Origin of the sequence: Kribbella amoyensis (assembly GCF_007828865.1) — a bacterium.
In the GTDB taxonomy this organism is placed as follows: domain Bacteria; phylum Actinomycetota; class Actinomycetes; order Propionibacteriales; family Kribbellaceae; genus Kribbella; species Kribbella amoyensis.
This window is the reverse complement of sequence record NZ_VIVK01000001.1, coordinates 3,562,415-3,677,757: the sequence shown is the minus strand read 5'-3', so window position 1 is coordinate 3,677,757 and position 115,343 is coordinate 3,562,415. Positions and strand designations below refer to the sequence as shown.

General features: G+C 69.8%; 100 protein-coding genes and 1 other RNA gene (1 of these 101 cut by a window edge). 33 read left to right on the top strand and 68 right to left on the bottom strand.

Annotated elements, in window-relative coordinates:
- Nucleotides 1-1,150, top strand: partial view of a nicotinate phosphoribosyltransferase gene (locus tag FB561_RS17395; RefSeq protein WP_238335176.1) — the 3' portion only. It extends 140 nt beyond the left edge of the window; only the last 1,150 of its 1,290 coding nucleotides appear in the window; its start codon lies beyond the left edge, outside the window; its stop codon occupies nucleotides 1,148-1,150.
- Nucleotides 1,151-1,174: 24 nt separating this feature from the next.
- On the opposite strand, the gene FB561_RS17390 is transcribed toward FB561_RS17395, so the two are convergent.
- The 4 genes from FB561_RS17390 to FB561_RS17375 form a co-directional block, all read right to left on the bottom strand.
- Entirely contained in the window at nucleotides 1,175-3,097 is a 1,923-nt protein-coding gene (locus tag FB561_RS17390; protein ID WP_238334877.1) for a beta-galactosidase, read from the bottom strand.
- A complete protein-coding gene (yicI, locus tag FB561_RS17385) occupies nucleotides 3,090-5,315 on the bottom strand; it encodes an alpha-xylosidase (protein ID WP_145807916.1) in 2,226 nt (741 codons plus the stop codon). Before yicI ends, FB561_RS17390 begins: the two co-directional genes overlap by 8 nt.
- A gap of 54 nt (nucleotides 5,316-5,369) precedes the next feature.
- Nucleotides 5,370-6,422, bottom strand: coding sequence for a LacI family DNA-binding transcriptional regulator (locus FB561_RS17380; RefSeq protein WP_238335175.1), 1,053 nt, complete (start codon nucleotides 6,420-6,422; stop codon nucleotides 5,370-5,372).
- A 298-nt stretch (nucleotides 6,423-6,720) separates the two neighbouring features.
- Complete coding sequence (locus FB561_RS17375; protein ID WP_145807912.1) at nucleotides 6,721-7,950, bottom strand: D-arabinono-1,4-lactone oxidase; 1,230 nt, start codon at nucleotides 7,948-7,950, stop codon at nucleotides 6,721-6,723.
- Nucleotides 7,951-8,211: 261 nt separating this feature from the next.
- On the opposite strand from FB561_RS17375, the gene FB561_RS17370 reads away from it, so the two are divergent.
- Genes FB561_RS17370 through FB561_RS17360 form a run of 3 tightly spaced genes read left to right on the top strand, consistent with a single transcriptional unit; the run spans nucleotide 8,212 to nucleotide 10,838 of the window.
- Nucleotides 8,212-8,757 carry a hypothetical protein gene (locus tag FB561_RS17370; protein WP_145807910.1) on the top strand — a complete coding sequence of 182 codons (546 nt, stop codon included), beginning with the start codon at nucleotides 8,212-8,214 and terminating at the stop codon, nucleotides 8,755-8,757.
- Nucleotides 8,754-9,752: a YdcF family protein gene (locus FB561_RS17365; protein WP_145807908.1), complete on the top strand. Its 999-nt coding sequence runs from the start codon at nucleotides 8,754-8,756 to the stop codon at nucleotides 9,750-9,752. The genes FB561_RS17370 and FB561_RS17365 overlap by 4 nt, the downstream gene beginning before the upstream one ends.
- 39 nt (nucleotides 9,753-9,791) lie before the next feature.
- Nucleotides 9,792-10,838, top strand: coding sequence for a hypothetical protein (locus FB561_RS17360; protein WP_145807906.1), 1,047 nt, complete (start codon nucleotides 9,792-9,794; stop codon nucleotides 10,836-10,838).
- 6 nt (nucleotides 10,839-10,844) lie between these two features.
- Here the strand turns inward: FB561_RS17360 and FB561_RS17355 are convergent, their stop codons facing one another.
- Nucleotides 10,845-11,606, bottom strand: a complete 762-nt coding sequence (locus tag FB561_RS17355) for a sulfite exporter TauE/SafE family protein (protein WP_145807904.1) — start codon at nucleotides 11,604-11,606, stop codon at nucleotides 10,845-10,847.
- Nucleotides 11,603-12,307 (bottom strand): FadR/GntR family transcriptional regulator, encoded by a 705-nt coding sequence (locus FB561_RS17350; RefSeq protein ID WP_145807902.1) that lies wholly within the window; start codon nucleotides 12,305-12,307, stop codon nucleotides 11,603-11,605. The genes FB561_RS17355 and FB561_RS17350 overlap by 4 nt, the downstream gene beginning before the upstream one ends.
- 89 nt (nucleotides 12,308-12,396) lie before the next feature.
- Here FB561_RS17350 and FB561_RS17345 point away from each other — a divergent pair, with 89 nt between their 5' ends.
- The 4 genes from FB561_RS17345 (at nucleotide 12,397) to FB561_RS17330 (ending at nucleotide 16,556) form a co-directional block, all read left to right on the top strand.
- Entirely contained in the window at nucleotides 12,397-13,716 is a 1,320-nt protein-coding gene (locus FB561_RS17345; RefSeq protein ID WP_145807900.1) for an SLC13 family permease, read from the top strand.
- 345 nt (nucleotides 13,717-14,061) lie between these two features.
- Nucleotides 14,062-14,631, top strand: coding sequence for a CGNR zinc finger domain-containing protein (locus tag FB561_RS17340; protein ID WP_145807898.1), 570 nt, complete (start codon nucleotides 14,062-14,064; stop codon nucleotides 14,629-14,631).
- Between the two features lie 113 nt (nucleotides 14,632-14,744).
- A complete protein-coding gene (locus FB561_RS17335) occupies nucleotides 14,745-15,722 on the top strand; it encodes a ring-cleaving dioxygenase (RefSeq protein WP_145807896.1) in 978 nt (325 codons plus the stop codon).
- 258 nt (nucleotides 15,723-15,980) lie between these two features.
- Complete coding sequence (locus tag FB561_RS17330; RefSeq protein ID WP_145807894.1) at nucleotides 15,981-16,556, top strand: nicotinamidase; 576 nt, start codon at nucleotides 15,981-15,983, stop codon at nucleotides 16,554-16,556.
- 137 nt (nucleotides 16,557-16,693) lie between these two features.
- Here FB561_RS17330 and FB561_RS17325 read toward each other — a convergent pair whose 3' ends face one another.
- The 5 genes from FB561_RS17325 to FB561_RS17305 all read right to left on the bottom strand — a co-directional run bounded on the left by FB561_RS17325 (nucleotide 16,694) and on the right by FB561_RS17305 (nucleotide 22,916).
- A complete protein-coding gene (locus tag FB561_RS17325; RefSeq protein WP_145807892.1) occupies nucleotides 16,694-18,232 on the bottom strand; it encodes an AbgT family transporter in 1,539 nt (512 codons plus the stop codon).
- 1 nt (nucleotide 18,233) lies between these two features.
- Nucleotides 18,234-19,286, bottom strand: coding sequence for a CE1 family esterase (locus FB561_RS17320; RefSeq protein WP_145807890.1), 1,053 nt, complete (start codon nucleotides 19,284-19,286; stop codon nucleotides 18,234-18,236).
- Nucleotides 19,287-19,414: 128 nt separating this feature from the next.
- Nucleotides 19,415-20,164: a creatininase family protein gene (locus FB561_RS17315; RefSeq protein WP_145807888.1), complete on the bottom strand. Its 750-nt coding sequence runs from the start codon at nucleotides 20,162-20,164 to the stop codon at nucleotides 19,415-19,417.
- Nucleotides 20,161-20,853, bottom strand: a complete 693-nt coding sequence (locus tag FB561_RS17310) for a FadR/GntR family transcriptional regulator (RefSeq protein WP_145807886.1) — start codon at nucleotides 20,851-20,853, stop codon at nucleotides 20,161-20,163. Before FB561_RS17310 ends, FB561_RS17315 begins: the two co-directional genes overlap by 4 nt.
- A gap of 188 nt (nucleotides 20,854-21,041) precedes the next feature.
- Nucleotides 21,042-22,916, bottom strand: a complete 1,875-nt coding sequence (locus tag FB561_RS17305) for a bifunctional metallophosphatase/5'-nucleotidase (protein WP_238334876.1) — start codon at nucleotides 22,914-22,916, stop codon at nucleotides 21,042-21,044.
- A gap of 104 nt (nucleotides 22,917-23,020) precedes the next feature.
- Between FB561_RS17305 and FB561_RS17300 the strand changes: the two genes are divergently transcribed.
- Nucleotides 23,021-23,827, top strand: a complete 807-nt coding sequence (locus FB561_RS17300) for a polysaccharide deacetylase family protein (protein ID WP_145807884.1) — start codon at nucleotides 23,021-23,023, stop codon at nucleotides 23,825-23,827.
- A gap of 92 nt (nucleotides 23,828-23,919) precedes the next feature.
- Here the strand turns inward: FB561_RS17300 and FB561_RS17295 are convergent, their stop codons facing one another.
- From FB561_RS17295 to FB561_RS17285, 3 genes are all read right to left on the bottom strand, one after another.
- Nucleotides 23,920-24,147, bottom strand: a complete 228-nt coding sequence (locus FB561_RS17295; RefSeq protein WP_145807882.1) for a hypothetical protein — start codon at nucleotides 24,145-24,147, stop codon at nucleotides 23,920-23,922.
- Nucleotides 24,144-24,746 carry a hypothetical protein gene (locus FB561_RS17290; protein WP_145807880.1) on the bottom strand — a complete coding sequence of 201 codons (603 nt, stop codon included), beginning with the start codon at nucleotides 24,744-24,746 and terminating at the stop codon, nucleotides 24,144-24,146. The genes FB561_RS17295 and FB561_RS17290 overlap by 4 nt, the downstream gene beginning before the upstream one ends.
- Before the next feature lie 90 nt (nucleotides 24,747-24,836).
- Nucleotides 24,837-25,463: a hypothetical protein gene (locus tag FB561_RS17285; protein ID WP_145807879.1), complete on the bottom strand. Its 627-nt coding sequence runs from the start codon at nucleotides 25,461-25,463 to the stop codon at nucleotides 24,837-24,839.
- Between the two features lie 295 nt (nucleotides 25,464-25,758).
- Between FB561_RS17285 and bla the strand changes: the two genes are divergently transcribed.
- The 3 genes from bla to FB561_RS17270 all read left to right on the top strand — a co-directional run bounded on the left by bla (nucleotide 25,759) and on the right by FB561_RS17270 (nucleotide 38,775).
- Entirely contained in the window at nucleotides 25,759-26,619 is an 861-nt protein-coding gene (bla, locus tag FB561_RS17280; RefSeq protein WP_202880641.1) for a class A beta-lactamase, read from the top strand.
- 533 nt (nucleotides 26,620-27,152) lie between these two features.
- Nucleotides 27,153-28,361 carry an MFS transporter gene (locus FB561_RS17275; protein ID WP_145807875.1) on the top strand — a complete coding sequence of 403 codons (1,209 nt, stop codon included), beginning with the start codon at nucleotides 27,153-27,155 and terminating at the stop codon, nucleotides 28,359-28,361.
- Nucleotides 28,306-38,775, top strand: coding sequence for a non-ribosomal peptide synthetase/type I polyketide synthase (locus FB561_RS17270; protein ID WP_238334875.1), 10,470 nt, complete (start codon nucleotides 28,306-28,308; stop codon nucleotides 38,773-38,775). Before FB561_RS17275 ends, FB561_RS17270 begins: the two co-directional genes overlap by 56 nt.
- A 102-nt stretch (nucleotides 38,776-38,877) precedes the next feature.
- On the opposite strand, the gene FB561_RS17265 is transcribed toward FB561_RS17270, so the two are convergent.
- Together FB561_RS17265 and FB561_RS17260 are read right to left on the bottom strand one after the other, a co-directional pair.
- Entirely contained in the window at nucleotides 38,878-40,113 is a 1,236-nt protein-coding gene (locus FB561_RS17265) for an HNH endonuclease signature motif containing protein (RefSeq protein WP_145807874.1), read from the bottom strand.
- Between the two features lie 70 nt (nucleotides 40,114-40,183).
- Entirely contained in the window at nucleotides 40,184-41,380 is a 1,197-nt protein-coding gene (locus FB561_RS17260) for a homogentisate 1,2-dioxygenase (RefSeq protein WP_145807873.1), read from the bottom strand.
- A gap of 79 nt (nucleotides 41,381-41,459) precedes the next feature.
- Here FB561_RS17260 and FB561_RS17255 point away from each other — a divergent pair, with 79 nt between their 5' ends.
- Together FB561_RS17255 and fahA are read left to right on the top strand one after the other, a co-directional pair.
- Nucleotides 41,460-42,314, top strand: a complete 855-nt coding sequence (locus FB561_RS17255; protein ID WP_145807872.1) for a hypothetical protein — start codon at nucleotides 41,460-41,462, stop codon at nucleotides 42,312-42,314.
- Nucleotides 42,311-43,516, top strand: a complete 1,206-nt coding sequence (fahA, locus tag FB561_RS17250) for a fumarylacetoacetase (protein ID WP_145807871.1) — start codon at nucleotides 42,311-42,313, stop codon at nucleotides 43,514-43,516. The genes FB561_RS17255 and fahA overlap by 4 nt, the downstream gene beginning before the upstream one ends.
- Here fahA and FB561_RS17245 read toward each other — a convergent pair.
- Nucleotides 43,497-44,168, bottom strand: coding sequence for a nucleoside/nucleotide kinase family protein (locus tag FB561_RS17245; RefSeq protein WP_238334874.1), 672 nt, complete (start codon nucleotides 44,166-44,168; stop codon nucleotides 43,497-43,499). The genes fahA and FB561_RS17245 overlap by 20 nt on opposite strands.
- Before the next feature lie 144 nt (nucleotides 44,169-44,312).
- Here FB561_RS17245 and FB561_RS17240 point away from each other — a divergent pair, with 144 nt between their 5' ends.
- Nucleotides 44,313-48,092 (top strand): endo-alpha-N-acetylgalactosaminidase family protein, encoded by a 3,780-nt coding sequence (locus tag FB561_RS17240; RefSeq protein ID WP_238334873.1) that lies wholly within the window; start codon nucleotides 44,313-44,315, stop codon nucleotides 48,090-48,092.
- Between the two features lie 65 nt (nucleotides 48,093-48,157).
- Here the strand turns inward: FB561_RS17240 and FB561_RS17235 are convergent, their stop codons facing one another.
- The 7 genes from FB561_RS17235 to hppD all read right to left on the bottom strand — a co-directional run bounded on the left by FB561_RS17235 (nucleotide 48,158) and on the right by hppD (nucleotide 54,859).
- Nucleotides 48,158-48,586 carry a hypothetical protein gene (locus FB561_RS17235; protein WP_145807869.1) on the bottom strand — a complete coding sequence of 143 codons (429 nt, stop codon included), beginning with the start codon at nucleotides 48,584-48,586 and terminating at the stop codon, nucleotides 48,158-48,160.
- Between the two features lie 76 nt (nucleotides 48,587-48,662).
- Nucleotides 48,663-49,928, bottom strand: coding sequence for a HAMP domain-containing sensor histidine kinase (locus FB561_RS17230; RefSeq protein WP_238334872.1), 1,266 nt, complete (start codon nucleotides 49,926-49,928; stop codon nucleotides 48,663-48,665).
- 4 nt (nucleotides 49,929-49,932) lie between these two features.
- Nucleotides 49,933-50,631 (bottom strand): two-component system response regulator CseB, encoded by a 699-nt coding sequence (cseB, locus tag FB561_RS17225; RefSeq protein ID WP_145807868.1) that lies wholly within the window; start codon nucleotides 50,629-50,631, stop codon nucleotides 49,933-49,935.
- Nucleotides 50,632-50,636: 5 nt separating this feature from the next.
- Nucleotides 50,637-51,242 (bottom strand): hypothetical protein, encoded by a 606-nt coding sequence (locus FB561_RS17220; RefSeq protein ID WP_145807867.1) that lies wholly within the window; start codon nucleotides 51,240-51,242, stop codon nucleotides 50,637-50,639.
- A 150-nt stretch (nucleotides 51,243-51,392) separates the two neighbouring features.
- Nucleotides 51,393-52,766 (bottom strand): FAD-binding oxidoreductase, encoded by a 1,374-nt coding sequence (locus tag FB561_RS17215; RefSeq protein ID WP_145807866.1) that lies wholly within the window; start codon nucleotides 52,764-52,766, stop codon nucleotides 51,393-51,395.
- 172 nt (nucleotides 52,767-52,938) lie between these two features.
- Complete coding sequence (locus tag FB561_RS17210; protein ID WP_145807865.1) at nucleotides 52,939-53,409, bottom strand: DUF2690 domain-containing protein; 471 nt, start codon at nucleotides 53,407-53,409, stop codon at nucleotides 52,939-52,941.
- A gap of 247 nt (nucleotides 53,410-53,656) precedes the next feature.
- On the bottom strand, nucleotides 53,657-54,859 hold the full coding sequence (hppD, locus tag FB561_RS17205; RefSeq protein WP_145807863.1) for a 4-hydroxyphenylpyruvate dioxygenase: 1,203 nt from the start codon (nucleotides 54,857-54,859) through the stop codon (nucleotides 53,657-53,659).
- A gap of 100 nt (nucleotides 54,860-54,959) precedes the next feature.
- Here hppD and FB561_RS17200 point away from each other — a divergent pair, with 100 nt between their 5' ends.
- Nucleotides 54,960-55,481 carry an Lrp/AsnC family transcriptional regulator gene (locus FB561_RS17200; RefSeq protein WP_238334871.1) on the top strand — a complete coding sequence of 174 codons (522 nt, stop codon included), beginning with the start codon at nucleotides 54,960-54,962 and terminating at the stop codon, nucleotides 55,479-55,481.
- A 20-nt stretch (nucleotides 55,482-55,501) separates the two neighbouring features.
- On the opposite strand, the gene FB561_RS17195 is transcribed toward FB561_RS17200, so the two are convergent.
- Nucleotides 55,502-56,146, bottom strand: coding sequence for an IclR family transcriptional regulator (locus tag FB561_RS17195; RefSeq protein ID WP_145807861.1), 645 nt, complete (start codon nucleotides 56,144-56,146; stop codon nucleotides 55,502-55,504).
- Nucleotides 56,147-56,201: 55 nt separating this feature from the next.
- On the opposite strand from FB561_RS17195, the gene FB561_RS17190 reads away from it, so the two are divergent.
- Nucleotides 56,202-56,924 (top strand): hypothetical protein, encoded by a 723-nt coding sequence (locus FB561_RS17190; protein ID WP_238334870.1) that lies wholly within the window; start codon nucleotides 56,202-56,204, stop codon nucleotides 56,922-56,924.
- 59 nt (nucleotides 56,925-56,983) lie between these two features.
- Here FB561_RS17190 and FB561_RS17185 read toward each other — a convergent pair whose 3' ends face one another.
- Nucleotides 56,984-58,219, bottom strand: a complete 1,236-nt coding sequence (locus tag FB561_RS17185; protein ID WP_202880640.1) for an MFS transporter — start codon at nucleotides 58,217-58,219, stop codon at nucleotides 56,984-56,986.
- A 181-nt stretch (nucleotides 58,220-58,400) separates the two neighbouring features.
- Between FB561_RS17185 and FB561_RS17180 the strand changes: the two genes are divergently transcribed.
- Nucleotides 58,401-58,565 (top strand): hypothetical protein, encoded by a 165-nt coding sequence (locus FB561_RS17180; protein WP_238334869.1) that lies wholly within the window; start codon nucleotides 58,401-58,403, stop codon nucleotides 58,563-58,565.
- Nucleotides 58,566-58,577: 12 nt separating this feature from the next.
- On the opposite strand, the gene FB561_RS17175 is transcribed toward FB561_RS17180, so the two are convergent.
- Nucleotides 58,578-59,306, bottom strand: a complete 729-nt coding sequence (locus FB561_RS17175; protein ID WP_145807856.1) for an SDR family NAD(P)-dependent oxidoreductase — start codon at nucleotides 59,304-59,306, stop codon at nucleotides 58,578-58,580.
- A 101-nt stretch (nucleotides 59,307-59,407) separates the two neighbouring features.
- Between FB561_RS17175 and FB561_RS17170 the strand changes: the two genes are divergently transcribed.
- Nucleotides 59,408-60,250, top strand: a complete 843-nt coding sequence (locus tag FB561_RS17170) for a helix-turn-helix transcriptional regulator (RefSeq protein ID WP_145807854.1) — start codon at nucleotides 59,408-59,410, stop codon at nucleotides 60,248-60,250.
- Nucleotides 60,251-60,330: 80 nt separating this feature from the next.
- Nucleotides 60,331-61,125 (top strand): glycoside hydrolase family 16 protein, encoded by a 795-nt coding sequence (locus tag FB561_RS17165; protein ID WP_145807852.1) that lies wholly within the window; start codon nucleotides 60,331-60,333, stop codon nucleotides 61,123-61,125.
- A 15-nt stretch (nucleotides 61,126-61,140) separates the two neighbouring features.
- On the opposite strand, the gene FB561_RS17160 is transcribed toward FB561_RS17165, so the two are convergent.
- The 3 genes from FB561_RS17160 to FB561_RS17150 all read right to left on the bottom strand — a co-directional run bounded on the left by FB561_RS17160 (nucleotide 61,141) and on the right by FB561_RS17150 (nucleotide 63,945).
- Complete coding sequence (locus FB561_RS17160; RefSeq protein WP_145807850.1) at nucleotides 61,141-61,482, bottom strand: hypothetical protein; 342 nt, start codon at nucleotides 61,480-61,482, stop codon at nucleotides 61,141-61,143.
- Nucleotides 61,483-61,518: 36 nt separating this feature from the next.
- Nucleotides 61,519-63,282, bottom strand: a complete 1,764-nt coding sequence (locus FB561_RS17155; RefSeq protein ID WP_202880639.1) for a DEAD/DEAH box helicase — start codon at nucleotides 63,280-63,282, stop codon at nucleotides 61,519-61,521.
- Between the two features lie 90 nt (nucleotides 63,283-63,372).
- On the bottom strand, nucleotides 63,373-63,945 hold the full coding sequence (locus FB561_RS17150; protein WP_145807846.1) for a Uma2 family endonuclease: 573 nt from the start codon (nucleotides 63,943-63,945) through the stop codon (nucleotides 63,373-63,375).
- A gap of 136 nt (nucleotides 63,946-64,081) precedes the next feature.
- Here FB561_RS17150 and FB561_RS17145 point away from each other — a divergent pair, with 136 nt between their 5' ends.
- Nucleotides 64,082-64,351 carry a DUF3039 domain-containing protein gene (locus tag FB561_RS17145; protein WP_145807844.1) on the top strand — a complete coding sequence of 90 codons (270 nt, stop codon included), beginning with the start codon at nucleotides 64,082-64,084 and terminating at the stop codon, nucleotides 64,349-64,351.
- A gap of 66 nt (nucleotides 64,352-64,417) precedes the next feature.
- Here FB561_RS17145 and FB561_RS17140 read toward each other — a convergent pair whose 3' ends face one another.
- From FB561_RS17140 to FB561_RS17130, 3 genes are read right to left on the bottom strand one after another with little or no spacing between them, the layout of a single operon-like run.
- Nucleotides 64,418-64,975: a YqgE/AlgH family protein gene (locus FB561_RS17140; protein ID WP_145807842.1), complete on the bottom strand. Its 558-nt coding sequence runs from the start codon at nucleotides 64,973-64,975 to the stop codon at nucleotides 64,418-64,420.
- Nucleotides 64,976-64,982: 7 nt separating this feature from the next.
- Nucleotides 64,983-65,387 carry a VanZ family protein gene (locus tag FB561_RS17135; RefSeq protein ID WP_238334868.1) on the bottom strand — a complete coding sequence of 135 codons (405 nt, stop codon included), beginning with the start codon at nucleotides 65,385-65,387 and terminating at the stop codon, nucleotides 64,983-64,985.
- Nucleotides 65,388-65,412: 25 nt separating this feature from the next.
- Complete coding sequence (locus FB561_RS17130) at nucleotides 65,413-66,843, bottom strand: NAD-dependent malic enzyme (RefSeq protein WP_145807840.1); 1,431 nt, start codon at nucleotides 66,841-66,843, stop codon at nucleotides 65,413-65,415.
- A 119-nt stretch (nucleotides 66,844-66,962) separates the two neighbouring features.
- Here FB561_RS17130 and FB561_RS17125 point away from each other — a divergent pair, with 119 nt between their 5' ends.
- Nucleotides 66,963-67,955 carry a LacI family DNA-binding transcriptional regulator gene (locus FB561_RS17125; RefSeq protein WP_145807838.1) on the top strand — a complete coding sequence of 331 codons (993 nt, stop codon included), beginning with the start codon at nucleotides 66,963-66,965 and terminating at the stop codon, nucleotides 67,953-67,955.
- A gap of 278 nt (nucleotides 67,956-68,233) precedes the next feature.
- Here FB561_RS17125 and FB561_RS17120 read toward each other — a convergent pair whose 3' ends face one another.
- The 7 genes from FB561_RS17120 to FB561_RS17085 all read right to left on the bottom strand — a co-directional run bounded on the left by FB561_RS17120 (nucleotide 68,234) and on the right by FB561_RS17085 (nucleotide 78,343).
- Nucleotides 68,234-69,241 carry a substrate-binding domain-containing protein gene (locus FB561_RS17120; protein WP_145807836.1) on the bottom strand — a complete coding sequence of 336 codons (1,008 nt, stop codon included), beginning with the start codon at nucleotides 69,239-69,241 and terminating at the stop codon, nucleotides 68,234-68,236.
- A 16-nt stretch (nucleotides 69,242-69,257) separates the two neighbouring features.
- Nucleotides 69,258-70,292 carry an ABC transporter permease gene (locus FB561_RS17115; protein ID WP_145807834.1) on the bottom strand — a complete coding sequence of 345 codons (1,035 nt, stop codon included), beginning with the start codon at nucleotides 70,290-70,292 and terminating at the stop codon, nucleotides 69,258-69,260.
- Nucleotides 70,289-71,845: a sugar ABC transporter ATP-binding protein gene (locus FB561_RS17110; RefSeq protein WP_145807832.1), complete on the bottom strand. Its 1,557-nt coding sequence runs from the start codon at nucleotides 71,843-71,845 to the stop codon at nucleotides 70,289-70,291. The genes FB561_RS17115 and FB561_RS17110 overlap by 4 nt, the downstream gene beginning before the upstream one ends.
- Before the next feature lie 1,586 nt (nucleotides 71,846-73,431).
- Nucleotides 73,432-74,595 carry a CaiB/BaiF CoA transferase family protein gene (locus FB561_RS17100; RefSeq protein WP_145807830.1) on the bottom strand — a complete coding sequence of 388 codons (1,164 nt, stop codon included), beginning with the start codon at nucleotides 74,593-74,595 and terminating at the stop codon, nucleotides 73,432-73,434.
- 129 nt (nucleotides 74,596-74,724) lie between these two features.
- Nucleotides 74,725-75,714: an alpha/beta fold hydrolase gene (locus tag FB561_RS17095; protein ID WP_238334867.1), complete on the bottom strand. Its 990-nt coding sequence runs from the start codon at nucleotides 75,712-75,714 to the stop codon at nucleotides 74,725-74,727.
- Nucleotides 75,711-76,535 carry an SDR family NAD(P)-dependent oxidoreductase gene (locus FB561_RS17090; RefSeq protein ID WP_145807828.1) on the bottom strand — a complete coding sequence of 275 codons (825 nt, stop codon included), beginning with the start codon at nucleotides 76,533-76,535 and terminating at the stop codon, nucleotides 75,711-75,713. The genes FB561_RS17095 and FB561_RS17090 overlap by 4 nt, the downstream gene beginning before the upstream one ends.
- Complete coding sequence (locus FB561_RS17085; protein ID WP_145807825.1) at nucleotides 76,532-78,343, bottom strand: hypothetical protein; 1,812 nt, start codon at nucleotides 78,341-78,343, stop codon at nucleotides 76,532-76,534. The genes FB561_RS17090 and FB561_RS17085 overlap by 4 nt, the downstream gene beginning before the upstream one ends.
- Nucleotides 78,344-78,440: 97 nt before the next feature.
- On the opposite strand from FB561_RS17085, the gene FB561_RS17080 reads away from it, so the two are divergent.
- On the top strand, nucleotides 78,441-79,208 hold the full coding sequence (locus FB561_RS17080) for a MerR family transcriptional regulator (RefSeq protein ID WP_145807824.1): 768 nt from the start codon (nucleotides 78,441-78,443) through the stop codon (nucleotides 79,206-79,208).
- A gap of 23 nt (nucleotides 79,209-79,231) precedes the next feature.
- On the opposite strand, the gene FB561_RS17075 is transcribed toward FB561_RS17080, so the two are convergent.
- Entirely contained in the window at nucleotides 79,232-80,065 is an 834-nt protein-coding gene (locus FB561_RS17075; RefSeq protein WP_145807822.1) for a helix-turn-helix transcriptional regulator, read from the bottom strand.
- Between the two features lie 63 nt (nucleotides 80,066-80,128).
- Entirely contained in the window at nucleotides 80,129-80,878 is a 750-nt protein-coding gene (locus FB561_RS17070) for a siderophore-interacting protein (protein ID WP_145807820.1), read from the bottom strand.
- Between the two features lie 200 nt (nucleotides 80,879-81,078).
- Here FB561_RS17070 and FB561_RS17065 point away from each other — a divergent pair, with 200 nt between their 5' ends.
- On the top strand, nucleotides 81,079-82,152 hold the full coding sequence (locus FB561_RS17065; protein ID WP_238334866.1) for an aldo/keto reductase: 1,074 nt from the start codon (nucleotides 81,079-81,081) through the stop codon (nucleotides 82,150-82,152).
- Here the strand turns inward: FB561_RS17065 and FB561_RS17060 are convergent.
- Nucleotides 82,106-82,351: a hypothetical protein gene (locus tag FB561_RS17060; RefSeq protein ID WP_145807818.1), complete on the bottom strand. Its 246-nt coding sequence runs from the start codon at nucleotides 82,349-82,351 to the stop codon at nucleotides 82,106-82,108. The genes FB561_RS17065 and FB561_RS17060 overlap by 47 nt on opposite strands.
- A complete protein-coding gene (locus tag FB561_RS17055) occupies nucleotides 82,348-83,649 on the bottom strand; it encodes a hypothetical protein (protein ID WP_145807816.1) in 1,302 nt (433 codons plus the stop codon). The genes FB561_RS17060 and FB561_RS17055 overlap by 4 nt, the downstream gene beginning before the upstream one ends.
- A 214-nt stretch (nucleotides 83,650-83,863) precedes the next feature.
- Between FB561_RS17055 and FB561_RS17050 the strand changes: the two genes are divergently transcribed.
- Nucleotides 83,864-84,511 carry a DUF4352 domain-containing protein gene (locus FB561_RS17050; protein WP_145807815.1) on the top strand — a complete coding sequence of 216 codons (648 nt, stop codon included), beginning with the start codon at nucleotides 83,864-83,866 and terminating at the stop codon, nucleotides 84,509-84,511.
- Nucleotides 84,512-84,554: 43 nt separating this feature from the next.
- Here the strand turns inward: FB561_RS17050 and FB561_RS17045 are convergent, their stop codons facing one another.
- Complete coding sequence (locus FB561_RS17045) at nucleotides 84,555-86,012, bottom strand: flavin-containing monooxygenase (protein ID WP_145807813.1); 1,458 nt, start codon at nucleotides 86,010-86,012, stop codon at nucleotides 84,555-84,557.
- A gap of 65 nt (nucleotides 86,013-86,077) precedes the next feature.
- On the opposite strand from FB561_RS17045, the gene FB561_RS17040 reads away from it, so the two are divergent.
- Nucleotides 86,078-86,710 carry a TetR/AcrR family transcriptional regulator gene (locus tag FB561_RS17040; protein ID WP_238334865.1) on the top strand — a complete coding sequence of 211 codons (633 nt, stop codon included), beginning with the start codon at nucleotides 86,078-86,080 and terminating at the stop codon, nucleotides 86,708-86,710.
- A 101-nt stretch (nucleotides 86,711-86,811) separates the two neighbouring features.
- On the opposite strand, the gene FB561_RS17035 is transcribed toward FB561_RS17040, so the two are convergent.
- From FB561_RS17035 to FB561_RS17015, 5 genes are all read right to left on the bottom strand, one after another.
- Entirely contained in the window at nucleotides 86,812-87,420 is a 609-nt protein-coding gene (locus FB561_RS17035) for a response regulator transcription factor (RefSeq protein WP_145807812.1), read from the bottom strand.
- Complete coding sequence (locus tag FB561_RS39000; RefSeq protein ID WP_145807810.1) at nucleotides 87,417-88,550, bottom strand: sensor histidine kinase; 1,134 nt, start codon at nucleotides 88,548-88,550, stop codon at nucleotides 87,417-87,419. Before FB561_RS39000 ends, FB561_RS17035 begins: the two co-directional genes overlap by 4 nt.
- 24 nt (nucleotides 88,551-88,574) lie before the next feature.
- The gene (locus FB561_RS17025; protein WP_145807808.1) at nucleotides 88,575-89,309 is read right to left on the bottom strand and encodes an ABC transporter permease; all 735 of its coding nucleotides are present in this window, start codon (nucleotides 89,307-89,309) and stop codon (nucleotides 88,575-88,577) included.
- Entirely contained in the window at nucleotides 89,306-90,220 is a 915-nt protein-coding gene (locus FB561_RS17020; protein ID WP_202880638.1) for an ABC transporter ATP-binding protein, read from the bottom strand. The genes FB561_RS17025 and FB561_RS17020 overlap by 4 nt, the downstream gene beginning before the upstream one ends.
- A gap of 69 nt (nucleotides 90,221-90,289) precedes the next feature.
- Entirely contained in the window at nucleotides 90,290-91,015 is a 726-nt protein-coding gene (locus FB561_RS17015; protein WP_420371345.1) for an EamA family transporter, read from the bottom strand.
- Nucleotides 91,016-91,332: 317 nt separating this feature from the next.
- On the opposite strand from FB561_RS17015, the gene FB561_RS17010 reads away from it, so the two are divergent.
- A complete protein-coding gene (locus tag FB561_RS17010; protein WP_145807802.1) occupies nucleotides 91,333-92,430 on the top strand; it encodes a sulfite oxidase in 1,098 nt (365 codons plus the stop codon).
- A gap of 88 nt (nucleotides 92,431-92,518) precedes the next feature.
- On the top strand, nucleotides 92,519-92,737 hold the full coding sequence (locus FB561_RS17005) for a hypothetical protein (protein ID WP_145807801.1): 219 nt from the start codon (nucleotides 92,519-92,521) through the stop codon (nucleotides 92,735-92,737).
- A gap of 4 nt (nucleotides 92,738-92,741) precedes the next feature.
- Here FB561_RS17005 and FB561_RS17000 read toward each other — a convergent pair whose 3' ends face one another.
- On the bottom strand, nucleotides 92,742-93,104 hold the full coding sequence (locus FB561_RS17000) for a winged helix-turn-helix transcriptional regulator (protein WP_145807798.1): 363 nt from the start codon (nucleotides 93,102-93,104) through the stop codon (nucleotides 92,742-92,744).
- Nucleotides 93,105-93,183: 79 nt separating this feature from the next.
- Here FB561_RS17000 and FB561_RS16995 point away from each other — a divergent pair, with 79 nt between their 5' ends.
- Entirely contained in the window at nucleotides 93,184-93,888 is a 705-nt protein-coding gene (locus FB561_RS16995) for an SDR family oxidoreductase (RefSeq protein WP_202880637.1), read from the top strand.
- 60 nt (nucleotides 93,889-93,948) lie between these two features.
- On the opposite strand, the gene FB561_RS16990 is transcribed toward FB561_RS16995, so the two are convergent.
- The 8 genes from FB561_RS16990 to FB561_RS16955 all read right to left on the bottom strand — a co-directional run bounded on the left by FB561_RS16990 (nucleotide 93,949) and on the right by FB561_RS16955 (nucleotide 103,028).
- Nucleotides 93,949-95,466 carry a multicopper oxidase family protein gene (locus FB561_RS16990; protein ID WP_145807795.1) on the bottom strand — a complete coding sequence of 506 codons (1,518 nt, stop codon included), beginning with the start codon at nucleotides 95,464-95,466 and terminating at the stop codon, nucleotides 93,949-93,951.
- Nucleotides 95,459-95,890 carry a hypothetical protein gene (locus FB561_RS16985; RefSeq protein ID WP_145807794.1) on the bottom strand — a complete coding sequence of 144 codons (432 nt, stop codon included), beginning with the start codon at nucleotides 95,888-95,890 and terminating at the stop codon, nucleotides 95,459-95,461. Before FB561_RS16985 ends, FB561_RS16990 begins: the two co-directional genes overlap by 8 nt.
- Nucleotides 95,887-96,435 carry a DUF1707 SHOCT-like domain-containing protein gene (locus FB561_RS16980; protein WP_145807792.1) on the bottom strand — a complete coding sequence of 183 codons (549 nt, stop codon included), beginning with the start codon at nucleotides 96,433-96,435 and terminating at the stop codon, nucleotides 95,887-95,889. Before FB561_RS16980 ends, FB561_RS16985 begins: the two co-directional genes overlap by 4 nt.
- Before the next feature lie 184 nt (nucleotides 96,436-96,619).
- Nucleotides 96,620-97,975: an extracellular solute-binding protein gene (locus tag FB561_RS16975; RefSeq protein ID WP_145807790.1), complete on the bottom strand. Its 1,356-nt coding sequence runs from the start codon at nucleotides 97,973-97,975 to the stop codon at nucleotides 96,620-96,622.
- Nucleotides 97,976-97,983: 8 nt separating this feature from the next.
- Nucleotides 97,984-98,865 carry a carbohydrate ABC transporter permease gene (locus FB561_RS16970; RefSeq protein ID WP_145807788.1) on the bottom strand — a complete coding sequence of 294 codons (882 nt, stop codon included), beginning with the start codon at nucleotides 98,863-98,865 and terminating at the stop codon, nucleotides 97,984-97,986.
- The gene (locus FB561_RS16965) at nucleotides 98,862-99,770 is read right to left on the bottom strand and encodes a carbohydrate ABC transporter permease (RefSeq protein ID WP_238334864.1); all 909 of its coding nucleotides are present in this window, start codon (nucleotides 99,768-99,770) and stop codon (nucleotides 98,862-98,864) included. Before FB561_RS16965 ends, FB561_RS16970 begins: the two co-directional genes overlap by 4 nt.
- 14 nt (nucleotides 99,771-99,784) lie before the next feature.
- Nucleotides 99,785-101,908, bottom strand: a complete 2,124-nt coding sequence (locus FB561_RS16960) for an alpha-galactosidase (RefSeq protein WP_145807786.1) — start codon at nucleotides 101,906-101,908, stop codon at nucleotides 99,785-99,787.
- Between the two features lie 169 nt (nucleotides 101,909-102,077).
- Nucleotides 102,078-103,028, bottom strand: coding sequence for a nucleotidyltransferase domain-containing protein (locus tag FB561_RS16955; protein WP_238334863.1), 951 nt, complete (start codon nucleotides 103,026-103,028; stop codon nucleotides 102,078-102,080).
- 132 nt (nucleotides 103,029-103,160) lie between these two features.
- Here FB561_RS16955 and FB561_RS16950 point away from each other — a divergent pair, with 132 nt between their 5' ends.
- From FB561_RS16950 to FB561_RS16940, 3 genes are all read left to right on the top strand, one after another.
- A complete protein-coding gene (locus FB561_RS16950; RefSeq protein WP_145807783.1) occupies nucleotides 103,161-103,757 on the top strand; it encodes a winged helix-turn-helix domain-containing protein in 597 nt (198 codons plus the stop codon).
- A complete protein-coding gene (locus FB561_RS16945) occupies nucleotides 103,754-104,476 on the top strand; it encodes an SRPBCC family protein (protein WP_145807782.1) in 723 nt (240 codons plus the stop codon). Before FB561_RS16950 ends, FB561_RS16945 begins: the two co-directional genes overlap by 4 nt.
- Before the next feature lie 175 nt (nucleotides 104,477-104,651).
- Nucleotides 104,652-105,857 carry an SGNH/GDSL hydrolase family protein gene (locus FB561_RS16940; protein ID WP_170284688.1) on the top strand — a complete coding sequence of 402 codons (1,206 nt, stop codon included), beginning with the start codon at nucleotides 104,652-104,654 and terminating at the stop codon, nucleotides 105,855-105,857.
- 14 nt (nucleotides 105,858-105,871) lie between these two features.
- Here FB561_RS16940 and FB561_RS16935 read toward each other — a convergent pair whose 3' ends face one another.
- On the bottom strand, nucleotides 105,872-106,993 hold the full coding sequence (locus tag FB561_RS16935) for a restriction endonuclease (RefSeq protein WP_145807780.1): 1,122 nt from the start codon (nucleotides 106,991-106,993) through the stop codon (nucleotides 105,872-105,874).
- Nucleotides 106,994-107,073: 80 nt separating this feature from the next.
- Entirely contained in the window at nucleotides 107,074-107,688 is a 615-nt protein-coding gene (locus FB561_RS16930; RefSeq protein WP_145807779.1) for a TetR/AcrR family transcriptional regulator, read from the bottom strand.
- Between the two features lie 121 nt (nucleotides 107,689-107,809).
- Here FB561_RS16930 and FB561_RS16925 point away from each other — a divergent pair, with 121 nt between their 5' ends.
- Complete coding sequence (locus FB561_RS16925) at nucleotides 107,810-109,222, top strand: MFS transporter (protein WP_202880636.1); 1,413 nt, start codon at nucleotides 107,810-107,812, stop codon at nucleotides 109,220-109,222.
- Nucleotides 109,223-109,312: 90 nt separating this feature from the next.
- Here the strand turns inward: FB561_RS16925 and FB561_RS16920 are convergent, their stop codons facing one another.
- The 7 genes from FB561_RS16920 to ftsE form a co-directional block, all read right to left on the bottom strand.
- Nucleotides 109,313-110,107, bottom strand: a complete 795-nt coding sequence (locus tag FB561_RS16920; RefSeq protein ID WP_145807777.1) for an LLM class flavin-dependent oxidoreductase — start codon at nucleotides 110,105-110,107, stop codon at nucleotides 109,313-109,315.
- A gap of 96 nt (nucleotides 110,108-110,203) precedes the next feature.
- Nucleotides 110,204-110,584, bottom strand: a transfer-messenger RNA (tmRNA) gene (gene ssrA, locus FB561_RS16915).
- Between the two features lie 107 nt (nucleotides 110,585-110,691).
- Nucleotides 110,692-111,252: a DUF1707 and DUF4870 domain-containing protein gene (locus FB561_RS16910; protein ID WP_145807775.1), complete on the bottom strand. Its 561-nt coding sequence runs from the start codon at nucleotides 111,250-111,252 to the stop codon at nucleotides 110,692-110,694.
- Nucleotides 111,253-111,536: 284 nt separating this feature from the next.
- Nucleotides 111,537-112,010: an SsrA-binding protein SmpB gene (gene smpB, locus FB561_RS16905; RefSeq protein ID WP_145807774.1), complete on the bottom strand. Its 474-nt coding sequence runs from the start codon at nucleotides 112,008-112,010 to the stop codon at nucleotides 111,537-111,539.
- A gap of 20 nt (nucleotides 112,011-112,030) precedes the next feature.
- The gene (locus FB561_RS16900; RefSeq protein ID WP_238334862.1) at nucleotides 112,031-113,287 is read right to left on the bottom strand and encodes a M23 family metallopeptidase; all 1,257 of its coding nucleotides are present in this window, start codon (nucleotides 113,285-113,287) and stop codon (nucleotides 112,031-112,033) included.
- 234 nt (nucleotides 113,288-113,521) lie between these two features.
- On the bottom strand, nucleotides 113,522-114,433 hold the full coding sequence (gene ftsX / locus FB561_RS16895; protein WP_145807770.1) for a permease-like cell division protein FtsX: 912 nt from the start codon (nucleotides 114,431-114,433) through the stop codon (nucleotides 113,522-113,524).
- Nucleotides 114,434-114,452: 19 nt separating this feature from the next.
- Nucleotides 114,453-115,142 (bottom strand): cell division ATP-binding protein FtsE, encoded by a 690-nt coding sequence (gene ftsE / locus FB561_RS16890; protein WP_145807768.1) that lies wholly within the window; start codon nucleotides 115,140-115,142, stop codon nucleotides 114,453-114,455.
- Nucleotides 115,143-115,343: the final 201 nt, after the last annotated feature.

Sequence of the window (115,343 nt, the reverse complement as noted above, 5' to 3'; positions counted from 1 at the left end):
CTTCGACGAGCCCACCCTGGCCTTCCTGGCCGAGCGCGGCGTGGTCGACGAGCCTACCTGCGAGTGGCTGGCCGGCTACCGGTTCAGCGGCGACATCGCCGGGTACGCGGACGGCGAGATCTTCTTCCCCGGCTCGCCGATCCTGGTGGTCGAGTCCAGTTTCGCCGAGGCGGTGCTGCTGGAGACCGTGTTCCTGTCGATCCTGAACCACGACTCGGCGGTCGCGTCGGCGGCGTCCCGGATGACCTGGTGGGCCGGCGGCCGGCCGTGTATCGAGATGGGTTCGCGCCGGACCCACGAGGAGGCCGCGGTCGCGTCCGCGCTCGCGGCGTACATCGCGGGCTTCGCCACCACGTCGAACCTGGAGGCCGCCCGGCGGTTCGGCATCCCCAGCGCCGGGACGGCGGCGCACTCGTTCACGCTGCTGCACGACACCGAGCGGGACGCGTTCCGGTCCCAGGTGGACGCGCTGGGCAAGGGGACGACGCTGCTGGTGGACACGTACGACCTGAGCGAGGCGGTGCGGACCGCGATCGACGTGACGGGGACCGAGCTCGGTGCGGTCCGGCTGGACTCGGGCGACCTGCCGTCGCTGGCGGGCCAGGTCCGCGAGCAGCTGGACTCGCTGGGGGCGCGGAAGACGCGGATCATCGTGACGAGCGACCTGGACGAGTTCCAGATCGCCGCCCTCGCACCGGCAGCCGTCGACGGGTACGGCGTGGGCACGTCGCTGGTCACCGGCAGCGGGCACCCGACCTGCGGCTTCGTGTACAAGCTGGTCGCGCGCGAGGACGGCGACGGGGTCCTGCAGCCGGTGGCGAAGAAGAGCCCGGACAAGATCTCCATCGGCGGCCGCAAGTACGCCCTGCGCCGGCGCAACCCCGCGGGCGTGGCGGAGGTCGAGCTGATCGGCGTCGGCGAGCCCCCGGTCGACGACGGCGACGACCGCGTCCTCCTGCAGCCCCTGGTCGAGGCAGGCAAGATCGTCGGCCGCACCACCCCCGACGAAGCCCAGGCCCATCACCTGAAGGTCCGCGACGAACTCCCCCGTAGCGCAAGCCAACTGAGCCGCGGCGAGCCCGCCATCCCCACCGAATACATCGGCGACCTGACCGCGCGCAACCCGTACGCGAACCGCAGCACTATCTGAAGGCTTGTTCTGGACAGAGCTGCCTCAGGCTTGTTCGCGGAGGACGGCGAAGCTGCCGGGGGCGAGGACCAAGCTTCCGGCGGTCTCCTCGCCGGTGATGAGGTTTTCGGCGTCGGTGGCGATTTCGGCCGGTTGGCCGGTGTGGTTGAGCAGGTAGCGCCAGCGGGTTCGGCCGGTTCTCCTCGTGATGACTTCTACGCCGCGGGGGTAGTTCGGGGGATCGATGGCCGCGGCTTGGAGGACCTGCCGGACGAGGGCCTCGTACGAGGGGTCGTCGAGCCAGGTGGAGATGTACCAGGCGTTGGCGCGGCGGGTGATGGCCGGGTCGCCGTTCTCGTAGGTCGCGAGCACCTCGGCGTCGGTGACCGTCATCAGCTCGGTCCAGCCATGACCGCGGGCTCCCGTCGACAGTTCCACCTCACCGTCGATCGGGTGGAACTCCTCAACCCGTACGCCCAGCACGTCGCGCAGCGCCCCCGGGTACCCGCCCAGCCGGATACGTGCCGCTTCGTCCGCGATGCCGCTCAACGGGGTGACCAGGAGCTGGCCCTCGTACGCCGAGAGCGCGGCCGCCGCCTCGTCGGTCAGCAGGTACAGGCTCGGCACCACCACGACGCGGTAGCGGGACAGGTCGTCGGTCGGGCGGGCGAAGTCCACGCCGATGCCGAGTGACCAGAACTGCCGATGAGCGGCGCGGACCGACTCCAGGTAGTCGATGGTCGGCGACGGCAGCCCGGGACCCTGCAACGCCCACCACGACTCGGCGTCCCACAGGATCGCGACCTCCGCCTCGACCACACCGGCATCCGCCTCCGCCAGCCGCGGCAGCAACTCGCCGAGCTCGGTGATCTCGCGGAACATCCGGCTGTCCGGCCCCGCGTGCGGCACCATCGCCGTGTGGTACCGCTCCGACCCACCACGCGAGGCCCGCCATTGGAAGAACAGCGCGCCTCGCGATCCTCTGGCGAGGTGGGAGAGGCTGTTCAGCGCCATCCGGCCGGGCTCCTTGGCGTGCATCCGGCCGCGGTCGTTGATCGATCCGGCCGCCTGCTCCATCAACAACCACGATCCGCCACCGGCCCACGCGCGGGCCAGGTCGGCACCGAACGCCGTCTGCTGTTCGGCCTCGATCCCCGGCCCGTCGGGATAGTGGTCGATGGCAACGACATCCACGTCGTCCGCCCAGCGCCAGTGGTCGACCGGTACCCAGGAGCCGAAGACGAAGTTGGTGGTGATCGGCACCCGCGTCCCCAGCACCGCCTTCTGCTCGCGGTACGCGGCCAGCAGCTCGTCGGAGTAGAACCGCCGGAAGTCCAGCACCTGCGTGGGATTCGCCAGGTACTGCGTCCGCCGCGGTGGGAACACCTGCTCCCACGCGGAGTACCCCTGACTCCAGAACGCCGTCGTCCACGCGTCGTTCAACGCAGCGAGGTCCCCGTACCTCCCGCGCAACCACCGCCGGAACGACTCGGCCACGTGATCGCAGTAGCACGTGGTGCCGTACTCGTTGTGCACGTGCCACATCTCCACCGCCGGGTGATCCCCGTACCGCTCCCCCAGCACCCGCGCGATCCGTGCCGCCGCCTCCCGGTACGCCGGGGCGCACACGCAGTACGTGTCCCGGCTCCCGTGCAGCAGTCGTACTCCGTCCGCGGTCACCGGCAACGCGTCGGGATGCGCGAGGCTGAACCAGGGCGGCGGGGACGCGGTCGGCGTGGCCAGGGTGACCCGGATCCCGTTGCTGTGCAAGAGATCCAGCACCTGGTCGAGCCAGCCGAACTCGTACCGGCCGGGCTCGGGTTCGAGGCTGGACCAGGAGAAAACCCCGACGGTCACCAGGTTCACCCCGGCCCGCCGCATCAGCTCCACGTCTTCGGCCCAGACCTGCGGCGGCCACTGCTCGGGGTTGTAGTCGCCGCCGAACCAGAGCGGCTTCGGCTCAACCACGGACCTCGACCTCGTACCGCTCGCAAACGCCTTCCACCACACGCGTCTCGACCCGCCCACCCGAGTACGTCAGCTCGATCCGCGCCGCGACCTCACCACCCGGCTCCGGCAGGCTCACCACGGTCACCTGCTCGTCGGAGGGCGCGAACCAGCGCAATGTGACCCCGTCGGCCCAGTCGTACTCCGGCCGGTCGTCCGCCGCGCCGAACGCGATCACCGCGCCCTCGCGAACGAACAGCGGCAACCGGTCGAACCCGTACGTCCGCGTGATCCACCGGGACCCGTCCACTCGCTCGCCGGTGAACAGGTCCGTCCACGTCCCCGCCGGCAGGTAGAACCGCACTTCGCCGTCCGCGCTCATCACCGGCGCGACCAGCAGGTCCGGCCCGAGCATGTACTGCCGTTCGAGGTACGCGACCGCAGGATCCTCCGGGAACTCCAGCAGCATCGGCCGCATCACCGGCGTCCCGGCAGTGTGTGCCTCGCGGGCCGCGGTCATCAGGTAAGGCATCAGCGACAACTTCAGCTTCGTGAACGACCGCAGGACGTCCACCGCTTCCTCGTCGAACGCCCACGGGACGCGGTACGAGCCGGAGCCGTGCAGTCGCGAGTGGGACGACAGCAGCCCGAACGGCAACCACCGCTTGAACACGGCCGGATCCGGTGTCCCCTCGAAGCCCCCGATGTCGTGGCTCCAGTACCCGAACCCGGACGCGGCCAGCGACAGCCCGCCCCGCAACGACTCCGCCATCGCCTCGAACGTGGACTCGCAGTCGCCAGCCCAGTGCACCGGGAACTGCTGTCCGCCCGCCGTCGCCGACCGCGCGAACAGGACCGCCTCGCCCGGACCGCGGTTCTCCTCCAGCAGACCGAACACGGCCGCGTTGTACAGCTGCGGGTAGTAGTTGTGCATCCGCGCCGGATCCGACCCGTCGAACCAAGCCACGTCGTCGACCGGGATGCGCTCGCCGAAGTCGGTCTTGAAGCAGTCCACCCCGACGTCGATAAGGGCCTGCAGCTTGCTCCGGAACCACCCGGTCGCGTCCGGGTTGGTGAAGTCGACGATCGCCATCCCGGCCTGCCACAGGTCCCACTGCCAGACCGAGCCGTCCGTCCGCTTCAGCAGGTACCCGAGCTCGCGGCCCTCCTCGAACAGCACCGAGCGCTGCGCGATGTACGGGTTGATCCACAGGCTGATCCGCAGTCCGCGGGACTTCAGCCGGGCCAGCATCCCGGCCGGGTCCGGGAACGCCGCCGGGTCCCAGAGGAAGTCGCACCAGTGGAACTGCCGCATCCAGAAGCAGTCGAAGTGGAACACGCTCAACGGCAGGTCCCGCTCGGCCATCCCGTCGACGAAGCTGGTCACCGTCGGCTCGTTGTAGTCCGTGGTGAACGACGTCGACAGCCACAGCCCCATCGACCAGGCCGGGACCCGGGCCGGCCGTCCGGTGAGCCCGGTGTACCGATCGAGCACGTCCTTCGGCGCCGGTCCGTCGATGACGTAGTAGCTCAGCTCCTCGCCCTCGACGCTGAACTGGTTCCGCGAGACCACCTCGGAGCCGACCTCGAACGACACCTGCGCGGGCGTGTCCACGAGCACGCCGTACCCGTTGCTGCTCAGGAAGAACGGCACGTTCTTGTACGCCTGCTCGCTGGACGTGCCGCCGTCGGCGTTCCAGATGTCGACGGTCTGCCCGTTCTTCACCAACGGCCCGAACCGCTCGCCCAGGCCGTACACCGTCTCGCCGACGCCCAACGCGAGCTGCTCGTGCAGGTACGTCCGCCCGTCCGCGGCGGTGATCAGCCCGATGCTGCCCGCGCCCGAACCGGTGATCGCCCGGCCGTCCCGCTCGAACCGCACGTCCCACGGCCCGGTCAGCGCGACGACGGCGGTCAGCTCGCCACTCGTCAGCCGCGCGGTCCCAGCTTCCACCTCGACCTTCACGGGATGCTCGTCGCCACGGTTCAGCGCGTACCGCGGGTGCGGTGGCAGGCCGCCGCGGTGATGGCTGACGTGGACGCCGATGATCCCCGCTGCCGGGGAGTCGAACGTGATCGTGAACAGGGGCTGGTTGAGCGTGTCGCCGCGATGGGCGATCCGCTTCGCCGGGGCGTACACGGTCAGCGAGCGGTCACCTGCCTCGACGCTCTCCACCTCTGCCGGTCGCAGCCGGGTCAGCCCGGTCCGCAACTGCCAGTGCCCGTCGGTGAACTTCATCCGTTGCCTCTCAACCTGAACGCCGGCGGTGATCTCGCGGGAGTGGACGAATGGTCAGCGCCGGCCGCGGGCCGGCTTCCTTGTCCGCGCCGGTCCGCTGGTCCCCCGGACCTCCAGCTCGCACGGCACCAGTTCCTCGTACGTCGCGCCCTGGCCTTCGCCGGCTTCGCCGCTGTCGCCGGCGAGGCGGCGCAGGAGGACGCGGGTCGCGGCGGCGCCGACCGCGGTCCCGGGCGAGGTCATCGCGGTGAGCGGAGGGCTGGCCAGGTCCGCGACCACCGGGGACGTCACCATCGACACCACCGAGACGTCGAACGGCACCTCCAGGCCGGACTCGCGCAGATCCGCGAGGATGCCGAGGGCGGCGTTCTCGTTCATCACCAGCACGCCGGTCAGCTCCGGACACCGCTCGCGCGCCTCCCGGATCGCGGCCCGGCCGCCGCCGGCGGTGTCCTCGGTCGGCACCATCACGCCGGTGATCCCGTGCCGCTCGAGCGCCGCCGTGAACGCCGTCTCGGTGCGCTTGGCCGGCCCGTACCCGCCGGCCAGGCTGTCCCGGGAATGGTTGACGTAGGCAATCGTCCGGTGGCCGAGCCCGGCCAGGTGCGCGACCGCGTCCTCGACGGTGCGCTCGAAGTCGATGTCGACACAGGCCAGGCCCTCGGTGTCGGCGGTCCGCCCGATCAGCACGAACGGCACGTCCAGCTTGCGCAGCAGGTCGACCCGGCCGTCGGTCAGCCCGACTTCCATCACGAGGAAGCCGTCCAGCAATCGCTGGGTGGCCAGCGCGTGCAGCTCGTCGGTGTCGTCGGCGCCGACCGGACACAGCATCAGGTGGTACCCCGCCTCCCGCGCCGCCGCGGTCGCGCCGGTCACGAACGCGGTCTCGGTCGCGCCCAGGCCGCGGCCGGTCAGCGGCAGCAACAGCCCGAGAATGCTGCTCCGCCGGCTCGCCAGCCCACGAGCCAGCGCGTTCGGCTGGTACCCGAGATCGGTCATCGCCTGCAGCACCCGGTCCCGGGTCGCGGCGGAGATCGGCCGGGTCCCGGTGAGTGCGTACGACACCGTGCTGATCGACACCCCGGCCCGCCGCGCCACCTCCGTCATCGTCGCCACGAGCCACCTCCGGCCGGATCATCGAAACGCTTCGACGAAGCGCTTCGACAAACCGTAGAACCGCCCCCCGATCCCGTCAACACCTCGCACTGAACCGGTTAGGCTCCACCCCGACAACGCCGACGGCGCCGACCAGCCGGCGAACCCAGCCGGGGCCCGGACACACACCACTCACCAACCCCTCCTGAACAGCCGCCGTCGGCCATTCACCCGCCTGAGCCGGGCCGGCATCCCGCGGTTGGTGAGTGGTGGACGTCCACCCTCCGACCGCGCGGCGGAGGACACGGGCTCAGGCGGGGAGGTAGGTGTCGAGATAGGGGTTGCGGAACTTGCCGGTCGGGTCGTACTTCGCGGCGAGAGCGACGAAATCCGGCACCAGGGGGTAGCAGTCGCGCAGGGTGGCCGCGTCGGCGGCGAACACCTTGCCCCAGTGCGGCCGTCCACCGAGTGGGAGCAGGGCGCGCTCGATCTTCTCCACGACCGGCCGGACCGCGGCCTCGTCCTGGATCCAGGTGAAGTGGAACGCGACCGTGTCCCGCCCCTGGCTCGGGCTCAGCCAGAGGTCGTCGGCCGCGATCGTGCGGACCTCCGACACCTGCAGGAGCTCCCGCAGATCGTTGCCCAGGGCCCGCATCGCCTCGATCGCGGACCCGGCCTCGGCCCGCGGCACGAAGTACTCGGACTGCAGTTCCTCACCGTTGCTCGGGGTGAACTCGAGCCGGAAGTGCGGCAGCCGCGCGTTCCACGGCCCCGGGACACCGCCCTGCTCGGTGGCGAAGTCGGCCGGCATCGTCTTGATCGGGTGCCGCGGCCCGTCGGCGAGCCGGGCGCCGAGCCACTCGGGATCGACCGAGATCTCCTTCGCCTTGCGCCACACCATCACCTCGGGATCGGCCCAGTCGGTGAACGCGCTGACCGAGTACGCGCTGGCGAACACCGCGTCGAAGTCGGTCGCCAGCCGCTCGACCGGCAGCCCGTCGTACACGACCTGCCGGATCTGGTACGACGGCTCGACCGCGAGGGTCAGGTACGTCGTCACACCCAGCGCGCCGAGCGAGATCACCGAGCCGGGGAAGTCCGGGTGGCTCCGGTCCAGGCTGACCAGCTCGCCGTCCGCGCCGACGAACTCGGTCCACACGACGGCGGCCGCGAGCGGGGCGTTGGTGTCACCGGATCCGTGCGTCCCCGTCGCGCAGGCACCGGCGACCGAGATGTGCGGCAGCGAACCGAGGTTGTGCAGGGCGAGCCCGTTCGCTTCCAGCTCGGCGGTGATCTCGCCGTACCGCAGGCCGGCCGCGACCCGGACCGAGCGACGGTCCGGCGCGATCTCGATCAGCTTCGGCAGCGCGGCCACCGAGATGAGCGTGCCGGGCGTGTCCGCGATCCGGTTGAACGAGTGCCCGGTGCCGAGCACCCGGACGTGCTCACCCGCGCCGACCAGCTCCTGCAGCTCCGCCACCGTGCCCGGCTGCGCCAGTTCGCCGGCCGAGAAGGTGATGTTGCCCGCCCAGTTCCGCATCCGTACCTCCGTCGTCGATGACCCACCCGGGAGCCTCGCACAGCCGCGCGACCAGTGACACCGCCGTCTCACCCCGGCGACCTCATCCCGGGGAACCTCCTGGCGGGCACTTCTCCCGGCGGGCACCTCCGATGGGCTCGCGGCGGGCTTGTCGCGGGGAGCTTTCGGGCCGCTCACACGCGGCGCGGGCGCTCGGCCGGGGTTGCCCCGCCGTGATTTGATGACGGCCGCTCATCGTCCGTGACGAAGGAGGCACCCGGAGTGGCATCCCGCCGGCACTGGCTGTGGATCGCCGGCGCGTCCGCACTGGTTGCCATCAGCACCTACCTGCTCGCGGTCCGGACCCGGACCGGGCGGCAGCTGGAGAACACCGCGCTCCGCGGCGCCGACGAGACGTACAACCGCGACAACGCCGTCACCGCCGGCACCACGCTGGCCGAGATCACGATCTACTCGCTGGCCTTCGCCTGCCTGGCCTGTCTGGCGTCGTGGTGGCTCGCCCGGCGCGGCGTGGTCCACGAGTACACCGGCCGGAAGTACGTTCCTCGGGTGATCCTGGTCGTGCTGTTCAGCGGGTACCTGCTGGTGTCTCTCGTCCTCGGCGGCATCCTGTGGGGCGTACCGATCGCCGGTCAGGACTTCGGGACCGCGCTGACCGAGTCCGAGCGGCCGAACTCCCTCGGCGCGACCTCGCTCGCGACGACCGGGTCCGTCCTCGCGGCGCTGGTGTTCTGGGCGAGCTGGCGGCGGCTGGAGACCAGGGCCCCTCGGTTGGGGACCACGGCCACTCGGTTGGAGCGCGGATGATCTTCGGGTTCGGCATCGCGGCGTTCTGGTTCGCGTTGTTCGTGATCGGCTTCGTCCGCGATCGCCGGGTGCTGCGGAACGGGATCTTCCTGGTGCTGGCCTTGTTGTTCGCCGGGCTCGGCACGATCTTCGCGCTCGAGTCGGTCAACCAGACGGCCGCGCGCTGGCTGGCCTTGACGGTGCTGCTGCTGATCCCGCTGACGACGGTCGTCCTCGCGGTCGCGCTGGTCGCCAACGGCGTGGTGATGCTGCGCCGCGAGGGCCGGCGGCCGGCGAACCTGCTGTCGCTGGTCGCGGGAGTCGGGTTCTTCGCGTTCGTCGGCTTCAGCGCGGTGGTGCAGCGGTTCGACTCGCGGTTCCTGGCCGCGGTGTGGAGCGCGCTCGGCGGGGTGCTCGGGTACCTGTCGTTCCTGTTCGTCTGTTTCCTCGCCTACTCGTTCGTCTACGCGCGGATCCGGTTCTTCCGGCGGCCGGACTTCATCGTGGTGCTCGGCTCGGGCCTGCGCGGCCGCCGCGTACCGCCGTTGCTCGCCAGCCGGCTGGACAAGGCGCAGGCGGTCTGGACCGAGGAGCGGCGCAAGGGCCGTACCCCGCTGCTGATCACGTCCGGCGGCCAGGGACCGGGCGAGGACATGCCCGAGGCGGACGCGATGGCGGACTACCTGATCGAGCGTGGCGTCCCGGCCGATCAGGTGCTGCGCGAGAACGAGTCCACCTCGACGTTCGAGAATCTGACCTTCAGCGACAAGCTGATGGCCGCGCGGAACCCGAAGTACCGGTGCCTGATCGTCACCAACAACTTCCACGCCCTGCGTGCCGCGTTCACCGCCCGCAAGGCGAAGGTCAACGGCCACGTCCTCGGCTCCCCGACCGCCCGGTACTTCTGGCCGAGCGCGACCATCCGCGAGTACCTCGCCGTCCTCGCCGACCACAAGGTCGCCAACGGCATCGTCATCGGCCTGATCGCCGTCCCACCCTTCCTCGCCCTCTTCTGACCTCCGGCACGAGCACTGACCGGGCACTAGGGTGAGTTCGTGAGCTTCTCCGCCTCGGGTCCGCGTCGTGACGAATGGTTCAAACTGTCCGAGACGTACCGGCAGGGTGCGGCCGCGCCGGACAGCGACGGCGACAAGCCGCCGACCGAGGTCCGGTACGAGTCGTCGCCCCGGGAGGATTCGCCGCAGGGCGCCGCGGCACCACCGCTGCTGCAACGCCTGCTCGACCATGAGGAGCAACGCGCGGCCGCACGGCAGGCGGGTGATGTGTCGCTGGCGGGTCGCGCGCTGCAGGACGTCGTCCGCGATCTCGACATCCTGCTGGCGAGTGCCGCGGTCCAGCTCCGGTCGGGCGACCATCCTCGGTCCAGGCAGCGCGTCAAGAAGGCGGTGCCGCGCCTGGTCGCCGTCTCGGCGCTCGGCCATCTGCCGTTCGACGACGTGGCGGACTTCCTCGGTCTGCAGCGGGGCGTGGTCGCCGACGTGCTCGCCACGCTCGCCGACCAAGGCGTCGCGAACCAGGAAGACCGGCGACGCGCGCTGCAGCAGGTCGAACAGTTGCGGGCCCAGCTCAACGAGATCGAGATCAGCCGGGAGCACTCGCTGCTCGACCGGCTGCTCGGCGCTCTCACCCGCATCCTCGCGCTCATCGCACTCGCCATCGCCTCGGCACCACTCGGCGCGCTCGCGGTCGGCGATCCGGTCGCCGCGGAGGTGATCAAGGCCGGCGTCATCGCGCTCGTCGCGCTCTCCCTGCAAGAGGCGAGCGACGCCGTCCGTACCTGGCGCCAGGAGCACAACCCGTACGTCCTCGCCCGGCAGGCCCACGAAGTCCTGCTCACCGAACTCGCGGCCTCCGGCGACCTGACCGACGCGGTCCCCGCCTACGAAGGCGAACGCGAGGTCGTCCGCTTCCGCCTCGAACTCCGCTGTACCAACGCCCGCCTCGCGTCCCTCCCGATCACCTGGCCGGCCAAGCACCAGTACTGGCAGACCCTCGACGACCTGGCCACCGCCCTCGCCGACGACCGTCCCGTCGACCCGATCCGCCGCCGCCTCCTCGCCCTGATCCCACCGGAAAGCTGAGCCGGGTCAGCGGAGCATCGCGATCGCGGCGGTGATGCCGGCCAGGACGATCAGGACGCGGAGCAACGTCGGCGGCAGCACGCGGCCGATGTGGGCGCCGGCGTAGCCGCCGATGATGGACCCGGCCGCGAGCAGCCCGATCGCGGTGAAGTCCAGCTCGGCGACGAAGACGAAGATCAGCCCGGCCACGATGTTCGCCGCCAGCACCGCCAACGTCTTCAGCGCGTTCACGACCCGCAGTTCGAGGTCCAGCCCGAGTCCGAGCACGGCCATCATCATCACGCCCGACCCGGCGCCGAAGTACCCGCCGTACACGCCGGTCAGCGCCGCGAACACGGTCGTCACCGGACCCATCGAGGTCCGCGGTTCGAGGTCGTGCGGTTTGCGCGACCGCAGCCAGCGCGAGATCCACGGCTGCGCGCCGACGATCAAGCAGGTGAACAGGATCAGCCACGGCACGATCGACTCGAACACCCCGGGCGGCAACGCCAGCAGCAACGCGGCCCCGCCGATCGAACCGACCGCGCAGGTCGCCACCACGAGCCACGTCACCTTCGGCTGTTCGCGCAGCTCCCGGCGGTACCCGAGCGAACCCCCGAGGCCGGCCGGGATCAGCCCGACCGTGTTGGACGCGTTCGCGACCACCGGCGGGATACCCAACGCGACCAGGACCGGGAAGCTGACCAGCGACGCCACGCCGACCGTCGACGTCAGCAGGCCAGCACCGAGTCCGGCGGCCACCACCGCCACGTGTTCGAGGCCGGTCACGACTGCTGCTCGCGCAGGACGGCGACGTCGCTCACCAGCAGAACGTGCTCGTGCATCGCCCGCGACGCGGCGGCCGCGTCCCCGGCCGCGATCGCGTCGGCGATCCGGCGATGTCCGGCCAGCGACTCCTCCGGCCGGCCCGGCTGCGACAACGACTCGATCCTGGTCTCCTGGATCAGGTCTTGCAGCGCGGCCATCATCTGCGCGAGCAGGTCCGACCGCGCCGCCGCCGTCACCGCCGCGTGGAACCGTTCGTCCGCCTCGACCCCACGGCCGCCGGCCGCGAGATCGCGCTCCATGTCGGACAGCGTCAGCCGGATCGTCGCCAGGTCCGCGTCCGTCCGCCGGACCGCCGCGAGCGCGGCGAGCTTGGACTCCAACGCGTCCCGGGCCTCGATGATCTCGGGCAACCGATCGGCGTGTGCCCGGATCGCCTCGATCACGGGGGCAGTACGCGCGCGATCGGTGAGTACTGTGCCGTCGCCGTGCCGGACCATAACGACCCCGATCACCTCGAGCGCGACCAGGGCCTGGCTCAGCGTGGCCCGGCTGACACCCAGCCGGCTCGCGAGCTCCCGCTCCGGCGGCAGCCGATCGCCGGCGCGCAGGCCGTTCTCCGCGATCCATCCGGTGATCTGCTCGGCGACCTGCTCGTACAGGCGGGTCCGCAGTACGGGTCGGGGGAAGCGCGGCGAGTCCATGGGATCCAGCGTATTGACAAGTGGGTGAGTGAGCTATTGGCTGAGCCACTGATCCGACGTGGTTCAAGCCACAACCATCGGAGGCGGTCATGGGACCGGAGTGGGTGGCGATTCTCGCGCTGGTGGCGCTGTTCGTGCTGGGCACCCTGCTGCCGATCAACATGGGCGCGCTGGCGTACGTCGCCGCCTGGCTGGTCGGGATGTTCTCGCTGGGCCTGAGCGAGAAGGAGATCCTCGGCGGCGTCAGCGGCGACCTGATCCTGACCTTGATCGGCGTCACGTACCTGTTCGCGATCGCCAAGAACAACGGCACCGTGGACCTCATCGTCTCGTCCGCGGTCCGGGCCGTCGGCGGGCGGGTCGCGCTGATCCCGTGGGTGATGTTCGCGGTCACGGCGCTGCTCACCGCGATCGGCGCGGCCAGTCCGGCGGCGTGCGCGATCATCGGGCCGATCGCGCTCGGGTTCGCCGGTTGGTACCGGATCAACCCGTTGATGATGGGTATGTTCGTCGTGCACGGCGCGCAGGGCGGCGGGTTCTCGCCGATCAGCATCTACGGCACGATCACGAACTCGGTGATGGAGCAGAACGGCCTGCCGTCGAGCGAGCTCGTCGTGTTCCTGTCCAGCCTGGTCGTCAACCTGGTGCTGGCGGCCGTCCTGTTCGTAGTGCTCGGCGGCCGCCGACTGATGGCCGAGCGGATCGACCCGGACGACCCGGAGCAACTGGCCGAGGACCTGCACCGCGGCGGCGCGACCGTACCGGCTCGCGGCCTCGGCGCGTCACCGCGGACCGGTACCCAGGCGCTCGGCGTACGCCGGGACCAGTTGCTCACCCTGGTCGCCTTCGTCGGGGTCGCGGTGGTCGCGCTGGTGTTCGACAAGAACATCGGCTTCGTCTCGATCACAGCCGCGGTCCTCCTGGCGACCCTGGCCCCGAAGGAACACAAGGACGCGGTCCGGCAGATCGCCTGGCCGACCGTGCTCCTGGTCGCCGGCGTGAGCACGTACGCCGCGATCCTGACCGAAGCAGGCTCACCGGAATTCGTCGGCAACTGGGCCGCCGGTCTCGGCGCGGCCGCGATCGGCGCCCTGATCCTCTGCTACGTGGGCGGCGTCGTCTCGGCGTTCGCGTCGTCGACGGCACTGCTGCCGGTGATCATCCCGATCGCCGTCCCCCTGATCGCCACCGGCGGCATCAGCGCGGGCCTCTTCGTCGCGGCGCTCGCGATCGCCTCGACCATCGTCGACGTCAGCCCCTTCTCCACCAACGGCGCCCTGATGCTGGCCAACAAACCGGAAACCATCGAAGAACCCACGTACTACCGGCAGATCCTCACCTACAGCGCCATAGTCGTCGCCGCGGGCCCCCTCCTCGTCTGGACGGCCCTGGTACTCCCCGGCTGGTAACGCCCCAGCCCGCCAATCTCGCAGCTCGCAGCCCCAGCCCCAGCCCTGCCGGAAGACCTGGATCCCGCTGGCGATCTGGGTGTCGTCGCGGTCAGCCCGGCTGGGAGTACCTGCGGGTCGGCCAACAAGGCAAGTCCGTCGGGGCGTAGGACGTCGCCGGCGGGTTCTGCTCGTACCCGCGTGAGGCGGCGGCACGCACCAACCCGCCCTGCTCGGTGGTGATCATCGACCCCTCCCGGTCTCGTGAACTCGCGGCCGATCCGCCGCGCCGTCCGGCGTCTAGCGTCACCGGTCTGACTGGTGACGATCCTTGCACTCATTCACGTCACCCGTCAAACTGGTGACGTGGAGCATCGATTTCCTTGTGGCAACACCGCTCTCGACTTCGTCGGCACCTTGCGGGCGAGGCGCAACGCGGCACCGCTGGAGAAACTCGGCTCGCCGGAGAGCCTGCAGGCGTGGTTCCGCGAATCCGGCGTCGTCGTCGGCACCGAGACCACGTGCGTACCGCCCGACGTCGCGAAGGCGGTGACGTTGCGCGAGGCGATCTACGCGCTGATCTGGTCCCGCCTGCACCAGGAGCCGTACGACGAGCTCTCCCTCGCGGTGGTGAACACGGCCGCGCGCTCCCCCGCCGCGATCCCCCAACTGACCCGCACCGGCCACCGGATCGAGGCGACCGCGGACCAGGCGTTGTCGACGATCGCCCGCGACGCGATCACCATCCTCGGCGGCTCCGACGCCGACCTGCTGAAGGAATGCGGCCGCCCGGAGTGCACCCAGGTGTACCTCGACCGCTCCCGCGGCGGCCGGCGCGAGTGGTGCGCCATGGAAACCTGCGGCAACAAGATGAAGGCCAAGGCCTACCGCGCCCGCAAGAAGGACCAGACCCGCCCGCTCTCCCCGCGCCCGTAACCCACTCGCTCCAGCCGCCGCACCCGACGGGCATCCGACGCGGCACGGGGTACGCGGGCGCTCGCATGCGGCGGGGGTTCGGGGCATGCTGGCAGGAACTGGAGGGAGGGGTGATGAGCTCGATTGCCCCGCACGGCCTGCACCATGTCACCGCGATCGCTACGGATCCGCAGCGGAACGTGGACTTCTACACCACCGTTCTCGGGCTCCGTCTGGTCAAGCAGACGGTCAACTTCGATCGCCCGGACACCTATCACCTGTATTACGGCGACGAATCCGGCCGGCCCGCGACGTTGCTGACGTTCTTCCCCTGGCCCGAGGTCCCAGCCGGCGAACAGGGCACCGGACTCGCCACCGCGACCGCGTTCAGCATCCCGCCCGAGGCGCTCGGGTGGTGGCAGCAGCGGCTGACCGGACTCGGGGTCGCGACCGAGGCGCCGGTGGACCGGTCGGCGGAGGCGGTGCTCACCTTCCGCGATCCCGACGGCCTGGTGATCGAACTCGTCGCAGCCGACGGCGACGCCCGATCCGGCTGGGACGGCGCCGCGGGGATCGGCGCGGACCAGGCGATCCGTGGCCTGCACGCGATCACGATGTCGGAACAGCAGCTCGAACCGACCGCGGACTTGCTGACCGGAATGCTCGGCATGCGGCTCGGTACCGAGGACGGCGACCGGGTCCGGCTCACGATGCACGGCGACTCGCCCGGGACGGTCGTCGACGTCGCCGCGGCGATGGACCTTCCTGGCCGGCAGGCGGGCGGTACCGTCCACCACGTCGCATTCCGGGCGCCCGACGGCGAGACCCAAGCCCGCTGGCGGCAGGAACTGCTCGACGCCGGGCTGGAGGTCACCGAGATCATCGACCGCCAGTACTTCACCTCGATCTACTTCCGCGAACCAGGCGGCGTGCTCCTCGAGATCGCCACCGACGCCCCCGGCTTCACCATCGACGAACCCCTCCTCGAACTCGGCCGCTCCCTGAAACTCCCACCCTGGCTGGAACCGACCCGCGACCAGATCCGTACCGCCCTGCCACCACTAGCCGTCCCACCTCAGAGCCCTCACCCCACCGACCCGCTCCCCGACTGAAGCCGCACAACGCGACCTCGCCACGACTCCCGTCTCCAAAGGCGACCTCCACTGCGCCGCCGACACGCTCCGGGACACCTCGACGAGCCGCCGGTGGCATTAGAGGGGCCCGTCACCGAGCGGGGCGTCGTGGCGCTCGGTGGTTAGCTCTCTGTGGCGGTTCCCAGCGGTGGTTCTCCGCGGTGGCGCTCCGGGCGCCCTCCGCACCGATGGCCGACGCGGCTTGTACCGTGGGGAGCAGGAGAGAGGAGTTCGGAGATGACGCGGGCCCTGATCGTGGTGGACGTGCAGAACGACTTCTGCGAGGGCGGGAGTCTCGCTGTCGCGGGCGGGGCGGATGTCGCGTTCCGGATCGGGCAGCTGCTGCACAAGTGGTACGAGGCGGATCCGCCGGACAAGCAGTACGCCTACGTCGTCGCGACCCGGGACCATCACATCGATCCCGGCACCCACTTCTCCGAGCAGCCCGACTTCGTGGACTCCTGGCCACGGCACTGCGTGGTCGGTACCGACGGGGTCAGCTTCCACCCGAACCTCGACCCGCAGCCGTTCGACGCGATCTTCGACAAGGGCGAGTACGCCGCGGCGTACTCCGGCTTCGAGGGGAAGTCCCACGACGGCCACGCGCTGGTGGACTGGCTCCGGGAGAAGGAGGTGACCGACGTGGACGTCTGCGGCATCGCCACCGACTACTGCGTCCGGGCCACCGCCCTCGACGCACGAACCGCGGGCTTCCGGACGACGGTACTGACCGGCCTCACCGCTGGGGTGGCACCGGCCAGCACCGAACAGACCCTCATCGACCTCCGGACCGCGGGCGTCACGCTCACCTGAGCCACCGTCGGCCCGGCCTTCTTCGGTGAGGTAGAAGGCCGGCGGCTTGCATGGAGTCCTGCGCGAGCTGGTGATTCGGTCCGACGACGTTCGGCACCACTCCCGCCTGTACCAACTTGCGGGCGATGCGAACGCTTCTACCTGACCGGCGCGCCCGGGCCGAGGGGGATGCCGAGCGCCCACCAGGCCAGGAAGAGCAGGGTCCACGCGATCGTCATCGCGATCGCCAGCGGCACGGTGTACGACGCGAGGGTGCCGACACCGGCGTCCTTGCTGTAGCGCTGCAGGAAGCCGAGCGCCATCACGAAGTACGGGCTCATCGGCGTGATCGCGGTCGACCCCGAGTCGGCGATCCGGAACAGCGCCTGCGTCGTCTCGGCCGGTACGTTCAGCAGCAGCATCATCGGGACCAGGATCGGCGCGGTCAGCGACCACATCGCCGAGCCGCTCGTCACCAGCACGTTGATCAGCGTCAGCAGCACCAGGATGCCGAGGAAGATCACCACCGTCGGCGCGCCGAGATCACCCAGTACCCGGGCCGACTCGGCCGACAGCAGGTCGCCGATGTTGCTCCAGTCGAAGTACGCCAGGAACTGCGCGATCGCGAAGAACAGCACCAGTACCGGCGCCATCTGCTTGATCCCCTCGGCCATCAGCTTCGGCACGTCACCGGCCTGCTCGATCACCCCGACCGTCACGCCGTACGCGATCCCGACGAGGCCGAACAACACCGCGACCACCATCGCGATCCCGTCCAGGAAGGGCGATTCGACGATGCTGCCGTTCTCACCGCGCAACGGGGAGCTGGACGGGATCAGCGCGGCGACGATCGCGATCGCCACGGCCGCGAACACAATGGTTGCCCTGAGCAACCCGGTCCGCTCCCGCGCCGACAACCGCAGCGCGTCGGGATCGTCGCCGGGCGCGTCCGGATCGGCGTCGAGGTCGGTCCGCTTGCTCAGCACCAGCTTCGTCACCAGCGTGATCACCAGCGCCAGCAGCACCGACGACGCGATGTTGAAGAACCAGTTCGACAGCGGCGACACCGACGCGCCTGGATCCACGGTCTTGGCGGCCGCCTCGGTGATCCCGGCGAAGATCGCGTCGTTCGGCGTCGGGATCGGGCTGGCGTCGTAACCGGATGCGATCGCGGTGTACGCGACCACGATGCCGAGGATCGGCGACCGGCCGACCGCGCGGAACGCGAGTCCGCCGAGCGGGACCAGGATGATGTACGCCGCGGCCGACGCGACGTGCGCCATCGTGCCGGCGAACGCGACCGCGAACACCACCATCGAGGTCGGCACCCGGGACACGCTGACCTTCATCAACGCCTGCAGGAACCCGGTCCGCTCGGCCAGCGCGACGCCCATGATCACCACCACGATGGTGGCCATCGGCGGGAACTCGGCGAAGTTCGAGATCGCGGTGGAGACTGCCATCTGCAGGCCGTCGCCGGACAGCAGGTTCTGGACCGCGACCGTCTTGCCGTCCTTCGGCGAGACCACCGAGACGTCCAGCGTGGCCAGGATCCAGCTGACCACCGCGAGGATCGCCGACAGGATCCAGAACAACCAGAACGGATGCGGCAACGCGTTCCCGACCCGCTCGATCACGCCCATCGCCCGGACGATCCGCGGCAACTGGTCCTTCGGCTGCGTCACTGTGCTCGTCATGTCAGTGCCTCAACTTGTGCGAGCGGAAGAAGGCGCCGATCAGCTCGTGCGCCTCGAACGTCTGCGTGACGTAGCCAGGACCCGACGACGCGTCCGACCCGGGCCACGTGTGCCCGCCGTCGGTCACGGCGACATGGACGACGTCCGCGCGGCAGCCCTTGTACGTAGCGGTCAGCACGTCATCGCCTTGCTGGGTGTACTTCGGCTCCGGGTTGCAGTGGTCGCGGACGGACCAGTCGCGGACCCACGTCTGCACGCTCGGCAGATCACGTTGCCCGTCACCGCCGTACGGGATCGTCGTGTCCCCGGTACCGTGGATCGCGAGCACCGGGACCGGGCGACTCGGCGCGCACCGGGTGCCCTGCTGGTAGTACGCCCCGGCGACCGGCGCGATCGCGGCGAACCGGTCGGCCATCGTGCACGCGAGGATCCCGGTGAACCCGGCACCGTTGGACTTCCCGGTCGCGTACACCGCGTCCCGGTCCACGCAGAACCCGGCCTCGAGCTTGTCGAGCAGGTCCGCGGTGAACTTCACGTCGTCCACGCCGTCCTTCGCGTACGGCGCACCCTGCCAGGCCTGCTTGTCCTCGTCCCCGACGACACCGTTGGGGTAGGCAACGATCGCGTCCAGCTTCGACACCTCCGAGAACGCCTCGGTGAACTCACCGGTCTTGCCGCGACCGTGGTACACGACGATCAGCGACTTCGGCTTGGTCTCGTCGTACCCGGACGGCAGATGCAGCCGGTACGTCCGGGTCAGGCCGCCACTGACCAGCTGATAGTCGGCCCCCGTCCCCGGTCGTTGCGAACTCTGTTGCCCACAGCCCCCACTCCGAGCGGCCGCGGCGGTCGGGTTGCTTGCGGTCGCGGGGACAGCGACCGTTTGGCCCGCGGTCGCTTGGTCGGCGGCCGTTTGTTCGGTGGTTGCGTGGTCGGCGGCCGTTTGGTCGGTGGTTGCGTGGGCGGCGGCCGGGGTCAGCGGCGGGGCGCCGGTGACGGCGGTCACCAGGCCGGCCGTCACCAGCCCGGCGACGGCAAAGCGGTGGAGTCTCATCAGGGGGCCTCCTCGGGCCGGCGGCCTGCGGGCGGGCAGGCTCGCGCCTGGGACGTGACCGGCACGTCCCAGCGATCGGGGGGATGGCGTCTCGTGAACGGCGCCTGGAGCGGCGTCGGGTCACGCGCTCAGGCCGAGAGCAGCTCCTCGGCGAAGTCGGCGATCCGGTCGGCGGCCGTCTCCACCAGCAGACGGCCCTGCTCAGCGGTGGCGATCCGGGGATCTCCCAGCACGCCACGCTTGTGGTACACATCGAACCCGACCGACACCCGCGGCCCACCGGCCCGGCGAGCCAGCCGGGCGACGGGTCCGAGTTCGTCGAGCGTGGTCGCGCCCGGCTCCAGGCGGTCGACCTGGACCAGGTCGGGCGCGAGGTACAACATCTGCGCGGTCTCGGCCTCGCCCGCGTGCCCGTGCACCTCGCTGACCCCGTCGATCAGGTCGGCGACCACCGAGGTGAAAGGCGTCCAGGCGAAGACGAGATCGCTGCGCACGTACTCCTGCGCCAGCACGGACAACGCGGGGTTGTTGCCGCCGTGCCCGGTGATCACCAGGAACCGGCGCCAGCCGTGCTGGGACAAACTGTCGACCAACTCCCGCACCACGGCGGTAAAGGTTGCTGGCGACAACGACATCGTGCCGGCGAACTCCAGATGATGCGGCGAGACCCCGTAGTTCACCGCGGGCGCGACCACCGCACGTCCGGCGAGCCGCTCGGCCACGCGTTCGGCGAGTCCGACGGCGCGAACGGAGTCGGTGGACATCGCCATGCCGCCGCCGTGCTGCTCCTGGGCACCGACCGGGATGATCGCCAGCGGCGACTCCCGAACGGCGTCCCGCGCCTGGTCGGTGGTCATCTCGGCCAGTCGCCAGGTCATGGCAGCTCCGGGAAGTCGGCGGCCTCGACCGCGGCGCGGATGTTCTCCAGGTGGTCGCGGGTGAGCCGCTCGGCCTCCTGCGCGTCCCGGGCCCGCACGGCGTCGAGGATCGCGCGGTGCTCGTCGTGATCGCGGTTCCGGTTGTCGTAGAGCTGGCGGATCTGCTGCTGCTCGCGGACGCGCACCTTCAGCAACGAGGCGAGCACCTCCTCCAGCAGCGGGTTCCCGGAGGCGGCCGCGAGCTCGACGTGGAAGTTCAACGCGAACGCCGGCCCACCGGGCGGTACCAGCGCGTTGGTGACCGCCGCCTCCAGCCGCTCCAGGTTCTCCGGCTGCCGCGCGAGCGCCGACTGCGCGGCGACCGCGGGCTCGATCACGACGCGGGCGCCGATCAGCTGCAGGACGGAGTCCTTGGTGATCGGCGGCCGGTGCGGGTTCGCCAGCACGACGTTGTTGATCGTCGGGCCGACGTACGTCCCGGACCCGTGCCGGAACTCGACCGCACCGGTCGCCTCGAGCTTCCGCAGCGCCTCGCGCACCGTCGGCGTGGTGATCTCGAACTGCTTCGCCAGCTCCCGGGCGGACGGAATCGCGTCGCCCGGGCCGAGCCCGCGATCACGGATGATCCGCAGGATCGCGTCCGTCAACCGATCCGACAAGCTCGGCGCCGCCGCTGCTGAGTAGGTCACAAACTGACTAAATCACTTACTCTTTTCCTTCGTCAACCCTTCAGGCCCCGCATGGTGGTCCGGGGCCCGCTGGCGCACCGGAATCAGGTGGTCGTCGGACCTCAGCTGGTGATTGGGCTCTGCTGGTGATTGGGCTTCACCGGAGATTGGGCTCCGACGGTGGTTGGGCTCGGCCGGCGGTCGGGAACTCAGCTGGTGACCGTGATCGGGGCGCCGTTGGAGGTCAGCGACCAGTCGGTGGTGTGGAACGCGGACGGGTCGACCGTGCCGGTGGTGCTCACGTAGTCGATCATCAGCTGGCGGATCTCGACCTGCCGGTTGTAGACCACCTCGGCCTTGCTGACGTGCGGGAAGTTGCCGCCGCCGGACTGCCGGTAGTTGTTCACGGCCACGACGAACTGCTGGTCGTCGGTGACCGCCGCACCGTCGTACGCGAGATCGGCGATCCGCGACCCGACCGGCTTCGCGATGTCGACGTGGTACGCGAGCGGCGCCGTCAGCCCACCGAGGATGTCGTAGTTGTAGTCCGGCGTACCGTTCGGCGCGGTCGGGGTCGGCGCGTTGGTCACCTGGTCCGGCGTGAACGGCCCGGTCCCGGTCACCTGCTTGAAGTACTGCGCACTGAACTCCAGGTACGCCCGGACCTGCGCGCCCGTCATCGTCACCGCGAGCAGCGTGTTGTCGAAGATGTACAGCCCCGCCACGTCCCGGACCGACACGTCGCCGGCCGGGATCGCCGCGGCCCGGTTGAACGGCGCCGCGATCGCGAGCACCGGCAGGTCGGCCTGCGGCGTCCCGGCGAGCGCCTTCGACACCGCGTCGGCCTGGACGAAGTTGACGAAGTCGAGCGCCGCCGTGTCCTCCCACGGCGCCGTGGCCGCGGACATCGCCTCGGTGCAGGTACCGATCTTGGAGTTCACGTACTCGACCACCTTGTCGTGGTCCTTCTGCAGCAGCTTGGTGACCTTCGGGTCGGGCTCGACCGTGTTCGCGTTCAGGACCTGGCTGTGCCGGCCGACGACCGTCCACCGGCCGCGGACCTTCTGCAGGTCCAGGTCGATCATCGCCAGCCGCATCCCCCACTTCAGCGGCTCGACCAGGACGACCTTCTCGCCGGTCTGCTGGTTGGTGACGAACCGCTCGGCGACTTCCTGGTGCGCGTGGCCGACCAGGACCGCGTCGATGCCGGGGACCTGCTCGACCATCGGGCCGGCCGCGTTCTCCGGGTACGGCAGCGCGTCGCCGTAGGACGAGGACAGGTCGATCCCCGAGTGCACGGACACGATCACCACGTCGGCGCCGGCCGCCCGGACCTTCGGCACCCAGGACTTGGCCAGCTCGACGATGCCGCCGAACTTGATCTTGTTCTCGACCACGGCCTTGTCCCAGATCGCGATGCCGGGGTTGGTCAGGCCGAGGATGCCGACCGTGATCGGCTTCTCGCCGCGGACGTGGACCTTCTTCAGCACGTACGGCGGGAACACCGGCAGGCCCGTGGTCCAGTCCTGCGCGTTCGCGCCGAGCAACGGGAACTCGAGTTGCCGCTGGAACTTGCGCAGGATGTCGAGGCCGTAGTTGAACTCGTGGTTGCCGAGCGCGGCCGCGTCGTACCCGATCTCGTTCATCGCCGCCGCCATCGGATGGACGTGGCCGCCGGTGATCGGCTGGATCTTGGCGAAGTAGTACGCCAGCGGGGTGCCCTGGATCGTGTCGCCGGCGTCGAGCACCAGCGGTTCCGGGGTGTGCTTCTGTGCAGCTAGCCGCGCCCGCACCGCCTTGACGAGCGTGGAGATCTTGGCGAGGCCGATGTCGTTGTGCGCGGAGTCGTCGTACTCGGCGTTCTTGAAGTAGTCCCAGTTGAAGACGTTGCCGTGCAGGTCGGTGGTCCCGAGCACGCTCAGCCGGACGACCCGCTGGTCCCCGCTGCCGGCCGCACCACTCGGCGTACTGCTCGGCGCACCCGCGTACGCCGGCGCCGCCTCGAACCCGGCTGCCGCGAGTGCCGCGGCCGCGCCGCCGATCACCGTTCGTCTGCCCATCGTCTTCCGCTCGCCGCCTGTCATCGAGTCCGCCTCACACGTCGTTGGTTGTGGCCCGCAGCACGATACGTGCGACACACCCGCCGATGTCGACGGGATGCCCCCGTCGGAGCGAGAGGATGCCGCCCATGAACGTGCCGCCCGGCAAACTTCTTCTCGCTGCCGCTGTCCTGCTCGGAGCCGCTCTGGCCCAATCCGCCCAGCCGTCCACGCAGCATGCCGCCCACTCGTCCGACCGCTCGACGAGCTCCGCCGCGTCGGTCGTACCCGCCGCTCACGGGCCGCTCACCGTCCCGGTGAAACCGCGGGCCGCGGCGCCGCCGATCCGGAAGAAGAGCCAGCGCACGGCCGACTCGAACCAGCGCACCTCCGAGCCGGAGACCTGGAACCTGCCGGCCGGTGGCAAGGTGCTGTACCTGACGTTCGACGACGGGCCGCAGCGGGTGTACACCCCGAAGGTGCTCAACATCCTCGCCAAGCACAGCGCGAAGGCGACGTTCTTCGTCCTCGGCCGCGAGGCCGCCGCCCACCCGGACCTGGTCGCGACGACTCGCCGCGCCGGCCACCGGATCGGCAACCACACCTGGGACCACCCGATGCTCACCAAGCTCTCCCCGGCGCGGCTGCGCGAGGAGATCTCGTCGGGCATCAGCTCGCGCTGCTTCCGGCCACCGTTCCGCGACACCAACGCGCACGTCGCGGCGGTCGCGGCGCAGTACCACCAGCGCCAGATCCTCTGGGACGTCGACACCCTGGACTGGGAGAAGCCCGGCGCGGCCAAGATCGAACGAGCCATCCTCCGCGGCGCCCGCCCCGGCGCGATCATCCTCATGCACGACGGCGGCGGCAACCGCTCCCAAACCGTCACCGCCCTCGACCGCGCCCTGACCCAACTCACCGCCCAGGGCTACACCTTCCAGTCACTCCCCTGCTGATCCGGCCCACCCAGATCAGCACCACCTCACCCGATCCGGCCGGCGCGGCCGAGGGTGATGACCGGCGGCGCGGCCGGGGTGCCGGACATGCACTAGTCGTCGGCGCGAAGGGAGTGCTCGAGATGCCGCAAGCGGCGGGTGCGCGAACTGACTGCCGCCTGCAGGAAGAACCCGCCGAGGACGACCAGCAGCCCAGGCATCGGATGATCGATCAGGAACAGCAGCACGAGCCCAGCACCGACGATCAGCCCCATCCCGATCCGCAACCGCAGAATCTCGGCCCGCAACCGCCGCACCGCCCACCGCCGCGCCTGCGTCATCCGCTCACGCCGACGCCGCCACGTGAGAAGTACCGCAGCGCCTGGTCGATCGCCTCGACCGGCTGATCCAACGACGCGATCCCGTAGAGCCCAGCACCCTTCGTCAGCCGGCTCGGCCGCACCATCTTCTGAACAGCCGGCTGCTCGAGGCCGGTAACCCCCGGAGTGATCGGCTGAATCCCGGGCCGCAACTCGACCTCGAGGATCGGCTGCCCGAACCTCAACCGCCGCCGGAACCCACGCACAGCCTCCCAAGGCACCACCAACGGCCGCTGCGCCCCCTCGACCCCGAGCTCGAGCGAAGCCGCCGTCATCCGCAGCGCAAACGGAGGCACGTCCGCCGCCGCGTACCAGCGCTTCATCGTCGCATTCGTCCACAGCCCCCGCACCGCCGCGACCACCGGCAACACAAAGGCCGCCATCATCAACAACCCCACCGGCCAGCTGTCCCCCAGCAGAACCATCAACTCCACCGAAAGCCCAACCCCAACAGCCGAGAAGGCGATCACCACCACACCACCGACCAACCGCGTCCGCCGAACCGACGCCCGCCGCCGCAGGACCTCACTCCGATCCAGGCCCACCACAAAACCCTCCATCCCCAAAACCCTCCCAGCCCAGAGGTCCACCCCACCCCAGCCACCACGCAGCCCGCCCCGGCGCCCGCCTGCCTCGCCGCTGCCCCCTCCTCAGCGCAGTATCGAGGCTTTGCCGTCGGCCAAATGCTTGAGCGCCTGGTCGATCACGTGGACCGGCTGGTCGAGCGCGGTCACGGGGAACATGCCGACGGGGCGGAGCAACGGACTGGGCTTGACCACGGCCCGGACCGCCGGCTGGTCGAGGCCTCGCACTCCCGCCGTGGTGGCCGCGATCCCCGGCTGCAGGCGGAGATCCAGTACGTATTCGCCGAAGATCTTCAACTGCTGGAACCCCCGGACCGCGCTCCACGGCAAGCTCACCGGGTACGCGGCGCCGTCGATCGCCAGTTCGAGACCTTTGGGCGACATCCGCATCGCCAGCGGCTGCACCCCGTTGGCCGTGAACCACCTCTCCCGATCCGCCACCAGCCGGAACGCCAGTACCGCGCTGAGCACCAGCGGCACCATGCTCAAGATCAGCAACAGCGAGAACGGCCACAACCCGGAACCCCAGAACGCGATCAACGCCACCAGCGCCACAACGATGCCCACGGCCCCGATCCCACCGGAGACGAAGGCCCCGATCCGCAGCCGCCTCCGTACGACGGCCCGCCGCCGCACCAACCCGTCCTGGTCGACGCCCACCACGAACGTCTGCACCGGAGCCTGCTCACTCATGCCCCTAGGTTCTCAGCTCCCCCGTCCGCTCGCCTTCCGACACGTCCTGGCACAACCTGGAACGAGCTGGCACGAGCTGGCACGACCTGGCACGCGACCCCGGGCGGCGCGGCGTGACTGGCCTCGAAGCTTGTTAGTTTCACCGTTCACGGGCGGAAGGAAGAAAGTGTCATCACAAATCTCCCGGCGCACCCTCCTGGGCGCGGCCGCACTCGTACCGTTGGCCGGCTGCGCCGAATCCCCAACCCTGGACGCATCCCCCTCGTCGCCTCCCTCGCTGACTTCATCGCCGTCGGTGTCCTCATCGCCCTCGCGGTCCACCGAGTCCGCGTCTCCGACGGCTCCGTCGACCGCTACTCCCCCGCCCGAGCGCCATGACCAGTTGCTGGCGCTGGAACGCAAGTACGGCGCCCGTCTCGGCGTCTACGCCGTTGCCACCGGCACCGGCCGCACGCTTGCGCACCGCGCCGACGAACGGTTCGCGTTCTGCTCGACCTTCAAGGGTCTGGCCGCGGCCGGCGTACTCCACCACAACCCGCTGACACACCTCGACACCGTCGTCACGTACACGACCGACGACCTGATGAAGAGCTCGGTCATCACGCGGCAGCACGTCCGCACCGGCATGACGCTGCGCCAACTCTGCGACGCCGCGGTCCGCTACAGCGACGGCACCGCGGGCAACCTTCTCCTCCGCGAACTAGGCGGCCCCGCGGCCCTCACCGCGTACCTCCGCACCCTCGGCGACCAGGTCACCCGCATGGACCGCTACGAACCACACATCGTCACCGCCATCCCCGGCGACCCCCGGGACACCACCACGCCCCGCGCCATCGGTACGACGTACCAGAACCTCGTCGTCGGTAAAGCCCTGGCCCCCGAGAAGCAAGCCCACCTCCGCGACCTCCTCGAACGCAACGCCACCGAAGCCGGCCGGCGGCGCATCCGGGCCGGCCTGCCCAAGTCCTGGACCGTCGCCGACAAAACCGGCACCGGCGACTACGGCACCACGAACGACATAGCCCTCACCTGGCCAACCCCTCAGGCTCCACCCCTCCTCATCGCCATCCTCTCCAGCAAACCCCAAGAACAAGCCCCCTCAACCTCCGCCCTCCTAGCCGAAGCAGCCACCTACACCGCCAAGGTTCTGACCTGAAGACCAACCACTGCGTCACTCACCACCGCGATCCGACATCTGCGCCTCACCACGCAACCTCGCACGAACAGCACAACCTGATCGGCGACAACATCCTTCTCGCGGTGTACGGCGAGCGATGCGGCCGGCCAGACCTGCCCCGAACGGTTCCATCGGCAGAGCAGCGGTGGGCCGTCGACTCGCACGATCCGCACCGAGCCCGACATCGAGGGACGCCTTGGGCGACCACTAAGGCACGGGCTGAGAAGACGGCCGCTCACGCGACCACCCTCCGGGTCAGCCGCCGAGGCAACCGGCTCGCGACCGCCTTCTGAGCCGTAGCTGCCCAAGGATGATTCAGATGCCGGGGAAGCTGGCAATGCCGGAGCTGACCGAACTGACGGAGTTGGCGGAGCACGGCCGCTGGTCTCGAGGTCGCACCGGCCGATCACCGCAAGCGACGCTCCGGTGCGGCAGCCGTAACGGGACGCTTCTTTCTAAGCTGCTACTGGCGTCGGCTCTCGCCCACTCCGGCGACCAGGGAGGGTCCCACGATGTCGCGTCCGCCCCGCGATTTCTGGCTGTTGCTGGGCGGCTACGCCGTGTCGTCGTACGGGAACTACCTCAACCTGATCGCGCTCGGTCTGTTCAGCTATCAGTGGACCGGCAGCACCTGGGCCACCGGCGCGATCATGGCGATCCGGCTCGGGACGGGATTCGTGACCGGGCTGGTTTCCGGCCGGGTGCTGCCGCGAGTGGCGCGCCGGCCGTTGCTACTCGGGCTGGATCTGCTGCAGGCGACGGCCATGGTGGTCCTGGTCCTGGCGCCGAGCCTGGCGGTCCTGGTCCTGGTCGCGGTGGTTCTCGGAGCGGGTAACACCACGCTGGTCGTCGCGCTGCGCAGCGGCATCCCGGATCTCGTGCCACCGGACGGCCGAACCCGGGCGAACGGGCGCCTGGTCACGGCTCGTTCGCTGGCCAGCGTGCTCGGCTTCGGTACGGCGGCGCTGGTGATCGACCTCGGTGGTTACACCGCGGCCTTCCTGCTGAACGCGGCCTCGTTCGTCGTTTCCGCGTCGGCGCTGGCGTTCGTGCGCTGGCCGAGGTCTGAGCATGCTCCGGACTCGCCGAGCCGCCGCAAGAGCCGTTCCTTGCTGCGGTACCTGCCGCCGCTGCTGGCCGGCATGGTCGTGGTCCGCGGCGTGGACGCGCTGGCTTCGGCCGGGCACAACGTCGCGTTGCCGATCTATGCGAGTTTGACGGCGCCGGACCATCCGGCCGCCGTGAGCGCCCAGTTCTGGACGGCCTGGGCGATCGGAAGCATGAGTGCCCATCAGCTGGTCAACCGGCTGGTGAAGCGGGTCGATCACCGGACGTTCGCGATCGCGACCTGCGCGATGTCGGTCTGCTTCGTCCTCGCCTTCACCGGTCTGCCGCCGTACTGGCTGATCGCGGTCTGCCTGCTGGCCGGAGTCGCCGACGGGGTGAGCGAGATCGGTTATCTGTCCACCTTGCAGACGATGCCGGAACAGGAACGCACCCGGGTCTTCGGGCTGTCCGCGAGTGTGGAGAACTCGGCTTTCGCCGGCGGCATGGTGATCGCGGCCGGCCTGCTCGACGTACTACCGGTGCTGGCCGTGGTCGGTGGGCTGCACGGGATCGCGGTGACCGGCGTGCTGGTCTTTCTGTTGCTCTCGAGGAGGAGCCATGGTGGCGAACACATCGATCATTCACGGTCCCCGGCTGGTGCTGACCGAGGATGACCCGGCTGACGCGGTGGGCGCGCTGCGCCGCGCCGCGGCGGAAAATCCTTCCGCCGGTGTGCGGACGCCTGCCGGGCTGCTCAGCTATCCGGACCTGCTCGCCCAGGCCCGGCGGATTCTGACCGGCCTTCGCGACCGGGGAGTCCGCGACGGCGACGCCGTTGTCGTGCTAGGACTGTCCCTGGACGACTTCTTCCCGGCCTTCTGGGCCTGTTTGCTCGGCGGGATGCGGCCTGCGGTGATCAGCGAACCGGTGACGGCCGGAGCACCCGCGATGGACCGGCTGCGGCACACCTGCGACCTGCTGGAGTCGCCGCTCGTCCTGACCGATCTGCCGAACGCCGCGCGGCTGACCGGCTCCCGGGTGGCGGTCGTCGACGACCTGGCCGAGCATCCGCCAGCTGAGGAGTTGTATCGGCCGGCCCCGGACGACATCGCCGTACTGATGCTTTCGTCCGGCAGTACGGGCGCGCCCAAGGCGGCGGCTCTGACCCATCGAGGCCTTGCCGAGCTGGCTGCCGGTGCACGCCGCCAGCTGGACATCCGTCCGGGCGAGACGATGCTCAACTGGCTGCCGGTGGACCACAGCGGCGCCTTGTTGCTGTACCACGTCGTGCCCGTGTTCACCGGGTCCGACAACGTGCATCTGCCGACGAGCGACGTGTTGGCGAATCCGCCGCTGTGGTTGGAGAAAGCCGCCGAGCACCGGGCGCACCACATCTGGGCGCCGACCTTCGGGCTGCAGCTGGCGGCCGAACTGATGCGGGACGAGCTGGACCTCGGGACGGTGCGGTCGGTGGTGTCGGGCGGTGAGCAGATCGTCCTTCCGGTGGTGGAGCGATTCTTCGTTGCGACCGCGTCCTCGGGACTCGACCCGACGCGCTTCCGGCCGGCCTGGGGGATGGCCGAGACGGCGACCGCGATCACCATCGGCCGGCTCACCGACACCGGCTGCGTCCTGCGGGTGCTCAAGTCCTCGGTGGCCGCTGACCTGGTCATCGCGCCGCCCGAGACGCCGGACGCGGACTGTACGACGTTCGTCGCGGTCGGCGGGCCGGCTCCAGGGGCAGCGACCCGGGTCGTCGACGGAGCGGATCAGGTCCTGCCCGAGCTGCGGATCGGGCGGCTGCAGGTCCGCTCGCACCGGGTCACCCCCGGCTACGTGAACAACGAGCCGGCCACCACGGCCGCGCTGCCCGACGGCGAGTGGTTGCGGACCGGCGATCTGGCGTTCGTGTCGGGCGGTCAGGTGGTGATCACCGGCCGCGAGGGCGACACCGTCGTCGTCAACGGGAACACCGTTTTCTGCCACGAGATCGAGGAGGTGGCCGGCGGCGTCGAAGGGCTCGGCCGGCGGGGCATCGGCGCCTGCGGCATCCCGAATCCGGCGACCGGTACCGAGGATCTCGTGGTGTTCTTCGAGGACACAGGCAGGGGCGGGGACGAACTGGTACCGGCGGTGAAGGCGGAGCTGTTCGGCCGGCTTCGGTTGACGGCGACCGACGTTGTCCGCGTACCGGCCGGTGAGTTCCCGCGTACGGCGAGCGGCAAGGTCCGGCGCAACGAGCTGCGCGAGCGGTACCAGCAGGGCCGGTACGACACCGCTCGGGCCGGCCAACGTGGCGCGGTGAGCCCGGCGGCGGCTGGTGAGGTGGCAGCGCAGGTAGGCGAACTACTGCTCGAACTTGCGGGCAGGCCCGTCGGCGCGAACGTCCCGTTCTACGACCTGGGCCTCACCTCGATCAAGCTCGTACGGCTGCGCGCGGCGTTGGCGGACCAGTTCGGGATCGAGGTACCGGCCACGGTCCCGTTCGAGCACCCGACCGCCGCTGCCCTGACCACCTGGCTCGTGGCCGCCGTCCGATCGGCGGCGACGAAGACGCCGGAGGAGGTGGTGACGGCTCCGACGGAGGAGGTCGTGACGGCGACGGAGGAGGCGGCGACGGCGACGGAGGAGGCGGTGACGGCGGCGGCGAGCCGGCCCGGTCCAGGCGGTGTCGCCCCGGCCGAAGGGCTCGACCGCCGGATCGCCGTGATCGGGATGGCCGCGCGGTTCCCCGGGGCGCGGTCGGTCGACGAGTTCTGGGCAAACCTGTGCGGGTCCGTGGACAGCGTGTCCTCCTTCGCCCGGGCAGCCGGGCCGGAGCAGGTCCTCGCGGGCGGCGTCCTCGACGACGCCGAGGGCTTCGACGCCGACTTCTTCGGCCTGTCCCCGAAGGAAGCGGCGCTCACCGACGCGGCGCACCGGCAGTTCCTCGAAGTCGCCTACCAGGCCCTGGAGCACGGTGGCTACGCGGCCGCGGACACTGTCCGGATCGGTGTGTACGCCGGCGCCGGGATGAACCTCTACGGTCATCAGGATCGGCTGCACCCGTCCACGGTGGACGCCCCCGCTGACGTACCGACCGCGATGCAGGCCACGATCGGGGACACGTCGGATTTCCTGGCCAGCCGGGTCGCGTACCGGCTCGGGCTGACCGGACCGGCGATCGGCGTCCAGACGGCTTGCTCGACCTCGCTCGTCGCGGTGCACCTGGCTGTCCAGGGTCTGCTCACCGCCGACGCGGATCTCGCGATCGCAGGAGCCGCGGCGATCCGGTTGCCGCAGGATGCCGGATACGAGTACCTGCCTGGTTCGATCCTCTCCCGTACCGGGCGCTGCCGACCGTTCGACGCCGACGCGGACGGCACGGTCGGCGGCAACGGGGTGGCCGCGGTCCTGCTGAAGCGGCTGGATCGCGCGATCGCCGACGGCGACACGATCCACGCCGTGATCCTCGGCAGCGCGGTCAACAACGACGGGACCACCAAGGTCGGGTTCACCGCGCCGAGTGTGGCCGGCCAGGTGGACGTCGTACGGCGGGCGCTGCAGCGGGCCGGCGTGGCCGCGGAGACGGTCTCGTACGTCGAGGCGCACGGTACCGGGACCGCGGTCGGGGACCCGATCGAGTTCGAGGCGCTGTCGCGGGTCTTCGGTGCGGCGGGCCCCCGAGCGGCGAGGTGTGCGCTGGGTTCGGTGAAGGCGAACGTCGGGCACCTGGACTCGTGCGCCGGGATGGCCGGGTTGGTCAAGGCGATCCTGATGCTGCGGCACGGGCGGCTGGTGCCGACCCTCAACCTGACTCGGCCGCATCCGGACCTGCGGATCGAGAACAGCCCTTTCGAGCTGGTCACGCAGGCGCGAGCCTGGAACGGGGCGGCCGGGCCGCGACGGGCCGGGGTCAGCGCGCTCGGCGTCGGCGGCACCAACGCCCATGTCGTTCTCGAACAGCCACCCGAGCCCGTGGAACCGCCGGCCCGCGCGGACGATCCGGTGGTCCTACCGGTCTCGGCGAAGTCGGAGTCCGCTCTGCGCGAGCTGATCGGCTCGCTGCGCGACCACCTCGCGGCCAACCCGGCACTCGCACCGGCCGACGTCGCAACCACGCTGGGGCTCGGCCGGCGTCATCACCCGCACCGCCAGGCGGTGGTAGGCGTCGGTACGAACGCGTTGGCGCTGGCTCTGGAGCGACTGACCGCTGACCGGGTGCCGAGCGGGGGCCCGTTGGTGTTCGCGTACTCGGGACAGGGCGCGGCCTACCCGGGGATGTTCGACTGGCTGCGCCGGACGTTCGAGGTGGCCAGGACCGTGTTCGACGAGGTCGAGCAGGTGATCGGCGCGACGCCGGATGAGCAGACCCAGGTCGGCTTGTTCGCCGGCCAGGTCGCCTGGACCGAGCTCTGGAGGTCGCTGGGCGTCGTACCGGAGCTGGTCGTCGGGCACAGCGTCGGCGAATACGCCGGGCTGTACGCGGCCGGGGCGCTGTCTCTGGAGGACGGAGCGCGACTCACGGCTCGGCGCGGCACCCTGATGCGGGCCGGAATGCAACCCGGTGCGATGGTCGCCGTGGTGGCGGAGCTCGCCACGGCCCAGCGGCTCGCCGCCGAGTGCGGAGTGGAAGTTGCCGTGAGCAACGGACCGGGCCGGCAGGTGTTGTCCGGCCCGGAGCCGGCGATGGCCCTGCTGACGGAGCTGCTCGACCGGGAGGGCGTGACCTGGCGGCGGATGGCGGTGGAAAGGGCGTTCCACTCGGCGATGGTCGAGCCGGTGCTGGACGAGCTCCGCGGGACTGCCGACCAGATCAGCTTCCGGCCCTTCGGCCTCCCGTTCGTCAGTAGCCTGGACGGCTCGCTGCTGACCAGCCTCAGCAGTCAGTACTTCGTCGATCACGCCCGCCGGACGGTTCGGTTCGACCTCGCTGTCGCCGGCGCCCGTAGCCGCGGCGCGAGCCGGTTCCTCGAGGTCGGACCCGATGCCGTTCTCACGCCACTCGGCCGGCGGATGTCGGCCGGCACCAGGTGGGTCGCGAGCCAGCGCCGCGGATCGACGCAGCAGTTCGCCGAAGCGGTGGCTGAGCTGCACAGAACCGGCGCCGACATCAACTGGGCGCCACTGGCGACCGGCCGCCGGATCCCGCTCCCCGGTCACCCGCTGGCCAGGCCTTCAGCCGAGCCTTCGCCCGCCGAGCCCACTGCCGGACCGGCCTCGGGCGACCTGCTGGACCGGGTTCGAGCACTGATCGCACCGTCGCTGGGCCTCCAGGCTGCCGACGTGCCCGCGGAGGTTGCGTTCCTCAGCCTCGGCGCGGACTCGCTGTCGCTGATGCGGCTGGTCGGGGACCTGGAGGAGACCTTCGGCGTCACCGTCCCGGTGCGCAGCCTGTTCGAAGACGTCGACACCCCGGCCAAGCTCGCGGACCTGCTCGGCCGGTCGGCCGGTGCGCCGTCCCGACCGGTCGAGCCGACTCGCCCGGCCCCGGTCCCGGTCACTGCCCGCGGCGACCGCCGGGACGACGAGGATCAACCGCGCATGCAGTCGGCTCGTCGCGATCCCGCGCCGGCCACGCCGGCCACGCCGGCCGCGCGCGCCACGTCGGCCACGTCGGCCACGTCGGCCAGGTCGGCGACCTCGGCCACGTCGGCCACGTCGGCCAGGTCGGCCACGTCAGCCACGTCGGCCACGTCGGCCACCTCGCCGGCCACGTGCGACTTCAGCCTGTACTTCTTCGGGGACTACCCCGACTCGGCCACGACGGACAAGTACGGCCTCATCCTGCGCGCGACCGAGTTCGCCGACCAGCGGGGATTCCACTCGGTCTGGTTGCCCGAACGGCACTTCCACTCCTTCGGCGCCCTGTTCCCCAACCCGTCGGTGCTGGCCGCCGCGCTCGCCACCCGGACCCAGCAGATCCGGCTGAACGCGGGCTCGGTGGTGCTCCCGCTGCACCACCCGATCCGCGTTGCCGAGGAGTGGTCGGTGGTGGACAACCTTTCCGGCGGCCGAGTCGGGCTTTGTGTCGCCAGCGGCTGGCATGCGCGTGACTTCGTGCTCGCTCCGGACGCGTACGGGAACCACCGCGCCGAGATGTACGAGCGGCTCGACACCGTCCGCAAGCTCTGGGCCGGCGAGACGATCACCGCGACCGCCGGCAACGGCGGGCCGACCGAGGTACGCCTCTATCCGCGCCCGATCCAGGAGCAGCCGCCGCTGTTCACCGCGGTCGTCGGCAACCCCGAGTCGTATCGGCTCGCGGCCCGCCACGGCCTCGGCATCGTGACCAACCTGATGGCGCAGTCGGTCGAGGACCTCGCCAAGAACGTCGCGCTGTACCGGGCGACGCGCGCCGAGCACGGGCTCGATCCGGACGGCGGGCGGGTGGTGGTCCTGCTGCACACTTATGTCGGCGAGGACCTGGAGTCGGTCCGAGCCGAGGCGTACCAGCCGTTCTGCGACTATCTGCGCTCGTCGCTGTCGCTGTTCGGCCAGGTGACCAACAGCCTCGGCGTCCAAATCGACCTCGACAAGACGGCGCCGGACGACGTCGACTTCCTGCTCGGCCAGGCCTATCGGCGCTACTGCGAGTCCCGCGCCCTGATCGGTACCCGGGACAGTTGCCGCGAGATCGTCGAGGCGGTGCTCGCCGCCGGGGCGAACGAGCTCGCCTGCTTCGTGGACTTCGGTGTCGCGCCGGACCAGGTGATGCGCAGCCTGGCCGAGGTCGACAAACTCCGGGCGGAGTACCGCCAGGCACCAGCGGATCGCGGGCGGCGGCTGACGCCGGCGGAGCAGCGGATCTGGTTCCTCGAGCAGCTCGATCCTGGTGCGAACACCTATCACGAGCCCAAGGCGATCGAACTGCGCGGACCACTGGACCAGGCCGCGTTGCGCGGCGCCCTGCAACGGGTGGTCGACCGGCACCCCGCACTGCGAACCGAGTATCGGCCGATCGACGGCGAGCCACGTGCGTTCGTCCGATCCGGCGTGCGCGTCGAGTGTGAGCTGGTCGATGCCGAGGGCCACGATCTCCGCGAACTGCTGCGTGATGTCCGGCTGGGTCAGCTCGAGCTGAGCACGGCGCCGCTGCTGCGAGCCCGGCTGGTACGGCTCGCCGACGAGCACCACGTGCTGCTCCTGGTGGGCCATCACATCGTCTTCGACTCCGCCTCGACGCCCGTCGTGACGCGCGACCTCGGCGCGTACTACAGATCCTGGCCTGCCGATCCAGGTCTGCCGCCCGCCGTGGACGGTCTACCGGACGACCTGTACGGCGGTCCGGACGACTTGTACGGCGGTCCGGCCGCCGGCCCCGGGGGCGACGAACTGGGAGCACGTCTCGCCGAGCACCGTGACTTCTGGTCGACCCAGCTCGCCGATGCACCTGAGCTGCGGCTGCCCACGGATCGTCCGCGGCCGCGGTCGCGGAGTGGGGCTGGCCGGTCAGTGACCCATGAGCTGCGCGAGGAACTGACCAGCCGGCTCAGCGCCTTCGCCGCCCAAGCGGGGGTCACGGTGTTCAGCACCTTGCTCGCCGGGTTCAGCGTGGTGCTGTCCCGGTTCAGCGGACAGCGCGACTTCGTCCTTGGTACGGGCGTCTCCGGCCGTGGGAAGGGCGCGTCCAAAGCCGTCGGCATGTTCGTCGACACCCTCCCGCTGAGGATCCGGCTGCCCGAACAGGCTGATCTCGCCGAGCTGGCCCGGTCGCTCGGCCTGTCCCTGATGGACGCGGTCGACCATCGCGACCTGCCGTTCGAGGAGATCGTGGCGAGCCTCAACCCGGATCGGTCCACCGGGCGCAATCCGCTGTTCGGCGTCATGGTCGAGTTCGAGAACCTCGCCGAGGAGGTGGCGTTCGCGCCGCCGTCGGTGGTCGCCACGATGCTCGACCTGCCCAGCGAGCGGGCGCCGCTCGACCTGTTGCTGTACCTGACCTACGCACCGTCCGGCGTGCAGTGTGTGGCCGAGTACGCCACGGACCTGTTCGACGAATCCACGATCCGGCGGCTGCTGGCCTACCTAGAGCTGACCCTTGACCTGGCGACCAGGGCCGAGGGCGTCCCACTGGCGGAGTTGGCAGTGCTCACCCCTGCGGACGACCAGTTGTTGTCCGAGCTGGAGGGCGAGCCCGGCCCAGCGCCGAGCGAGTGCCTGCACGAGTTGTTCGAACGGCAAGCCGACCAGCATCCGGACGCCTTGGCGCTGACCGGCGACTTCGGCGACCAGACCTACGCCGAACTCGACGAACGGTCCAACCAGATAGCCGCTGAGCTGATCTCGCTCGGCGTCGAACGAGGCCGGCTGGTCGGCAGTTGCCTCCCACGCGGCCTTGAGCAGCTCGCCGTACTTCTCGGCGTGCTGAAGGCCGGCGCCGGCTACCTACCGCTGGATCCGGACGCTCCGCTGGAACGACTGCGGTTCCTCCTCGAGGACTCGGGCGCAGTCCTCCTCGTCACGCGCGCCGGGATGCCCGATCTGGGTGACCGGCCGACGCTGCGAGTGGACCGGCTCGAGTCAGGTACGGCGGGGCGAGTGGGGGTGAGCGTGATCCCCGACGACCTGGCCTACTGCATGTACACCTCGGGATCGACCGGCGTGCCCAAGGGAGTGCTGGTACCCCATCGCGGTCCGGTCAATCACGTCCTCGATTACGTCGCCGGTCACGAGCCCACCCGGACACTGCAGTGGGTGTCGCCGACCTTCGACGTCAGCATGCACGAGATCTTCACGACCTTCGCGACCGGCCGGACGCTGGTGCTGATCGAAGACAGCCGCCGGTACGACCCCACGGAGCTGGCCGCGCGAATCCGCCGGTACGAGATCGAGAAGATAGCCATGCCGTTCAGCGCGGTCCACGCGCTGCTGGCGACCCGGCCGCAGCTGCCGTCGTTGCGGGAGATCTACTCGGCCGGGGAGGCGACGACGCCGTCCGCTGTGGAGCACGACTTCCTCACCGCACACCCGGACTGCCTGCTCTACAACGGCTACGGGCCCACCGAAGCGTCGATCGTGGTGACCGAGCAACTGGTCGGTCGAGCAGACCCGCAGCCTCCGATCGGCCGGCCGATCCGGGGAGTGCGTGTCCGGCTGCTCGACGCGCATCGTCGCCCGGTGCCGGTCGGCGCGATCGGCGAGATCTGTGTTGAGGGCGTGTGCGTCACCGACGGGTACCTGAACCGGCCGGAGGAGACGGCCACGGCCTTCTTCGCACCGGCCTGGTACGCGACCGGTGATCTCGGCCGATGGCGGTCCAGCGGCGAGCTCGAGTTCCACGGTCGCGCTGACGAGCAGGTCCAGGTCCGCGGGATCCGCGTCGAGCCGGGTGAGATCCGCGCGGCCGTCCTCGGCCATCCGGCGATCGTGGACGCGGCCGTTGTGGTGAGCGACGGCGAGCTGGCCGGGTACACGGTCGGCTCGGTCGACCATGCCGAGCTGATCGAGCACCTCGCGAGACAGCTGCCGCAGTACCTCGTCCCGCGGCGCTGGATCCGGCTGGATCGGTTGCCGCTGACAACCACAGGGAAGCTCGACCGGTCCGCGTTGCCTGCGCCTGCGACGGCGCAGGCGCAGCTCGCAGTCGCTCCGGCCACGCCACTGGAGCGGAGGGTGCAAGCGGTGTGGTGCGACGTGCTGGAGCGGACAGAACTGGGGGTGACCGCGTCGTTCTTCGAGCTCGGCGGACACTCGCTGCTCGCCGTCCGGCTGTTGAACCGGACTCGCGAGGCCACCGGCATCGACCTCACGTTGACCGACTTCTTCCGGGCCCCGACCGTACGCGCCGTTGCTGCGCTGGGCCAGACCGCAGTGGCTGAGGCAGAGCAGACGGCCGAACAGGGTGCGCAAGTTGCCGCGGACGGGGCAGTCGCCGACGTCGCACCGCTGACGTTCGCGCAGCGGCGGGCGCTCGGCCGGCATCGGGCCAGGCAGGACGCATCGGTCTACAACAGCCTCAGCCGAGTCGACGTGACCGGGCCGCTCGATCCCGAGGCGCTGCGGATCGCCTTGCGTGGCGTGGTGCAGCGCCATGGTGCCTTGCGGACCGCGGTGTTCGAGGATCGGCAGGAGGTGCTGGCCGACGTGGAGGTCGCGCTGCCGGTGACAGACCTGCCGGACGACGAGGACCGGATCCACGCCTGGTGTGCCGAGACGGCCCGGCCGGCTCTGGAGCCCACACAGGCACCGCTTTGGCGCGCCCGGCTCGGCCGAGTGTCGGCGAACCGATGGGTGCTGGTCATCGCCGTCCATCACCTGATCAACGACGGCTGGTCGGCACGGCTGTTCTGGCAGGACCTGTCGGCCCTGTACAGCGGCACCGAGCTCCCGCCGACCACCGCTCAGTACACCGACTACGCCCGGTGGGAAGGCTCCAGCCTCACCGGGAGTACCCGCGACAAGCTGGAGACCTTCTGGCGCGACGAACTCGCCGGCGCCTCGCTCCGCCCGGCGTTGCCGATCGACTATCCGCGTCCGGAGGTCCTCGACGGGCTCGGGTCCACCCACCACGTGGAGCTGCCGCCCGAGCTGGCCGACCAGATCAGGTCCACCGCCGCAGCGGCCGGAACCACGCCCTACCTGGTGATCGCGGCCGCCTTCGCCCGCTGGCTGGGGGACCTTTGCGGTGACGACGAGGTGATCCTGCCGGTGTCCAGCGCACGCCGCCGGCGATCCGAGTACGACGGAGTCCTCGGCTATATCGGCGAAGCGGTCCTGGTCCGGGTCCGGCTGGACACCGAGAACCTCCTCACGGAAACGGCCAGAGCCCTGTACGCCGCCTTGGACCACGAGGCCCTGCCGTTGGCCGAGGTCGTCCGGGTTGCCCTGCCCGCAGAGGCGCAGTCGCCTTACCCCGCGGTCCTGTTCACCGTCATCACCTCTCCCCCCGCCACCCTCGACCTCCCCCTTGGCACTTTCCCGGTCGACGCGCTGCCCTCGTCGAACCAGGCCCGAACCGAGCTCTACGTGGTCTTCACCCTGACCGATTCCACCTTCACCCTCGACCTCGAATACAGCACTGCCCTCTTCACCCCCACAACCATCACCACTTGGGCCACCACCCTGACCTCCGCCCTCCAAGCCCAGGCCGCCCGGCACCAACCCTGACAGCGCCGCCCACATCCCCAGCCCTTTGGGCTCGGCGGCTGGGCAGGCAGCGGCACCCCGAGAGTTGGGCCCGGGGTGTCGCTCGGGTTGGTGCTGCCGGGGTTACGGCGCCCTGGAGCAGGGCGCCGGGTCTGGCTTGGGCCTTGCGGGCGGCTGGTGGGTTGGGGTTGGTCGGCGGGCGGGCTGGGGTTTCGTCCACGGTGGGCGGGTGACCGTGGGGCGGCCGTTGTGAAAGGTGATGGTCCAGTGGGCCTGGTGGATGGATATGTGGTGGGCCTTGCAGAGCAGGACCAGGTTGGTCAGGGCAGTTTTGCCGCCGTCTGACCAGTGCTTGACGTGGTGCGCTTCGCAGAGCGCCGGTGGGGCCGCGCAGATGACACAGCCTTTGTCGCGGGCGTTGAGGGCGCGGCGGAGGGCTCTGTTGACGAAGCGTTCCTGGGTGCCGAGATCCAGCGGCTCGGAGTTGGTGCCGAGCACGAGCGGGATGACGCCGGCGTCGCAGGCGAGGCGGCGGATGGTGGCGGCGGAGAGGGTTCGGCCGTGGGCGAGGGTTCCGACGCCTTCGGACTTGCGGAGCGACTCGTAGTCGATGGTGACCGTGATGTGCGGCTTGATGTCGCCGTGCGCGGGCGCGGCGGAACCGCTCGCGGCGGCCGCATTGAGGATCGCGGTCAGCGCGTCGGCCTGGCGTTTGCCTCGGCTGCGGTGGTCGCGATGGCCTTCCGGGGTCTTGTGGGGTTTGGCGCCGGCGAAGACGAGGGTCTGCAGGAGTTCGGCGTTCTCACAGGCCAGGTAGCCGCCGAACTCGACGCCGAGGTCGGTCGGTTTGAGCCAGAGCGTCTCGTTCTTGTACGCCCGCTGCTCGTCCGGCTCCGGACCGTCCGTGTCGAGGGTGTCGCGCACCCGCTTGCCGAGGATGCGGAGATCCCGTGGCGCCAGCGTCTCGGCAGCGGTCACCATCTCGGCTTCCGCGACCTTCAGGTCCTCGGCCGGGACAGAAGCGGGCACCTTCTCCAGCGCCGACACGATCGCCTCGGCCTGATCCGCGTGCAACGCCGACGCCCGCAGCGCCGATTCCACCGCGGGGTACTTGGGCAGGGCAACAGACAACCGGAGATCGCGCCGAACCGCGGGACCGTCGACGCGGTGCCGGGACGCGACCAGGTCGGTCGTGTCCCGCGCGCCCACCTCGGCCGCATGGCCGATCTTGTCCAACGCGGCGAGCAGCTCGAAGCGGTACAGCTGCAGCCGGTTGACCTCGTGCTGGACCTCGTCGAGAGCAGCCAGCAGCTCGGCACCGTCCATCGACCAAGTCGGCCGCTCGCGAACCCCCATCATGCCAAGGACTGTAAACAACCAGCCCGAAAGTTTCCAAGCGACAAGATCCCCCTTGTGGATAACGGGAAACTCAGTCCCCCAGACGCCGCCCCGCCCACGTCCACGCGTACACACCGTCGTCCACAGCACGGCCGGCCTCGCCGAGTTCGAGCGGGCGGAAGGTGTCGACCATGACGGCCAGCTCCTCGAACCGTTCCGCGCCCAGCGACGCCTCGATCGCCGACGGCTGCGGGCCGTGCGCGTACCCGCCGGGATGCAGCGAGATCGACCCGAGCCCGATCCCGGATCCCTTGCGCGCCTCGTAGTCGCCGCCGCAGTAGAACATCACCTCGTCGGAGTCCACGTTCGAGTGGTAGTACGGCACCGGCACCGACAACGGGTGATAGTCGACCTTGCGCGGCACGAAGTTGCAGACGACGAAGTTGTTCCCCTCGAAGACCTGGTGCACCGGCGGCGGTTGGTGGATCCGGCCGGTGATCGGCTCGAAGTCGTTCACGTTGAACGTGTACGGGTACAGGCACCCGTCCCAGCCGACCACGTCGAACGGATGCGTCGCGTACGTCATCCGCGTCCCCACGATCCCGCTCGGCCCGCTGCCCCGGTGCTTGACCAGCACCTCCACGTCGTTGCCCTCGACAACAAGCGGCTCCCCCGGCGTGTGCAGGTCACGCTCGCAGTACGGCGAGTGCTCCAGGAACTGGCCGTACCTCGACAGGTACCGCTTCGGCGGCGCGATGTGGCTGTTCGCCTCGATGCAGTACGCGTGGACGCCATCGGGCCCCGGGATCCACCGGTGCGTCGTGGCCCGCGGGATGATCACGTAGTCACCCTCCGACGCCGTGAGCACACCGAACACGGTCTCGACGGTCGCGGACCCCTTCTCCACGTACACACACTCGTCGCCGATCGCGTTCCGGTAGTACGGCGAGACGTCCGCGGCCACCACGTACGAGATCCGGACGTCGCCGTTGCCCAGGACCAGCCGGCGATCCTCGACCGGGTTGTAGCCGGTCCCCTCCTTGAACAGGTCGTGCAGCTTGAGATGCCGGGGCGTGATCGGGTGGTTCGGCGTAGTGGCGAGGTCCGGCAGTTCCCACACCCGCGAGTCCACGATCGCCGACGGCACGCCGACGTGGTACAGCAGCGACGAGTCGGAGCTGAACCCCTCCTCGCCCATCAGTTCCTCGTAGTAGCGCCCCCCGTCCGGCTTCCGAAACTGGGTGTGCCGCTTCGGGGGCACCTGGCCGACCTGCCGGTAGTACGCCATGACTCCATCTCCCGCGCAACCTGTACGACTATCGAACACGTGTGTCCGCTTACCGAAAGGATCCGTTAGGCTCGCAGGCATGTCAACCGTCCCTGCGCTGTTCCGGCACCTGGTCGACGACGCCGCGATGTTCCCGCCCGGGGAGCTCCCCCTGGCCGAGGCGGTCGCCGCGCACCGGGCACACCGCGCGTCGGAGTACGCCGACCTGGTCGGCCCGTTCGTGTGTACCGACGAGAACCTGATGGCCGTGGCCGCCGAGGCCGCGCGGACCGGATCCGGACCGCTCGAGGTCTCCGTGGTCATCACCGGCGGCGCCGGCGGGATCGAGCCGGCCGTCCGGTACGGCGATCGCTCGGCCGACGTCACCGTGGCCTCGATCGAGGTCCGGCTCCGCGCCGAGGACGACCTGTCCCGTAACGCGCTGCGCGTGGTCCGCGCCTGCGACGACTGTCTCGACGAGGAGAACGCGTTCGTCGAGATCGGCCTCGACGGCGCCTGGGAGCGGGCGCTCGACGTGGTCGCCGACGCCGGGTACGCGGCCAAGCTCCGGACCGGCGGCCTCGACGCGAGCCTGTTCCCGAGCAGTGACCAGGTGGCCGCGTTCGTCACGGCGTGCCTGGATCGCGAGGTCGCGTTCAAGTGCACGGCCGGCCTGCACAACGCGGTCCGGCACACCGACCCGGCGACCGGGTTCGAGCACCACGGCTTCCTCAACGCCCTGCTCGCCACCCGCGCGTCGCTCGACGGCGCGTCCCAGACCGAGGTCGCCGCGGTCCTGGACGACCGCGACGGCACGTCCCTGGCCACCCGGGCCGGCGCGTTGTCCGAGCAGCAGGCCGCCGGTACCCGCCGGTGGTTCACGTCGTTCGGATCGTGCAGCATCGACGAACCCCGCGAAGACCTGACCACGTTGCACCTGCTGGAGGCGCAGTGACCTGGATCGACATCCCCGAGCATTCCCCGTTCGGCCCGGACACCCTGCCGCTGGGCGTGTTCCGGACCGGCGACGAGGAGCCCCGGGTGGGCGCCGCGATCGGCGACCAGCTGATCGACCTGGCCCCGGTCGCGTCGGCGCAGATGCTCGATGGCGCCCAGTGGTTCGCCGAGCCGACGCTGAACGGCTTCCTCGCGCTCGGCCGGCCGGCCTGGCAGGCGACCCGCGAGTGGCTGCTCGACCTGGTCCGGAACGAGGCCCAGCGGGACGCGGTCGAGCCGCACCTGATCCCGCTGTCCGCGGTGACGATGCAGCTACCGTTCGAGGTCGCCGACTACGTCGACTTCTACGCCTCCGAACAGCACGCGTCGAACCTAGGCCGCCTCTTCCGCCCCGACAGCGAACCACTGCTGCCGAACTGGAAGCACCTCCCGGTCGGGTACCACGGCCGGGCCGGCACGATCGTTGCCAGCGGCACCGAGATCGTCCGCCCGTCCGGCCAGCGCAAACCACCGGACGCCGCCGCCCCCGACTTCGGTCCGTCCCGGCGGCTCGACATCGAGGTCGAGCTCGGGTACGTCGTCGGCCGCCCGTCGACCCTCGGCCGGCCGGTGCCCGTCGACGCGTTCGAGGAGCACGTGTACGGCGTGGTGCTGGTCAACGACTGGTCCGCGCGCGACCTGCAGGCCTGGGAGTACGTGCCACTCGGACCGTTCCTCGGCAAGTCGTTCGCCACCTCGATCTCCCCCTGGGTGGTGTCGCTGGACGCGCTCCGCGACGCCGCGATCCCGCTCGGCCCGCAGGATCCGCCGGTCCTGCCGTACCTGGCCGGCGACCGGCTCACGGTCCACGACATCACCTTCGAGGTCCGGCTGAACGGCCAGCTGGTCAGCACCCCGAAGTACAAGGAACTGTACTGGTCGCCGGCCCAGATGGTCGCGCACATGACCGTCAACGGCGCGACGCTGCGAACCGGCGACCTGTTCGCCTCCGGCACCGTCTCCGGCCCGGGACCGGACGAACGCGGCTCGTTCATCGAGCTGAGCTGGGGCGGCCGCGAGCCCTTGACCGTCAACGGCGAGCAGCGCACGTTCCTCGAGGACGGCGACGAGGTCACGATCACCGGCTGGGCCCAGACCTCGAGCGGACAACGTATCGGCCTCGGCGAGGTGACGGGGCGGATCACTCCGGCCGTCGGATGATCACCGGCTCGGCCCAGTGGCTGTTGTCGATCACCACGTCCGCCCGCTCCAACGGACGCGAACTCTCGAAGTACATCCGCTGAGCACCCACGTACCGCCGCAGCTTCGGGTGATCCGGATCTGCGGGAGTGCCGTCCCGCTCGGCCATCCGTCGCGCGGTGACGGCGAACGGTACTGCGAGGAACACCGACAGGTCCCAGTACGCGCGGAGCTCGTCGCGATGGAGGAACAGCCCGTCGAGCACGAGCACCGCACCCCTGGTGGCCGATTGCCACGGCTCGTCGAGGTGCCGATCGGTCGCGAACTCGTGGACCGCGGTCCGATAGCGCCCTGATCCACCCGGGCTGAGTGGATCGAGGAGCTCGGCCCGGAGCCGGTCGTAGTCGAAGGAGTCGAGCCAGAAGCCGGACGGCGACTCCCGGCCCCGGCAGTACCGGTGCTCGCGCGGCCGGTGGAAGTCGTCGACCGAGGCCCGGATCACCGAGTGCCCGGCGTCCCGCAGGACCTCCGCGAACTGGTCCCCGAAGACGGACTTGCCGGCGCCGTCCACGCCATCGACGGCGACCAGTACCGGTTCACCGGCCACCGACCGAGGCACCGCGTCGGCGACGACCCGCAGTACTTCGGCGCGTTGCTCCGAGTTCTCCATCATCCGCGGCCTCCGCTCGACAAGCTCGCAGTCTGCCAGCGATCGGGCGCGCTGTCTTGTTCATTAGTGTTCGTTTCTCTTGACTGATGCTCGCTCTTGCGCACAGAATCCGGAACGACCCTGTCCGTCCATCCAGGGAGTCCGCCCGTGACGTCCATCCGCCCAGCGGCGCTCACCGCCGCCCTCGCGCTCACCGGAGGCCTGCTCACCGCGGGCGCGTTCGCCGTGACCCCGGCGACCGCAGCCTCCACCGACGATCCCCTCGTCCTCCGCTCACCAGACCTCGCGGTCACCGTGGCCGCCGACTTCCCACGCGTGATCGGGTACGCCGACACCGCGTCCGGGCAGACCCTCGGCGGCCAGAGCGACCCGATCTCCACGGTCACGATCAACGGCGTCGCCCGCACCGCGAAGCTCAAGGCGGCGCCGGTCGTCGACGGCAGCCGCGCCGCGTACCAGCTTGCGTTCGACGCGCTGCCCGAGGTCGAGCTCGACGCCAGCCTGTCGGTCAGCGGCCGGGTCACCACGTTCCGGATCGACGCGGTCCGCGACACCGCGACCAGCCGGGTGACCACGATCGACATCCCCGACCACGACCTGGTCTCGGTCGACTCCACCCAGCCCGGCGCGACCACCGCCTTCACCACGCTGGATCCGGACTCCACCCGGACCGCGGACAAGATCACCGCGATCACCTCGGCGACACCGGCCGAGCCGGCGGCCACCGGCGCGGCGTACGCGTTCGTGAACACCAACGGCCTCGCCGCGGGGATCGAGTCGAACTCCGTGTACGACAAGCCGTCCGGGCAGTCCGTGGACGACGGTGCGCGCTTCTGGCACCGGGCTCGCAAGGCGGCCGACGGGACCACCCGGGTCGGCGTCTGGAGCGGCCAGTGGACCTATCGCGGCGACACCTCCACGTACACCGAGCCGTTGCCCTGGGCCAAGGTCGTGGTGACGCCGGACGCGAACGACGACAAGACCGTCGACTGGCAGGACGGCGCGCTCGCGTTCCGCGCGATCATGACCGAGCCGAAGGGCGGTGACCTGGTCAAGGACCGGGTGATCACGCACATCCCGTTCAACTTCGCCAGCCAGGCGACGCACCCGTTCCTGCGCACGCTGGACGACGTCAAGCGGATCTCGCTCGCCACCGACGGACTCGGCCAGCTCGCGCTGCTCAAGGGGTACGGCTCCGAGGGCCACGACTCGGCGCACCCGGACTACGGCGGCAACTACAACACCCGCGCCGGCGGCCTGACCGACCTGAACGCCCTGCTCAGCAAGGGCAAGGCGTGGAACGCGGCGTTCGGCGTGCACGTCAACGCGACCGAGTCGTACCCGGAGGCGAACGCGTTCAGCGAGGACCTGGTCGACAAGTCCAGCAAGGGCTGGAACTGGCTGAACCAGAGCTACTACATCAAGCAGCGCCCGGACCTTGCCACCGGCAACATCGTCAAGCGGTTCCAGCAGCTCCGGGACGAGACCGACGGCAACTTGCAGCAGCTCTACATCGACGTCTACTACCAGTCCGGCTGGCTCGCCGACGGCCTGACCCGGCAACTGGCGAACCAGGGCTGGCAGATCGCCACCGAGTGGGCCGACCGGCACGAGCGCACCTCGCTGTGGTCGCACTGGGCCAACGACCTCGACTACGGCGGCGCCACCAACAAGGGCCTGAACTCGCAGATCATCCGGTTCGTCCGCAACCACGAGAAGGACGTCTGGAACGCCGACCCGATCCTCGGTCAGAGCTCGCTGGTCGAGTTCGAGGGCTGGACCGGTGAGACCGACTGGAACGCGTTCTACGCCAACGTCTGGCAGCACAACCTGCCGACCAAGTTCCTCCAGCAGCAGAAGATCACCGACTGGAACACCGGCGAGATCCGCTTCACCGGTGACGTCCGCGGCGCCGTCGAGAACGGCAAGCGCGCGGTGTACGTCGGCTCCGCGAAGGTGCTCGACGGCGACAAGTACCTGCTCCCGTGGCAGGGCAAGAAGCTGTACCACTACAACCCCGCCGGCGGGACGACCACCTGGAAAGTCCCAGCACCCTTGACCGGGGCGAGCAAGTTCTCCGTCTACAAGCTCACCGACACCGGCCGGGTCAAGGTGACCACCGCTCAGGTCCGCAACGGCTCCGTCACCGTCGACGCGGTCGCCGGCCAGCCGTACGTCCTGTACCCCGACGCCGCGCCGCAACTGCCGGCCGCGCAGTGGGGCGACGGCACGCACCTGAAGGACCCCGGCTTCAACGCGGGCAACCTGACGGCCTGGAATCCGAAGGGCAACCCGGCCATCGACCGGCTGGAGAACGGCCAGCACGTCGCGTCCCTCGGGACCGCGCAGAGCTCGCTGGAGCAGCGCATCACCGGCCTCACCAAGGGCCGGACGTACAGCGCGTCGGCGTGGATCGAGGTCGAGCCCGGCAAGTCCCGCCCGACCACGCTCACCATCGACGGCGCGAAGGTCACCGTCACCCTGTCGACCGCCCAGAACCGGGTCGCCGCGGACGACAAGAACGGGATGTACTACCAGCGCGCGAAGGTACTCTTCACCGCCAAGGGAACCGCGGCCACCCTCACCATCGGCGCACCGGCCGGCCCCGCGAAGGTACGGATCGACGACGTCCGCGTGGTCGAGACGCAGCGCCCGGCGGCCGGATTGGTCGAGGACTTCGAGCACGTCGACCAGGGCTGGGGCCCGTTCGTCAAGGGCGACGCTGGTGGCACCACCGACCCGCGGACCAGCCTGGCCCGCAAGCACGCGCCGTACACGCAGGCCGGCTGGAACGGCAAGCTGGTCGACGACGTACTGGCCGGTGACTGGTCGCTGAAGTCGCACGAGGAGAACGCCGGCCTGGTCTACCGGACCGTGCCGTCCACGGTGAACTTCCAGCCGGGCCACAAGTACAAGGTCAGCTTCGACTACGAGAACGGCCGGGCCGGCCAGTACACCTGGGTGCACGGCGTCGACCGGCCGCAGTCGGTCGAGGTGAACGCGACCCCGATCGGCGTGCAGCAGACGAAGGCGACCTTCAGCCAGGAGTTCGTGGCCGGCTGTGGCGGCGACTACTGGGTCGGGCTGCGCAAGCTCAGCGGCGGCGGCGACCAGGCCGACTTCGTGCTCGACAACTTCGCCGTGACCGACCTCGGCGCGACCAGCGAACCGGCCGACTGTACGGCGCTGAGCGTGGCGGGCCCGGGGCTCACCGGGATGGTGTCCGGCGAGGCGAACACGGTGACGGCCAAGTTCACCAACAACGACACGGTGGCGGTGAAGGACATCACCCTGGGTCTGCAGGTGCCGACCGGCTGGACCGTCGAGGCAACCACACCCGCCACCCACGCATCGGTGGCCGCGGGCACCAGTGTGACCACGGACTTCGCGGTGACCCCGCCGGCCGGGACACCGGACGGCCGGTACGTGCTCACGGCAACGGGTGGCCGTTCGACGATCACCGCGGAGGCGACCGTGCTCCCGCCGGGAATCGTGCCGCAGTCGCGGATCAAGGTGGCCGACGTGAGCAGCGAGGACACCGCGACCGGCGGTGCGGCGACGGCGGCGCTGGACGGCAACCCCAGCACGCTGTGGCACTCGGCCTGGTCGCAGGTACCGACCCCGGCGACCTTCCCGCACCACGTCACGCTGGACCTCGGCACGACGTACGTGGTCGACGGGTTCAGCTACCTGGCCCGTCCGACCGGGACCAACGGGATGTTCAAGGGGTACGAGATCTACGTCAGCGCCGACGGCCAGGACTGGGGCACCCCGGTCAAGGTAGGTGAGTTCCCGAACTCCCGGGACGTCCAGCGGGTCGACTTCACCGCCAAGTCCGGGCGGTACGTGAAGTTCGTCGGGACGAGTTCGCTCAACGGTGCCGTCTTCGGCTCCGCGGCGGAGCTGAACGTGTACGGCACCAGGTAGGGGCCGGAGGCAAAGAGACGGCGCCAGCTCCCGGTCGGGAGGTGGCGCCGTTTGTCGTTCGGGGACTACTTGGTGATGGTGACGCTCACCGCGGCGCTGGCCGCCTTGCCGGCGACGACGCGGAACTTGTTCACGCCGACGCGGCCGCTCTGCACCCAGACCGAGTACGTGGCCCGGCTGGTCACCTTGGTGGTGGCCGGGAAGTTCACCCACTTGCCGTTCTCCAGCCGCTGCACCTGGACCTTGGTGCCGGCCGCGATCCCGGCCGTCTTCCCGGTCAGCGACACCTTCGACCAGGCCTTCGCGGTGGTCCGGTCCGGGGTGATGCTGATCGACGACGCCGCGGCAACCATACCGACGCCCTGAGCGGCCTGCGTGGCGTCGGGCGCCGCGTTCGCCTGCAGGGCTCCCGCGACACCGACCGCGCCGGCGGCCAGGGTGACGCCGACGACAGCGGCGACGGTACGACGGACGAGCTGAGAACGACTGCGCATGGTTCTGGTTTCCCCTCGTTTCAACGGATTCCGGTGAACCCGACGTGAGGGAAGACGACCCGCCGCGGCGAATGGTTTATGAAGATTCCGTCTCAGGCGACGGCGGCAGCACCAGCCGTGCCAGCGCACCACCGGTGGCCGCGGTCCCGAAGGTCAGCTCGGCGCCGAGGACCTTCGCGTGCCCGGCCGCGATGGTCAGGCCGAGCCCGTGCCCGACCCCACGCTCGGCCATCCCGGACCGGAACCGACGGGGGCCCTCGGCAATCAACTCCTCGGGGTAGCCGTCACCGTGGTCGGCGACCTCGATCACCCGGCCGTTCACAGTCACCTCGATCGGCGGCCGGCCGTGCCGCAGGCCGTTGACGATCAGGTTGGCCAGGATCCGCTCGATCCGGCGCGAGTCCGTCCAGACGGTCTCGTCCTCGCCGACCCGGTGCACGACGATGCTGTCCGGCGCGAGCGCCTGCTGCATCCGCAACCGGCCGACCGCGGAGCCGACGAACGCCCCGAGCCCGACGTGCTCGAGATCCGCCTGTTCGACACCGGAGTCGAACCGGGCGATCTCCAGCAGGTCCTCGACCAGCCGGCGCAGTACCTTGGCCCGGTCCCGGACCAGCTCGCTCGGACGCCCCGGCGGCAACAGCTCCGCGGCGGTGAGCAGGCCGGTGACCGGGGTCCGCAGGTCGTGCGCGACGTCGGCGGTGAACCGGCGCTCGGCCTCCAGCTGACCGCGCAGCGAACTCGCCATCGTGTCGATCGCGGTCGCCAGTGATGCCACCTCGTCCCGGCCCTTGCCGACCGCCTCGGCCGCCGACGCGTCCAGGTCCCCGGCAGCGATCCGGCGCGCCGTCCCGGCCACCCCGACGATCCGCCGGGACAGGCTGCCGGCCGCGACGACGCTGACCAGTGCCACCAGCGCGACCGTCCCGATCCCGCCCAGGATCAGGGCGCGCCGGAGCGCGTTCATCGACGGGTCGTCGGTGTCGTAGTCCTGCACGATCGACAGGATCTTGCCGTCCTTGACCCCGGCCGCGGCCCACATCTTCGCGTTCGGCGAGCCGGTCTTGTACGTCGCCCGCTTGCCCTCCAGCACCGCCTGCCGCAGCTGCGGCGGCAGATCCGGGTCGTCCAGCTTGGACCCGAACAGCGGGACGTCGTTCTGGTTGTAGCTCTCCGCGGCGAGCTGGATCCGCTCGTCGGCGAAGCTGCGCGTCCGGTCCAGACGCGACGACTGGGCCTGCGTGTACACGGCCACGCAGAGCACCAGGATCGCCAGCGACGACACCAGCAGGAAGATCAGGCCCAGCTTGCTGCGCAGGCCCATCCCCGGACCGCCAGGCATGCCCCTACGCCCGCAGCTTGTATCCGAACCCGCGGACCGTCTCGATGCGGTCCGCGCCGATCTTGGTCCGCAGGCGCTGCAGGTGGACGTCGACGAGCCGGCCGTCGCCGCCCCACTCGTAGTCCCAGACCCGCTGCAGCAGCGTGGACCGGCTGAGTACCACGCCGGGGTTGTTGGCGAACTCGATCAGCAACTTGAGCTCGGTCGGGGTCAGCTGGACGGTACTCCCGCCCCGGCGGACCTCCAGCGCCTCCCGGTCGAGCTCCAGGTCGCCGAACTGCTCGACGGTCGCCCCGGTCGCGGGGGCCGGCCGCTCCGGGTCGGCGACAGCGCGGCGCATCACGGCGCGCAGCCGGGCCACCAGGACCTGGGTGTCGAACGGCTTGGTCACGTAGTCGTCCGCCCCGGCTTCCAGCCCGAGGACGACGTCCAGCGCGTCACCGCGCGCGGACACCATCACGATCGGGACCAGGCTGGTCTCGCGGATCCGGCGGCACACTGAGATGCCGTCGAGCCCGGGCAGCATGATGTCGAGCATCACCGCGTCCGGGTGGATCTTCTCGAAACTCTCGATCGCCTCCAGGCCGTCCTCGGCCGTGGTGACGTCGTAGCCGTGCCGCTCGAGGGTCAACTGGGTCGCCTCACGAATCACCGCGTCGTCCTCGACCATGAGGATGCGCGCGGCCGGTTCTTCCGGTACCACCGAAGTCAGTCTCCCTTTTGGTCCTGCGAGCTCAGCTTGATCATCTGACGACCATTCCAACGGTAGACCTCGACCCGGGTTACCGACGGACAGCAGGGTTTGTCGTCGACGGCGAAGATTCCCGACTCGACCACGAGGTCACCCTGCTGGCTGGCGTTGATCTTCAGCCGCTCGCCCCGCAGGCTCCACACCGGGCGCGGACCGGACGGTTCGATGGCCATCAGGACCGCACCGTAGACGAAATCGTCCAGCGTGTGAATGATCACGACGATCTGCGGGTGCTCGGACCGCATCACGTTCACGGTCGGACCGCGGGTCAGGCAGCGCTCGACCACCGAGCACCTGGTCAGTACGGTCCGGAAGAAGGGCTCCAGCTTCTTGTCCGCGAGCAGCTTCAGCCGGATCTGGGCCAGGCTCGCGGTGACCGGCACCGGCGTGGTGGCGGTGCGGTCGTTCTTCCCCGGGGCGAATCCGTGCGTGGTGACGGACGGGGTGGGGGTACTGGCCGGCTCGGCGCCCTCGACCCGCAGGCCGCTGCCGTTCGCACAGCCGGCGAGCACGGCCAGGACGATCAGCGCCAGCGCAGCCGGCAGCAACTGCCTCGCTCGCATGCGTGTCCTCCTGGTGTGCAACGGCGGTTCCCCCGGACTTTCAGTCAGCTACCTTCCATGGTGCGGGCCGGACGTCACGATCCACGGCCACACAGGTCGTACCGGCCCGGCAATTCCGTTGCGGTTGGGTCACGGAAGTTGAAAGAACCCTCACGTCACCACCTTGCCTGGGTTCAGCAGGTTCTTCGGGTCCAGCGCGCGCTTGATCGCGTGGTGCACCGAGACCGCGACCGGGCCGATCTCCTCGGTCAGCCACTGCCGCTTGAGGACGCCGACGCCGTGCTCGCCGGTGATCGTGCCGCCCAGCTCCAGGCCGATCTCCATGATCCGGTCGAACGCCGCCTGGGCCCGGCGGGCCTGCTCCGGGTCGTGCTGGTCGAACACCACGGTCGGGTGCATGTTCCCGTCGCCGGCGTGGCCGAGCACGCCGACGGTGATGTCCAGGTCCTGCGCGACCTTCTCGATCGCGCCGATGAAGTCGGCCAGCCGGGACCGCGGGACGCAGACGTCGTCGATCATCGTCGTGCCGAGTTGCTCCAGCGCGATCAGCGCCGCCCGGCGGGCCTCCAGCAACAGTTCGCCCTCGGCCTCGTCGTCGGCCTCGATGCACTCGATCGCGCCGAACTCCCGGCACAGCTTGGCGACCGTGGCGATGTCGGCCGCGCCCGCCTCGCCGCCGGCGTCCGACTGCGCGATCAGCATCGCCGCCGCGTCGGTCGGCAGGTCCATCCGCTTGTAGTCGTTCACCGCGGCGATCGTGGTCCGGTCCATGATCTCCAGCAGACTCAGCGACACGCCGGACCGGATGATCTCGACGATCGTTTCACCGGCCGCCACGCCGGAACCGAACAGCGCTGCCATCGTCCGCGGCCGGGCCGCCTGCGGGCGCAACGCGAGGGTCGCCTCGGTGATGATGCCGAGCGTCCCCTCACTGCCCACGATCAGCTTGGTCAGGTCGTACCCCGCGACGCCCTTGACCGTCTTGCGCCCGGTCCGGAGCACCTGGCCGTCCGCGAGCACCACCTCGAGCCCGAGGACGTAGTCGGTGGTGACGCCGTACTTCACGCAGCACAGGCCGCCCGAGTTGGTGGACAGGTTGCCGCCGATCGAGCAGAACTCCCAGCTGGACGGATCCGGCGGGTAGAACAGCCCCTGCTCGGCCACGGCGCGCGAGAGCACCGCGTTGTACACGCCCGGCTGGGTCACGACGTACCGGTCGACGGGCTCGATCGCGAGGATCTGGTCCATCTTCTCCAGCGAGATCACGACGCAGCCGTCCAGCGCGTTCGCGGCGCCGGACAGGCCGGACCGCGCGCCCTGTGGAACCACGGGCACGCCGAACTCGGCAGCGGCCCGGACCGCCGCCTGCACGTGCGCGGTCTCGCGCGCGAGCACCACCGCCGCCGGCTCGCCGGCCGGGCAGAACATCGCCCGGTCGTACCGGTAGCTCTCCATCCGGTCCGGGTCGGTGACCAGGGCCTCCGGCGGCAGCACCTGCCGCAGACGTTCGACAACCTCACTCATGTCATGGAGCCTAGTGCCCCGCGTCGGGGGTTGCTCGAGTGATCGCGGTGTCCAGGTGCGTGCCGCGAGGTGCGTGCCTGGGCGCTGCGAGTGCCGAGCAACCCCCGACGCGGGGCACCCGAAGTTTCGGCGCCATTTCAGGTGGAGTCGCGGGTCTGTGGACAGCTGGGCGCTAGCGCGTCCGGGCGGTCCGGTTCTCGGAGATCTTCTGGTAGCCGCCGCCGTAGTTGTGGAACTCCCTGGCGATCGCCACGAAGGTCGTGCTGGTGTCCAGCGACTTCACCTTCGGTGTCCGGCAGGTTCGTTGACCGGCGGTCACCGCACCCGTCCCGCCACCGGAGTCGCAGGAGAGCACGCGGCCGCTGTTGGATCCGCCGTACTGCTGCAGATACGCACTGGTCAGCGCGTACTTCGGTAGCTTGGCGTCCATCGTGACCTCGGCCCAGTACTGCGAGCAGTTGTCCCGGACCAGTTTGACGTCGCCCCAGCCGGGCGGTTTGTTGTCACGGAAGATCTGCGCTGACGAGATCGTCCGGGCACCCGGGCAGTTGGCGGCTTCGACCGCCTGTGCTGGTGTGGCCAGGGCGAGAACGCCCACTCCGGCCAGGCCCGCGGTGCTGAGCAAAATGCCCAGTATCTTCATCGGAAACCCTTCCTGAATGTACGCCCCGACGCACATTCATGGGGCAGCGTACGCGAACCGACCCTGACCTGACAGTCAATCCGGTAATCGGACGAGTGACTTTCGGTGTCGAGAGCGGTACCGAGCGTCGTTCCCGGCCACCGTTCCAGGCCACCGTCCGGGCGTGTCGCCGGGTACCCGGCCGGGCGCGCACCGCGACGGCACGCCCGGCCGGGTTCGGCGTACTCCGAGCCCGCCGACCCGCCGCTCAGAGGTTGCCGCGGCGCTCCTGCTCGCGCTCGATCGCCTCGAACAGCGCCTTGAAGTTGCCCTTGCCGAAGCCGAGCGAGCCGTGCCGCTCGATCAGCTCGTAGAACACCGTCGGCCGGTCGCCGATCGGGGCGGTGAAGATCTGCAGCAGGTACCCGTCCTCGTCCCGGTCGACGAGGATGCCGCGCGACTGCAGCTCCTCGATCGGCACCCGGACCTCACCGATCCGGGCCCGCAGCTCCGGGTCGGAGTAGTACGAGTCCGGTGTGTTCAGGAACTCGACGCCGTTCGCGCGCAGGATGTCGACGGTGCGCAGGATGTCGTTGGTGGCCAGCGCGATGTGCTGCGCGCCGGCGCCGTCGTAGAACTCCAGGAACTCGTCGATCTGGGACTTCTTCTTCGCGATCGCCGGCTCGTTCAGCGGGAACTTCACCCGGTGGTTGCCATTGGCCACCACCTTGCTCATCAGCGCGGAGTAGTCGGTGGCGATGTCGTCGCCGACGAACTCCGCCATGTTCACGAAGCCCATCACCTTGTTGTAGAACGCCACCCACTCGTCCATCTTGCCGAGCTCGACGTTCCCGACGACGTGGTCGACCGCCTGGAACAGCCGCTTCGGGTGCCCCTCCGGCCGGGTCACGGCGGTCTGCGCCGCGACGAACCCGGGCAGGTACGGCCCGTCGTACCTGCTCCGGTCGATCAGCGTGTGCCGGGTGTCGCCGTACGCCGCGATCGCGGCGCGCCGGATCGTCCCGTGCTCGTCGGACACGTCGTTCGGCTCCTCGAGCACGGTCGCGCCCATCTTGCGAGCGTGCTCGACGCACTTGTCCACGTCCGGCACCTCGAGGGCCAGGTCGGCGACACCGTCACCGTGCTTGCGGTGGTGGTCGTGCAGCGGGCTCTTCGGGTGCACGCCGCCGGTGACGACGAACCGGGCCGAGCCGGACTTCAGGACGAACGCCTTGCTGTCCATCGACCCGGTCTCCGGACCCGAGTACGCGACCAGGTCCATGCCGAAGGCGCCCTGGTAGAACTTCGCGGTCTGGGTGGCGTTGCCCACCACGAACACGACCGCGTCCATCGCGGTGACCGGGAACGGGTCGGTGCTCTCGTCGTACGGCACCAGGCCGACGAGCTGCTTGAGCTGGTCGAGGTCCAGGTCGGCGTCGAGCTCGACGGGGGTCAGGTCGGTGCTGGTCATCGCGGTCCTCCCGGTCGGTGGTCAGCTGTGCGGAGAGCCTTCCGCGCCGACGCAGGTTGCGCAACGGATCGTTGTTTCATTGGTCAGGTTGCCCAGTATCATGAGGGTTCCGCTGGACTGTTTGGACAGCCTGACCACTCGGGAGACCAAGATGAGCGTGGACGCCCTGGACGCCCGCATCCTCGACCTCTTCGCCGCCGAACCCCGCGTCGGCGTCCTCGAAGCCTCCCGCCGCCTCGGCGTCGCCCGTGGCACGATCCAGGCCCGCCTCGACCGCCTGCAGCGAGAAGGCGTGGTCCGCGGCTGGGGCCCCGCCATCGACACCACCGCGATCGGCTATCCGGTGACGGCCTTCGCGACCTTGCAGATCGAGCAGGGCACGGGACACACGGCCGTCGCGGAGGCACTCGCCGGCATCCCGGAGGTCCTCGAAGTCCACACCATCACCGGGGCCGAAGACCTCTGGTGCCGCCTGGTCGCCCGCTCCAACGCCGACCTCCAGCGGGTCATCGACCAGGTCGTCGTGGTCCAAGGCATCCAAAGAGCCTCGACAGTCATCGCCCTGGCCGAACAGATCCCGCACCGAGTCCTCCCCCTCGTCCACGCAGCCACCCGCGGCTGAGGAGGGTTGAGGTACTGGGTTCAGGCGAGGCGTTTGGCTACTTCTACGGCGGCTCGGGCGACTCTGGGGCCGACGAAGTCGCGGTCGAGCTTGCCCAGGACCACGACGCCGATGCTGGCTTCGACGCCGGGGACGCCGAGGACCGGGGAGGAGACGCCCTGGGCGCCGGCCTGGAGCTCACCGGAGGTGATGACGAAGGGCCGGCCGGCCGGGTCGGGCTTGCGGCGGCCGGCCAGGATCGCCTTGCCGGCGGCTCCTTGGTCGAGGGCGTGCCGGGAGCCCATCCGGTACGAGACGTGGAAGTCGGTCCAGCTCGGCTCGATCACCGCGATCGCGAGTGCTTCCTCACCGTCCGCGACCGTCAGGTGGGCCGTCGCGCCGGTGTCCTCGGCCAGCGACCGCAGGACCGGTAGCGCCGCGTCACGAAGCGTCGGCTGCACGCGACGGCTGTAGTGCAGCACCGCCAGACCGAGCCGGGCCCGGCCTTCACTGTCGCGGCGGACCAGCCGGTGCAGTTCGAGCGTGTTGACCAGCCGGTACACCACGGTGCGGCTGACGCCGAGGGACGCGGCGAGCTCGGTGATCGACAACCCGTCCGGGGCGTCCGCCAGCAACTCGAGGACCGTGAGTCCCCGGTCGAGCGTCTGTGACGTCTCTGCTGGCACTCCCGAAGCGTATCCGCTTTTCGGGCGCGGACCGATGGCCCCGTATCTTGCTGCCGTGCGAAATTACTGGGCGCTCCTCCCCGCCATCGCCGTCTGCGTGGTCCTGATCCTGCTCTACGCGGTCCCGACGCTGATCAACCCGCAGTGGACGACGAACATCCTCGGCCTGTTCCGGCAGCAGCCGGAGGAGGGCGAGCCGGGCCTGTCGCCGAAGCGGGTGCAGTCCCGCCGGATGCTGGCCGGGCTGATGGTCCTGGCGGCGTTCGCCCTGGTCGGGTTCAACATCTCGCTCAACCGTGAGGCGAACGGCTGCTACCAGGCGGCCAGGGCGTGGGGCGCGATCGACGGCGCCGACCGGGAGAAGGACCCGTGCATCAACAAGATCTACGGTTCCTTCATCGGCGACGGCTCGGGCAGCGTCACCGGATCCGAGCCGCAGCCGGTCGCGGCGTACCAGGTGGTCGAGGGCAAGAAGCCCAAGTACCTGCGCTGGATCCAGAACCGGCCCTCGTACAACGACATCGACCTGGTGATCGGTGTCGGCGGCAACTGTGCGCTGGACCTGCGGGTGGTCGAGTCCGAGGACAAGGTCACCGCCGTCATCGACAACAGCGACCCGTGCCCGCCCGACGACGACATCTCGATCGCCTCGATCGAGCTGAAGGAGCCGCTCGGGGACCGCAAGGTGGTCACCGTCGACGACAAGGAGCTGAAGAAGCTCGACGTCGACCTCGACTCCTGGCCGACCGTCCTGGGCAAGCTCGTCACCGGCGGCTGACCAGCCCCTACCGGCCCTAAGCTGCGCCGGTCGCGATCAGATCCCGTACCCCCGCGGGCTCAGCGCAGGGCGCGGACCTCGGAGTCGTAGCGGCGGAACGGTTTGTTCGCGGCGAGCAGGATCAGCAGGCCGACGATACACGCGCACGCGCCGGCCAGCAGCGCGATCGTCGGGGTCGTCAGCGACGCCGTCGTCCCCGCCACGAAGTCGCCCAGCCGCGGACCACCCGCGACGACCACGATGAACACGCCCTGCAACCGGCCGCGCATCTCGTCGGGCGCGGCGGACTGCAGCACCGTGTTCCGGTACGCCGAGCTGACCATGTCCGCGGCCCCCGACACCGCGAGCAGCGCCACGCCGAGCCAGATCGTCCGCGACAGCCCGAACAGCCCGACCGCCGCCGCGTACACCGTGATCGCCACCACGATCGCCACGCCCTGCCGCCGGATCCGGCTCACCCAGCCGGAGAACAGCACCCCCAGCAACGCCCCGATCGCGGGCGCCGCCTGCAGCAGACCCACGGTCCGCACGCCGCCGCCGAAGAACGCGCCCGCGACCGCCGGGAAGAGTGCCCGCGGCTGCGCGAACACCATCGCGAGGATGTCCGCGACGAACGTGGCCAGCAACGCCGGCGCCGCGCGGAGGAAGCTGAACCCCTCGAGCACCGACCGGATCCCGGCCCGCCGCACCTCCCCCGTCGGCGGTACCGGCGGCAACCGGAACAACGCGTACAGCGCGGCCGTGAACGTCAGCACGTCCACCAAGTACGCCGCGCCGAACCCGTGCCACGCGATCACGGCTGCCCCCAGCAACGGCCCGGCGGTGAAGCCGAGGTTGAACGCGGCCTGGCTCAGCGTGTTCGCCGCGGGCAACAACTCGGGACGGATGAGTCGCGGGATGATCGCGGAACGCGCCGGGTTGTTCACCGCGAAACACGCGGACTGCAGCGCGACCACGCCGTACAGGACGCCGACCTGCTCCCATTCCAGGACGGACTGGAGCACGAGGACCATCGAGAGCAGCCACAGTCCGGTGCTGCTCACCAGCGCGAGCGTCCGCCGGTCGACCGCGTCCGCCATCGCCCCGCCGTACAGCCCGAACACGATCAGCGGCACCAGCGAGCAGAGTCCGACGAGGCCGACCGCGAACGTCGATTCGGTCAGCGCGTACACCTGGATCGACACGGTCACCGCGGTCATCTGCTGACCGAGCTGCGACACCGTCGACCCGATCCACAACCGCCGGAACTCCACCGACTCCTTCAGCGGGCGGATATCGGTGAGCAGGCGCGGCACATCCCGCAACTTATGTCATGACCAAAACGGCACTACACCGTGGTAGCGATCTCACGGCCCGACGCCTGCCCACCACCCGGGCGGCCACCCACCACCCGGCGGCCGCCACCCCTGGTGAGCCGGAACCCGTGCGGCCAGGTCGTGCGTCCCTGTCCGCATGACTCATCACCAGCAAGCCCCCATGCTCACGTGCCCGCTGTGCTCCTGCCAGCAGTTCCAGCAGGAGGTGGCCCGCAGCGACTCGCAGTGGGGCTTCACCTCCCACCGGATGACGCTGATGATCTGCATGAACTGCCGCTACGTTCTGCACTTCTACGACACCAACTCGATCTTCGACTTCGACTGATCCCGACGTCGGTCACCACGGGAGGCGGCCGGATTCGGCGTGGAGTTCGCCGGTCGGTCCGTTCGCGGCCAGCGTCGCCAACCGGACGGCCACCGCAGCGCCCTCGGCTGCCGTCCTCGGGGCGTCCCAGCCGCCCATGTCGGTCGCGCAGTTCCCCGGGTCGGCGGCGTTGACCAGGATGCCTTCGCCGCGGAGTTCGTTGGCGAGCATCACCGTGATCATGTTCACCGCCGCTTTGGACGCGTTGTACCCGGTCGTGAGGATTGTCGACAATCCGGACGTCGGATCGCCGACCCGCTCCATCGACGCCAGTTCGCTGGAGAGGTTGACGATCCGCGCCGGCCCGACCGCCCGGAGCAACGGCAGCATCGCCGCGGTGGTCGCGACGAGCCCGATCACGTTCACCTCGAAGCTCCGCCGCAGCGCCTCCGCCGGAACCACGCTCACGGCCGCGTCCCCGTCGGCGATGATCGCCGCGTTGTTCACCAGGACGTCGAGCCGGCCGTACTCCGTCCCGATCCGGCCCGCCGCGGCCGCGACCGAGTCCGGGTCCGTCACGTCGATCCGCACCGCCGCCGCCTCGATGCCCTCGGCAACGAGCTCCTTGGCGACGACCTCTCCGCGGCCCAGGTCCCTGGCCCCGACCAGGACGAGGTACCCGAGGCCGCCGAGCTGCCGGGCGATCTCCCGGCCGATTCCCTTGCTGGCGCCCGTGACGAGCGCGATCATCTGCGTGGTCATGGAGCCACCCTCGGCCGGTCCGGCGGGCCGCGGCAGAGCGGCTGGATCCAGGGACCCACAGTGCCTGGCTGGCGACCCGGCCGGGCTGGGATCCTTGGATTGTGGACAAAACACAGCTCGGGGAGTTCCTCCGCGTCCGGCGCGAGCGGCTCCGCCCGGAGGACGTCGGGCTCCCGGCCGGCCTCCGGCGGCGTACCCCGGGCCTGCGGCGCGAGGAGGTCGCGGCGCTCGCCACGATGTCGGCGGACTACTACACCCGGCTCGAGCAGGCCCGCGGCCCGCGTCCGTCCCGGCCGGTGCTGACCGGTCTCGCCCGGGCGTTGCGGCTGTCCACCGACGAACGCGACCACCTGTTCCGGCTGGCCGGTGAACAACCCGACCCGCTACCCGGACCACCCGCGGACGTCCGGACCGGCGTACTGCGGATGCTCGGCCGCCTCGACGTCCCCGGGCTGGTCCTGGACGCGAAGTACGACGTCCTCGCGTGGAACCCGTTGGCGGCCGCGTTGCTCGGCGACTTCTCGGCGTTGCCGGCGCGGGAGCGGAACCTGCTGCGGCTGCGGTTCCTCGGCGATACCCGGCAGCAGGAGTTGTTCGGCGAGGAGGCGACCGCCGAGTTCGCGCGGGAGGTGGCCGCGGACCTGCGCGCAGCGACGGGCAAGTACCCGGACGACCAGGCGGTGGCCGCGTTGGTCGAGGACCTGCTGGCCGGGAGCGAGGAGTTCGCCCGGATCTGGGCGCTGCACGAGGTGGCGAACCAGCGCAGCCTGTGCCAGACGATCCACCACCCCGTCGTCGGCCGGATCGACGTGATCTGCGAGGTCCTTGTCGTCCCGGACCGCGACCAGCGCGTCGTCCTCTACACCGCTGAGCCAGGCTCGCCGTCGGAGCAGGCTCTGCGCCTGCTCGACGTCGTCGGCACCCAGTCGCTCAGTACGACCTGATCGTCATCCCACCTTGATTGACAACCTTCTCCCGGCAAGCGAGCGTTTGATCGTCACTTTCTGACGAGAGGCGTTTGTTGATGCGAAAGATACTTACCGCCCTGCTCGGGCTGAGCCTGGCCGCGACCGCCGTGACCGCGATCGGCTCGGCCGCATCCGCCGACGACCAGGGCTCCGCGTCCTCGGCCGGTACCGCGGCACCGGGCAAGCTCGTGTTCGCGGACGAGTTCGACGGGTCCGCGATCGACCGGGACAAGTGGGCGATCCACTCGAACGCGGAGGCCGACCAGTGCCTCGGCAACAAGGGCAACCAGGAGCTCGAGTGGCACACCTGGGACGCGCTCTCGGTGGCGAACGGCGTGCTCACCATCACCGCCCGGAAGAACAACCCGCACCCCGGGTATGAGTGGTCGAGCGGCCTGATTACCACCGGCCAGGCCTGCGGGCACGAGCCGCGGAACTCCTTCGCCGTCCAGCCGGGCGACTACGTGGAGACCCGGCTGAAGCTGCCGGCGGCGCGCGGATTCTGGCCGTCCACGTGGACCTGGAACGGCAACGGGTCCAACGAGCAGGACACGTACGAGTTCTACAGCGACAACCACACCAACCTGTACCTCACCAACCACCAGGCCGGCGGCGGCAGCTGCACGTACGAGTCGCCTGCGGACCTCACCAAGGATTGGCACACGATCGCCCAGCAGCTCGGCCCGGACCGCACCACCTGGTACCTGGACGGCCGGAAGATCTGCGAGCAGGGCGCGTACTCCGGGACCGGCGACGCGCTCATCCTCGACAGGTTCGTCTACAGCAAGATCCCGCCGACGGTGACCGAAGAGTCGATGCAGATCGACCACGTCCGCGTCTATCGCCCCTGACTCGAGCCGAGGCGGTCAGGGACGGAGCCGGCCCTCCTGCGGGTCGTAGCAGACCAGCCCGTGCTTGATCGCCAGACCGGCGGCGTACGAGGCGACCACTTCGGCGTGCTCGAACTGCACACCGAACGGGAAGACGTCGCCGACCGCGTCGGAGATCAGCGGCTCCACCACCCACGGGCTGACCCGGGCGTCCGCGGGCCACCGCTCCAGCAGAGCGTCGGCGTACGCGACCAGGCGTGGGTTGGCGGGGCTGCCGTCGTCCGACTCGAGCAGCTCCATCAGTTCGTCGTACTTCGCGTCCGCCGCGTCGGCGTCGTCCGGTCGCTCGCCCACCCAGACCACCAGGTCGTAACTCATGCCCAGAATGATCCCAGCCCGGGACAAGGGAACGGCTCAGGCGCGACGTTTCGTGGCCCAGTCCCGCAGCAACGTGATGCGCTCCTGCAGCTGGGTCGACGAGGCGTGCGCCGCGGCCGGACCACCCAGCTTGCGGCGCAGGTCGTTGTGGATCACGCCGTGCGGCTGACCGGTGCGGTGATGCCAGGCGGCAACCAGTCCGTTGAGCTCGCGGCGGAGCAGCGCGATCTGCTCGTGCGTCGCCAACTCGGTCGGGGTCGGGTCCTCCGGCTCGGCGGCCGTCGACCGCTGGGACCGCTTCTGCTGGGCGATCGACTTGGCCTGCCGTTTGCGGAGCAGCTCGCGGACCTGGTCGGGCTCCAGCAGTCCGGGCAGACCGAGGAAGTCCAGCTCCTCGTCCGACGCCAGGTCGCCACCGGTGCCGTAGTCGCCGCCGTCGAACACGACCCGGTCGAAGCTCGCGTCCGACCCGAGCGCCTCGAACTTGGCGTCCAGCTCGTCGCTCGCGCCCTCGGCCTGGTTCGCCTGCTTGATCAGGTCGTCCTCGAGGGCGAAGATGTCGCCGTCCTCGCTGGAGTTCTTCCGGCCGAGGACGTGGTCGCGCTCGACCTCCATCTCGGCCGCGAAGCCGAGCAACCGGGTGACCGACGGGACGAACACCGACGCCGTCTCCCCGCGCTTGCGGGCCCGGACGAACCGGCCGACCGCCTGGGCGAAGAACAGCGGCGTCGAGGTCGGGGTCGCGTACACCCCGACGGCGAGCCGGGGGACGTCGACACCCTCGCTGACCATCCGGACCGCGACCATCCAGCGCTGCTCGCCCTCGGAGAACGCCGCGATCTTCTTGCTCGCCGCCTTCTCGTCCGACAGCACCACGGTCGGCGCCTCACCGGTGATCTCACGCAGCAGCTTGGCGTACGCGCGGGCCGTGTTCTGGTCACCGGAGATGACCAGGCCACCCGCGTCGGGCATGTGCCGGCGGACCTCGGTCAGCCGCTTGTCCGCAGCGGCCAGAACGGCCTGCATCCACTCGCCGGCCGGATCGAGCGCGGTCCGCAGCGCCTGGGCGGTGAGGTCCTTGGTGAGCGGCTCGCCGAGCCGGGCGGCGACCTCGTCCCCGGCCTTCGTCCGCCAGCGCATCTCACCGGAGTACGACATGAAGATGACTGGCCGGACCACGTGGTCGCGCAGCGCGTGACCGTACCCGTACGTGTAGTCGGCCTTGCTCCGGGCGGCACCGTCGTGGCCGTGCTCGTAGGTGACGAACGGGATCGGGTTGTCATCGCTGCGGAACGGCGTCCCGGTCAGCGCGAGCCGGCGGGTCGCCGGCTCGAACGCCTCGCGGACCCCGTCACCCCAGCTGAGCGCGTCGCCGCCGTGGTGCACCTCGTCCATGATCACGAGCGTGCGGAACCGCTCGGTCCGGACCCGGAAGGCCAGCGGGTTCACCGCGACCCCGGCGTACGTCACCGCGACGCCCTGGAAGTCCTTGTTGGTCTTGCCGCGCCGGCCCGCGAACGCCGGGTCGATCGCGATCCCGGCCCGGTCGGCCGCCTCGGCCCACTGGACCTTCAGGTGCTCGGTCGGCGTCACCACGGTGACCCGCTCGATGACCCGACGTTGCAGCAGCTCCGACGCCACCGTCAGCGCGAACGTGGTCTTGCCCGCGCCCGGGGTCGCGACGGCGAGGAAGTCCTTCGGCTGCTGGTCCAGATAGAGGCTGAGTGCCTCCGCCTGCCAGGCGCGCAGCTTGCTGGCGGTACCCCAAGCGGCGCGATCCGGGTAGGCCGGAGGAAGCACGGCTGGTGTCGCTGGCGCGTGCGAATCCACGGACGGCTTGCTCCCCCGATAGTCGACTGTCGGCCGGGCCAGAACGTTACCCGACAACCGCTACAAGATCAGATCCGCGGGCACCACCGTGACGTCGTACGGACTCGTCAGGACCACCGGCTCGTCCCCGGCGACCTTCGCCACCTGCGCATATGCCCCGTCGCGCAACTCCCACCCGATCAGGCTCGGCGTGTCGGGATCGACCACCCAGTACGCCGGGCAGCCCGCCGCCTCGAGCCGGGACCACTTGAGCATCACGTCGATGCGCTTCGTGCTCGCGGACAACACTTCCACCGCCAGCAGTGGCGCCTTCGGGAGGTCGTTGTCGGTGAAATCCTCCCGCCGGGCCACGAGGACGTCGGGTTGCAGGACGGTGTCCGGCGAGATGACCACGTCGAACGGCGCGAACAGCACCTCGAGATTGGCGGGGCAAGTGTCGAACAGCGTGCGGTAGACAGCTGCCACCACGCGTTGGTGCAGCCGTGACGGCGCCGGGGTCACCAGCAGTGTCCCGTCGATGACCTCGTACCGGTGCCCGTCATCGGGCATCCTGTCGAGGTCGTCCTTGGTCAGCGGCTCGCTGGGCCGCCAGGGGACCTTCGGCTCGTCCGGGCTGAATTCCATGAGTGTCATGGTGCCTCCTTGGGTAGTCCACGCCGAGAACATGCCGTCGACTGCCCCGAGTTTCCCGGGGCAGTTCGCGAGCTGTGGACAACCGCGGCTGTGGAGAAAGGCAGGTGGGGCTGGGTTGTCGGCCTACACTCGGGGGATGAGCACTCAGTTGAGTCCTGGCGCCGAGACGGTCACCGACGAGCGCACGCTGCCGTCGCTGGACGAGGGTGACCACGAGCGGTTCTCGCACTACGTGCCGAAGGACAAGCTGACCGAGGCGATGGTGATGGGTACGCCGGTGGTCGCACTGTGCGGCAAGGTCTGGGTACCCAGCCGGGATCCGCAGAAGTTCCCGGTCTGCCCGGAGTGCAAGGAGATCTGGGACTCGCTCAACCCCGGTGACGACGACGGCGACGGCGACGAGTAGCCGCCGGCCGTCGACGACAAGCCGCGGTCAGTCGAGCGGCCGCGGTCGGCCGGCGAGTCGGCGTGGTCAGTTCTGGGTCGGGTCGTCCGGGTAGGTGGCGAGGTAAGCCATCTGGTCGTTCTGGCGTCGCAGCACGCGGCGCCACAGGTCCTCGGGGCGGTGGCTGAACACGTCGTCGGGCTCGGACGGGACGACGTACCAGGCGCCCTCGGTGATCTCGCCCTCGAGCTGGCCGCTGGACCAGCCCGCGTAGCCGGCGAAGATGCGCATCCGCTGGATCGCGCCTTCCAGCAGCTCCGGCGGGACGTCGAGGTCGATCAGCCCGATCCGGCCGAAGCACTCGCGCCAGCCGGGCGGGTCGGCGGTGTCGATCACCTCGGCGACGGCGAGCGCGCTGTCGGTGCCGACCGGGCCGCCCATGAACAGCACACCCGGCTCGTTCACCGTCTCGGACCAGTCCGGCAGGACCCGGTCGACGGCGAGGTCGGCGGCGCGGTTCACCACCACGCCGAGCGCCCCGTCGTCGTCGTGGTCGAGCAACAGGATCACCGACCGGCGGAACGGCGGCTCGTCGAGCAGTGGGGTCGCCACCAGCAGCGATCCGGTCAGCGTCTGCACCGTCATGACCCCATCATGTCGTGCCCGGCAACTTTTGTACCGCGCCCGGAGCACGCCGCAGCGCGCGGAACCCGAACCACGCCCCGATCGCCACCCCGAGCACATCGGCGAGCGCGTCGAACGGGTCGCCACTGCGCGACGGCAGCAGGTACCCCTGGATCAGCTCGCTGACCACCGCGTGCGCGACCAGGGCTCCCAGCAGCCACCGCGCCGGGATCCGCGCCCGCAGCCCGAGGTACGCCACGGCCGCGAAGATCACGCAGTGCGAGACCTTGTCCAGGTACGGAATCCCCGGCGGACCTGGCTGGGTCGGCGCGTACAGCCCGTACAGCTGGACAACGACGGCCAGCAGGAAACCGCCCCGCCAACCCCACTTCCGCAACGCCGGCCCTGAGACCCGCCCCCGTGCGTGTGCCACTCCTCCAGCCTCGCAGACCGCCGGATCAGAGGTGCGGCGAGTCGTCCGGGTAGTGCTCACCGGTGTGGGAGGTACCGCCGGCCGCGTCCCGGACCGCGTGCGCGACCATCGTGTGCACCTCGGGGTGGAACACGCTCGGCACGATGTAGTCGGCGTTCAGCTCGTCGTCGGTGACCACGCCGGCCAGCGCCTGCGCGGCCGCGAGCTCCATCTCGATCGACACCTTCGACGACTGCGCGTCGAGCAGACCGCGGAAGACGCCCGGGAAGACCAGCACGTTGTTGATCTGGTTCGGGAAGTCGCTGCGCCCGGTCGCGACGACGGCCGCGTGCTCACCGGCCGACGCCGGGTCCACCTCGGGATCCGGGTTCGCCAGCGCGAACACGATCGCGCCGTCGTTCATGGTGGCGATGTCGTCGCCGTTCAGGATGTTCGGCGCCGAGACCCCGATGAACACGTCCGCGCCGGCCAGCGCGCCCTTCAGGTCGCCGCTGTACTTGGCCGCGTTGGTGTTCTCCGCGATCCAGCGCAGCTCCGGCGACAGCCCGTCCCGGCCGACGTGGATGACGCCGGCGATGTCCGCGACGATGGAGTCCTTGACCCCGGCCGCGATCAGCAGCTTGAGGATCGCCGTCCCGGCCGCGCCCGCGCCCGACATCACCACCCGGACAGCGCTGATGTCCTTACCGACCACGCGCAACGCGTTGTACAGGGCGGCGAGCACGACGACCGCCGTACCGTGCTGGTCGTCGTGGAAGACCGGGATGTCCAGTTCCTCGCGCAGCTTGGCCTCGATCTCGAAGCAGCGCGGCGCGGAGATGTCCTCCAGGTTGATCCCGGCGAAGCCCGGCGCGATCGCCTTGACGATGCCGACGATCTCGTCCGGGTCCTGGGTGTCCAGGCACAGCGGCCAGGCGTCGATCCCGGCGAACCGCTTGAACAGCGCCGCCTTGCCCTCCATCACCGGTAGCGCCGCCTTGGGGCCGATGTTGCCCAGGCCGAGCACCGCGGAGCCGTCGGTGACCACGGCGACGCTGTTCCGCTTGATGGTCAGCCGGCGGGCGTCGTCCGGGTTCGCCGCGATCGCCAGGCAGACCCGCGCGACGCCCGGCGTGTAGATCATCGAGAGGTCGTCCCGGTTACGGATCGGGTGCTTGGCCTCCATCGAGATCTTGCCGCCGAGGTGCATCAGGAAGGTCCGGTCCGAGACCCGGGCGATCTCGACGCCGGGCACCGCGCGCATCGCCTCGACCAGGCGGCCGGCGTGCTCGGTGTCCGCGGCGGCGCAGGTCACGTCGATCCGCAGCCGCTCGTGACCGGAGGCGGTCACGTCGAGGGCGGTGACCAGACCGCCGGCCGCCTCGACCGCGGTCGTCAGCTTGCTCACCGTCGAGCCGCCCGCGGGCACCTCGAGGCGAACGGTGATGGAGTAGGAAACGCTCGGCAAGGCAGTCACGCCCGCGATCTTCTCATGGCCGCCCAACCAGCAGGAGATTCCGTACGTTGCGTTCGCGACGCCCTGCTGGGTAATCCTTTACTCGGCCGCTAGAGTCGGACCGCGGAGGAGGGAGACCAGTGGCCACCATCAGCGATGTCGCGGCGCTCGCCGGGGTCTCGACGGCGACCGTCTCGCGGGCGCTGAACGGCAAGGCCACGGTCGATCCCGAGCTGGCCGCCCGGGTCCGCAAGGCCGCCGGCGAGCTCGGCTACCGGCCGAACGGCCCGGCCCGCAACCTGCGCCGCCAGGAGGCCGCGGTCGTCGCGCTGATCATCTCCGACGTGGAGAACCCGTTCTGGACCGCGGTCGCCCGCGGGGTCGAGGACGTCGCGCACGAGGTCGGGTACTCGGTCGTCCTCTGCAACTCCGACGAGAGCGCCGACAAGGAGAGCCGGTACGTCGACGTGGCGATCCAAGAGCGGGTCGCGGGCGTGATCCTGTCCCCCACCGGGTCGACGTCGTCGGTGGAGAAGCTGGCGGCCCGTGGGACGGCGTTCGTCGCGGTCGACCGGCCGTTGCCGCATGAGAGTGACGTGGTCCTCGTCGACACCCGGGCCGCGGCCCGGCAGGCGACCGAGCACTTGATTGCCCAAGGCTACGAACGCGTCGGCTGCGTGACCGGCCCGGCCGGGGTACGGACGGCGGACGACCGCCTCGCCGGGTACCGCGACGCGTTGCGGGCCGCGAAGCGCAGGAGTACGGCCAAGCTGGTCCGCCGGACGGAGTACAAGGCCGCCGGTGCACACAAGGCGGCCCGCGAACTGCTGGAGCAGGCGGAACCGCCGGACGCGTTGCTCGTCGCGAACAGCGCGATGGCGGTCGGCGTCCTGCAAGCCCTGCAGGAGCACGGGGTACGCCTGGGCCGTGAGGTGGGCCTGGTCTCCTTCGACGACGCACCGTGGGCCGCGCTGATCGACCCGCCGTTGTCGGTGGTCGCGCAACCGGCGTACGAGATCGGCACCGTGGCCGCAAGGTTGCTGCTGGCAAGGATCACCGACAGTACCCGGCCCCCGACCACCACCACCCTCGGCGCCCGCCTGATCGAACGCGGCAGCTCCCACCGCGGCTGACTCGCTGAACCCGGCCGAGACCTCCCTTGCTGGGTCAACCCACCAGATCTGGGGTTGGCCCACCGGATCTACGGTTGGCCCACCAAGTTCCGGTGGGCCAACCCCCTCCTTGCTGGGTCAACCCACCAGATCTACGGTTGGCCCACCGAATTCCGATGGGCCAGCCCTCTCCTTGCTGGGTCAACCCACCAGATTTGGGGTTGGCCCACCGAATTCCGGTGGGCCAACCCCCTCCTTGCTGGGTTGACCCACCGGATGCGGCGAGCCGGGCGGAGACGTCAGCCGGTCGGGTTCTCGTCGGCGTAGATCTGGGCCGCGTTGGCCTTGTCGATCAGCCGGGTCGGCAGGGTCTGGGTCTTGTCGATGGTGCCGCAGTCCACCAGGATCTTCTTCGCCGCGGCGATCGCTTCCTTGCCGTTGGTCGGGTACGTGAAGGTGGCCGTCAGCCGGCCCTGCTCCACCGCCTTGATCCCGCCGGACGGGATCGGCAGCGCGTCGATCCCGATGAACTTCATCTCCTTCTCCCGGCCGACCGCCTTCGCGGCCAGGTACGCGCCCTCGGCCATCGGGTCGTTGTGGGCGTAGACCACGTCGATCTTCGGGTTCGCCTTGAGCAGCGCGTCCATCTGCGCCTGGCCCTTCTCCCGCAGCCAGTCACCGCTCGCGGTCGCGACGATCTTGATCTTCGGGTTCGCCTTGATCCCGGCGGCGAAGCCCTGGTTCCGCTCGGCCTGCGGGGTGGCGCCGGCCAGGCCCTTGAGCTCGACCACGGTGCCGCCGTCCGGCAGCACCTTCTCGGCGACGTACTTGCCGGCCTCGGTGCCGATCTGCACGTTGTCGCCACCGATGAAGCCGGTGTACGCGTCGCCCTCGACCTTGCGGTCCAGCACGATCACCGGGATGCCCTTGTCGTAGGCCTTCTTCACCACCGCGGTCAGCGGCTTGGCCTCGTTCGGGCTGATGATCAGCAGGTCGATCTGCTGGGTGATGTAGTTCTCCACGTCCGCGACCTGCTTGGCGTTGTCCTGCGCGGCGTCGGCGAACTTCACCTCGAACTGCGGCACCTCCTCGGCGGCCGTCTTGATGTCGTCGTCCATCCGCTGCCGGTACGGCTCGGCCACGTTGGCCTGGCTCATCCCGATCACGTACTTGCCGTCGGCCCCCTTGCACTCCTTGGAGCTCTGCGCCTGCGGACCGTCGGCGGTACGTTCGCTGGTGGTTCCGCAGCCGGCCAGCACCAGGGCGGTCACGGCCGCGACGGCCAGTGACAACTTGTGGATCTTCATCAGGGATGAACCTTCCTCACGAGGCGGGCCGGAGCCGTTGCAGCGCGGCCGCGGCAACGATCACCAGACCCTTGATCAGGAGCTGGATGTTGGAGTCGATGTTGTTCAGGGCAAGGATGTTGTTGAGGACGCCGAGCAGCAGCGCGCCCGCGATCGTCCCGGCGACGGACCCGCGGCCGCCGGCCAGGCTGGTGCCGCCGATCACGACGGCCGCGATCGCGTCCAGCTCGTACCCGATGCCGTCGTTCGGGCTGCCCTGGTTCAGCTGGACCGCGTGCACGATGCCGGCCAGCGAGGCGAGCAGCCCGCAGATCGCGAACACGGCGATCTTGACCCGGATCACCGGCACCCCGGACAGCCGCGCCGCCTTCTCGTTGCCGCCGACCGCGTACAGGTGCCGGGAGAACGCGCTGATCCGCAGGAACACCACGGCCGCGATCGCCACCACCGCGAAGATCAGTACCGGGATCGGGACCAGGCCGCCGAATGTCCGCTCACCGAGGATCGCGAACGACTCCGGTGCCTCGTTCGGCCCGTCGCCGTACGCGATCGCGACGCCCTGCCCGTCGGACCAGATCCGGGCCAGACCTCTGGCTATCTGTAATCCGGCCAGCGTGACGATGAAGGACTGGATCCCGATCATCGCGGTCGCCATCCCCTGCAACGCGCCGAAGACGAGACCGATCGCGAGGACGAGGACGACCGACGGCAGGAAGCCCCAGTCGCTCTCCACCATCAGCACCGCCGAACCGACCGCGGCCAGCCCGAGCACCGCGCCGACGGACAGGTCGATCCCGCCGATCAGGATCACGAACGTCATCCCGACCGCGATGATGCCGATCTCGGACACGGCGCGGACCACGTTGGCCAGGTTGTCCGCGGACAGGAAGAGGATCTCGCCGTTGCGCCGGGGCGAGAAGATGATCGCCGCGACGAACACCGCGAGCAGCCCGAACACACTCTGGAACCGGAACAGCGTCGCGACCACCCCGCCGGACGCCTTCTCGACCGGCGTCGCGGTGGCGGTGGCCTGGCCTTTTACGTCGGTCACTGCGGGCCTCCGGCTTCTTCGAACACAGCGCTCTCTCCCATCGCGGCGGCGAGCAGGTCGCCCTCGCCCGAATCGGCGGTACTGAACGACGCCACGTCCCGCCCGTCGCGGAGTACGACGACGCGGTCGCACACCCCGATCAGCTCGGGCAGTTCGGACGAGGCGAGCAGGACCCCGATGCCTTGGCCGGCCAGCTCGCCGAGCAGCCGGTAGATCTCCGCCTTCGCCCCGATGTCGACACCCCGGGTCGGCTCGTCGAGCAACAGCAGCTTCGGCTCGGTCAGCAGCATCCGGCCGAACACGACCTTCTGCTGGTTCCCGCCAGACAACGTGCCGACCTCGTCCTGCAACCGGCCGAACTTCAGCCGGAGCCGATCCGCCATCCGGACCGACGCCGACCGCTCCATCCGCCGCGCGATCACCCCGAGCCGCCCGTACGCCGGGAGGCTGGACACCACCGTGTTCGCGAGGATCGAGTGGAACAACACCAACCCGGACGTCCGCCGGTCCTCGGGCACGAACCCGATCCCGCGAGCCAGCGCCTGCCGCGGGGTGCGCGGACGAATCTCCTGGCCCTGCAAGACGATCCGACCGGACCGGGCCCCCGCGGGCGCCACGCCGTACAGGGTCTCGAGCAGTTCGGTCCGGCCGGCGCCGAGCAACCCGGCCAAGCCGACGATCTCGCCCGCTCGCACGGTCAACGAGATGCCTTCGGGATCGCGGCGGCCAGGCCGGGGACGCCGCGGGCGGACGACCAGGTCCTCCACCCGGAGCAGCTCGTCCCCGGTCGCGGAGTCGGGTGTGGTGAACATCGTCTGCACGGGCCGCCCGACCATCGCCTCGACCACCTCGGCGGTACTGAGCTTGCGCGGGTCGAAGCTGCTGACGATCTGGCCGTTGCGGAGCACCGTCGCCCGGTCCGCGACCTGGGCGATCTCCTCCATCCGGTGACTGATGTAGACGATGCCTACCCCGGCCCGGCGGAGTTCGCGGATCACCACGAACAGCCGCTCGACCTCGGACGTGGTGAGCGCCGAGGTGGGTTCGTCCATGATCAGCACCCGGGCGTCGAGCGAGATCGCCTTCGCGATGGTGACGAGCTGCTGCTCCCCGACCCGGAGCTCGCCGACCGGGCGGCGCGGATCCAGGTCGACACCACTGCGCTCGAGCAGGGCGCGCGCCTCGCGATCCATCCGGCGGCGGTCGACGGTACGCCACGGGGTCCGCAGTTCGCGGCCGAGGAAGATGTTGTCGGCGACGGACAACCCGGGTACCAGGTCGAGCTCCTGGTGGATCATCGCGATCCCGGCCGCCTGCGCATCGGTCGGACCACCGAAGCCGACCGGCTGGTCGTTGATCCGGATCTCGCCGTCGTAGTCGGTGACGTCCCCGGACAGGATCTTCATCAGCGTGCTCTTGCCGGCGCCGTTCTCGCCCAGCAACGCGTGCACCTCGCCCGCGCCAAGCGCGAAGTCGACCTCCCGGCACGCCTGCACCCCGCCGTACCGCTTGCCGATCCGGGTCATCCGGACCAACGCGGCGACCTCGGCCATGACACCTCCGCGAGCGGGTGAGTAATCGATTTCCCGGACGCTAGACCTGAGCTCACCGAAGCGTCAACCCCTCACCCCCGACGCAAGGGAAATCGATATCTAGTCAACCCCTCACCCCGAAGCCCACCACCCGCACGCTAAGCGCCTCATTCACCTGACCCCACCCCTTCGACCACCACGAAAACCCCACCCCTCACCCGCATGCTCTCTCGGCGAGCTCGCCCAGAGCCCGCCACACCACACCAGCCCCCAACAACCCTCCACTGAGCCTGGCCGCCGCGCCGACCTTGAGCACCAACCAGCCACGCACCTGCGCTGTTGGCCAACTTTGTGCACCAACCAGCCACCTCGCGCGTAGCTGGCCGACCTTGAGCACCAACCAGCCACGCACCTGCGCTGGTGGCCGACCTTGTGCACCAACCAGCCACCTCACCGCGCAGCTGGGCGACCTTGAGCTCCAACTGGCCACCGCCGAAGCAGCCGGACGACCGGTGCGTACACAAAGTCGGCCGCCGACACGCCCGCGGTGGGTGAAGGCGCGGAGGTGAGATGTGCGCGGACGTGGGAGGAGGCGCGACGGCGGGAGAGGTGCGACGGGGGGGAAAGGTGCGGCGGCGGGAGAAGGTGCGGCGGCGGGCGAGGCGGAGGCGGGAGAAGGTGCGGCGGGTACCGGTCTGCGCCGGGGCGCGTCGATCACGGTGACGGCGGCGGGTGGCGAGCGCGGTTGCCGCCAGCCCAATGGCGGCTTGTCTCGCCGCTGGCGGGTTATGTCACCGCAGGGCGGGTTGCAACCCGTCAGCCGTCAAACAACCCGCCATCGACCAGGCTCGCCGCCGACGTTGAGCACCAGCCAGCCACCTCGCCGCGCAGTTGGCCGACTTCGTGCACTGACCAGCCGTCAACGACGCAGCTGGACGACCGATGCGTGCACAAAGTCGGCCGGTGACTCGTCCGCCGGGCGGAGGTGGGTGGCAGGAGGCGTGGTGGGCACGACGGGTGGCGTACACGGTTGGCGCCCGCCCGCTGGCGGGTTGTTTCGCCGTTGACGGGTTATGTCACCGCAGGGCGGGTTGCAACCCGTCAGCCGTCAAACAACCCGCCATCGAGCTGGCTCGCCACCGACTTTGAGCACCAGTCAGCCACGCAGTCGGGGACCGGGCCGACCTTGAGCACCGACCAGCCACGCAAACCCCGTGCTTCACTGACCTTGAGCACAAATCAGCCACCTCGCCGCGCAGTTGGCCGACCTTGTGCACCAACTGGCCGCCGCAGACACGGCTGGACGGCCGGGGCGTGCACAAAGTTGGCCGGGAGCGATCGGGGCGTGCGCAAGGTCGGCCGGGAGCACGTGAGCCGCGGCCGGGGCGTGCACAAAGTCGGCCCGGAGTACGCGAGCCGCAGCCGCGGCGCGCACAAAGTCGGCCCGGAGTACGTGGGCCGCGGCCGGGGCGTGCACAAAGTCGGGCGGCGGTAGAAGCGGCCGGGGGTGCGGGCAGTGCTTGGGCGCCGGCCAGCGGGCTTGCCCCGCGGCAGCGCGACCGGGGCGCGTGCGGGTGTGGGCGTGGGTGGGTGTGGGCGTGGGTGGGTCAGGGGTGGTCGGTCAGCCAGGTTCGGACTGTTTGGTTGTGTTCGCCCAGTTTGGGTGGGGGGAGGTTCTTGCGGCGGGCTCCGGCGTGGGGGTTTTCGTCGAAGCGGAGGGGTGGGCCGGGGAGATTGATGGGGCCCAGGGTCGGGTGGTCGACCTCGATGAGCAGGCCTTGGGACTTGGTCTGCTCCCAGTCGTACACCTGCTGGAAGTCGCGGACCTTGCCGGCCGGGATCCCCGCGTCCGCCAGCCTCCGCAGCCACAGATCCGCGGATTCCGACGCGAAGGCCGCCTCGATCGCGGCGGTCAGCTGGTCGCGGTGGGCGACGCGGTCCGCGTTGGTGGCGAAGCGTTCGTCGGTGGGGTCCAGGCCGACGATCGGGGCGAACGTCTTCCACTGGCCCTCGCTGCCGACCGCGACCTGGACGGTGTCGTCCTGGGTGCGGAACAGCCCGTACGGCGCGATCTGCGCGTGGTGGTTGCCGACTCGCTCGGGCAGCTCCCCCGCCACGGTCCACTTGGTGCCGTGGAACGCGTGGACGCCGACGACCGACGCGAGCAGGCTGGTCCGGACCACGCGGCCCTTGCCGGTGACGGAGCGCTCGTGCAACGCGGCCAGGGCGCCGTACGCCCCGTACATGCCGGCCAGCAGGTCGGCGATGGGGACGCCGGTCTTGGTGGGTTCGACGGCGCCGGTGATGCTCATCAGCCCGCCTTCGCCCTGCGCGATCTGGTCGTACCCCGCGCGCCCGCCCTCCGGTCCGTCGTGCCCGAAGCCGGTGATCGAGAGGATCACCAGGCCCGGGTTGAGTTCGTGCAGCCGCTCGACCGAGAAGCCGAGCCGGTCGAGGACGCCGGGCCGGAAGTTCTCGATCAGTACGTCGGCCCGGCGGACCAGCTGGGTGAGGAACTCGCGGCCCTCGTCGGACTTGAGGTCGGCGGTGACGGATTCCTTGTTCCGGTTGGCGGAGAGGAAGTACGTCGACTCGCGGTCCTCGTCCGGACCCACGAACGGCGGTCCCCAGCCGCGACTGTCGTCACCACCGGCCGGGGTCTCGACCTTGATCACGCGTGCGCCGAGATCGCCCAGCATCATCGCGGCGTGCGGCCCCGCGAGCGCCCGGGTCAGGTCCACGACGACGAGGTCCGACAGTAGGTTCTGCACCCCGCCAACCCTAGGCCGATCCCGCCGTGACGACAGTGACGCGCCCCTCACCCCCGCTGCCGCGATCCACCCGCTGACGGTCAGGCTCGGACGAAGGCAACCGGACCGGCGGGCGGCGCCTCGGACCGATCAGGCGAGGGCTTTGCGGGCCAGGGAGGCGAGGCGGTGGGTGACGTCGCGGGGGCGTTCCTGCATGAGCATGTGGCCGGCGCCCGGGTACATCCAGAGGCGGGCGGACGGGGCCAGGTGGGCGAGGCGGTTCGCGTGCCGGGGGCCGAGGAGGCGGTCGCGGGTGCCGTGCATGATCTCGACCGGGATGCTGTCGAGGACCTTCAGGGCGTCGCCGCGGTCGTGGTGCGTGATCGCGTCGAAGAACCCGCTGAACGAGCGTCCCGGGGTGAGCGCCAGGTCCTCCATGAAGATGTCCACCTCGTCCGGATCCACCCGCTTGCCGAAGACCAGCTGACGCAACGCGGGCCGCCGTACGCCCGTCGACGCCGCCTGTAACCACGCCGTACCCCGCGCAGGTCCGGCGGCCGCCTCTGCAAGTGCCTCAGCCCGTACGGCGTCCGCGGCGCGCCGGTGTTCGCGACGTTCCAGCCGCGCCCCGGCCAGGTTGACCGCCCGCGGTGCGACGAGGGCGGCGGCACCGTCCAAGCGCGCCGGGAGCCCGAGAGCCCGCGACGTCACCTGACCGGCCGTCGTACTGACCAGGGCCGCGCCGGCGATCCGCGAGCCGAACAGGTCCGGCCGTTGATCGGCGAGGGCCATCAACGTCATCCCGCCCATCGAGTGCCCGGCGTACACGACCGGACCCGACGGGACCACCTCGTCCAGCACGGTGACCAGGTCGTCGGCCAGTTGCTCGATCCGTGTGGTCCCGGCCGGCGCCGCCTCGGACCGCCCGTGACCGCGATGGTCGTACGTGACGACACGGACCCGGGACTCGCCGAGAATCGACGGGAGCGTCTCCACCTGGTTGTGCCAACTGCGGTTCGAACAGGTCCAGCCGTGGGAGAGCAGGACCGTGACGGGCGCGTCCGCCGGCCCGGTGGTCTCGACGTGCAGCCGTACGCCGTCGGTGGTGGTGACGCCGGTCCGTTCGGCGTGCAGCGTCATAGCTTCCCCAGTTCGTCGGTGAGTTCGCCCAGTCCGCCTCGGCGCCGCTGCTGGTTCGTCCGCAACCGGATCACGCGGTCGGTCAGCGCCGGCAGGTGCCGGGCCAGCGCGACCGCGACCCCGGTGCCGCGGGTCGAGGCCCGGTTGCGCGGTGGTTTCGCGGATTCGGCCACCTTCACGATTGTGCCAACGACTTGCTCCACCGTCTCGGCGGGCACGAACATCCCGAGGTCGACCCCGCGGGCCAGCGACGCGTCGTGGATCGGCGTCCGGACGAACCCGGGGTAGATCACGCTCACGTCGAGGTGCCGGCCGTTCTCGATCCGCAGCGCGTCGGCGTACGTGTCGATCGCGCGCTTGGAGACCAGGTACGACGCGGCGAGCGGCAGCGTCACGTAGGCGAGGGCCGAGGACACGAAGATCACCCGGCCCCGGGACGCGCGCACTGCGGTCAACGCGGCCGCGGTCACACCCCAACCGGCGAACAGGTTCACCTCGACCACCTTGCGGGCGACCGAATCCGGCGCGTCCCCGGCCAGGGCCGGTACGCCGATGCCCGCGTTGTTGATCAGCAGGTCCAGTCCGCCGAGCCGGTCGATCGCCTCACCGACCGCGGCCGGGATCCGGTCCGGCCGGGTCAGGTCGCACTCGATCACGTCATCGCTCTTCTGCAGGTCGATCCCGACGACGGTCGCGCCGCGGAGCCGCAGGGCCTCGGCCGTCGCCGTACCGAACGCGCCCGCGGCCCCCGTGATCAGGACGCGTTTGCCGGTGAGCTCCCACGGCAAGGGACGACGGACAAAGCCTGCCCGGCCGGTCACGCGGTCTCCCGTTCACGCTTGGTCGCCTCGGCCGCGAGGTGGGCGGCCCGTTGCCGGCCACCGCGGGCGCCTCGGCCGACGAGCCACGCGATCCCGAGGATCTCCAGCGAGCCGACGACCGCGAGCAGGGCGTACCCGCCGTTCCACATCCAGCGCGGGACGTCGGTCCGCTCCTCCCGCCGCAGAACCTGCTGCTCGTTGATGAACTCGACCGCCTTGCCGTCGGACACCTGGATCGCGGGCTGCTCGATCGCGAGGTCCTCGGGCGCGTAGACCCAGGCCGACACCATGTCCCGCCGGCCCTGGTGCAGCCGGACCATCGACTTCCACTTGCCGTACATCGGCAACGCGTCCGCCGACCGGTACGTGCCCTCGGCAACCTTCTCCATCGAGTGCGTGACGAATCCGCCACCCTGCCAGGCCATCGCCTCGAACCAGCGCGCGCCCTCGGCCGCGTCGGCGGGATCCAGCTCGACCGTCACGTACGCGGTCGGCTCGGACCCGGTCGCGACCCGGTCGAGCGAGACCGTCGCGGTCACACCGGGCTCGGCCGACCGCGGTACGCAGAAGAAGATGATCCCGAGCACGACGATCAGGCCGGCCGCGCCGAGCTGGTGGGTCCGCCGGACGGTCGGCCTGGCCCGGACCTCGCCCGCGACCTCGGCGTACCGGGTCGCCAGCCAGGCGCCGACCAGGCCGGCCCCGAGCCCGACGAAGACGCCGAACCCGAGCGCCGACGGCAGCATCGACGCGGGCCAGCGGATCGGCATCCAGACCTGGCTCCAGCCGTACTCCGCGAGCAGGCCGACGGTGCCGATCAGGACCCCTGCGACGGCACCGAGGCGAAAGCGGTTCTTGTTGCCCAGGGCAAGCGCCACCAGCTCGACCAGGATCGCCTCGACGAGCAGCAGCGGGAAGTGGCCGAGCAACTCGCCGAGCGGCTGGTCCACCGCCCAGGCGATCCCGCCGCGGATCACCAAATACACGGCGAGCGCGGCGAAGGTACTCCCCCGGCCCATCCGCGAGCGCAGCAAGGTGAACGCCATCGCCGCGCCGAACACGATCAGCAGCGGCTGCAGGATCAACGGGAACTGCGGCACGCCGTAGTTGAACTCGGTGCTGAACAGGTCCCACGCGATCAGCAACGCGCCGACGGCCACGATCTCCTGGAACCGGCGCCGCTTGTTCGTCCCGACCAGTTGCTCGACCTCGGCCGAAGCGAGCAGCCGGGCGAAGATCGACAGCACCACGCCGCCGATCATCAGCAGGTGGGTCGGGCCCCAGAGCGTGACGTCCTCACCGAACAACCGGTGCCAGACGTCGTCCAGCGGGAACCCGACCAGCGCGAACGTACCGCAGAAGGTGACCAGCGCGGCGCTGCACGGAATCCGCCAGCCCTTGGTCAGCTTGATCGTCCGGGCCGGCAGCGGTTTCCCGGCCAGTGCGATCGGCAACACGCCCGAGATGATCACGCCGAGAATGCCGAAGAAGATCGGGTAGTGCGCGGGCGTCCCGAACGGGCCGGTGTCGCGGCCGCGGCCGATGTGCACCGCGATGTCCCACCACACCCCGAACGCGCAGGACAGCAGCGAGACCGCGTGCAGGTACGGCGTCAGGGCGGCCCAGCGGGGTACGCCGTCGAACCGGCCGACCGCGTCCGCGAGCCTGCCGACCAAGGTCACCCGGCCGGTCCGTTCGCGCCAGAGCAGCACGGCGAGCGCGACGTACATCAGGCCGACCAGCCCGGTGACGATCGCGATCTGGTCGAACGTCGCGGTCCCGGTCGATGCCGCCAGCGGCACGGTCATGGGAATCTCCCTCGGATGCGGGGGACACAACACTAGGTATGCGCCATGCCTGATGTTACATACGATATGTAACGTGGAGTCTGGAAGACTGTCAAGGGTGGGAGCACGGACATCGCCCGCCGAGGGCCCCGAGGAACTGACCGTCGACCAGCTCGCCGCCAAGGTGGGCATGACGGTGCGCAACGTGCGCGCGTACGCCGGGCGTGGGCTGATCCCGCCGCCCCGGCTGGTCGGCCGGACCGGGTACTACGGCGCCGACCACGTCGCCCGGCTCACGTTGGTCCGCGAGCTGCTCGGCAAGGGGTACACGCTGGCCGCGGTCGAGCGGATGCTGACCGAGCTCCCCGACGGCGCGCTCGCGCTGGGCGTGTTCGAGACCCTGGTGACCCCGTGGACCCCGGCCGAGCCCGAGGTGATCGACGAGCACCAGCTGGCCGAGCGGGCCGGGATCCCGCACGACCCGGCGACGATCGAGAAGCTGATCGAGCTCGGGATCTGCGAACGCCTCGACGACGGCAAGCTGCGGATCCCGAACCCGGACCTGCTCCGGACCGGACTCGAGGTGATCAAGCTCGGTGTCCCGCTGGACGCGATCTTCGAGATGCTGCCGAAGCTGTTCCACCAGGCCGACGAGGTCGCGAAGATCTACGTGGAGCTGTTCCGCGGCACGGTCTGGCGCCGGTTCGCCGACGCGGGGCTGCCGGCCGACGGCTGGCCCGAGGTCCAGCGCACCCTGGAGAACATCATCCCGCTGGCCGGCCAGGCCCTGGTCGCCGCGTTCCGGGAGGCGATGGGCCGCGAGATCGAGATCGCCGCCTACGAGGAACTCGGCCTGCCGCCGGACGAACTCCCCTCCACCGGCTGACTTCGGCCACGGTCGCGCGAGAGTCAGATCGCGCGCAGCGTCCGGTCCGGGATCAGCTGGTCGAGGGCGCGCTGGGACGCGGCGTCGGCGGCGCGGTAGACGATCAGCCGCTGGAAGGTGTCACCGAGCGGCGTGAGCACGTCGTACTCGATCGTCACCGGACCGACGACCGGGTGGTTCACCCGCTTCAGCCCGTTGCCCTTCACCATCACGTCGTGCCGCTCCCACCAGGCGGCGAACTCGGTGCTCTCCGCCGTCAGCGCCCGGACCAGGTCCGCGAGCTCCGAGTCGTCCGCGTGCGCGGCCCAGGCGGCGCGCAGATCCGCGATGCCCTCCCGGATCACCTGTTCGCGGTCCACGTAGAAGTCGCCGAAGGCGGGCTCCATCGTGCACAGCCACATCGTGTTCCGCTTCTCCGCGGGCACGCCGGCGAAGTCGAGCATCAGCGCGGCCATCTCCGGATTCCACGCGCAGATGTCGAACCGGTGGTTCACCAGCATCGCGGGCAACGGCGACATCGCCCGGACCAGCGCGGCCAGCGAATCCGCGTCACCACCCGCGGCCCGGCGGACCGAGGACCACTGCCGGGTCAGGTCGAAGACGTACGCGTGCTCGTCGTCGGTGAGCCGCAAGGCCCGGGACAACGCGCCCAGCACCTCCGCCGAAGGCCGCAACCCCCGAGCCTGCTCGAGCCGGATCACGTAGTCGACCGAGACGCCGGCCAGCTCCGCGACCTCCTCGCGCCGCAACCCCGGCGTCCGCCTGGTCCGGCCGCGGTCCGGCAGGTCCACCTCGGCAGGCGTCAGCCGCTCCCGGCGGGTCCGCAGGAAGACGGCCAGCTCGTGCGCGACGTCCATCCCCCGAGTCTACGAACCACCGGCGTCACCCGACGCGGGGCCGACGTCGGGCGTGACCCGGCCTCAGCCTTCGGACTGGCCGGTCTTCCAGTAGCCGCCGAAGTAGTGCGGCGCGCTCTCCCAGCCGAGCTCCTTGGTGAGGTACCGGCGGATCTCGCGCACCACCCCGGCCTCGCCGGCCACCCACGCGTACGGCGTACCGGCGGGGAGCTCCACCTTGCGGACCGCCTCGGCGAGGTCATCGGCGACCACCCAGACCACGTCCAGCTCGGCCGCGGTACCGAACTCGCGGATGTCGCCGGGCTCGCGGACCTGGACCACGACGCGGGCGTCGGTCCCCGCGGGCAGGTTCTCGACGATCGAGGTCAGCGCGGGCAGCGCGGTCTCGTCGGCGACGAGCAGCTGCCAGTCGGGCCCGTCCGGACGGTACTGCAGGGCCTTCGGCTCGTCGCTCGGCTCGGGTCCGACGATGCCGAGTTTGCTGCCTGGCTTGGCGGATCGTGCCCACGCGGACGCCGGCCCGGTGTCGCCGTGCAGGGCGAACTCGACGTCGATCACCTCGCCCTGCTGGGCGCGGATCGTGAAGGTCCGCATCACCGGCCGGACGTCGTCGGGCATCTCCCGGTACGCGCCGTACCAGTTGTCCGCGGGCGGCAGCACCGGCTCGTCCTGGCCCGGGCGCGCCAGCAGGATCTTGATCCGCTGGTCGTACCCACCGGTCTCCAGGCCGGAGCAGCCGGCCAGGCTCACCGTCACGAACGACGGACTCAGGGACCGGACGGCGACCACGGTCCCCATCACCACCGCGGTCACCGGCACACCACCGGTACGGACAGGACGGCGTCTGCTGCACTCGGTTGCCTCACGTTACTTAGGCTAACCTAACTTGATCGCCACCGTCCTCCCCGCCGACCGGAGAGTGGGAGAGCCGGTCCCAGGAAGAGGTCTCCCTTTTGCCCGTCCACGCGGTCGCCGAAGCTGTCGGAAGCCAACGATCGAAGGAGAAAGCTGACGTGGCATCACTGGACACCTACCGCCTGCTCGGCCGGTCCGGGCTGCGGGTCTCACCGCTCTCGCTGGGCACGATGACCTTCGGGTCCGACTGGGGCTGGGGTGCGGACAAGGACGAGGCCGGGCGGATCTTCGACACCTACCTGGACCGGGGCGGGAACTTCGTCGACACCGCGAACCAGTACACGAACGGGACGTCGGAGGAGTTCGTCGGGCAGTTCGCTTGCGGCCGGCGCGACGAGCTGGTGATCGCGACGAAGTACACGATGACCAGCCGGCCGAAGGACCCGAACTCGGGCGGCAACCACCGCAAGAGCATGGTCGGTTCGGTCGAGGCCAGCCTGCGCCGGCTGCAGACCGACTACCTCGATCTGCTCTACCTGCACGCCTGGGACTTCACCACGCCGGTCGAGGAGATCCTCCGCGCGATGGACGACCTGGTCTCCGCCGGGAAGGTCCTGTACGTCGGGATCTCGGACGCGCCGGCCTGGCAGATCGCGCGGATGCAGGCGATCGCCGACCTGCGCGGCTGGTCCCCGCTGATCGCGCTGCAGATCGAGTACAGCCTGGTCGAACGGACCGTCGAGCGCGAGCTGATCCCGATGGCCCGTGAACTCGGTCTCGGCGTGCTGCCGTGGTCGCCGCTGGCGTCCGGCGTGCTGGCCGGGAAGTACACGACGGCCGACCTGGACCACGGCGGCGGCGAGGCGTCCGCGGCGGGCACCCGGAAGAACGTTGCCGCAGCCAACGGTTCGCTGACCGCGCGGGCCCTGTCGATCGCCGACGTCGTGAAGAAGGTTGCTGAGCGCAACGGAAAGACGCCGTCCCAGGTGGCGATCGCCTGGACGCTGCGGAACCCGGCGGTGACCTCGCCGATCCTCGGGGTCCGGACGCTGGGTCAGCTCGAGGACAACCTGGGCGCCCTGGACGTCGAGTTCGGCGAGCAGGACGTCGCGGAACTCGAGGAGGCGAGCCGGATCGAGCTGGGCTTCCCGCACGACTTCCTGAACCAGCCGCTGACCCAGAGCGTCACCCGCGGCGACGTCCGGCTCGAACGGGTGCCGGTCCCGCGTTGATCCCGGGCTGCTCCTGATCCGGCAGGTGATCCTGCGCTGAGACCGTCGGGAGGTCGCCGAGTTCGGCGTCCCAGTCGTCGTCCTCGTCCGTGGTCGCCGCCTCGTTGCGGCGGGCGATCCGGACGAAGGCGGCGATCAGCAGGAGCGGGCCGAGGAACATCGCCAGCTCGGGGATGCCGCCCATGTGGAGGACGATCATGAGGCCGTCACCAACGCGATCCCGCCGGCCGTGAACGCGACCATCGCGGCCAGCATCGGGTACTGCGCCCGGCGCAGCTGCCGGCGCCGGAACAGACCGGCGGCGCGATCATGCGCGGACACCACCCCGAGGACGTGTCCGAGCACGATCGCGCCGATCTGAACGGTTGCGATCAGCCCGGTACCCAGGAACGCGTAGTCGATGCGCGTTCCCGCCGTCCCGAGCAGATCCCAGCCGCGGCTGAAGGGGTCCGTCGCCAGCAGGACACCGGCCTGACCCTGGAACATCGCGAACGAGAAGTAGTGCGCCACCGCGTACCCGATCGCGATCGGCACCAGCGAGTGCGCGAACGCCCCGGGCAGACCCGCCGCCTCGATCGCACCCGGCCGGACCCGCGCCGCCCCGGTCGCACGCGCGGCGACCACGAACAGCGCGGACACCACGGCCACCGCGACGAGAAGGCCGAGGGTGTGCGCGACGACGTGTTGCCCCGGACCGAGCTGGCCGGTGCGATCCGTCCAGACCGACCACCGCGAGATGCCGTCGAACGCGGTCGACCCGAGCAGCAGACAGAGCACCGCGACCAGGCCCGGCTCCTGCGGCATCGTCGCGAGACCGGCGAGCGGGTTCCGGAGCACCAGGCGCCCCTCGGACCGGCCGATCGGGCTCAGCCGCGCCAGCGTCTCGGCGTACACCTCGAAGCTGTCGCCGATCGCGAACCAGCGCGGCCCGTAGACGATGCCGGCGGCAACGTTCACCACGGCGTACCCGGTCAGGGCGAGCGCGACGACGCGCGGCTCGGACCCGTGCGGATACGCGAGCTCGAGCCAGAGGAACCCGAACAACCCGGCGACGGCCGGCCAGTACGCGATCCCGCCGGGCAACGGCCGGTACGCCGAGCGCGGGACGAAAGCGGCGAGGGTTCGCAGCGGGTTGACGATCCGCCAGACCGGTCCGAGGAGCAGCGAGATCGGGATGATGCCGACCCAGATCCACACGTACAGCCAGGTGGGCGCCGGGTTCTCGGCCGGCGACTCGCTGCCGAACCACGCGGCTCCCAGGAGCAGCGCGAACGCGCCGAGACCGAGGAGTCGAAGGGTCCACCTGGTCGCCGGGGCGTCGACGAAGACGGTCAGCCGGCGCAACGGCGGACCGGAGAACCGCTCGAACTTCGGCCGCGCCCAGAACGCGGCCAGCGCGAAGAACGAAACCGCGACCGCCGCGGCCGCGGAGTACACGGCGAGCCACAACGGCACGGGCAGGTCACCACGCCCACCGATCCCGTGCAGCGCGATCATCAGCCGCGGCCCCTTCCCTCAGCTACGTGACCGATCGAATGTAACACGCCCAATGTCACATGGCGAGGGACCGATCCAGGACCTTGGTCTATCACAGATCGTGACCTCGTCCCATGCCCCGAGCGCGGCCCGGCGACGGACAGTAATACCGGTGGCGTCACCCCTGTCCCGGGGTGACGCCACCGGTCCGGAGAGCACACGACCTGGGGGAGAAATGACCCAGCAGTACACGCAGTTCCAGCCGCACCCGCAGTTCCAGCCGCCCAAGAAGAAGCACACCGCCCGCAACATCTTCCTGGCCCTCACAGCAACCTTCGTCCTCTTCACCGGCGGCTGCGCAGCCATCGTCCTCAGCGCCGGCGACGCCCTCGACGACGCCACCAAGCAGACCAGCGGAACGACTGGGTCCGCGCACGCCCCGAGCGCTCCGGCGAGCAGCGCCGCCAAGCCGCCGGCGACGACCGAGAGCAACGCGGCCGATGAGAGCACCGTCGCGAAGATCGGCGCGACCGAGTGGTTCCGCTACGACGACGGCCTCCAGGTCCAGGTGACCAAGCTGACTCGTTTCAGCAAGGGCGTGATCGCGACCGTCACCATCAAGAACGGCACCAAGCAGACGGTCGACGTCGACCTCACCAGGGTGCGCGCGACCGGCGGACCGAACGGCGAGGAGGCCAAGCAGGTCTTCGACATGGATCAGAACCTCGGCCTCGGATTCACCGGCACCATCCCGCCAGGCCGCACCAAGACCGCGCGGTACGGCTTCGAAATCAGCAAGGCGCAGCAGAGCCAGGTCGGCATCGAGGTCGAGCCCGGCTTCCTCGACTACGAGTCCTCGCACTTCGAGGGCGGTATCAAGTAGCCATCACCCCCACGCCCGCTCCGGACCCCGACCCGGAGCGGGCTCACCGGGTCACGTACTCCGTGGGGTTGAAGTGGCGGGTGAGTTGGCGGAAGCGGAAGGTGAAGGAGGGCCAGAGGGTCGTGTTGCGGCCTTCGGCGTCGAGGTACCAGCTGGTGCAGCCGCCTCGGGTCCAGACCGTGTTGCGCATGGAGCTCCGGACGTTGTCCACGAAGGCTCGCTGGACCTCTGGGCGGACCTCCACCTCGGTGATGCCGGCCGCGTCCATCTTCTGCAGGGCGTCGAGGATGTAGGCGATCTGGGACTCGATCATGAACACCATCGAGCTGTGGCCGAGGCCGGTGTTCGGACCGATCAGCAGGAAGAAGTTCGGGAAGCCGGCCACCGCGGTACCGAGGTGCGCCTCCATCCCGCCCGACCACGCCTCCCGCAGCGTCAGGCCGTCGCGGCCGTGCAGCAGGTCCATCACCGGCAGGTCGGTGACCCGGAATCCGGTGCCGTAGATGATCGTGTCGACCTCGTGCTTCACGCCGTCCTCGGTGACGATCCCGGTCGGCGTCACCTCGGCGATGCCGTCGGTCACCACCTCGACGTTCGGCTGGGCGACGGCCGGGTAGTAGTCGTCGGAGATCAGCACGCGCTTGCAGCCGAGGGTGAAGTCGGGCGTCAGCCGGGCCCGGAGTTCGGGATCGCGGATCTGGTGCGCGAGGTGTTTCTCGGCGACCTTCTGCGCCTGCTTCATGATCCCGGGCAGCTTGGCGAACCCGAGCACCATCGACTCGCGGCCCCAGTAGATCCCGGCCCGGACCGCCTTCTGTACCAGGGGAAAGCGCCGGTAGATCGCCTTCTCGGCCGCGCTGATCCTGCGGTCCGGCCGCGGCATCACCCACGGCGGCGTCCGCTGGAACAGGTGCAGTTCCTCGACCTCGGGCTGGATCGCCGGCACGAACTGGATCGCCGACGCGCCGGTCCCGATCACGGCCACCTTGCGCCCGCTCAGGTCGAGCTCGTGGTCCCACTCCGCCGAGTGGAACACCTTGCCCTCGAACGCCTCGATCCCCGGCAGCTTCGGGTACGACGGCTCGGCGAGCGGGCCCATCCCGGACAACAGCACGTCGGCCGAGAACACGCCCGCACTCGTCCGGACCAGCCAGCGCCCGTCCTCCCACGCGGCCGACTCGACCGCGTGACCGAAGCGGATGTGCGGCCGGACCCCGAACGAGTCGGTCACCTGCCGCAGGTACGCCTCGATCTCGGGCTGCGGGGAGAACGTGCTCGACCACTCCGGATTCGGCGCGAACGAGAACGAGTACAGGTGCGACGGCACGTCACAACGGCACCCCGGGTACGTGTTGTCGCGCCACGTCCCGCCGACGTCGTCCGCGCGTTCGAGGACGACGAAGTCGTGGTACCCGGCCTGCTTCAGCCGCACCGCCATCCCGATCCCGGCGAACCCGGTGCCGATCACCACGATCCGGTGATGCTGTCGCTCGGCCGTCATCGCAACCTCCGCCGTCGGAAGAACTTACTCCCAGTAAGTTACTCGGGGTCAGTTAGACTCCGCAAGTGACCTCGACCACGGACGACGCAGTACCGGTGAAGCGCCGGCGGGACCGGGCGGCGCGGGAGCGGGAGATCCTGGACGCGGCCGAGCGGATCTTCGGCGAGCGGGGTTACCAGGGCACCTCGATGGACGAGGTCGCCGCCGTCGTCGGGGTCTCGAAGCCGCTGATCTACCAGTACTACGGGTCGAAGGACGGGCTGTTCCTCGCCTGCCTGAGCCGGCTCCGCGCCCAGCTCCTCGAGGCTGTCTCGGACGCGGTACTCGCGGCCCCCGATGCGGAGGAGGCGATGTACGCGGGCTTCGTCGCGTGGTTCGCGTTCCTCGACGAGCACCCGCGAGCGTGGTCGGTGATCGTCGACGAGGGCATGCTGTCCGCCGGTCCCGCGGCCCAGGCCGCCGACGAGGTCCGCGCCGACTTCGTCGAGCTGATCGCGACCATGGTCCGCCTCAACCTCCCGCCCGGCCGCGCGACCGACGAGGAGGAGATCCAGATCGTCGCGCAGACCATCTCGGGCGCCACCGAGCGACTGGCGATCTGGCGCACCCGGAACGACAACTCCCCCACCCCGGAGAAGGTCGCCCGCACCCTGCAAGACCTGCTCTGGCAGGGATTGCGCGCCCTCCGCGAGAGCTGAACCGGACGCCCACCACTCACCAACAGCGCTCATCGGCTCGCCTTCCGCCTGGCACCAGGACCATCAGCAGCCTCTGGCCGTGCTTGGTGAGTGCTGCAGGTTCAGAGCCAGCCGTTGTCCAGCGCGATCCGGGCCGCTTCCGCGCGGGTCCGGGCGCCGGTCTTGCCGATCGCCGCCGAGAGGTGGTTGCGGACGGTCCCCTCCGACAGGTGCAGTTCCTTCGCGATGTCGGCGACGGTCCCGCCTTCGCGAGCGGCACGGAGGACGTCGGACTCGCGCGCGGTCAGCGGGCTGATCCCGGCCACCAGCGTCTCGGCCGCCAACGACGGATCGACGACCCGCAATCCCTGCTGCACCCGGCGGACGGCGTCGGCCAGCTGCGCGGCCGGGGTGTCCTTCACGACGAAGCCGGCGGCCCCCGCCTCCATCGCGCGACGCAGGTAGCCGGGTCGGCCGAAGGTCGTCACCATCAGCACCCGCACTCCCGGAACCGAGGACCGCAACGCGGCGGCCGCCTCGATCCCGTCCAGGCCGGGCATCTCCACGTCGAGCAGGGCCACATCCGGTTTCGCGGACCGCGCGGCCTCGATCACCTCGTCACCGCGGCCGACCTCGGCGACCACCTCGAGGTCGGGTTCCAGGTCGAGCAACGCGGCCAGGGCCCCGCGGACCAGCGCCTGGTCGTCCGCGATCAGCAGTCGGATACTCACGGTCCCACCCTGACAGCCAGCCGGAACCCGTCCTCCGGCGACTTGCCGACGTGCAAGCTCGCGCCCACCTGGTCGGCGCGTTCCCGCAATCCGATCAGCCCGTGCCCGTTTGCGCCGCTACCCGAGACCGGTCCCTTGCCGTCGTCAAGGACCTCGATCTGTCGCGCCCCTACCTTGACGGTCGCCTTCTTCGCGCCGGAGTGCCGCACCACGTTCGTCACCCCTTCCCGGACGACCCAGGCGAACAACTCGCGGTTCTCCTCCGGGACCTCGTCCACGGTGGTCGGCAGGTCCGCCCGGATCCCGGCCGCCTCCAACGCGGCCCGGGCCGCCACCAGCTCGCCGGCCAGGCTCAGTTCCCGGTACCCCGCGACCGCCGCCCGGACGTCGGCCAGGGCCGCGCGGGCGAGCTGTTCCACGTCGGCCACCTCGGTCGCGGCGCGCTCCGGGTTCGCCTGGATCAGCCGGCCGGCCAGCTCGGCCTTCACCGTGATGACGGTCAGTGAGTGGCCGAGGATGTCGTGCAGGTCGCGGGCGAACCGGTTCCGCTCCTCCTGCACGACCAGCTCGGCGAAGTCCTGCCGGGCCACCGACAGCTCGATACTGCGCTGGATCGCGCGCCGCATCCCGAACACGGCCAGTGCGCCGAGGAAGATCGCGAACCCGTAGCTGCCGTCGTCGGTCCAGCCCGGGACCACCCGCATCGCGAGTTCGGCGCCGCCCAGCAGACTCAGCGTGACCCCGACCGCCACCGGCAGCGGGAGCGCCATCATGCCGACGGCGCTGATGTAGACGAGCGTGGTGAGGGCCGTCTGATCGGCCGCCGGCACCATCACGAGCGCCAACGCGAGCAGCACCGCGAGGTACGCGAGCCGCTGCCACAACGCCAGCTCGCCGGCCCGCAGCCCGACCTGCCGGATCCAGACGAAGAAGCCCATGTACCCGGCCGCGAACAGCAGCAACGCGGCGATCCCGACGATCCGGGTCAGGCCCTCGCTGTGCTTGGCCATCTCCTGCAGCGGACTGGCGAGGTAGAACAACCAGATCCCGGCCGCGAGCCAACCCCACGGACGCGGCCGCTGCTGACCTCTCTCCGCCAGAGCGTCCAGCAGAGTCGGCGTGCTCTTCACAGTTGTCACGCTACTTCTTCCAGATCACGCCCGCGCGGTGTCCGCACGGAACCTCCGCAGCCCGATGAACCCGAGCACGAGCGTCCAGCCGAGCACCACGAGCAGCGCCTTCACGTCCAGGCCGCTCTCGGACAGCGCACTGCGCGAGCTCAGCCCGGTCCAGTACGCCGGGGTCAGACGGGCGATGTCGCGCATCACGGCCGGCATCTGCTCGACCGGCAGCCACAGTCCGCCGAACGCCGCGATCAGCATCGTGGTCAGTCCGGTGATCGGCTGCACGCTGTCCGGCTTGGCGACATACCCGATCACCAGGCCGAGACCGGCGAACGGCAGCGCACCCAGCCAGGACACCAGCCCGACCGACAACCACTGACCTGCGCTCAGGTGGACGTGCCCGATCACCATGCCGGCGACGAAGACGACGAGCAGCGGCGGAATCGCCAGCAACAGCGACAGGATCACCTTGGTCGCGACGTACGCCTGCGGCTTGAGCGGGGTCAGCCGGAGCGTCCGGTTCCAGCCGCCGTCCCGCTCGGCCGCGATCACCCCGCCGCTGCTGAGCGCGGCGTTCATCGAGCCGAACATGGCCATGCTGACCATCACGTACGCGATCGCGGAGATGCCCGCCTCGGTGTCGCCGCCCTGCAGTGTCGCACCGAAGATCAGGAAGAGGACGACCGGCATCAGCACCGCGAAGATCAGCACGCGCCGGTTCCGCAGGGTGCGGCGGATGTCGAAGAGCAGGTAGTCGAAGTTCATGTGAGCGTCTCCTCTTCGGCGCTGAGGGCTTCGGTGCTGAGCGCCAGGACGGCGTCCTCGAGGTCGGCCGAGGTCACCTCGATGTCGTGGGCGGGAGTGCTGGTCAGCAGGTACCGCAGGGTGTCGTCCGAGTCCGCGCACTGCAGCAGGACCACGTCGCCCCTGGTCTCCACGGTCCGTACGCCGGGCAATGACGCGAGCGTGGCGAGGTCGGCCCCGGGGACGGTGGCCCGGATCGTCCGGCCGGACACGCCCGCCTTGATCTGCGCGGCGGTGCCGTCGGCAACGATCCGGCCGTGCCGCATCAGCACCACCCGGTCGGCGTACGAGTCGGCCTCCTCCAGGTAGTGGGTCGCGAACAGCACCGTCCGGCCGCGCGCGGTCTCGGCATGCATCGACGCCCAGAAGTCCCGGCGCGACTCCACGTCCATCCCCGTGGTCGGCTCGTCCAGCACGATCAGGTCGGGCTGCGGGATGATCGCCATCGCGAACCTGACCCGCTGCTTCTGCCCGCCGGACAGCCCCTTCATCTTGCGGTTCGCGAGATCCTCGATCCCGGCGCACTGCAAAGCATCGCTCACCGGCAGCGGGTCGTGGTGCAGCCCGCCGACCAGGTTGAGCAGCTCGCCCACCTTGGCGTCCTCGATGATCCCACCGCTCTGCAGCATCACCCCGACCTGCCCGGCCGCGATCGCGTCCGTCGGCGACGCGCCGTACACCTGGACCGTGCCCTGGTCGGGCCGGACCAGGCCGAGCAGCATCTCGAGCGTGGTCGACTTCCCGGCACCGTTCGGCCCCAGCAGCGCCACGACTTCACCCGACCGGATCGTGAGGTCCACCCCAGCCACGGCCTGTACCTCGCCGTACCTCTTGGTCACTCCGTTCAGGGTGACCGCAGTCGTTGTCGTCATACCGGCAAGCCTGCTGTCCGGACCGTGACGACCCTTCGGCCGAGCGTCACGACGTACCCATGACATCCGTCAGATGTCGGGTGCCTCCGACTGACGCGTCCGGGTGATCGCGATCGACGCACCGACCACGCAGACCATGCCGAGCAGCTGGATCGCGCCGAGCCGCTGGTGCAGGACGACGAACCCGGCGATGGCGCCGACCGCCGGTTCGACGCTCATCAGGATGCCGAAGACGGCCGGGCGCATGTTCCGGAGAGCGAGCGTCTCCAGCGAGTACGGCAGGACTGACGACAGCAGCGCGATCGCGAGGCCGGCCAGCAGGATGCGGGGGTGCAGGAGTTCGGCGGCGCCCGCGGTCGCGAGCCCGATCGGTACCGTGATCGCGGCGGCCACCACCATCGCCAACGCGAGCCCGTCGAGCTGCGCGAACCGGCGGCCCGTCTCGGCGCTGAGCAGGATGTACCCGGCCCAGAGCGCACCCGCCGCAGCCGCGAACCCGACGCCGAGCCAGTCCACCTGGCCCAGCTCGTGCCCGTTCACCAGGACCACGCCGACCGCGGCCGCGAGAACGGCGACCAGGTCCTTGCGCCGGCGCGACATCGCGGCCGCCAGCCCGAGCGGCCCGATGAACTCGATCGTCACGGCGACCCCGAGCGGCAGGCGTTCCAGCGAGAGGTAGAAGCAGAGGTTCATCAACCCGAGCACGATGCCGAAAGCAACCACGGCCCCGAGGTCCCGCCGGCTCCGCCGCCACAGCGAGGGCCGGGCGATCAGGAGCAGCACCGGAAGAGCCATCGCCAGCCGCAGCCCGACAGTCCCCGGAGCCCCGACCCGCTGAATCAAGGTCGCCGCGAGCGCCCCACCGAACTGAACCGAAACGACCCCACCCAGAACCAGCCCCGTCGGCGGCACCCGCAGCGAACCCACCCCCAGATCACACCACGCCCACCCGCGGCCGATGCCATCCACCTCGGCACCAGCTGGTGACTACGCCGCGGTAACAACTGGTCCTCAGCGCCTTCGTCCGCCGCTCGGGCACGGAGGCGACGCCCCGCGTCTGGCACGGAGAGCTCGGGCTGCTTAGGGTGGAGTTCGGTGAAGGGGGGCTTGTGATGTCGATCGAGCAATTCAGTCCGAAGGGACGCCTGGCGGACACCGGTGAGGGGATCACCGGCGACGAGCTGCAACTGGCGGCGCGCAACCACGGGATGCCGCTGGAGGCACTCCGGTACGACCTGACCCCGCCCGGTCTGCACTACGTGTTGGTGCACTACGACATCCCGCTGACCAACGCGGCGACCTGGCAACTCACGGTGGACGGTTGCGTCGAGCAACCATTGTCGTTCGGACTGACCTCGCTCCGGGCGATGGGCCGCAAGACCGTCCGCGTCACGCTGGAATGCGCCGGCAACGGCCGAGCCACCCTGCATCCCCGCCCGATCAGCCAGCCCTGGCTGACCGAAGCGGTCGGCACCGCCGAGTGGACCGGCGTACCGCTCGCCGATCTCCTGCAGGCGGCCGGGGTCCGCGAGGACGCGGTCGACGTGGTGTTCACCGGCGCGGACCACGGGGTCGAGCGAATGGTCGAGCAGGACTACCAACGCGGCCTCACCGTCGCCGAGGCGCTCGACTCCGGCGCGATCGTCGCCTGGGAGATGAACGGCATGCCGCTCCCGCCCCAACACGGCTATCCCCTGCGCCTCGTCGTCCCGGGCTGGTACGGCATGGCCAGCGTCAAGTGGCTGCGCTCGATCGAGCTGATCGACCACGAGTTCGACGGCTTCCAGAACTCGGTCGCCTATCGCCTCCGCACCGAAGCCGGCGAACCAGGCGTGGCCGTCACCCGGATCGAGCCCCGCGCCCTGCTAGCTCCGCCAGGGCACCCGGACTTCATGTCCCGCCACCGCTTCGTACCGTCGGGCCAGGTCACCCTGCAGGGCCGCGCCTGGTCCGGGTGGGCGCCGATCGACCGCGTCGAGATCAGTACCGACGCGGGCCTCACCTGGCACGACGCCAAACTCGATGCCACCAGCAACGAAGACCTCGCCTGGCGCGCCTTCTCCTACGACTGGCAGGCCACCCCGGGTGAGCACGTCCTCACCTGCCGCGCCCACGACGAGAGCGGCCGCACCCAACCGATCGAGGCTCCGTGGAACCGCGGCGGCTTCGCCAACAACAGCGCGCAGCGCCTCACCGTCCTGGTCACCTGAATCCCGCGTGTCGCAGGCCGGCATCCCCGTCGCCCGGTCACATGATGGAACTGGGCAACGCACGCATCTCGAGCAGGAGAAACGGGCGATGAACGGGACTGCATTGCATCTGCACGCGCGGATCTTCCGGACCGGCACGGGCTGGTACGCCGATGTCGACGACGAACTGGATCCGCAGCCGGACAACCCGCAGTGGTGTGGGCTCTATCACTCGCATCGAGCCGCCATCGACGCCGCGTGCGCGCACATCGCCGCCCGGAACCTCCACCGCATCCAGCAACTCGGCACCCCGACGCTGACTGCCTGAATCGCTACGAGTCACCCTGGAGACGAGCTCGGGCTGCTTCGATGTCGGGGACGTGTTGTTCGGCCCAGAGCCGGACGGCGCGGAGTGGGATGAGCAGGGAGCGGCCCAGTGGTGTCAGGGCGTACTCGACGCGAGGCGGGTTCTCGTCGTACTCGTGCCGGCTGATCAGGCCGTCGGCTTCCAGGGACCGCAGGGTCTCGGTCAGGACCTTCGGGGTGATGCCCTGGATGTGCGCCTTCAGTTCGGTGAAGCGGCGAGGTCCGTCGTCCAGGGCGTTGACGACGAACACGGTCCAGCGGGCTCCGATGCGGTGCAGCACGGTGCGGCTCGGGCAGGTCGCTGCCATCACGTTGTACGCCTTGCCCATCGGTGCTCCCGGTTCCGTTGTAGATACCGGTATCAAATCCATACCGTGGCTCCCAAGTCTACGAGAGGGAGTGACACACATGGAGCGGATCCTGGTCATCGGCGGTGCACGAGCGCTCGGCGCGGCCGTGGCGAGGCGTGCGGTGAAGGACGGGTACGACGTGGTTGTCGGTGCGCGTGACCTGGCGGCGGCCGACGCGCTGGCGCGCAAGATCGGCGCCACTGCGATGCGGATCGACCTGCAGGACGAGTCGACGATCGGCGCCGCGGCTGAGCGGCTGAAGGACGGAATCGATCACCTCGTGACGACCGGTTCGGCTCCGCACGACGTTCGCACGGCCGAGCTGGATCGCGACAAGGTGGTGGCCGCGTTCACCGCCAAGGTGGTGGGCCCGCTGCTCGTCGCCAAGCACTTCGCCTCGGTCCTGCGGCCGACCGGGTCGATGGTGATGTTCTCCGGCGTCGTCGGCTGGCGGCCTGGGCCGGGCTCGCTGGTCAAGGGGATCACGAACGGTGCGGTCGAGTACGCCGCGCGCCACCTGGCCGCGGATCTCGCTCCGGTGCGGGTCAACGCCGTCTCGCCCGGTGTCGTGGACTCGGGCGCCTGGGATCGCCTGGGTGAGGGCAAGGCCAGGTTGCTGAGCAGGAGCGCCGCCGGCACGTTCGTCGGACGCCACGGCGAGACCGAGGACGTCGTCGACACGGTGATGTGGCTCCTCCGCGCGGGCTTCGTCTCCGGCGAGACGATCCACATCGAGGGCGGCGCCCGCCACAAATCCGCCTGACACCTGGTGTCGCGCGTCGGCCGGCCGACATCGTGCAGGCGGCATTCCGGACCGCCGCCCCTACTCGGGCTCGTTCTCGGCGTGGCCTCCAATCTTGAACGGGGTGGTGGTTCCTTCGTACATCAGGTGGGTCATCAGACCTTCGCTGGCGTGCGGGAGGTTGTGACAGTGGTCCATCCAGAGGCCCGGGTTGTCGGCGAGGAAGGCGATCTCGTACGTTTCGTCGTCGCCGACTTCGAGGGTGTCGACCCACCACGGGGTACCGGTCGACGGGGTGCCGTTGCGGGACAGGACGACGGCGTGGTGGCCGTGCAGGTGCATCGGGTGGGCCTGGCCGGAGGTGTTGCTGATCGTCATCCGGACCACGTCGCCCTCGGCCACCATGAACATCGGCACGTCCGGGAACTTGTGCCCGTTGATGGTCCACCACAACCCCGGTACCCCGTCGAGGAACCCGGGTCGCCGGCCGATCCGGTACTCGAACGACCGGTCAGCCGCCTTCGGATCAAGTCCAAGGGGTGCCGGTGTCCCATAACTCAACAAGTCAACGGTCCCCGACGGCAACGCATCACCCGGTGGATCCATTCCAGCCGGCGCGAGACCCAGCGAAACCCCGCCGGCTTCCAGTCGCACACCCCCGGCCGGCACGGTCACCTCGAAGTCGGCCCGAGCACCGGCCGCCAACGGAAAGGCGTCCGTCACCGGCGTGGGACCGTTCAGCTCCCGACCGTCCACGGCCACGACCCGGTACGGCGCGCCCACCAACCCGACCCGGACCAGCGCGTTGTCCGTGTTGATCACCCGAACCCTCAACAAGGTGCCTGCAGCAACATCCTGGCGCGCCGATCCGGTCCGCCCGTTGAGGGTCCGGCGGCCGTCGTAGGTGTGGATCGCGGCCACCACGTCCTTCGGCGATCCGCCGATCACGATCGTGCCGAACAACCCGTTGCGGACCTGTTCGCTCGACACCTGGTGCGAGTGGTACCAGTACGTGCCCGGCTCGTCGGCGACGAAGCGGTACACGTGCTTCCCACCCACCGGTACCGCGTCCTGGGTGACTCCGGCGACACCGTCCTCGGCGTTCGGTACGTCGATCCCGTGCCAGTGCAGCGTGGCTCCGTCCGCGACCGACTCGTTCACCAGGGTCACCTGGACGAGGTCACCGACGTCGGCCCGGATCAGCGGACCCGGGGACGTCCCGTTGAGCGTGTACCCGTCGACCGTCTCACCCGACGCCAGCGTGACCTTCTGCTTCCGCGCGACCAGGGTCGCCGTGACGTCCGGTACGCCGTTCGCCGGGCCGGCCAACTCGGTCACGCTCCGGGCACCGTGGTGACCACCGTGATGCCCACCCGGCGCGGAGACCGGCCCGCCTCCGTGGTCGGCGTACCCCATCTCCGCGGCCGAGTACTCGTCGGGGACCAGGCTGGTCGCCCAGAGGTACGCCAGCGGCACCAACACCGCCAGCGTCACCCCCAGAGCAACCAGCCGATTCCGCACCCGGGACTTCCGCCTCGGCCGATCACCGGCCGCCAACTCCGCGGCCGAGGGGGACTCCGGACCTGGGTCGTCAGCCATGGGTCGCGGCCGGGTCCGCCGCGGTCCGGCTCACCGACCCGGACGCGCTCCGGGACGCGGCTCCTGCGACGCCTGCGATCGCCAGACCGTTGATGCCGTGCAGCACGCCCAGCGCCGGGAGTCCGAAGGACACCACGGCCAGCGCGAACTGCAGCGCCACCAGCCCGACGACCACGCCGGCGAGCATCCGCCCGCGCGGTACGTCAGTCAGGAAGGACACGATCAGGAACACCAGCGCCAGCAACCCGATCACGCTGCCCGCGATGCTGTGGTAGCTCTGGCCGAGGTTGCTGTAGTCGGCCCCGATCGTGGCGCCGTCCTCGGCGTCCCCGGCGATGGTGAACCCGGCCAGCGCGATCGACGCGACCTGGAGCACCACCGCCAAGGCGATCAGCGACGCCAGTCCCCGGTACGCCGCCCTCATGCGCGGTGCTCCTGACGGCGCTTCTTGTAGATGATCACGCCGGCCACGATCAGCAGCAGCGGCAGGATCGGCGGGTGTCCGCCGCCGACGACGCAACCGATCGACAGCAGCACGCCGAGCACGCCCAGCGCGACGAGCAGCGGGAACGGAATCCGCCCGAACGGCCCCTTCGCCGCCCACGGCGGCCGCCCACCGGCCCCACCACCGGCAGCAGCCCCACCGGAAGCGGGACCACCCGACTCGGCAGCGGTCCACGGCGGCCGCGTCCAGCCCCAAGGACCGGCCCACTGCTCCTGCCCCGAACCACCCGAGGTCGAGGCAGGACCAGAGGTACCGGCGGAACCAGCCTGGTGCTCCCCGGGAAGATCCGCGAAGAGCGCGCCCAGATCGGCGCCGGTCTTCGCCTGCAGGGCCTCGCCGACGCGCTCGGTGTGCTCGTCCGCGCTCAGCCGGCCCGCTTCGTAGTGCTCGCCCAGACGCCGGACGGCGTCCTCACGTTCCTGGTCGCCGATGCGGACCTCGCCGCCCGGCCGCTGCTCGTTCATGACACTCCTCGGTGCTCGCTGTTTCCGACTGCACCGATCGTGTCGTCCGGACCCCCGTCCCCGCGTCGCCTCGGCGGCTACACCTCACCTACTCCAAGGGGAGGCCGCTGCGCCCGGTGAAGCAGGACGACGTACTCCCCCGGGCGTACACGCACCCAGGGGAGCACTCAGGGTCGGACCGCGGTCAGGACGCCGCGGCGAGTACCTGGTTGACCTCGTCGTTGGCCTCGACCAGGTCCGCCGGGTCGGTCTCGAACGCCATCACCGAGTCCATCGCCGGGCTCATGATCGCGGTCAGGTCGGCCGCGTTCGGGCTGGCCGGGTAGGCGAACGTGGCGCCCGCGGCGACCGGTTCGAGGAACGGCGTGATGTCCCAGCCGTCTGCCTTGAACGCGGCGGTGGCGGCCGGCATGCACTCCTTCACCGCCGGGAACACCACACCCGCCTTGGCGACGATGTCCTGCGCCTGCTTCGAGCCGAGGAACTTCACCCAGGCCCAGGCCGCCTCCTGGCGGGTGGTGCCCGCCCAGATGGTGTCCGCGAGCCCGTTCATCATCGACATCCGCTTGCCGTTCGGACCCTCCGGCAACCGGGCCAGCTTGGTCTTCACCTTGCCCAGGCCGGAGTAGGCGCCCATCATCCAGGACCCGTTCGGGGTGATCCCGTACTTGCCCGCACCGAAGGTCGCGGTGACGTCGACACCGGACTTCGCCTGCGCCAGCGTCGGCATGTACCCCTTGGTGATGAGGCCGCGCCACCAGGCGATCGTCTCGGTGAACTTCGGGTCGCCGTAGAAGAACCTGGTCCCCCACGGTTCGCCCTCGGAGTACTTCCAGCCGTTCGACGCCGCGTACCAGCTCCAGCTGGTCTGGCCGTCGTTGCCGCCGCCGTCGGCGAACCCGAGACCGTGCACCTTCACGGTCTCCTTGTCGAACCCGGGCTGGTCACCGCGCCGGCCCTTGGCGTCGACGGTGAGCCGGCGGACGATCTCCTCGAACGTGCCGCCGTCCTGGGGGTTCCAGGTCATCGAGTTCAGCTGCTCGGTACTGATCCCGGCCGCCTCGGTGAACGCGCTGTTGTAGAAGTACGCCTCGGTGTCCCAGTCCTTCGGCAGGCCGTACCGCTTGCCGTCGGCACCGACCCAGCGATCGGCCAGGCCCTGCTGGTAGATCCCCAGATCGACACCGTCCTGCGCGACGAAGTCGTCGATCGGCAAGACCTGTCCCTTGTCGGCGAACAGCGGGTACTTCGCCGAGTGCGAGGTGAACACGTCCGGCGCGGTCCCCGAGATGAATCCGGTGACCAGCTTGGACCAGTAGTCGTTCCAGCCGTACTGCTCGATGGTGACCGTGTACTGCGGGTTCTGCTCGTGGAACGCCTTCGCCGCCTCCGCGTACATCGGCAGCTGCGCGGAGTCCCACAACCAGTAGATGACCTCGCCGGTACCCCGCGACGCGGCGCCGTTGTTGCAGCCGGCCACCGCGGTGGCGGCGATCCCGGCCAGTCCGGCCTTCAGCAGTGATCGTCTCGAAAGTGTCATCGGAAACCTCACTTGATCCCGGAGAAGCCGATGGAGTTGGTGATCCGCTTGGCGAACGCCAGGAACAGGATGATCATCGGCAGCGCCGCGATCAGCGTCGCCGCCATCAGCCCGGCCCAGTCCGGCGAACCCTGCGGCGTCTGCGACCGGAACACGCCCAGCGCGACCGTCAGTACCCGCACGTTCTCCTGCTGCCCGACCAGCAACGGCCAGAAGTAGTCGTTCCAGGAGTTGATGTAGGTCAGGATCGCCAGCGTCGTGATCGGCGCCGCGCTCATCGGCAGGATCAGCCCGAAGAAGATCTTCCGGTGCCCGGCCCCGTCGATCATCGCCGCCTCCTCCAGTTCCCGGCTGATGCCGAGGAAGAACTGGCGCAGGAAGAAGATCGCGAACGGGGTCATGAACGCGCCCGGCAGGATGATGCCGGCGAAGCTGTTCAGCAGGCCGAGGTTCTTGATCAGCACGAAGTTCGGCAGCGTGGTGAAGATCGGCGGCACCATCAGCGCGGCCAGGAACACCGCGAACACCTTGTCCCGGCCGGGCCAGCGCAGCCGGGCGAACGCGTAGGCCGCCATCGCGCTGAAGAACACCTGGCAGACCGTGGTGACCGTGGCCACCACCAACGAGTTGCGCAGGTACAGCCAGAAGTTGACCGAGGCACCGGATCCGCCCTGGGCCTGCGCCTCCTCGACGGTCGCCAGCCCGAGGACGCGCTTGAACGCGCCGAGCGTGGACTCCACCGGGAGCAGCGAGTTCGGGTTCCCGGCCAGCTGGGTGTTGTCGGAGAACGCGGTCCGCAGCATCCAGTAGAACGGGAACAGGGTGAGCAGCATCAGCACGATCAGGACGATCCACGCGACCGTGCGGCCCGGGTTCAGGGTGCGCCTCATGACAGGTCACTCTCCTTCGCCCGCAGCAACCGCAACTGGAGCAGCGAGACGATCGCGAGAATGGCGAACAGCACCATCGCCATCGCCGAGGCGTACCCGAAGTCGAACCGGGTGAAAGCCCGCTCGTAGATGTAGTAGTAGATCACCCGGGTCGCGTTGATCGGGCCGCCCTGGGTGGTCACCGCGACCGTGTCGAAGATCTGGAACGACCCGATGATCGTCACCACGGTCACCATCACCAGGACCGGCCGCAGCAGCGGCAGGGTGATCCGCCAGAACGTCTTCATCTCGGTCGACCCGTCCACCGCGGCCGCCTCGTAGACGTACGGCGGGATCGTCTGCAGGCCGGCGAACACCAGGAGCGCCGTGTAGCCCATGTGCCGCCAGATGTTGATCCCGGCCACGGTCGGGATCGCCCAGGCGGAGTCGCCGAAGAAGGCGACCGGGTCGATCCCGATCCAGGTCAGCGCCTGGTTCACGATGCCGACCTGGAAGTCGAGCATCCAGTACCAGACCAGCGCGACGACGACGTTCGCGACCAGGTACGGCAGCAGGATCACCGCTCGCACCGTGATCGACTTGGTCAGCCGGTACATCAGCATCGCGATCAGCACGGCCAGCACGGTCTGCAGGCCGATGTTGATCGCGACGTACTCGACCGTGACGACGAGCGCGTTCCAGAAGAACCCGTCGTGGATCATCCGCTCGTAGTTCTTCAGCCCGGTGAACTCCGGTGGCGACAGCAGGCTGTACTGGGTGAAGCTCAGGTACGCGCCTCGCAGGGTCGGCCAGATGTAGAAGACCACGAACCCGAGGGTGGCCGGGCCGAGGAAGATCAGCGCGACCTTCAGGTCCCCCAGGTTTCGTCTTTTCCGTCCGGGTGGTGCACTCGTCGTCGCGGTCAAGGGCGATCTCCTCCTCAGTCGACTGCCGTCACGTCCAGCAGGATCGCGTTCTCGGGCCACTGCGCCGGGACCTGGACCCCGACGGCGGCGAGGGTCGCCCCGTTCAGTTCCACCTGACCGCCGTCGACCCACCACGGCGCGGTCCGCGGTTCCGGCCCGGGCGTCGCGGTCCGCGCGACCCGGTACGTCCGCCGCGGGTCGAGACCGGGGAGCCGGACCCGGCCCAGGTCGGAGGTGATCGACTGGGTCAGCTGCACCGCGGAGTACACCGCGCGCGAACCGTCCTGGGCCACGACTCCGTGCAGGAGGAAGTCCTCCGAACCCCGGTCGGCACGGACCACCCGGCCGGTGTGCAGAAGCGGCCGCAGTTCCTTGTGCAGTGCGACCCACCCTGCCAGCTCCTGGCGCTCCTCCGGGCTCGCCGCGCTGATGTCCCATTCGATGCCGAAGTGGCCGAACAACGCCGTCGTCGCCCGGAACGCGAGGCTCTGGGTCCGGCCGGTGGTGTGTGCCTTCGGCGGGCCGACGTGGCAGCCGATCAGCTCCGGCGGCAGCAGCAACTGCGTGTACCGCTGGATCTTCTGCCGCTCCAGCGCGTCGTTGCTGTCACTGCCCCAGACCCGGTCGGTCCGCTCCAGCACGGCGAGGTCGACGCGGGCGCCGCCGGACGAGCAGGACTCGATCTCCAGCCCTGGGTGCCGCTTCTTCAGCTCGTCGATCAGCCGGTACAGCGCGAGCGTCTGCTCGTGGATCCCCGCGGTCCCGGTCAACTGGTTGCCGCCGTCAACGAAGTCGCGGTTGTGGTCCCATTTCAGGTACGAGATGTCGTACTCGGTCAGGAGCGAGTCCAGCCGCTCCAGGATGTAGTCGTAGGCCGCCGGGATGCCCAGGTTCAGGCCCTGCTGGTGCCGCGCGGTCGGCGGCATCCGGTCACCGGTGGCGAGGATCCACTCGGGGTGCTCGCGGGCCAGGTCGGAGTCCGGGTTCACCATCTCCGGCTCCACCCACAGACCGAACTGCAGGCCGAGTCCGGTGACGTGGTCGACGAGCGGGTGCAGGCCCTTCGGCCAGATCCCCTCGTCCACGTACCAGTCGCCGAGGCCGGCGTGGTCGTCGCGGCGGCCGCGGAACCAGCCGTCGTCGAGCACGAACCGCTCGGCCCCGACCTCGGCGGCCGCGTCCGCGAGCGCCTTCAGCTTGTCCAGGTCCAGGTCGAAGTAGACCGCTTCCCAGGTGTTCAGCACGACCGGGCGGTCCGTCGTCGGGTGCGTCGCCCGGGCCCGCAGGTACTGGTGGAACCGTGCGGACACCGCGTCCAGTCCGACGCCGTACGACCCGTAGATCCACGGAGTGCTGTATGTCCCCTCCGACTCCAGCCGGCCCTCACCAGGCAGCAGGAGCTCGCCGCCGCCGATCACGGCGTACCCGCTCATCCCGCGCTCGGCGTACGACCGGTGGTTACCGCTCCAGGCGGTGTGGACGGCCCAGATCTCGCCGGTGCCGAAGTCGAAGCCGCGCGTCCCCGCGATCAGCAGCAGCGTCGCGTCCGCGCCGGTCCGGCCGCGCCGGTTGTCGCGGACGTGCGCCCCCTGCGTGAACGCGTGCCGCTGCGGGTGCCGCTCACCGATGTGTCGGCCGGTCATGTCGAGCAACTCGGTCGCCTCGGTCGGCACCGGCAGCGCGAGCACCAGCCCGTCGACGGTGTACGCCGAGTCGCCGGTGTTGGTCAGGTCCGCCTTGGTCCGGACCAGCCCGGAGTCGGTCAGTTCGATGTGCAGGGCAACCTTCAGCCCGGCCACCGGATCGGCTGCCTGGACGGTCACGCCGTTCTCGGCCTGCGCGACCGACTCGAGCTGGAACGCGGCGGAGAAGTCCTTGCCGTCGCGGTGCCCGGACAGTCCCGGCAGGCCGAACCAGCCCGCGGAGTACTCGGGGATGATCGCGACCGGCTGGTTGTCGTCGAGCCCGTTGCCGGCCTGGACCGCGCCGGCCCCGCGCCGCAGTTCGAGCAGAGCGGGTTCCGTCAGCTCGCCGAGATCGGCGCCCCAGTGGAGGACGGAGGGGAGGGCCGGCCCGGAGCAGTCCAGCACGAGGCTGACCCCTCCGGCGCGGAGCTGCAGCACCTTGATGTTCGACACTGTTGATTCACTCTGCTTTCTGATTGATTTCAGGACGGAACTAAATACCCTGATACGCCGGATGTCAATGCTTCACGAAGTTAAGTAAATACGCCAGCCCTGTAGGCGGCCTTCTACAACGAAGGAAACGGCCGGCCACTGTGCGTGGCCGGCCGTTCTCAGGGGCGAGTCAGCGGGTAAGGCCCGCCCTCCGGACCGATCGGAGCCAGCCGTCGACCCTGGTGACATCCGGTACCGCAGGAAGCACGGTCTTCCGCAGCGCCTCGTCCAGTTCCGCGTGCAACGACAACCGCCAGCGCTCGACCTCGTCCCACGGGACCATGCCGGCCCTGATCGCGAGCAGCCGGTCGCGGTCCGGGCCGACGTCGACGGCCAGCTCGCCCTCGGTCAGCAAAGTACGGGCCGCGAGCAACAACCGGATCAGGTGCATGACGTGCTTCCACTTCGGCGCCCCGTCCCGGCGGAAGTCGGCCTCCAGCTTCTTGAACTGGCTCAGCACGTACCCGGAGTACGTCTGGTATGCCAGCTGGGACAGGAAGGCGCGCCGCAGTCCGACCAGTTCCTCACCGAGTGGGGTCTGGGTCACCACGAGCGGCGAGTGCAGCACTTCGAGCAGATTCGGGTTCGCCTTCAACGCGAGTTCGCAGAACCGCTCGACCTCCCAGGAGAACCACTCCGGCTCCGGCCCGTCCACGTGCGTCGGGGGCTTGGCCAGCGACCAGAACGCCTCGGTCGGCGCGACGTAGACGCCGCGGGTATCGGTGTCGGACTCGTCCGTGGCCAGCCCGAACGCACGCGACCCGACGACCGCCGCGTAGATCGTGTGCTCCCGCACCAGCCGATCCCCGTCCGGCGGCTCGACCGCGATTGCCTCGTCCTGGTACGCCGCGCGCAGGCTGAGCTGATCCCGCCGCGCGTCCGCGATCCTCCCGTCGACCAGGTGGATCTCGTACTGCCCGTCACGCGTGATCCCGCCGACCCGGCCGGTGGCGCCGCGTTGCGCGACCCCGTCGGCCCGATCCGGTCGCGCGACCCGGAGAACGACCTGCGTCCCGACCGGCAACTGCGGTCCCTCGACACCCATGCCGCCCATGCTGCCGGACAACCGGACCTCCACCACTCACTAACCTCTCACCTCCCGCTGTCCGCCGCCTCCCTTGGGGTCGCGGCGGCGGAATTGCGGTGGTTGGTGAGTGGTGGAGGTCCGCGGCGGCGTATTGACAAATGAAACTGTCAATATGAAGCTGGGCGCATGAGGTTGCTGGAGGGGCCGGACGAGGTGCGGGCGGCGTTGTCGCCGTTGCGGCGGCAGTTGCTGGGGCTGTTGCGGGAGCCTGCTTCGGCGACCCAGCTCGCGGCGGCGCTGGAGTTGCCGCGGCAGCGGGTGAACTACCACCTGAAGGAGCTGGAGAAGGCCGGGCTGGTCGAGCTCGTCGAGGAGCGGCAGCGGCGCGGCTTCGTCGAGCGGATCCTGCGGGCGTCGTCGGCGGCGTTCGTGGTGGACCCGTCGGTGATGCAGGGCGAGTTCACCCGGATGCACGACCAGTACGCGGCCGAGCACCTGGTGGAAGTTGCCGCGGGCACCGTTCGCGAGGTGGCCCGGATGCAGGGCGAGGCGGACGCGGCCGGGAAGCGGCTGCTGACGTTCACGGTGGAGGCGGAGGTGCGGTTCGGCGAGCCGGGCGACGTGCACCGGTTCACCGACGAGCTGGCCGCCGCCGTGCAGGACGTGATCGACCGGTTCGACACGTCCGGGGGCAGGCCGTACCGCCTGGTCGCCGGCGGCCACCCGGCACCCCGCGGTACCGACGAGGCCGGATCGAAGACGAACGAAGGGGACGCAAGGTGAGCGAGGAGACGCCGAGGATCGAGGTGACCGTGGCCGCGCCCGTCGAGGCGGTCTGGCAGGCGCTGCGGGACAAGGAGAAGATCCGGCACTGGCACGGCTGGGAGTACGACGGACCCGAGGGCGGGCTGGAGCAGGAGATCGACCTGATCTACTTCAGCGACTTCAGCGAGGACCCGGGGGCGCACGTGCTGCAGCTTCAGGGCGAGAAGGGTGGCGACCGGTTCGAGGTGGAGGCGGTCGAGGGTGGCTCGCGGGTCCGGCTGACCCGGGCGCCGCACAGCGACGACCCCGAGTGGGACGCGTACTACGACGACATCACCGAGGGCTGGACGACGTTCCTGCAGCAGCTGCGATTCGCGCTCGAGGCGCATCCGGGTGAGGCACGGCGGACGCTCTTCTACTCGGGGACGGCCGGGGAGTCGGCAGCGGCCGCGCTGGGGATCACGGCGCCGGTCGGAGCTCCGTACGCGCTGGACCTGGCCGGCGAGAAGGCGACCGGGCGGGTGTGGTTCCGGTCGGAGCACCAGGTCGGCGTCACGGTCGACGGTTGGGGCAACGGGTTGCTCGTGCTGAGCCACACCGCGCCGGGCGAGCAGAAGCCGGCCGGCGCCGAGATGGCGGTGCTCACGCTGTACGGCGTCCCGGACGACGAGCGGGCCACGATCGACGAGCGCTGGCGGACGTGGTGGACGCCGCGCTTCCCCGAGGCGAAGGGCTGACCGCACTGCGGTAGCGGTGAGCTCGAGGCTCACGTGGCACCACGGTGACAGTGCGCAAACTTGTCAGCACGCTCGGTCTGGTGCCGGCGGTTACCGGCAGGTATGTTCGCGCTGCACAGTGGCTGCCACGGGGTCCGAGCGGCCGCTGACCTTCGGCGAGAGAGGCCTTCCGCCCATGAGCCTGCGCAGTCGTCGTCTGTCCATCGCCTCCGCTTCCCTCCTGCTGACCACCGGCGCCCTGGTCGCCACCGCCCCCGCGGCCCACGCCGACGGCCCGGGCACCGGTACGCCGTACGTGGTGACCGTCGGCGATTCGTACATCTCGGGGGAGGCCGGTCGGTGGGCCGGCAGCTCGAACAACTCCGAGACGCCCGCCGACGCACTCGGCGCGCACGCGTACCACGACAACGCCGCCGGGACCGGCGAGCAGATCGCGAAGTGCCACCGCAGCCGGTCCGCCGAGGCGTACATCGGCGGCGGCGTCGGTGGGATCAACCTCGCCTGCTCCGGCGCCCGGACCACGACGTCGGCCGGGAACGACTTCAAACCCGGGCTCGACTTCTACGACAACGGCGCGGGCCGGCAGGGTCAGGCCAAGCTGCTGCAGCAGTTCGCCACGACGCACAACGTGCAGCAGGTGGTCGTGTCGATCGGCGGCAACGACTTCAACTTCGCGTCGATCGTGACGTCCTGCGTGACCGACTTCCTGACGTCGCCGTCGTGGTACCCGGACTACTGCAAGGACGACTCCTCGGTGGTCGCGAACTTCACCGCGGCCAACATCACCGCGGTCCGGGCCCGGATCGCGGCCTCCTTCCAGAACCTGCGGACCGCGATGCGCGCCGCGGGGTACGCCGACAACACCTGGACGTTGCTGGTCCAGACCTACCCGTCCCCGATCCCGTCGGCGAGCGGGTTCCGGTACGGGCAGAGCGGGTTCACCCGGCAGAGCGTCGGCGGCTGCGGCTTCTGGAACGCGGACGCCGACTGGGCCAACGCGACCGCGCTCCCCACGATCAACAACACCGTCCGCGCCGCGATCGGCCAGTCCGGCCTGACCAACACGCGGGTGCTCGAACTCCAGTCCGCGTTCAACGGCCGCCGGCTCTGCGAGAAGACGGTCGGCCTGTACGAGGAGGTGGGCCTGTCCTCCTGGACGCAGCCGGCCGCCGTCGACAAGACCGAGTGGGTCAACCAGATCCGCACGGTCACCACGGTCGGCTCGAACTACTACCTCCAGGAGTCCCTGCACCCCAACTACTGGGCCCAGCTCGCGACCAGGTCCTGCGTCCGCCAGGCCTACACCCAGCACCGCGGCGGCACCTGCACGATCGCCGGCACCGGCCTCGTCAACGGCGAACCCAGGATGACCTTGAACTGACCTCCCAGGGAGAGCTAGTAGCGGTTCTGCCCGTAATACTGCAAGGCACGAACGACGTCCTGCCGCTTTGCTTTCAAAGGACCGAGCGGGCAGGCCGCTACAGCTTCAAATGCAGGGACGTAGTAAGCGCCGACACCCGCCTTGGCAAGCGGCGGATACACGGTGGCGTACCGCGTCCAGGCGACAACCGCAAGGTTGCCATCGACTCGGGTGACGTCCACCCGATCGATTAGTTCCCACGGTAGCCACGCGTTGCTTTTGGCGAAGAACACCTGGATCCCGGCCATACCGATCTCCAACCGAATCGGTCGCATCGCCATCCGCCACAACTTGACGACCAATATGACTTCGATGCCGAGGCAGCCAAACGCAGCCAGCCGCCACAGTCCGTCGCCGAAGATCACCCCGAGCGAGGTCAAGGCCGCGAGCATCATGTATAGAGCGACAGCAGTCCAGTACATATGCTGACGGCCCTCGAAGACGACATACCCGGATGATGGATTTCCTCGCCGAGCCTGAAATGGATCCCATCCAGGGACTCGAAGCTCAGGGCCTACCGACTCAGACTCCGCCTGTTCAGGTCGCGGGTCTATCCGGACTGTTGGCCGCTCAACCGCAGCAGATGTCCTGAGGATTCGCACCATCGTCATCTGTGTGTAGGCGCGGCCGGTGAAGGACGCTTCGTCACGCAGGATCGACAAGAGTTCCTGAGGCGAGATTTCTTCAGCCAGCATGGCCTCGACGTGCTCCCGGTCGAGAAGAATAAGCTCCAGTCGTTCGCCTTGAAGCAGGTCTGCGAGCGCCTCATCGGTGTATCCGGCCATGGAGACGAAGATGCCGTACGTACCGCCGAGCCGCTGGCGCAGGCGCTTCTGCAATTTCGCCAGATGACCGGTGTCAGCCTTCGCCTGCGTCCACTTCGCTTCGAGGATGAAGCGGGCGTCACCGATCACGAAAGCGACGTCGATCTCGCCAGCGGATCGCTGATCGGCCCTCGACTCGATTCCGTAGCTACGCAGCAACTCCGCGAGCCAGCCATTGAACCTCTGCCCTCGAGCCTGCGGCGTCATCCCGCCAGAACGATCCCGCAATGCCTGGTACGCCGTTCGCAGGTCTTCTCGAGCGGCGAATGACATAGCCGAATTTTACCGACGTCGCGGTCCAGCGTAAGCGCTGACATCCAGCCGAATGTGGCTGCCCGCACGCCTCGGCGCAGCTAGTTGGAACCCAGACTGCTGTTGGGCGACCCACTCCCATGCCCGCTCGGGACCGGCAGGACTCCGAGGCCGTCCAGGGCCACGGAGAGAACGTGTTCGCGCTGGGCGGCGGTGGCGAAGTCGACCCCGGCGATCCCGCTGGCCAGCCGCATCACGTCGTCGATCGTCACGTCGGGACGGACCTGGCCGCTCGCCTGTGCGCGGTCCAGCAACGGCCCCCCGGCCTGGTACAGCGCCTGCCGGCACGCGTCATAGGTGGCGGACTCGCGGTTCAGGCCGGCGGCGAGGGGCCGCTTGGCGCCGATGTACTCGACGAAGCGGTGCAGCCAGACCGACAGCCCCTCCCACGGGTCGAGGTCCGCGGACTCCTCCGCGGTCCGGCAGACCGCCTCGACCTCGGCGATGTAGACGTTCTCGATCAACTGCTCGCGGGTCGGGAAGTTCCGGTAAAGCGTCGCGATGCCCACTCCGGCGCGGCGCGCGATCTCCTCCAGCGCCACGTCGGCGCCCTGCTCGGCGAAGGTCTCCCGAGCCGCCTCGAGGATCGCGTCGTAATTGCGTGCGGCGTCGGCGCGGTGAGGCCGCGGCAGGCGTAGGGGGGTCAGGTCGATCACTGCGTTCTTCTCCTCGCCGAACTTGAAAGTGGAGGGTACCTATCACTATAGTGATAGGTACCCTCCAGATAACTGGAGGCTCGCTCTCAGTCTAGCCCGGTCGGGCAGAAGGAACCCAGTCATGACCACACCGATCGACTCCGCGGCCCGCCGCGGGATCGCGCTCGCGCTCATCCTCGGCTGCCAGCTGATGATGGTGCTCGACACCTCGATCATCACCACCGCACTCCCCCACGTGCAGCGTGAGTTCGGCTTCTCCGAGGCCGGCCTCTCCTGGGTGCAGAACGCGTACGTCCTAGCCTTCGGCGGCCTGCTCCTGCTCGGCGCCCGGGCCGGCGACCTGCTCGGCCGCCGCCGCGTCTTCGTCGCCGGAGTGGCTCTGTTCACCCTCGCGTCACTCGGCGCCGGGCTCGCGCTGAACGCCGAATGGCTGGTGCTCGCCCGAGTCGCCCAAGGGCTCGCCGCGTCGCTCGCGATCCCGTCCACGCTCGCCCTGCTGGTCGCCAACTACCCCGACCCGGCCGGCCGGACCCGCGCGATCGCCCTTTACAGCGCGGTGATCGGGGCCGGTGGCAGCGTCGGCATCGTCATCGGCGGCGTCTTCACCGACCTGCTCTCGTGGCGCTGGGGCCTGCTCATCAACGTCCCGCTCGGGATCGCGATCGTCGCCCTCGCGTTCCGCTTCCTGCCCGAGACCGAACGGCGTACCGGGGTCTTCGACCTGCCTGGCGCGCTGACCTCGACGATCGGGATGAGCTCCCTCGTCTTCGGCTTCATCGGGGCCGCGGAGAGCGGCTGGGCCGACCCTGTGACCGTCGTCTCGTTCGTCCTGGCCGCGGTCCTCCTGGTCGCCTTCGTCGTGGTCGAACGCCGCGCCGCGCAACCGATCACCCCACTGCGCCTCTTCGCCAACCTCGAGCGCTCCGGCGCGTACGCGGGCCGCGTCCTGATCGTCGGCGCGACCTTCTCCACCTTCTACTTCCTCAGCCAGTACCTGCAGGGCGTCCTCGGCCTGAGCGCTCTGGCCACCGGATTCGCCTACGTCCCGATCACCGGCATGTTCTTCGCGATGGTGTACGTCGTCCGCCCGCTGCTCAACCGGCTCGGCCGCCCGGCCCTCCTGATCGCGTCCCTCGTCGTCGCCCTGGCCGGGATGACCTGGCTGACCCGCGTTGACGCGCACTCGTCGTACTTCCCGGACGTCCTGCTGCCCCTCCTGGTCCTCGGGGTCGGCCAGGGCATCGCGATCATCCTGATGACCCAGTCCGGCGTCGCCGGAGTCGAGGCAGACGACGCGGGCGCCGCCTCCGGGCTCGTCAACGTCGCCCACCAACTCGGCGGCTCGCTGGGCATCGCGATCCTCACCATTGTCTTCACCGCCCACACCAACCGCGCCGAGGGTTTCCGCGCGACCTTCACCGGCGCGGCGATCTTCTACGTGATCGCGATCGCCCTCGCGGTGGCGATGTTCCTCGGCACCCGCGCGGCCACTCGGACCCGGCCGGCCCAACCAGCCGCGGTCGCCGCGAAGTAGAACCAGAACAGGGCCCCGGCAGCTGATCACCGCTGCCAGGGCTCTGTTGTGGCCGGGGCTCGGTTCTGGCCGGGGCTCTGTTGCTTGTTGTCAGACCGCGGCCTGGACTTCAGCGGCTCGTTCGACGTCGCGCTCCCAGCCGGCCTCGGTCGGCGGGAGAATCACCCGCTCCACCCCGGCCTCGCCGTACGCCGCCAGCTTGGCCGCGTCGTCCCCGAACACCGGAGCGACCACGGTCACCGCGGGCCGCGGCCGCTCGTACTTCTCGGCCAGCTCCCCCAGTACCGCGAGCCGCGCGGCAACGTCCTCCACGGCCAGCCCGATCGACACCCACCCGTCCCCGAACTGGGCGGCTCGCTCCATCGCGCGCATCCCGTCCCCCGCCACCAGGATCGGCGGCACCGTCGCCCCAGGAGCAATGGCGACCTCGAGCCCGTCCGGGAGCGCGGCCGTCCGGCCGGCGATCAGATCGGGGAGCACCCGCAGGGACTCATCGGTCAACCGGCCACGGTCCTGGTACGACACTCCGGCCGCCCGCCAGCCGATATCGCCGTGCGCCGGATTCCCCGTCCCGACCCCGAGCAGCATGCGATCCCCGGAAACGAACTGCAACGAACTCACCTGCTTGGCCGCCCAGGCCACCGGTCGCAGGGCCAGCAACATCACCCCGAACCCGACCCGAATCCGCTCGGTCACAGCCGCCGCTGTCGCCAACACAACAGTGCTGTCCAACATCGGCGCACTGGCCACCAAGTGATCCGTAGCCCACAAGGACTCCAACCCACCCACCTCAGCCGCCCGAGCCGCACCCCGAATATCCCCCAACACAGGCCGCCGCGGATCAGGAGTAGAAGTCGGCAGCAGCACACCCACCTTGATCGTCATACCGATCGCAACCCCGGCCGACGGCCCGCTCTTCCCACCTGGGCATGACAAAGCCCCGGCAGCTGGGCTGCCGGGGCTCGTGTTCGACTTCATCAGGGGTGGAGGTGGCGGGAATCGAACCCGCGTCCTTCAGCGTCGCAACAAGACTTCTCCGGGCGCAGTCTGTAGTGGCGTTTTCTCAGTCCCAGCGCTCGTACAGACACGTCGCTGACGGACTCAGTCACTGTTGATGTCCCGTGCTAGCCCCGTGACCGGGCTAACAAAGCAAGCTCCCTAGCTGAGGCCAGGAACCGGGGCGGAAGCATCCCCGGGCTGACCGCTTCTTTAAGTGCTCAGGCCGTCAGGCGGCGAGAGCGAAGCTACTGCGCGACTTAGAGTTGGCAGTTATTGGTTTCCAGAGATCGTTAACGAGATAACCCTGGATCCTCGGCCCGCTTCCCTTGAAACGTACGTCCAAAGTCGAAACCGTTCACCCCCTGTTGAGTTGTCAAACTCCTACGACCCGAGGGCCGCAGAAGACCAACACTACAGGGTCCAACACGACGCCCGCACCCGAGATTCCCCGGCGCGGCCGTCACCCGCCGTCACTTGATCAGCCGCAAGGTGAACGGGTAGCGGAACTCCGACCCGAGCAGCGCGGCCAGCCCACCGATCCCGGTCAGCACGAACCAGACCAGCCCGACGAGCGGGAACAGGAACCCGGTGAACCCGTCGGTGACACCCGTGACGATGCCGAGCAGCGCGAAGACGCCGAGCGCGCTGAGCTGGAAGTTCACCGCCTCGATGGCGTGCTTGCGAACCACCGGATTCTCCTTCCCCGAGGCAGCTGCGACGAGCGCCGGCCCGACGAAGAAGGTGGGGTACCCGAGCCAGTGCGTGAACGTCCCCAGGCCACGCGTCCGCCCGTCGTACTTCTGCACCGGCGCGGGCCGGCTGAAAGCAGCAGGGACATGGGTGGGGACCGGGCGGGACATCAGCCCGTCGAAGGACCCGTTCAGCTCGGCCCGGGTACGGGCCTTCAGCGCCAACTCGAGCCGCGTGTCGAACTCGAGGTGGGTCAGCCGGCCGTCGGCATACATCTCTTGCAGGATCTCGACCGCACGGTCCCGTTGGGCCGGCGTCACCAGCAGCTCTGAAGTGGACATGAATCCACTGTGCAATCGACCGCGCGCACAACCCATAGGGTTCCGCCCGGACCCACCCCTGAGCCAACCCCCGGCCGGCCACCGCGCGGGGCTCCACCCAGCACCGGGCAACCTGCGCGACCACCGTGAACAAGCACTCGGGGCCGCGGTCACCACATAACCTGTTCAAGGTCCCGAAACCCCCGGTCCCCGGTCACCGCGTGCTGTTCACGGACCCGACGAGTTGTCCGTCGTCCCGGCATGCGGTCCGAGGTCTCAGCCTGCTGTCCGAGGTCTCAGCCTGCCTACCGCCCCCGGCTCCGGTCCGACAGCGCTCGCTGTGCCTCGCGGCTGGCCTGCCGCTCGGCCAGGGCGTGCCGCTTGTCGTAGTCCTTCTTGCCTCGCGCCGTCGCCAGCTCGACCTTGGCGTAGCCGTCTTTGAAGTACAGGGAGAGCGGGACCAGCGTCACGCCGTCCTGCTCGACCGATTTGATCAGCTTCTGGAGCTCGTCGCGGTGGAGGAGGAGTTTGCGGGTGCGGCGGGGGTCGTGGTTGGTCCAGGTGCCGTGGGTGTACTCCGGGATGTGCATGTTCTGCAGCCAGAGCTCGTTCCCGCGGACGGCCGCGAAGGCGTCGACGAGGGAGGCCCGACCCAGCCGCAGGGATTTCACCTCGGTCCCTGTCAGCACGAGTCCGGCCTCCACCACGTCGTCGATGTGGTAGTCGTGTCGCGCCTTGCGGTTCTGCGCGATCGGCTTCTGGCCGGTCTGTTTCACCATCCGGCCAGTATCCCAGACGCCTACAGGTACTTCATCGGGTTAACCACCCGGCCGTCGCGGTACACCATGAAGTGCAGGTGACAGCCGGTCGAGTACCCCGTGCTGCCGACGTAGCCGATCACCTGGCCCTTGCGGACGTGCTGGCCGACCCTGGCCTTATACCGCGACAGGTGGTTGTACACGGTGGTGATCGAGTCGCCGCCGATGACGCCGTGGGAGATGAAGATCCGGTTGCCGTACCCGCCGTTGTAGTACCGGTCGGTGACGGTACCGCTCGCGGCCGCGCGGATCGGCGTGCCGCAGCCGGCGCCGAAGTCGGTCCCGTCGTGCAGCTTCCAGTACTTCAGGATCGGGTGGAACCGCATCCCGTACGGCGACGTGATGTAGGTGTTGATCGGGAAGCTGAGCCCACCGTCGTTGCCCGGGTCGTCCGGGACCGGGCGCGGTGGCCGGTTCTCCTTCTTCGCCTTCGCGCGTTCGGCAGCCTCCTTGGCGGCCTTCCGGCGAGCGGCCGCGGCCTTCTCGGCCCGGGCCCGGGCGATCAGGATCTGCTCGACCCGGCCGCGTTCGGCGACCAGCGAGTTGTAGTGGGACAGTTCGGCGTTCTTGTCCTTCTCCGCCGCCTGGTACGCCACCATCCGGGTGGCCGTGACCTGCGCGGCCGCCGCCTTGTCGGCCGCCACCTGCTGGGTGAGCCGGGTGACCTCCTGGACGGTCCGGGCCGCCTCGGCGCGTTGCGCGGCGACCTGGCGCTCCGCCTCGGCGAGTTTGGCCCGCTTGTTCGCGAGTTGCGCCTGGGCGTTGTTCAGGCCGGTGATGACCTTGCCCTGGATGCCGAACACGTTGCGCTGGACCTGCATCCCGGTGGCCAGGTCGGTCGGCGACGCGCCGCGCAGCACGATGGACAGCCCGACCAGGCTGTTCTGCTGCTGGTACGCCGACCGGACCGCACGCCCGGCGAGCTGGGTCTTCTCGGCGATCGCCTTCTCACCGTCGGCGACGTTGCCCTGGGCCGTCGTCAGCGCCTGCTCGGCCGCCTTGAGCTTGTTCGCGGCAACCACATCGGCGGCCTTCGCGGCGGCCAGCTTGCCCTGTGCCGCGGCGTACCTCGCCTGGACGGCCTTGTACTGCGCCTCGGCGCTGTTGTACGCGGCAACGGATTTGGACAGCTGGTCGTACGACTCGTGCAGATCGGCCTTGGACTGGTTGATCTGCGAGTCCAGCTGCTTCTTCTTGGCCTGGGGATCCGGTGGCTCCGCCTGGGCAGACGGCACCACCGCCAGGGCTCCGGCGGTCAGGGACAGGACAAGGCAGCAAGCGGCGACAAGCGTCTGCCGGCCGGGCGGTCGCGTACGCGACCGTCCGCTCGGTGTGGCGGTGGCGCCGATGCTGTCGTCTCGCTGGATGCTCGCCCGCTCACGCGGGTCCGCACCGGGGAAGGGCGAAACCACAGTCGACCCCTTGCTCTGGGTTGAGTTGTCGTGCTACCGAAGCACGATAAGTCACCCGGGTCAGACTTTGAGGTATTTCCGCGTTGTCAGGAATGTCGGAACCACCGCGAGCACCAGCCCGACGACCACCATGATCACGGTCGCCTGGAAGGTCTCGGCCGCGCCGACCCACTGCCAGACCCGGAACGTCTCCTGGGCGCGCTGCATGACCACGAAGTACACGCCGACCCAGAGGGTGCCGCAGGCAAGGACCGCACCGATCAGGGCCGCCAGCACCGCTTCCAGCAGGAACGGTAGCTGGATGTAGAAGTTCGAGGCGCCCACCAGGCGCATGATGCCTATCTCCCGCCGGCGGGCGTACGCGGCCAGCCGGATCGTGTTCGAGATCTGCATCAGCGCGGCGACCAGCAGCAACGCGGCCGCCACCAGGGCGCCGACTTGCAAGCCGTTCAGCGCCTTGAAGAGTGGATCGAGATACTGTCTCAGGTCCTGGACGGTGTCCACGCCGGGCAGACCGGCGACCGCGCTGACCAGGTTCTGGTACCGCTGTGGGTCCTTCAGCTTGACCCGGTACGACTCCTGCATCTGGTCCTCGGTGACCGTGCTGACGATCGGCGAGTCCTTGTAGAGCTTCTTGAACTGCTCGAAGGCTTCCTTCTTCGACTCGCCGAAGACGCCCTCCGGCGCGGTGTCCGGGCTGGACTCGATCACCTGCTTGATCCGGTTCTTCTGCTCCGTGGTCACCTCGGCGCCGGAGCAGCCGCGGCCGCCGGAGTCCTTGGTGCAGAGGAAGATCGAGATCTGGATCTTGTCGTACCAGTTGCCCTTCATCAGGTCGACCTGCTCGCGGGCGAGCAACGCGCTGCCGAACAGCGACAGCGAGACCCAGATGGTGACGACGACCGCGATCGTCATCGACAGGTTCCGCTTCAGGCCGATCCCGAGGTCGGAGAGGATGTAGTTCAAGCGCATCAGTCAGTCAGTCCCTGTCTCAGTGCTGGTAGCCGTAGACGCCGCGCGACTCGTCGCGGACGACATGGCCGTTCTCCAGCTCGATCACGCGCTTGCGCATCTGGTCGACGATCGACACGTCGTGGGTCGCCATCACCACGGTGGTGCCGGTGCGGTTGATCCGGTCCAGCAGCTTCATGATGCCGACCGACGTGCCGGGGTCCAGGTTTCCGGTCGGCTCGTCGGCGATCAGGATCATCGGCCGGTTCACGAACGCCCGGGCGATCGCGACCCGCTGCTGCTCGCCGCCGGACAGCTCGTCGGGGAGCCGGTCCTCCTTGCCGTCCAGGCCGACCAGCTCGAGCACCTCGGGCACGGTCTTGCGGATGTGCGAGCGCGGCTTGCCGATCACCTGCAGGGCGAACGCGACGTTCTCGGAGACGGTCTTGTTCGGCAGCAGCCGGAAGTCCTGGAACACGGTGCCGATCTGGCGGCGCATCTGCGGGATCCGCCAGCTCGCGAGCCGGTTCAGGTCCTTGCCGGCGACCATGATGTGGCCCTTGGAGGTCCGGTGCTCGCGCAGCACGAGACGCAGGAACGTCGACTTGCCGGACCCGGAGGTCCCGACGAGGAAGACGAACTCGCCCTTCTCGATCTCGACGTTCACGTTCAGCAGGGCCGGCTTGGACTGGCCCTCGTACGTCTTGGAAACATTCTCGAAGCGGATCACGGGCTATTCCGGCCGTGGTCGGGAACAGGGAGCAGCGCGCGGCCGGTCGAGCACCGTACGCCGCCGAAGCGGCCGCCGCTCAGTCTAGGGGCAACCGGAACGTGCTCAGGACAGACATGCCAAACGCCCATCCCACGTCCGATACCCGGCGAACCACCACCCCGGACGTCCTACGTCCTGGACACCACCGTGATCCTGGCG

Bases quoted from the DNA above. Each gene is read 5' to 3' on its own strand.
- FB561_RS17270 (WP_238334875.1), top strand. From the start codon at position 28,306: ATGGTGGCGAACACATCGATCATTCACGGTCCCCGGCTGGTGCTGACC.
- FB561_RS17325 (WP_145807892.1), bottom strand. From the start codon at position 18,232: ATGACGAGCACAGTGACGCAGCCGAAGGACCAGTTGCCGCGGATCGTC.
- FB561_RS17305 (WP_238334876.1), bottom strand. From the start codon at position 22,916: ATGACAGGCGGCGAGCGGAAGACGATGGGCAGACGAACGGTGATCGGC.
- FB561_RS17290 (WP_145807880.1), bottom strand. From the start codon at position 24,746: ATGGAGGGTTTTGTGGTGGGCCTGGATCGGAGTGAGGTCCTGCGGCGG.
- FB561_RS17320 (WP_145807890.1), bottom strand. From the start codon at position 19,286: ATGAGACTCCACCGCTTTGCCGTCGCCGGGCTGGTGACGGCCGGCCTG.
- FB561_RS17315 (WP_145807888.1), bottom strand. From the start codon at position 20,164: ATGACCTGGCGACTGGCCGAGATGACCACCGACCAGGCGCGGGACGCC.
- FB561_RS17050 (WP_145807815.1), top strand. From the start codon at position 83,864: ATGACCCAGCAGTACACGCAGTTCCAGCCGCACCCGCAGTTCCAGCCG.
- FB561_RS17025 (WP_145807808.1), bottom strand. From the start codon at position 89,309: ATGAACTTCGACTACCTGCTCTTCGACATCCGCCGCACCCTGCGGAAC.
- FB561_RS17085 (WP_145807825.1), bottom strand. From the start codon at position 78,343: ATGACCGTGCCGCTGGCGGCATCGACCGGGACCGCGACGTTCGACCAG.
- FB561_RS17005 (WP_145807801.1), top strand. From the start codon at position 92,519: ATGAACGGGACTGCATTGCATCTGCACGCGCGGATCTTCCGGACCGGC.
- FB561_RS17350 (WP_145807902.1), bottom strand. From the start codon at position 12,307: ATGGACTCGCCGCGCTTCCCCCGACCCGTACTGCGGACCCGCCTGTAC.
- FB561_RS16925 (WP_202880636.1), top strand. From the start codon at position 107,810: ATGACCACACCGATCGACTCCGCGGCCCGCCGCGGGATCGCGCTCGCG.
- FB561_RS16990 (WP_145807795.1), bottom strand. From the start codon at position 95,466: ATGGCTGACGACCCAGGTCCGGAGTCCCCCTCGGCCGCGGAGTTGGCG.
- FB561_RS17120 (WP_145807836.1), bottom strand. From the start codon at position 69,241: ATGAAGATCCACAAGTTGTCACTGGCCGTCGCGGCCGTGACCGCCCTG.
- FB561_RS17295 (WP_145807882.1), bottom strand. From the start codon at position 24,147: ATGACGCAGGCGCGGCGGTGGGCGGTGCGGCGGTTGCGGGCCGAGATT.
- FB561_RS17175 (WP_145807856.1), bottom strand. From the start codon at position 59,306: ATGACCACGCAGATGATCGCGCTCGTCACGGGCGCCAGCAAGGGAATC.
- FB561_RS16975 (WP_145807790.1), bottom strand. From the start codon at position 97,975: ATGACACTTTCGAGACGATCACTGCTGAAGGCCGGACTGGCCGGGATC.
- FB561_RS17075 (WP_145807822.1), bottom strand. From the start codon at position 80,065: ATGGACGTCGCGCACGAGCTGGCCGTCTTCCTGCGGACCCGCCGGGAG.
- FB561_RS17375 (WP_145807912.1), bottom strand. From the start codon at position 7,950: ATGCGGAACTGGGCGGGCAACATCACCTTCTCGGCCGGCGAACTGGCG.
- FB561_RS17220 (WP_145807867.1), bottom strand. From the start codon at position 51,242: ATGCGAGCGAGGCAGTTGCTGCCGGCTGCGCTGGCGCTGATCGTCCTG.
- FB561_RS17335 (WP_145807896.1), top strand. From the start codon at position 14,745: ATGAGCTCGATTGCCCCGCACGGCCTGCACCATGTCACCGCGATCGCT.
- FB561_RS17365 (WP_145807908.1), top strand. From the start codon at position 8,754: ATGATCTTCGGGTTCGGCATCGCGGCGTTCTGGTTCGCGTTGTTCGTG.
- FB561_RS17265 (WP_145807874.1), bottom strand. From the start codon at position 40,113: ATGATGGGGGTTCGCGAGCGGCCGACTTGGTCGATGGACGGTGCCGAG.
- smpB (WP_145807774.1), bottom strand. From the start codon at position 112,010: ATGGTGAAACAGACCGGCCAGAAGCCGATCGCGCAGAACCGCAAGGCG.
- FB561_RS17285 (WP_145807879.1), bottom strand. From the start codon at position 25,463: ATGAGTGAGCAGGCTCCGGTGCAGACGTTCGTGGTGGGCGTCGACCAG.
- FB561_RS17110 (WP_145807832.1), bottom strand. From the start codon at position 71,845: ATGGCCGAGGTCGCCGCGTTGGTCCGGATGACCCGGATCGGCAAGCGG.
- FB561_RS17145 (WP_145807844.1), top strand. From the start codon at position 64,082: ATGAGCACTCAGTTGAGTCCTGGCGCCGAGACGGTCACCGACGAGCGC.
- FB561_RS17255 (WP_145807872.1), top strand. From the start codon at position 41,460: ATGTCAACCGTCCCTGCGCTGTTCCGGCACCTGGTCGACGACGCCGCG.
- FB561_RS16935 (WP_145807780.1), bottom strand. From the start codon at position 106,993: ATGTCATTCGCCGCTCGAGAAGACCTGCGAACGGCGTACCAGGCATTG.
- FB561_RS17260 (WP_145807873.1), bottom strand. From the start codon at position 41,380: ATGGCGTACTACCGGCAGGTCGGCCAGGTGCCCCCGAAGCGGCACACC.
- FB561_RS17235 (WP_145807869.1), bottom strand. From the start codon at position 48,586: ATGCGCAGTCGTTCTCAGCTCGTCCGTCGTACCGTCGCCGCTGTCGTC.
- FB561_RS16970 (WP_145807788.1), bottom strand. From the start codon at position 98,865: ATGAGGCGCACCCTGAACCCGGGCCGCACGGTCGCGTGGATCGTCCTG.
- FB561_RS17330 (WP_145807894.1), top strand. From the start codon at position 15,981: ATGACGCGGGCCCTGATCGTGGTGGACGTGCAGAACGACTTCTGCGAG.
- yicI (WP_145807916.1), bottom strand. From the start codon at position 5,315: ATGAAGTTCACCGACGGGCACTGGCAGTTGCGGACCGGGCTGACCCGG.
- FB561_RS17180 (WP_238334869.1), top strand. From the start codon at position 58,401: ATGCTCACGTGCCCGCTGTGCTCCTGCCAGCAGTTCCAGCAGGAGGTG.
- FB561_RS17380 (WP_238335175.1), bottom strand. From the start codon at position 6,422: ATGACGGAGGTGGCGCGGCGGGCCGGGGTGTCGATCAGCACGGTGTCG.
- FB561_RS16980 (WP_145807792.1), bottom strand. From the start codon at position 96,435: ATGAACGAGCAGCGGCCGGGCGGCGAGGTCCGCATCGGCGACCAGGAA.
- FB561_RS17045 (WP_145807813.1), bottom strand. From the start codon at position 86,012: ATGACGGCCGAGCGACAGCATCACCGGATCGTGGTGATCGGCACCGGG.
- FB561_RS17060 (WP_145807818.1), bottom strand. From the start codon at position 82,351: ATGATCGTCCTCCACATGGGCGGCATCCCCGAGCTGGCGATGTTCCTC.
- FB561_RS17245 (WP_238334874.1), bottom strand. From the start codon at position 44,168: ATGATGGAGAACTCGGAGCAACGCGCCGAAGTACTGCGGGTCGTCGCC.
- FB561_RS16910 (WP_145807775.1), bottom strand. From the start codon at position 111,252: ATGTCCACTTCAGAGCTGCTGGTGACGCCGGCCCAACGGGACCGTGCG.
- FB561_RS16950 (WP_145807783.1), top strand. From the start codon at position 103,161: ATGAGGTTGCTGGAGGGGCCGGACGAGGTGCGGGCGGCGTTGTCGCCG.
- FB561_RS17000 (WP_145807798.1), bottom strand. From the start codon at position 93,104: ATGGGCAAGGCGTACAACGTGATGGCAGCGACCTGCCCGAGCCGCACC.
- FB561_RS17015 (WP_420371345.1), bottom strand. From the start codon at position 91,015: ATGGCTCTTCCGGTGCTGCTCCTGATCGCCCGGCCCTCGCTGTGGCGG.
- FB561_RS17140 (WP_145807842.1), bottom strand. From the start codon at position 64,975: ATGACGGTGCAGACGCTGACCGGATCGCTGCTGGTGGCGACCCCACTG.
- FB561_RS17345 (WP_145807900.1), top strand. From the start codon at position 12,397: ATGGGACCGGAGTGGGTGGCGATTCTCGCGCTGGTGGCGCTGTTCGTG.
- FB561_RS17010 (WP_145807802.1), top strand. From the start codon at position 91,333: ATGTCGATCGAGCAATTCAGTCCGAAGGGACGCCTGGCGGACACCGGT.
- FB561_RS17215 (WP_145807866.1), bottom strand. From the start codon at position 52,766: ATGAGTGAGGTTGTCGAACGTCTGCGGCAGGTGCTGCCGCCGGAGGCC.
- FB561_RS16920 (WP_145807777.1), bottom strand. From the start codon at position 110,107: ATGACGATCAAGGTGGGTGTGCTGCTGCCGACTTCTACTCCTGATCCG.
- FB561_RS16985 (WP_145807794.1), bottom strand. From the start codon at position 95,890: ATGAGGGCGGCGTACCGGGGACTGGCGTCGCTGATCGCCTTGGCGGTG.
- hppD (WP_145807863.1), bottom strand. From the start codon at position 54,859: ATGACCAGCACCGACCTGACCCCCGTCGAGCTCGACGCCGACCTGGAC.
- FB561_RS17165 (WP_145807852.1), top strand. From the start codon at position 60,331: ATGCGAAAGATACTTACCGCCCTGCTCGGGCTGAGCCTGGCCGCGACC.
- FB561_RS17230 (WP_238334872.1), bottom strand. From the start codon at position 49,928: ATGCCTGGCGGTCCGGGGATGGGCCTGCGCAGCAAGCTGGGCCTGATC.
- FB561_RS17200 (WP_238334871.1), top strand. From the start codon at position 54,960: ATGAGGGTTCCGCTGGACTGTTTGGACAGCCTGACCACTCGGGAGACC.
- FB561_RS17275 (WP_145807875.1), top strand. From the start codon at position 27,153: ATGTCGCGTCCGCCCCGCGATTTCTGGCTGTTGCTGGGCGGCTACGCC.
- FB561_RS17055 (WP_145807816.1), bottom strand. From the start codon at position 83,649: ATGATCGCGCTGCACGGGATCGGTGGGCGTGGTGACCTGCCCGTGCCG.
- FB561_RS17150 (WP_145807846.1), bottom strand. From the start codon at position 63,945: ATGACACTCATGGAATTCAGCCCGGACGAGCCGAAGGTCCCCTGGCGG.
- FB561_RS17210 (WP_145807865.1), bottom strand. From the start codon at position 53,409: ATGAAGATACTGGGCATTTTGCTCAGCACCGCGGGCCTGGCCGGAGTG.
- ftsX (WP_145807770.1), bottom strand. From the start codon at position 114,433: ATGCGCTTGAACTACATCCTCTCCGACCTCGGGATCGGCCTGAAGCGG.
- FB561_RS17160 (WP_145807850.1), bottom strand. From the start codon at position 61,482: ATGAGTTACGACCTGGTGGTCTGGGTGGGCGAGCGACCGGACGACGCC.
- FB561_RS16940 (WP_170284688.1), top strand. From the start codon at position 104,652: ATGAGCCTGCGCAGTCGTCGTCTGTCCATCGCCTCCGCTTCCCTCCTG.
- FB561_RS17020 (WP_202880638.1), bottom strand. From the start codon at position 90,220: ATGACGACAACGACTGCGGTCACCCTGAACGGAGTGACCAAGAGGTAC.
- FB561_RS17300 (WP_145807884.1), top strand. From the start codon at position 23,021: ATGAACGTGCCGCCCGGCAAACTTCTTCTCGCTGCCGCTGTCCTGCTC.
- FB561_RS16995 (WP_202880637.1), top strand. From the start codon at position 93,184: ATGGAGCGGATCCTGGTCATCGGCGGTGCACGAGCGCTCGGCGCGGCC.
- FB561_RS17095 (WP_238334867.1), bottom strand. From the start codon at position 75,714: ATGACGCTGCACGCCGAACGGACCGGCGTCACCACCACCGACGGCGTA.